General features: G+C 71.1%; 98 protein-coding genes and 1 pseudogene (2 of these 99 only partly in view). 34 read left to right on the forward strand and 65 right to left on the reverse strand.

Annotated elements, in window-relative coordinates; translation table 11 throughout:
• The 3 genes from CP980_RS08870 to thyX all read right to left on the reverse strand — a co-directional run.
• A protein-coding gene (locus tag CP980_RS08870) for a ribonuclease J (RefSeq protein ID WP_150527926.1) crosses the window boundary here: on the reverse strand, positions 1-689 show its 5' end (the start). The gene continues 997 nt to the left of window position 1, outside the view; only the first 689 of its 1686 coding nucleotides appear in the window; it begins with the start codon at positions 687-689; its stop codon lies beyond the left edge, outside the window.
• Between the two features lie 120 nt (positions 690-809).
• Positions 810-1709, reverse strand: a complete 900-nt coding sequence (gene dapA / locus CP980_RS08875; protein WP_132757178.1) for a 4-hydroxy-tetrahydrodipicolinate synthase — start codon at positions 1707-1709, stop codon at positions 810-812.
• Between the two features lie 248 nt (positions 1710-1957).
• Complete coding sequence (gene thyX, locus CP980_RS08880; protein ID WP_099889190.1) at positions 1958-2698, reverse strand: FAD-dependent thymidylate synthase; 741 nt, start codon at positions 2696-2698, stop codon at positions 1958-1960.
• Positions 2699-2945: 247 nt separating this feature from the next.
• On the opposite strand from thyX, the gene CP980_RS08885 reads away from it, so the two are divergent.
• Both CP980_RS08885 and CP980_RS08890 read left to right on the forward strand, forming a co-directional pair.
• Positions 2946-3185 carry a hypothetical protein gene (locus CP980_RS08885; RefSeq protein WP_053786194.1) on the forward strand — a complete coding sequence of 80 codons (240 nt, stop codon included), beginning with the start codon at positions 2946-2948 and terminating at the stop codon, positions 3183-3185.
• 47 nt (positions 3186-3232) lie between these two features.
• Complete coding sequence (locus tag CP980_RS08890; RefSeq protein WP_132757176.1) at positions 3233-3799, forward strand: PH domain-containing protein; 567 nt, start codon at positions 3233-3235, stop codon at positions 3797-3799.
• A 108-nt stretch (positions 3800-3907) separates the two neighbouring features.
• On the opposite strand, the gene CP980_RS08895 is transcribed toward CP980_RS08890, so the two are convergent.
• The 6 genes from CP980_RS08895 to eccD all read right to left on the reverse strand — a co-directional run bounded on the left by CP980_RS08895 (position 3908) and on the right by eccD (position 11098).
• Positions 3908-4360 carry a hypothetical protein gene (locus CP980_RS08895; protein WP_132757174.1) on the reverse strand — a complete coding sequence of 151 codons (453 nt, stop codon included), beginning with the start codon at positions 4358-4360 and terminating at the stop codon, positions 3908-3910.
• A 19-nt stretch (positions 4361-4379) separates the two neighbouring features.
• Positions 4380-5135, reverse strand: coding sequence for a 4-hydroxy-tetrahydrodipicolinate reductase (gene dapB / locus CP980_RS08900; RefSeq protein ID WP_123512270.1), 756 nt, complete (start codon positions 5133-5135; stop codon positions 4380-4382).
• Positions 5136-5210: 75 nt separating this feature from the next.
• Positions 5211-6590, reverse strand: a complete 1380-nt coding sequence (locus tag CP980_RS08905) for a M16 family metallopeptidase (RefSeq protein WP_150527927.1) — start codon at positions 6588-6590, stop codon at positions 5211-5213.
• A complete protein-coding gene (locus tag CP980_RS08910) occupies positions 6587-8809 on the reverse strand; it encodes a polyribonucleotide nucleotidyltransferase (RefSeq protein ID WP_030161432.1) in 2223 nt (740 codons plus the stop codon). The genes CP980_RS08905 and CP980_RS08910 overlap by 4 nt, the downstream gene beginning before the upstream one ends.
• A gap of 311 nt (positions 8810-9120) precedes the next feature.
• The gene (gene rpsO / locus CP980_RS08915) at positions 9121-9408 is read right to left on the reverse strand and encodes a 30S ribosomal protein S15 (RefSeq protein ID WP_030161433.1); all 288 of its coding nucleotides are present in this window, start codon (positions 9406-9408) and stop codon (positions 9121-9123) included.
• Positions 9409-9580: 172 nt separating this feature from the next.
• Positions 9581-11098, reverse strand: coding sequence for a type VII secretion integral membrane protein EccD (eccD, locus tag CP980_RS08920; protein ID WP_099889196.1), 1518 nt, complete (start codon positions 11096-11098; stop codon positions 9581-9583).
• A gap of 219 nt (positions 11099-11317) precedes the next feature.
• Between eccD and eccCa the strand changes: the two genes are divergently transcribed.
• Together eccCa and CP980_RS08930 are read left to right on the forward strand one after the other, a co-directional pair.
• Entirely contained in the window at positions 11318-15283 is a 3966-nt protein-coding gene (gene eccCa, locus CP980_RS08925; protein WP_150527928.1) for a type VII secretion protein EccCa, read from the forward strand.
• Positions 15284-15439: 156 nt separating this feature from the next.
• Positions 15440-15685 (forward strand): DUF397 domain-containing protein, encoded by a 246-nt coding sequence (locus tag CP980_RS08930; RefSeq protein ID WP_030161442.1) that lies wholly within the window; start codon positions 15440-15442, stop codon positions 15683-15685.
• A gap of 69 nt (positions 15686-15754) precedes the next feature.
• Here the strand turns inward: CP980_RS08930 and CP980_RS08935 are convergent, their stop codons facing one another.
• The 4 genes from CP980_RS08935 to eccB all read right to left on the reverse strand — a co-directional run bounded on the left by CP980_RS08935 (position 15755) and on the right by eccB (position 19512).
• Positions 15755-16063: a WXG100 family type VII secretion target gene (locus CP980_RS08935; protein WP_030859747.1), complete on the reverse strand. Its 309-nt coding sequence runs from the start codon at positions 16061-16063 to the stop codon at positions 15755-15757.
• Between the two features lie 63 nt (positions 16064-16126).
• Positions 16127-16462, reverse strand: coding sequence for a WXG100 family type VII secretion target (locus CP980_RS08940; protein ID WP_054220986.1), 336 nt, complete (start codon positions 16460-16462; stop codon positions 16127-16129).
• 213 nt (positions 16463-16675) lie between these two features.
• A complete protein-coding gene (gene mycP, locus CP980_RS08945; RefSeq protein WP_150527929.1) occupies positions 16676-17917 on the reverse strand; it encodes a type VII secretion-associated serine protease mycosin in 1242 nt (413 codons plus the stop codon).
• Between the two features lie 11 nt (positions 17918-17928).
• Positions 17929-19512 (reverse strand): type VII secretion protein EccB, encoded by a 1584-nt coding sequence (gene eccB, locus CP980_RS08950; protein WP_150527930.1) that lies wholly within the window; start codon positions 19510-19512, stop codon positions 17929-17931.
• Between the two features lie 305 nt (positions 19513-19817).
• Here eccB and eccE point away from each other — a divergent pair, with 305 nt between their 5' ends.
• The 3 genes from eccE (at position 19818) to CP980_RS08965 (ending at position 24539) form a co-directional block, all read left to right on the forward strand.
• Positions 19818-21092 (forward strand): type VII secretion protein EccE, encoded by a 1275-nt coding sequence (eccE, locus tag CP980_RS08955; RefSeq protein ID WP_165937287.1) that lies wholly within the window; start codon positions 19818-19820, stop codon positions 21090-21092.
• Positions 21089-21787, forward strand: coding sequence for a hypothetical protein (locus CP980_RS08960; protein WP_099889201.1), 699 nt, complete (start codon positions 21089-21091; stop codon positions 21785-21787). The genes eccE and CP980_RS08960 overlap by 4 nt, the downstream gene beginning before the upstream one ends.
• A 223-nt stretch (positions 21788-22010) precedes the next feature.
• Complete coding sequence (locus tag CP980_RS08965; protein ID WP_150527931.1) at positions 22011-24539, forward strand: SCO5717 family growth-regulating ATPase; 2529 nt, start codon at positions 22011-22013, stop codon at positions 24537-24539.
• Between the two features lie 93 nt (positions 24540-24632).
• On the opposite strand, the gene CP980_RS08970 is transcribed toward CP980_RS08965, so the two are convergent.
• The 8 genes from CP980_RS08970 to rimP form a co-directional block, all read right to left on the reverse strand.
• A complete protein-coding gene (locus CP980_RS08970) occupies positions 24633-25589 on the reverse strand; it encodes a bifunctional riboflavin kinase/FAD synthetase (RefSeq protein WP_150527932.1) in 957 nt (318 codons plus the stop codon).
• A gap of 315 nt (positions 25590-25904) precedes the next feature.
• Positions 25905-26840, reverse strand: a complete 936-nt coding sequence (gene truB / locus CP980_RS08975; protein ID WP_132757162.1) for a tRNA pseudouridine(55) synthase TruB — start codon at positions 26838-26840, stop codon at positions 25905-25907.
• Positions 26837-27292 (reverse strand): 30S ribosome-binding factor RbfA, encoded by a 456-nt coding sequence (gene rbfA / locus CP980_RS08980; protein WP_099889205.1) that lies wholly within the window; start codon positions 27290-27292, stop codon positions 26837-26839. The genes truB and rbfA overlap by 4 nt, the downstream gene beginning before the upstream one ends.
• A 28-nt stretch (positions 27293-27320) precedes the next feature.
• Complete coding sequence (locus CP980_RS08985) at positions 27321-27614, reverse strand: DUF503 domain-containing protein (protein WP_030651158.1); 294 nt, start codon at positions 27612-27614, stop codon at positions 27321-27323.
• Positions 27615-27767: 153 nt separating this feature from the next.
• Entirely contained in the window at positions 27768-30902 is a 3135-nt protein-coding gene (gene infB, locus CP980_RS08990) for a translation initiation factor IF-2 (protein ID WP_099889206.1), read from the reverse strand.
• A gap of 148 nt (positions 30903-31050) precedes the next feature.
• Positions 31051-31338 carry a YlxR family protein gene (locus CP980_RS08995; protein WP_132757160.1) on the reverse strand — a complete coding sequence of 96 codons (288 nt, stop codon included), beginning with the start codon at positions 31336-31338 and terminating at the stop codon, positions 31051-31053.
• Between the two features lie 119 nt (positions 31339-31457).
• Positions 31458-32468, reverse strand: a complete 1011-nt coding sequence (nusA, locus tag CP980_RS09000) for a transcription termination factor NusA (RefSeq protein WP_150527933.1) — start codon at positions 32466-32468, stop codon at positions 31458-31460.
• Between the two features lie 2 nt (positions 32469-32470).
• A complete protein-coding gene (gene rimP / locus CP980_RS09005; protein WP_099889208.1) occupies positions 32471-32968 on the reverse strand; it encodes a ribosome maturation factor RimP in 498 nt (165 codons plus the stop codon).
• A 114-nt stretch (positions 32969-33082) separates the two neighbouring features.
• Here rimP and CP980_RS09010 point away from each other — a divergent pair, with 114 nt between their 5' ends.
• From CP980_RS09010 to CP980_RS09025, 4 genes are all read left to right on the forward strand, one after another.
• The gene (locus CP980_RS09010; RefSeq protein WP_229907427.1) at positions 33083-33685 is read left to right on the forward strand and encodes a hypothetical protein; all 603 of its coding nucleotides are present in this window, start codon (positions 33083-33085) and stop codon (positions 33683-33685) included.
• Positions 33682-34140, forward strand: coding sequence for a ferritin-like domain-containing protein (locus CP980_RS09015; RefSeq protein WP_150527934.1), 459 nt, complete (start codon positions 33682-33684; stop codon positions 34138-34140). The genes CP980_RS09010 and CP980_RS09015 overlap by 4 nt, the downstream gene beginning before the upstream one ends.
• A gap of 16 nt (positions 34141-34156) precedes the next feature.
• A complete protein-coding gene (locus CP980_RS09020) occupies positions 34157-35059 on the forward strand; it encodes an aminoglycoside phosphotransferase family protein (protein ID WP_150527935.1) in 903 nt (300 codons plus the stop codon).
• 151 nt (positions 35060-35210) lie between these two features.
• Positions 35211-36122, forward strand: a complete 912-nt coding sequence (locus CP980_RS09025; protein WP_150527936.1) for a slipin family protein — start codon at positions 35211-35213, stop codon at positions 36120-36122.
• A 1-nt stretch (position 36123) separates the two neighbouring features.
• Here the strand turns inward: CP980_RS09025 and CP980_RS09030 are convergent, their stop codons facing one another.
• The 11 genes from CP980_RS09030 to CP980_RS09080 form a co-directional block, all read right to left on the reverse strand.
• Complete coding sequence (locus CP980_RS09030; protein WP_132757148.1) at positions 36124-37821, reverse strand: proline--tRNA ligase; 1698 nt, start codon at positions 37819-37821, stop codon at positions 36124-36126.
• Between the two features lie 42 nt (positions 37822-37863).
• Positions 37864-38436: a GNAT family N-acetyltransferase gene (locus CP980_RS09035; protein WP_150527937.1), complete on the reverse strand. Its 573-nt coding sequence runs from the start codon at positions 38434-38436 to the stop codon at positions 37864-37866.
• A 116-nt stretch (positions 38437-38552) separates the two neighbouring features.
• Entirely contained in the window at positions 38553-39398 is an 846-nt protein-coding gene (locus CP980_RS09040; RefSeq protein ID WP_189999140.1) for a GNAT family N-acetyltransferase, read from the reverse strand.
• A gap of 172 nt (positions 39399-39570) precedes the next feature.
• A complete protein-coding gene (gene ispG, locus CP980_RS09045; RefSeq protein ID WP_053693180.1) occupies positions 39571-40728 on the reverse strand; it encodes a flavodoxin-dependent (E)-4-hydroxy-3-methylbut-2-enyl-diphosphate synthase in 1158 nt (385 codons plus the stop codon).
• Positions 40729-40932: 204 nt separating this feature from the next.
• A complete protein-coding gene (locus tag CP980_RS09050) occupies positions 40933-42234 on the reverse strand; it encodes a M50 family metallopeptidase (RefSeq protein WP_132757142.1) in 1302 nt (433 codons plus the stop codon).
• Entirely contained in the window at positions 42231-43493 is a 1263-nt protein-coding gene (gene dxr / locus CP980_RS09055) for a 1-deoxy-D-xylulose-5-phosphate reductoisomerase (RefSeq protein ID WP_189999142.1), read from the reverse strand. Before dxr ends, CP980_RS09050 begins: the two co-directional genes overlap by 4 nt.
• 12 nt (positions 43494-43505) lie before the next feature.
• Positions 43506-44888, reverse strand: a complete 1383-nt coding sequence (locus CP980_RS35040; protein WP_167535812.1) for a hypothetical protein — start codon at positions 44886-44888, stop codon at positions 43506-43508.
• 91 nt (positions 44889-44979) lie between these two features.
• Positions 44980-46923 carry an acyl-CoA dehydrogenase family protein gene (locus CP980_RS09065; protein WP_150527938.1) on the reverse strand — a complete coding sequence of 648 codons (1944 nt, stop codon included), beginning with the start codon at positions 46921-46923 and terminating at the stop codon, positions 44980-44982.
• Positions 46924-47076: 153 nt separating this feature from the next.
• Positions 47077-48522, reverse strand: a complete 1446-nt coding sequence (locus tag CP980_RS09070; RefSeq protein ID WP_132757135.1) for an aldehyde dehydrogenase family protein — start codon at positions 48520-48522, stop codon at positions 47077-47079.
• 147 nt (positions 48523-48669) lie between these two features.
• Positions 48670-50250, reverse strand: a complete 1581-nt coding sequence (locus CP980_RS09075) for a PucR family transcriptional regulator (RefSeq protein ID WP_132757133.1) — start codon at positions 50248-50250, stop codon at positions 48670-48672.
• A 113-nt stretch (positions 50251-50363) separates the two neighbouring features.
• Positions 50364-52475 (reverse strand): ATP-binding protein, encoded by a 2112-nt coding sequence (locus CP980_RS09080; protein WP_150527939.1) that lies wholly within the window; start codon positions 52473-52475, stop codon positions 50364-50366.
• A gap of 249 nt (positions 52476-52724) precedes the next feature.
• Here CP980_RS09080 and gabT point away from each other — a divergent pair, with 249 nt between their 5' ends.
• Positions 52725-54071: a 4-aminobutyrate--2-oxoglutarate transaminase gene (gene gabT, locus CP980_RS09085; protein WP_099889221.1), complete on the forward strand. Its 1347-nt coding sequence runs from the start codon at positions 52725-52727 to the stop codon at positions 54069-54071.
• Between the two features lie 385 nt (positions 54072-54456).
• Complete coding sequence (locus CP980_RS09090; protein WP_308439424.1) at positions 54457-54978, forward strand: phosphatase PAP2 family protein; 522 nt, start codon at positions 54457-54459, stop codon at positions 54976-54978.
• 91 nt (positions 54979-55069) lie between these two features.
• Here the strand turns inward: CP980_RS09090 and CP980_RS09095 are convergent, their stop codons facing one another.
• The 8 genes from CP980_RS09095 to CP980_RS09130 form a co-directional block, all read right to left on the reverse strand.
• On the reverse strand, positions 55070-56872 hold the full coding sequence (locus CP980_RS09095; RefSeq protein ID WP_150527941.1) for a chitinase: 1803 nt from the start codon (positions 56870-56872) through the stop codon (positions 55070-55072).
• A gap of 97 nt (positions 56873-56969) precedes the next feature.
• Positions 56970-57458: a bifunctional DNA primase/polymerase gene (locus CP980_RS09100; RefSeq protein ID WP_150527942.1), complete on the reverse strand. Its 489-nt coding sequence runs from the start codon at positions 57456-57458 to the stop codon at positions 56970-56972.
• Between the two features lie 150 nt (positions 57459-57608).
• Positions 57609-59027, reverse strand: a complete 1419-nt coding sequence (locus tag CP980_RS09105; RefSeq protein WP_123512297.1) for an NAD(P)/FAD-dependent oxidoreductase — start codon at positions 59025-59027, stop codon at positions 57609-57611.
• Positions 59028-59048: 21 nt separating this feature from the next.
• Positions 59049-59843 (reverse strand): ABC transporter permease, encoded by a 795-nt coding sequence (locus CP980_RS09110; RefSeq protein WP_099889227.1) that lies wholly within the window; start codon positions 59841-59843, stop codon positions 59049-59051.
• Positions 59843-60772: an ABC transporter permease gene (locus CP980_RS09115; RefSeq protein ID WP_132757121.1), complete on the reverse strand. Its 930-nt coding sequence runs from the start codon at positions 60770-60772 to the stop codon at positions 59843-59845. The genes CP980_RS09110 and CP980_RS09115 overlap by 1 nt, the downstream gene beginning before the upstream one ends.
• Positions 60769-61920 (reverse strand): ABC transporter ATP-binding protein, encoded by a 1152-nt coding sequence (locus tag CP980_RS09120; protein ID WP_150527943.1) that lies wholly within the window; start codon positions 61918-61920, stop codon positions 60769-60771. Before CP980_RS09120 ends, CP980_RS09115 begins: the two co-directional genes overlap by 4 nt.
• 70 nt (positions 61921-61990) lie before the next feature.
• Positions 61991-63241, reverse strand: coding sequence for a polyamine ABC transporter substrate-binding protein (locus CP980_RS09125; RefSeq protein WP_132757119.1), 1251 nt, complete (start codon positions 63239-63241; stop codon positions 61991-61993).
• Between the two features lie 72 nt (positions 63242-63313).
• A complete protein-coding gene (locus tag CP980_RS09130; RefSeq protein WP_150527944.1) occupies positions 63314-64831 on the reverse strand; it encodes a gamma-aminobutyraldehyde dehydrogenase in 1518 nt (505 codons plus the stop codon).
• Between the two features lie 182 nt (positions 64832-65013).
• Between CP980_RS09130 and CP980_RS09135 the strand changes: the two genes are divergently transcribed.
• Positions 65014-65565, forward strand: a complete 552-nt coding sequence (locus CP980_RS09135) for an NADAR family protein (protein WP_189999144.1) — start codon at positions 65014-65016, stop codon at positions 65563-65565.
• 459 nt (positions 65566-66024) lie between these two features.
• Entirely contained in the window at positions 66025-67620 is a 1596-nt protein-coding gene (locus tag CP980_RS09140; RefSeq protein WP_150527946.1) for a TROVE domain-containing protein, read from the forward strand.
• Positions 67621-67741: 121 nt separating this feature from the next.
• Here CP980_RS09140 and CP980_RS09145 read toward each other — a convergent pair whose 3' ends face one another.
• Entirely contained in the window at positions 67742-68458 is a 717-nt protein-coding gene (locus CP980_RS09145) for a DUF4190 domain-containing protein (RefSeq protein WP_150527947.1), read from the reverse strand.
• 110 nt (positions 68459-68568) lie between these two features.
• On the opposite strand from CP980_RS09145, the gene CP980_RS09150 reads away from it, so the two are divergent.
• The 5 genes from CP980_RS09150 to CP980_RS09170 all read left to right on the forward strand — a co-directional run bounded on the left by CP980_RS09150 (position 68569) and on the right by CP980_RS09170 (position 73639).
• Positions 68569-69594: an adenosine deaminase gene (locus CP980_RS09150; protein WP_132757110.1), complete on the forward strand. Its 1026-nt coding sequence runs from the start codon at positions 68569-68571 to the stop codon at positions 69592-69594.
• Positions 69595-69615: 21 nt separating this feature from the next.
• Positions 69616-70314, forward strand: a complete 699-nt coding sequence (locus CP980_RS09155; protein WP_229907428.1) for a glycerophosphodiester phosphodiesterase — start codon at positions 69616-69618, stop codon at positions 70312-70314.
• On the forward strand, positions 70311-71534 hold the full coding sequence (locus CP980_RS09160; protein WP_189999147.1) for a sensor histidine kinase: 1224 nt from the start codon (positions 70311-70313) through the stop codon (positions 71532-71534). The genes CP980_RS09155 and CP980_RS09160 overlap by 4 nt, the downstream gene beginning before the upstream one ends.
• Complete coding sequence (locus CP980_RS09165) at positions 71531-72256, forward strand: response regulator (RefSeq protein ID WP_132757106.1); 726 nt, start codon at positions 71531-71533, stop codon at positions 72254-72256. Before CP980_RS09160 ends, CP980_RS09165 begins: the two co-directional genes overlap by 4 nt.
• A 147-nt stretch (positions 72257-72403) precedes the next feature.
• Positions 72404-73639 carry a serine hydrolase domain-containing protein gene (locus CP980_RS09170; RefSeq protein ID WP_150527949.1) on the forward strand — a complete coding sequence of 412 codons (1236 nt, stop codon included), beginning with the start codon at positions 72404-72406 and terminating at the stop codon, positions 73637-73639.
• Here CP980_RS09170 and CP980_RS09175 read toward each other — a convergent pair.
• The 3 genes from CP980_RS09175 to CP980_RS09185 form a co-directional block, all read right to left on the reverse strand.
• A complete protein-coding gene (locus CP980_RS09175; RefSeq protein WP_150527950.1) occupies positions 73600-74100 on the reverse strand; it encodes a hypothetical protein in 501 nt (166 codons plus the stop codon). The genes CP980_RS09170 and CP980_RS09175 overlap by 40 nt on opposite strands.
• Before the next feature lie 99 nt (positions 74101-74199).
• Complete coding sequence (locus tag CP980_RS09180) at positions 74200-75378, reverse strand: ABC transporter substrate-binding protein (protein ID WP_150527951.1); 1179 nt, start codon at positions 75376-75378, stop codon at positions 74200-74202.
• Between the two features lie 104 nt (positions 75379-75482).
• Positions 75483-76922, reverse strand: a complete 1440-nt coding sequence (locus CP980_RS09185) for a gamma-aminobutyraldehyde dehydrogenase (RefSeq protein ID WP_132757098.1) — start codon at positions 76920-76922, stop codon at positions 75483-75485.
• 169 nt (positions 76923-77091) lie between these two features.
• Between CP980_RS09185 and CP980_RS09190 the strand changes: the two genes are divergently transcribed.
• The 6 genes from CP980_RS09190 to CP980_RS09215 all read left to right on the forward strand — a co-directional run bounded on the left by CP980_RS09190 (position 77092) and on the right by CP980_RS09215 (position 83125).
• Positions 77092-77595: an Lrp/AsnC family transcriptional regulator gene (locus tag CP980_RS09190; protein ID WP_030298396.1), complete on the forward strand. Its 504-nt coding sequence runs from the start codon at positions 77092-77094 to the stop codon at positions 77593-77595.
• A gap of 3 nt (positions 77596-77598) precedes the next feature.
• Positions 77599-78960 (forward strand): aspartate aminotransferase family protein, encoded by a 1362-nt coding sequence (locus tag CP980_RS09195; RefSeq protein ID WP_048475903.1) that lies wholly within the window; start codon positions 77599-77601, stop codon positions 78958-78960.
• A 183-nt stretch (positions 78961-79143) separates the two neighbouring features.
• Positions 79144-79935, forward strand: coding sequence for an ABC transporter ATP-binding protein (locus tag CP980_RS09200; protein WP_150527952.1), 792 nt, complete (start codon positions 79144-79146; stop codon positions 79933-79935).
• Positions 79917-80990 carry a hypothetical protein gene (locus CP980_RS09205; protein ID WP_132757094.1) on the forward strand — a complete coding sequence of 358 codons (1074 nt, stop codon included), beginning with the start codon at positions 79917-79919 and terminating at the stop codon, positions 80988-80990. The genes CP980_RS09200 and CP980_RS09205 overlap by 19 nt, the downstream gene beginning before the upstream one ends.
• A 26-nt stretch (positions 80991-81016) precedes the next feature.
• Positions 81017-82123: an LOG family protein gene (locus CP980_RS09210; protein WP_150527953.1), complete on the forward strand. Its 1107-nt coding sequence runs from the start codon at positions 81017-81019 to the stop codon at positions 82121-82123.
• Between the two features lie 99 nt (positions 82124-82222).
• The gene (locus tag CP980_RS09215) at positions 82223-83125 is read left to right on the forward strand and encodes a DMT family protein (protein ID WP_099889247.1); all 903 of its coding nucleotides are present in this window, start codon (positions 82223-82225) and stop codon (positions 83123-83125) included.
• A 37-nt stretch (positions 83126-83162) separates the two neighbouring features.
• Here the strand turns inward: CP980_RS09215 and CP980_RS09220 are convergent, their stop codons facing one another.
• From CP980_RS09220 to rpsB, 9 genes are all read right to left on the reverse strand, one after another.
• Complete coding sequence (locus CP980_RS09220) at positions 83163-84197, reverse strand: ABC transporter ATP-binding protein (protein WP_150527954.1); 1035 nt, start codon at positions 84195-84197, stop codon at positions 83163-83165.
• Positions 84197-85879, reverse strand: coding sequence for an ABC transporter permease (locus CP980_RS09225; protein ID WP_373313006.1), 1683 nt, complete (start codon positions 85877-85879; stop codon positions 84197-84199). The genes CP980_RS09220 and CP980_RS09225 overlap by 1 nt, the downstream gene beginning before the upstream one ends.
• Complete coding sequence (locus CP980_RS09230) at positions 85855-86955, reverse strand: thiamine ABC transporter substrate-binding protein (RefSeq protein ID WP_099889250.1); 1101 nt, start codon at positions 86953-86955, stop codon at positions 85855-85857. The genes CP980_RS09225 and CP980_RS09230 overlap by 25 nt, the downstream gene beginning before the upstream one ends.
• A 271-nt stretch (positions 86956-87226) precedes the next feature.
• Complete coding sequence (gene rlmN / locus CP980_RS09235) at positions 87227-88342, reverse strand: dual-specificity RNA methyltransferase RlmN (RefSeq protein ID WP_099889251.1); 1116 nt, start codon at positions 88340-88342, stop codon at positions 87227-87229.
• Positions 88343-88511: 169 nt separating this feature from the next.
• A complete protein-coding gene (locus CP980_RS09240; protein ID WP_132757086.1) occupies positions 88512-89585 on the reverse strand; it encodes a phosphatidate cytidylyltransferase in 1074 nt (357 codons plus the stop codon).
• Complete coding sequence (gene frr / locus CP980_RS09245) at positions 89585-90142, reverse strand: ribosome recycling factor (RefSeq protein WP_132757084.1); 558 nt, start codon at positions 90140-90142, stop codon at positions 89585-89587. The genes CP980_RS09240 and frr overlap by 1 nt, the downstream gene beginning before the upstream one ends.
• An 85-nt stretch (positions 90143-90227) precedes the next feature.
• Entirely contained in the window at positions 90228-91007 is a 780-nt protein-coding gene (pyrH, locus tag CP980_RS09250) for a UMP kinase (protein ID WP_030162523.1), read from the reverse strand.
• Between the two features lie 163 nt (positions 91008-91170).
• The gene (tsf, locus tag CP980_RS09255) at positions 91171-92007 is read right to left on the reverse strand and encodes a translation elongation factor Ts (protein ID WP_132757082.1); all 837 of its coding nucleotides are present in this window, start codon (positions 92005-92007) and stop codon (positions 91171-91173) included.
• Positions 92008-92142: 135 nt separating this feature from the next.
• On the reverse strand, positions 92143-93024 hold the full coding sequence (gene rpsB, locus CP980_RS09260) for a 30S ribosomal protein S2 (protein ID WP_030162517.1): 882 nt from the start codon (positions 93022-93024) through the stop codon (positions 92143-92145).
• A 251-nt stretch (positions 93025-93275) separates the two neighbouring features.
• Between rpsB and CP980_RS09265 the strand changes: the two genes are divergently transcribed.
• Positions 93276-93740: a M23 family metallopeptidase gene (locus CP980_RS09265; RefSeq protein WP_150527955.1), complete on the forward strand. Its 465-nt coding sequence runs from the start codon at positions 93276-93278 to the stop codon at positions 93738-93740.
• A gap of 74 nt (positions 93741-93814) precedes the next feature.
• On the opposite strand, the gene CP980_RS09270 is transcribed toward CP980_RS09265, so the two are convergent.
• The 3 genes and pseudogenes from CP980_RS09270 to dprA form a co-directional block, all read right to left on the reverse strand.
• Entirely contained in the window at positions 93815-94372 is a 558-nt protein-coding gene (locus CP980_RS09270) for a TetR/AcrR family transcriptional regulator (protein WP_150530180.1), read from the reverse strand.
• 52 nt (positions 94373-94424) lie between these two features.
• Positions 94425-95261: an RNA polymerase sigma factor WhiG gene (whiG, locus tag CP980_RS09275; protein WP_132757078.1), complete on the reverse strand. Its 837-nt coding sequence runs from the start codon at positions 95259-95261 to the stop codon at positions 94425-94427.
• Positions 95262-95470: 209 nt separating this feature from the next.
• Positions 95471-96418: pseudogene (gene dprA / locus CP980_RS09280) on the reverse strand (DNA-processing protein DprA); the annotation flags it as partial.
• A 198-nt stretch (positions 96419-96616) separates the two neighbouring features.
• On the opposite strand from dprA, the gene CP980_RS09285 reads away from it, so the two are divergent.
• A complete protein-coding gene (locus tag CP980_RS09285; protein ID WP_150527957.1) occupies positions 96617-96961 on the forward strand; it encodes a hypothetical protein in 345 nt (114 codons plus the stop codon).
• A gap of 44 nt (positions 96962-97005) precedes the next feature.
• On the opposite strand, the gene CP980_RS09290 is transcribed toward CP980_RS09285, so the two are convergent.
• The 3 genes from CP980_RS09290 to CP980_RS09300 form a co-directional block, all read right to left on the reverse strand.
• Entirely contained in the window at positions 97006-97794 is a 789-nt protein-coding gene (locus CP980_RS09290; protein ID WP_150527958.1) for an AAA family ATPase, read from the reverse strand.
• Entirely contained in the window at positions 97791-98126 is a 336-nt protein-coding gene (locus tag CP980_RS36700) for a PadR family transcriptional regulator (protein ID WP_150527959.1), read from the reverse strand. Before CP980_RS36700 ends, CP980_RS09290 begins: the two co-directional genes overlap by 4 nt.
• Positions 98127-98428: 302 nt before the next feature.
• Entirely contained in the window at positions 98429-99886 is a 1458-nt protein-coding gene (locus tag CP980_RS09300) for a hypothetical protein (protein WP_229907429.1), read from the reverse strand.
• A gap of 273 nt (positions 99887-100159) precedes the next feature.
• On the opposite strand from CP980_RS09300, the gene CP980_RS36705 reads away from it, so the two are divergent.
• From CP980_RS36705 to CP980_RS09325, 4 genes are all read left to right on the forward strand, one after another.
• Positions 100160-101839, forward strand: a complete 1680-nt coding sequence (locus CP980_RS36705) for a zinc-ribbon domain-containing protein (protein ID WP_373313009.1) — start codon at positions 100160-100162, stop codon at positions 101837-101839.
• A gap of 444 nt (positions 101840-102283) precedes the next feature.
• Entirely contained in the window at positions 102284-103381 is a 1098-nt protein-coding gene (locus CP980_RS09315; protein WP_229907430.1) for an ABC-three component system protein, read from the forward strand.
• Positions 103378-103839, forward strand: coding sequence for an ABC-three component system middle component 2 (locus CP980_RS09320; RefSeq protein WP_030298377.1), 462 nt, complete (start codon positions 103378-103380; stop codon positions 103837-103839). The genes CP980_RS09315 and CP980_RS09320 overlap by 4 nt, the downstream gene beginning before the upstream one ends.
• Positions 103832-105667, forward strand: a complete 1836-nt coding sequence (locus CP980_RS09325; protein WP_150527961.1) for a hypothetical protein — start codon at positions 103832-103834, stop codon at positions 105665-105667. Before CP980_RS09320 ends, CP980_RS09325 begins: the two co-directional genes overlap by 8 nt.
• Positions 105668-105933: 266 nt before the next feature.
• Here the strand turns inward: CP980_RS09325 and CP980_RS09330 are convergent, their stop codons facing one another.
• The 3 genes from CP980_RS09330 to CP980_RS09340 form a co-directional block, all read right to left on the reverse strand.
• Positions 105934-107253: a UDP-glucose dehydrogenase family protein gene (locus CP980_RS09330; RefSeq protein ID WP_150527962.1), complete on the reverse strand. Its 1320-nt coding sequence runs from the start codon at positions 107251-107253 to the stop codon at positions 105934-105936.
• A 73-nt stretch (positions 107254-107326) separates the two neighbouring features.
• The gene (locus CP980_RS09335; RefSeq protein ID WP_150527963.1) at positions 107327-107764 is read right to left on the reverse strand and encodes an NUDIX domain-containing protein; all 438 of its coding nucleotides are present in this window, start codon (positions 107762-107764) and stop codon (positions 107327-107329) included.
• Between the two features lie 28 nt (positions 107765-107792).
• On the reverse strand, positions 107793-109559 hold the full coding sequence (locus CP980_RS09340; RefSeq protein ID WP_167535814.1) for an asparagine synthetase B family protein: 1767 nt from the start codon (positions 109557-109559) through the stop codon (positions 107793-107795).
• A gap of 330 nt (positions 109560-109889) precedes the next feature.
• Here CP980_RS09340 and CP980_RS09345 point away from each other — a divergent pair, with 330 nt between their 5' ends.
• Both CP980_RS09345 and CP980_RS09350 read left to right on the forward strand, forming a co-directional pair.
• Positions 109890-111284, forward strand: coding sequence for an NsdA family TPR-like regulatory protein (locus CP980_RS09345; protein ID WP_150527965.1), 1395 nt, complete (start codon positions 109890-109892; stop codon positions 111282-111284).
• Positions 111285-111347: 63 nt separating this feature from the next.
• The gene (locus CP980_RS09350; RefSeq protein ID WP_150527966.1) at positions 111348-111641 is read left to right on the forward strand and encodes a hypothetical protein; all 294 of its coding nucleotides are present in this window, start codon (positions 111348-111350) and stop codon (positions 111639-111641) included.
• A gap of 77 nt (positions 111642-111718) precedes the next feature.
• Here CP980_RS09350 and CP980_RS09355 read toward each other — a convergent pair whose 3' ends face one another.
• The 3 genes in view from CP980_RS09355 to CP980_RS09365 are tightly spaced (each overlapping or abutting the next) and all read right to left on the reverse strand, a layout consistent with a single transcriptional unit that may run on beyond the window.
• Entirely contained in the window at positions 111719-112219 is a 501-nt protein-coding gene (locus CP980_RS09355) for a hypothetical protein (protein ID WP_208834780.1), read from the reverse strand.
• Positions 112220-114430 carry a hypothetical protein gene (locus tag CP980_RS09360; RefSeq protein ID WP_150527967.1) on the reverse strand — a complete coding sequence of 737 codons (2211 nt, stop codon included), beginning with the start codon at positions 114428-114430 and terminating at the stop codon, positions 112220-112222.
• A protein-coding gene (locus CP980_RS09365; RefSeq protein ID WP_150527968.1) for a hypothetical protein crosses the window boundary here: on the reverse strand, positions 114427-115343 show its 3' portion. The gene runs 874 nt beyond the window's last position; the window shows 917 of its 1791 coding nt (coding positions 875-1791); its start codon lies beyond the right edge, outside the window; the stop codon is at positions 114427-114429. Before CP980_RS09365 ends, CP980_RS09360 begins: the two co-directional genes overlap by 4 nt.

A 115343-nucleotide genomic window follows, 5' to 3' on the forward strand; every position in this document is an offset into this window, starting at 1 on the left:
GCGAAGACTCCGCGGATGGCGTTGGAGATGTCGCGCTCCGGCGGGACGAAGCCCGGGACCTCGGCGTTCGTCGAGTCCGAGAGGAGGAGGTCGATGCCCTCTTCGCTCAGACGCGCGAAGGCGTGCAGGTCCGTGAGGCGGTTGTCCAGCGGCAGCTGGTCCATCTTGAAGTCGCCGGTGGCGACGACCAGGCCCGCACCCGTGCGGATGGCGACCGCGAGGGCGTCCGGGATGGAGTGGTTGACCGCGATGAACTCGCAGTCGAAGGGGCCGAGGTTCTCGCGCTCGCCTTCCTTCACCTCAAGGGTGTAGGGGCGGATGCGGTGCTCCTGGAGCTTGGCCTCGATGAGGGCCAGCGTCAGCTTGGAGCCGATCAGCGGGATGTCCGGCTTCTCCCGGAGGAGGTAGGGGACGGCGCCGATGTGGTCCTCGTGGCCGTGCGTGAGGACGATGCCCTCGACGTCGTCGAGCCGGTCCCGGATGGACGAGAAGTCCGGCAGGATCAGGTCGATGCCCGGCTGCTCCTCCTCGGGGAAGAGGACACCGCAGTCGACGATCAGCAGGCGGCCGTCGAACTCGAAGACGGTCATGTTGCGGCCGATCTCGCCGAGACCGCCCAGGGGGGTGACCCGGAGGCCGCCCTTCGGCAGCTTCGGCGGCGGGCCGAGTTCAGGGTGCGGATGGCTCAAAAGTATCTCCTCACCACACACGCCACGTACCTCGTCGTAAGGCACGTGGCGCGCATGTCATTCGTGCACTTGCATTCGTCTGTTGTGTTCGTCGTGCTTATTCAGTTGTGAAGTCTGTTGTCAGAGCTGTACCCCGCCGGCGGCGAGATCGAGCTTGAGCTGGGCCGTCTCTTCGGCCGTCAGGTCGACGAGCGGGAGGCGGAGCGGGCCCGCGGGCAGGCCCTGGAGGTTCAGTGCGCCCTTGGTGGTGATCACACCCTGCGTACGGAACATGCCGGTGAAGACCGGCAGCAGCTTCTGGTGGATCTCGGTGGCCTTCTGGACGTCGCCGCCCAGGTGGGCTTCGAGCATCGCGCGGAGCTCGGGGCTGACCACGTGGCCGACCACGGAGACGAACCCGACCGCGCCGACGGACAGCAGCGGCAGGTTCAGCATGTCGTCGCCGGAGTACCAGGCGAGTCCGCTCTGGGCGATGGCCCAGCTGGCGCGGCCGAGGTCGCCCTTGGCGTCCTTGTTGGCCACGATCCGGGGGTGCTCGGCGAGCCGCACCAGGGTGTCGGTGTCGATCGGGACGCCGCTGCGGCCGGGGATGTCGTAGAGCATCACCGGGAGCTCGGTGGCGTCCGCGATCGCCGTGAAGTGCCGGTAGAGGCCTTCCTGCGGCGGCTTGCTGTAGTACGGGGTCACCGCGAGCAGGCCGTGGGCGCCGGTGCGCTCGGCCTGGCGGGCGAGCTCCAGGGTGTGGCGGGTGTCGTTGGTGCCGATGCCGGCGACGACGTGAGCCCGGTCGCCGACGGCTTCCAGGACGGCTCGTACGAGGTCGTTTTTCTCCGCGTCGGTGGTGGTCGGGGACTCGCCGGTGGTCCCGTTGATGATCAGGCCGTCGTTGCCTGCGTCCACCAGGTGGACGGCGAGCCGCTGCGCGCCGTCGAGGTCGAGTGCGCCATCCGCCGTGAACGGCGTGATCATGGCGGTGAGGACCCGCCCGAAGGGGGTCTGCGGAGTCGAGATCGGAGCCATGGGTAACACGCTACTCGCTGCCATGCTCGCGTTGTCCCCTCGGGGGACGTCAAGAGGGTGTGGCTCACGGCACGGGCCGGGAAGGTTGTTGGATCCCGGCACTGCCTGCTCGGGGGTTCAAGCAGTGCCGGGTCCGTTTGATCAGCCTAGATGAACTTTACGAAACGTGGCAATACGGACACTTCGGACTTGACTCCGTACATCTGTACGCCACGGGCTCACCCGTCCCCATCGGGCCGTACCGGCCCTTAAGGGGCGACCCGGCCGTTGGCGTTGTAGGCGGCGTACGTGAGCGGCATGAGCGAGGCCCAGTGCCGCTCCATCTTCTCGCCGACCATCTCGATCTCCCGCTGCGGGAAGGACGGCGTGGTCGCCAGCTCGTGCTGCGTGCGCAGGCCGAGGAAGTGCATGAGCGAGCGCGCGTTGCAGGTGGCGTACATCGAGGAGAAAAGTCCGACCGGCAGGACCGAACGGGCAACCTCGCGGGCCACGCCCGCCGCCAGCATCTCCTGGTAGGCCTCGTAGGCCTGCCGGTACGAGTCCTCCATGACCCGGCCCGTCAGTTCCTGCTGGGCCGCGGTGCCCTCGACGAAGACGTACTTGCCCGGGCGGCCCTCCTGGACCAGCTTGCGCTCGGCGTCCGGGACGTAGAAGACCGGCTCCAGCTCCCTGTAGCGGCCCGATTCCTCGTTGTACGACCACCCGACGCGGTGCCGCATGAACTCGCGGAACACGAAGATCGGGGCGCTGATGAAGAAGGTCATCGAGTTGTGCTCGAACGGGCTGCCGTGGCGGTCGCGCATCAGGTAGTTGATGAGGCCCTTGGAGCGCTCCGGGTCCTTCTGGAGCTCTTCGAGGGACTGCTCGCCGGCCGTGGAGACACGGGCGGCCCACAGCACGTCGGAGTCGGCGGCGGAGTGCTTCACCAGCTCCACCGTCACATCACTGCGGAAGCTGGGTTTCAGGTCTGAAGCGGCGTTCTCGCTCACCGGGGGGTCCTTCCGAACGATCTCTTGGGGCGCGCCCACTCTACGGCGCGGTCCGCGTCCGCCCGTGCAGCTCTCCCACCCCCACGTGCGGCGGATCCGTCACCCCTTCAGCTGATGCCCAGCCATAAAATTTGGTTAATGTCCCGAATTCAGGCACCGATTGGGCGGTTCGTACGTCTTTCCCAGTACACGACATACGCATCCGACACCGCCGCCCCCGGGCCCTGACCGTGAGGAGAGTCGCTCTATGTTTCGCCGGAGCGAGCCCGTCCCGTTCGCCTTCGTCGCCGAGGCCGACCGCTTCCGCAGCAATGTCACTCCGCCGCCGCGCGAGCGCCTGGGCGCGGCCCAGATGGCCGCCCGTAGTCTGGTCGGGCTGACCGTGGTGGCCGGGCTCGTCGGCTCCCTGCTCTTCGGCATGCCGGCGCTCCAGCCCCACCAGGCGCCCGCCAAGTCGCAGCAGTCGGAGGCCTCCGAGGGGCGGTAGCCTCACGGTCTAGCCCAACCGAACGTGCATGTGAGTGAGGTACAGCCGTGCCCCTGCCCTTCTTGACGGCCGACCGCGCGTTGGACGCGCACGAAGACGGTGACGGCGATGAGGTCCTCGCCCACGCCGACCCCGACCGCTGGCGCCGGCCGTACCGGCCCGGGCCCTGGCGGGTGGGCGGCGCCGCCCTGCTGCTCCTGCTGGCCGCGTTCATGCTGTTCGCCACGATGATCATCGCCTTCGCGGGTACCTGGGCCGGCGCCCTCGTCTGCCTGGCCGCCGCGCTCTGCGTGATCGGGTCGGCGCTGCGGATCCTCATGACGGGCGTCTGGGTGAGCCCGTCGGGGCTGCGCCGGGTGTCCTTCCTCCGGACCCGCTCGATCGCCTGGGACGAGATCACCGAGGTCCGTACGGTCCAGCAGCCGGTGCGCTGGCTGGGGCTGCCGCGGACCGTGCAGGGCCAGGCCCTGACGGCGGCCGGGCGCGGCGGCGCGGAGCTGCCGGTGCTGCTGACCGACCACAACGCCGATTTCCTGTCGCGGACCGAGGCCTTCGACCGGGCCGCCGACACGGTGGAGGCCTGGGCCGAGGAGTACCGGGCCGTGCCCGCCTGACGCCGGCGCCCGAAGCCCTGGAAGCCCGTACGGGATCCGCTCACGCGGCCCGTACGGGCTTCCGGGCTTTACGGGCTCCACGGGCCGTGCGGGCCCGGACTCAGGCGGCTAGGCCGTGCGGCGCGGGCCGCCGTGCAGGGCGATGGCCCGCTGCATGGCCTTGCGGGCCCTCGGGGTGTCGCGCGCGTCGTGGTAGGCCACTGCGAGTCGGAACCAGCTGCGCCAGTCCCCCGGCGCGTCCTCCGTCTCGGCCTTGCGGCGTGCGAAGACCTCGTCGGCGGAGTCGCGCAGGATCCGGCCGTACTGGTCCCGCTCCAGCTCGTCGACGGGGAGTCCGCCCTCGGCCTCCAGCTCGGTCGCGAGCTGGTTGGCCCGCGTCACGAACTGCGTGTTCTTCCAGAGGAACCAGACGCCGATGACCGGCAGGATCAGCACCGCGGCACCGAAGACCACGGTCAGTGCGGTGCCCTGCCGGATCAGCATCAGTCCCCGGCTGCCGACCAGGACGAAGTAGACGACCAGGACGGCGGCCGTGAGGAAGTAAGTGATCTTCGCGCGCATGGGTACTACTGCCTGCTCATCAGCCGAGGTCGAGGAAGTTTTCCAGGCCGAACGTGAGGCCCGGGTGCTGCACGACGCGCCGCGCGCCGAGCAGGATGCCCGGCATGAAGCTGCTGTGGTGCAGGGAGTCGTGACGGATGGTCAGGGTCTCGCCCTCGCCGCCGAGGAGCACCTCCTGGTGGGCCAGGAGGCCGCGCAGGCGGATGGCGTGCACCGGGACCCCGTCGACGTCCGCGCCGCGCGCCCCGTCGAGTGCGGTGGCGGTGGCGTCGGGCTGCGGGGCGCAGCCGGCCTCGGCGCGGGCGGCCGCGATGAGCTGGGCCGTGCGGGTGGCGGTGCCGGAGGGGGCGTCGACCTTGTTCGGGTGGTGGAGTTCGACGACCTCGACCGACTCGAAGTAGCGGGCGGCCTGGGCGGCGAACTTCATCGTGAGGACGGCGCCGATGGAGAAGTTCGGGGCGATGAGCACGCCGGTCTGAGGGGAGGCGGCCAGCCAGGTGTCGAGCTGGGCGAGGCGCTCCTCGTTCCAGCCGGTGGTGCCGACGACCGCGTGGATGCCGTGGCCGATGAGGAAGTCGAGGTTCCCCATGACCGACGCGGGGGTGGTCAGCTCGACCGCGACCTGGGCGCCGGCCTCGGCCAGCGTCTCCAGCTTGTCGCCGCGGCCGAGGGCGGCCACCAGCTCCATGTCCTCGGCGGCCTCGACGGCCTTGACCGCTTCGGAGCCGATGCGCCCCTGGGCGCCGAGTACGGCCACCCGCAGCTTGCTGCTCATGCTTCTTCGCTTCCTGTCGTACGGGCCGGGCACCGGCCGGCGGCGGCCTGTGCCCGGCCCCGGGGTGTCAGGGTCTCAGGCCACCGCTTCGCCGAGGCGGGCGGCCTGCTTCTCCTTCAGCGGTCCGATCACCGCGAGCGACGGCCGCTGGGCCAGTACGTCGGCGGCGACGGCGCGCACGTCGTCCGGGGTGACGGACGCGATCTTGGCCAGCATCTCGTCGACGGACATCTGGTCGCCCCAGCAGAGCTCGCTCTTGCCGATGCGGTTCATGATCGCGCCGGTGTCCTCCAGGCCGAGGACGGTGGAGCCGGACAGCTGGCCGATGGCCCGCTTGATCTCCTCGTCGGTGAGCCCCTCGGAGACGACCTTGTCGAGCTCGCCTCGGCAGATCCGCAGTACGTCGTGGACCTGGTTGGGGCGGCAGCCCGCGTACACGCCGAAGAGCCCGGTGTCGGCGAAGCCCGAGGTGTACGAGTACACGCTGTAGGCCAGGCCGCGCTTCTCCCGGACCTCCTGGAAGAGGCGGGAGGACATGCCTCCGCCGAGGGCGGTGTTCAGCACGCCGAGCGCCCAGCGGCGCTCGTCGGTGCGGGCGAGGCCCGGCATGCCGAGGACCACGTGCGCCTGCTCGGTCTTGCGGTCGATCAGCTCGACGCGGCCGGAGGTGCGGATGCGCTTGGTGCCGGTGCGCGGGCCGATCGGCTCGGCGTCGGTGTTCCGCAGGGCGCCGGCCTTCTCGAAGGCCGCGCGGACCTGGCGTACGACCTTGTTGTGGTCGACGTTGCCCGCCGCGGCCACGACCAGGTGGCGGGGGTCGTAGTGCTTCTTGTAGAAGCGGCGGATCCGGTCGGCGCCGAGGGCGTTGATCGTGTCGACGGTGCCGAGGACCGGGCGGCCGAGGGGGGTGTCCCCGTACATGGTCTGCGCGAACAGGTCGTGCACGCAGTCGCCCGGGTCGTCCTCGGTCATCGCGATCTCTTCGAGGATGACCCCGCGCTCGGCGTCGACGTCCTCCTCGCGGATCAGCGAGCCGGTGAGCATGTCGCAGACGACGTCGATCGCCAGCGGCAGGTCGGTGTCGAGCACCCGCGCGTAGTAGCAGGTGTACTCCTTCGCCGTGAAGGCGTTCATCTCGCCGCCGACCGCGTCGATCGCGGAGGAGATGTCGAGGGCGCTGCGCTTGTCGGTGCCCTTGAAGAGGAGGTGCTCCAGGTAGTGCGTGGCACCGTTGAGCGTGGGCGTCTCGTCACGGGAGCCCACGTGCGCCCAGATGCCGAAGGTGGCGGAGCGGACCGAGGGCAGCGTCTCGGTGACGATGCGCAGTCCGCCGGGGAGGACCGTGCGCCGGACGGTGCCGATGCCGTTCTCGCCCTTGAGGAGGGTTTGGGTACGGGCGACGGCCCGCCCCTCCGAAGAGGGGCGGGCCGTCACACGGGAACTACGCGACGTCACTTGTCGGAGTCGTCCTTGTCAGCGTCGTCACCGGCGGCCTCGCCGTCGATCACGGGGATCAGGGAGAGCTTGCCGCGCTGGTCGATCTCGGCGATCTCCACCTGCACCTTGGTGCCGACCGCGAGCACGTCCTCGACGTTCTCCACGCGCTTGCCACCGGCGAGCTTGCGGATCTGCGAGATGTGCAGCAGGCCGTCCTTGCCCGGGAGCAGGGAGACGAAGGCACCGAAGGTGGTGGTCTTGACGACCGTACCCAGGTAGCGCTCGCCGACCTCCGGCATGGTCGGGTTGGCGATGCCGTTGATCGTGGCGCGGGCGGCCTCGGCGGCCGGGCCGTCGGCGGCACCGATGTAGATGGTGCCGTCGTCCTCGATCGTGATCTCGGCGCCGGTGTCCTCCTGGATCTGGTTGATCATCTTGCCCTTGGGGCCGATGACCTCACCGATCTTGTCCACCGGGATCTTGACGGTGATGATCCGCGGGGCGTTCGGGGACATCTCGTCCGGCGTGTCGATCGCTTCCATCATCACGTCGAGGATGTGGAGGCGGGCGTCGCGGGCCTGCTTGAGGGCCGCGGCCAGGACGGAGGCCGGGATGCCGTCCAGCTTGGTGTCCAGCTGGAGGGCGGTCACGAACTCCTTGGTGCCGGCGACCTTGAAGTCCATGTCGCCGAAGGCGTCCTCCGCACCGAGGATGTCGGTGAGGGCGACGTAGTGCGTCTTGCCGTCGATCTCCTGGGAGATCAGGCCCATGGCGATACCGGCGACGGGGGCCTTGAGGGGCACACCGGCGTTCAGCAGCGACATGGTGGAGGCGCAGACCGAGCCCATGGACGTCGAACCGTTGGAGCCGAGGGCCTCGGACACCTGGCGGATCGCGTACGGGAACTCCTCGCGGGTCGGCAGGACCGGCACGATGGCGCGCTCGGCGAGCGCGCCGTGGCCGATCTCGCGGCGCTTGGGCGAGCCCACGCGGCCGGTCTCACCGACGGAGTACGGCGGGAAGTTGTAGTTGTGCATGTAGCGCTTGCGGGTCACCGGGGAGAGGGTGTCCAGCTGCTGCTCCATGCGGAGCATGTTGAGGGTGGTGACGCCCAGGATCTGGGTCTCGCCACGCTCGAACAGCGCCGAGCCGTGCACGCGCGGGATGGCCTCGACCTCGGCGGCGAGGGTACGGATGTCCGTGATCCCGCGGCCGTCGATGCGGACCTTGTCCTTGATGACGCGCTCGCGCACCAGGGCCTTGGTCAGGCTGCGGTAGGCGGCGGAGATCTCCTTCTCGCGGCCCTCGAAGGCCGGGAGGAGCTTCTCGGCGGCGATGTCCTTGACGCGGTCGAGCTCGGCCTCGCGGTCCTGCTTGCCCGCGATGGTCAGCGCCTGGGCGAGGTCGCCCTTGACGGCGGCCGCGAGGGCCTCGTACACGTCGTCCTGGTAGTCCAGGAAGACCGGGAACTCGCCCTCGGGCTTGGCGGCCTTGGCCGCCAGGTCCGCCTGGGCCTTGCAGAGGGCCTTGATGAAGGGCTTCGAGGCGTCGAGGCCGGCGGCCACGATCTCCTCGGTCGGCGCCTCGGCGCCGCCCTTGACCAGGGCGATGGTCTTCTCGGTGGCCTCGGCCTCGACCATCATGATCGCGACGTCGCCGTCCTCCAGGACGCGGCCCGCGACGACCATGTCGAAGACGGCGTCCTCGAGCTCGGTGTGCGTCGGGAAGGCCACCCACTGGCCGCGGATCAGCGCGACGCGGACGCCGCCGATCGGGCCGGAGAAGGGCAGGCCGGCCAGCTGCGTGGACGCGGACGCGGCGTTGATCGCGATGACGTCGTACAGGTGGTCCGGGTTGAGCGCCATGACGGTGGCGACGACCTGGATCTCGTTGCGCAGGCCCTTCTTGAAGGACGGGCGCAGCGGGCGGTCGATCAGGCGGCAGGTGAGGATCGCGTCCTCGGAGGGGCGGCCCTCACGGCGGAAGAAGGATCCGGGGATCTTGCCGGCCGCGTACTGGCGCTCCTCGACGTCCACCGTCAGGGGGAAGAAGTCGAGCTGGTCCTTGGGCTTCTTCGACGCGGTGGTGGCGGAAAGCACCATCGTGTCGTCGTCCAGGTAGGCAACGGCGGAGCCGGCGGCCTGGCGGGCCAGACGGCCCGTCTCGAAGCGGATGGTGCGGGTGCCGAAGGAACCGTTGTCAATGACGGCCTCGGCGTAGTGGGTCTCGTTCTCCACTAGCGTTTTCTCCATTTTCGTCGTCTCCGTCCGCTGCCCGTGTGGCTGCGGACGGTGCGGAGAAGCGCTCCTTGCGTGCGGGCCGGTCTTCGATCGAAGTACCCGGTTCGGTGCCCGTGGGGCTTTCCGGGTACCACTACCGAGGACCGGCGGCCTGGGAGGGCGCTCCTCCTCTTCAGTTGTGCACCTCGTGCGCGTGCACGTTGCGTCCAGACTACAAAGCGTCCGGTACGTCCCGCACGCAGAGCGGGTGCACGTACAGCAAAGGGAGCGGCCCCCGAGGTGTGGGAACCGCTCCCTTCACAGCGTCTTTACTTGACGCCGGCCGCACCGCGGCGGATGCCGAGGCGCTCGACCAGCGTACGGAAGCGCTGGATGTCCTTCTTGGCCAGGTACTGCAGCAGGCGGCGACGCTGGCCGACCAGGATCAGCAGACCACGACGGGAGTGGTGGTCGTGCTTGTGGGTCTTGAGGTGCTCGGTCAGGTCCGTGATGCGCTTGGACAGCATGGCGACCTGGACCTCGGGGGAGCCGGTGTCGCCCTCCTTGGCACCAAACTCGGCGATGATCTGCTTCTTCGTAGCGGCGTCGAGCGACACGCGTACTCCTCGTATAGGTCTTCGTGGCCACCGAGTGCCCCAGGTCGAATTCTCTGGGGATCTTCCGTTACTCGGGAGGCGGGGTCCGCTGAGCGCAGCTTCCAGAGGATTCCGGAGGCGCGTACACAAACGGCCGTCACACAGCGTACCAGGCTGCCGCCCGGCCCCCGTCTCAGCTGGTGAGGGAGCGGGCCCTGGCGTACACGTCCAGCACGGCGAGGGCCAGCGGGACAAGACTGAGCAGTACTGCCGCCTCGGTGAGGTCGAGCAGCCGTCCCCAGAAGGGTGACAGGCCCTTGCGGGGGATGACAAGCGCAATTCCCGCGAGGAGGGCCGCGCCGGCGGCGACGGCCGCGGAGAGCCAGATCGTACGGAGGTCGAGTCCGCCGCGGTCGTGGTACTGGACGAGCTCGCGGACCAGGTCGGCCGGCGGGTGCAGGGCCAGGCCCAGGATCAGCAGGGCGACGGCGGCCAGGCCGGCGACCAGGGTGCACACCACCTGGGAGGTGTAGCGGAAGAGCCGGGCGCGCAGCAGCATGGCCAGCCCGGTGGCGAGCGCCAGCAGCCGGCCCCAGGTGTTGTCGGAGAAGCCGAGGACGGCGGCGGAGCCGACGGCGACCGCGGCGCAGCCGCCGACCAGGCCGAGCAGCATCTCGTGGCCGCGGCGGGCCTGGGCGGCGATGGCCTCGGCGTCGAGGGGGGCGCCCGGGTCGTGCTGCTCCGCGCCGGAGGGGTCGGCGTACGCCTCGGTCTCGTAGCGGTCGGGGGTCCCGGCGTGGTCGACGTACTCGTCGGTCGCGCTCTGCGGGGCGGCGTAGCCGATGGGCAGCCGGGCGAAGCGGGCGGACAGGCCCGGCAGGAAGGCGACGAGGCCGATGGCGACGGGGGCGCAGACGGCGGCGGTCGCGGTGGCGGAGGCGTCGGCGACGATGGCGAGGAAGGTGGCCAGGGTGCCGGTGGCGGCGAGGAAGGTGGCCGCGACGAAGGGCGCGTCGCCGTTGGGGGTGAGCGCGACCAAGGCGACGGAGGCGACGAGGACGCAGGCGCAGCCGAGGAGGAACTGGAGCTTGCCGGGTCCCTGGCCGGCCGCGGCGGCGACGATGCCGGAGCCGGCGATCAGCAGGAGGGGGAGGGCGCCGAGGCCGAGGGCGACGGCGGAGCCGCGGTCGCGGTAGACCCGGGCGCGCACGCCGGCGGCGGCGGTCAGGAGCACGCCCGCGGCGCCGGCGACGATGCCGGGCAGGCCGTGCATGTCGTGGCGGACCGGGTCGGCGTACCAGAGGACGAAGCCGAGCAGGACGAGCAGCAGGGCGGCGCCGATCAGGCCCGCGCCGCGCAGCATGTCGTCGCTCCAGCGGTGGCGGTCGCGGACGACGGCGGAGGCGACGGCGTCGGAGACGTCGTCGAAGACGGCGGGCGGCAGCGAGTCGGCAAAGGGGCGCAGGCTCAGCACCTCGCCGTCGAGGACCTGCTGGGCGGCGAGCGTGCGGGCGCCGTCGAGGACGGTGCCGTCGCGGCGGACCAGATGGAAGCCGGTGGGGGCGCCGACGGGCTGGGTCTGGCCGGTCAGGCGCAGCAGTTCGGGATAGACGTCGGCGACGGCGATGTCCTCGGGGAGGGCGACGTCGATGCGGCTGTCGGGAGCCACGACGGTGACCCTGCAGAAGCCCGTCGTTGCGGCCGTACTCACCTGTGTGACCCCCCTGGTTGGCGAAGCGGGTGCATGCACCGCCGCCTTCGGATGCGCCGTGGATTCGCGGATGCGCATGCTGCGCGGGCCACCCTACCGGGCGTATGAGTGACTGTCGGCAAGTAGGATCACCGTCGCGCAGGGGAGACCCCCTTCGCGCCCGGGACTTGGGGGCGCCGGTTGCGACGTCCCGTCCGTTTTCGAGGGATTGATGCTCCGGTGAGTCAGATCGTCGTCAAACGCCCGCCGCGGTCCTTGCCGCCCGAAGTCCCTTCGGACGAGCTGAGGCTGGAGGCTCCGCCGGAGCTTCCGCGCGGGCAGCAGGAGGGCATGCTGATGCAGCTCCTGCCGATGCTCGGCATGGGCTCGTCGGTCGTCTTCTTCTTCATGCCGGGTGCGGCGCCCTTCATGCGCATCATGGGTGTGCTGATGCTGGTGTCCACGGTGGGCATGGTCGTGGCCCAGCTGGTGCGCCATCGGCGCGGTACGCAGGGGCAAATGGCCGATGTCCGGCGGGACTACCTGAAATACCTCGCGCAGACCCGGCGTCAGGTCCGCAGGACCGCGCGGGCGCAGCGCGACGCGCAGCTGTACCTGCACCCGGCGCCGGAGCAGCTGTGGTCGGTGGTGGCCGAGGGTTCGCGGCTGTGGGAGCGGCGCGTCGGCGACGAGGACTTCGGCCAGGCCCGGCTCGGGCTGGGCGCGCAGCGCCTGGCGACGCCGCTGGTGGCGCCGGACACGGCGCCGGTGGACGAGCTGGAGCCGCTGACGGCGGGCGCGATGCAGCGCTTCCTGAAGGTGCACTCCTCGCTGGACGGGCTGCCGGTTGCGGTGTCGCTGCGGGCGTTCTACCACGTGACGGTGTCCGGGGAGCCTGAGGCGGCGCGCGGGGCGGCGCGGGCGCTGGTGGCGCAGCTGGCGACGCTGCACTCCCCCGAGGACCTGGTGGTGGCCGTGGTGGCGGCGCCCGGTGCGGTGCCGTCCTGGGACTGGACGAAGTGGCTGCCGCACACGCAGGTGCCGGGGCAGGTCGACGGGGCCGGTACGAAGCGGCTGTTCAGCGATGACCTGACCGAGCTGGAGGGGCTGCTGGCGCCCCGGCTGGAGGGTCGGCCGCGGTTCAGCCGGGAGGTGTCCCCGGTCCTGGACCAGCCGCACCTGGTCGTCGTACTGGACGCCAACTCGCGCGGCGGCCTGGTGCCGCCGGACTCGGCGTTCGCGGCGGCCGAGGGGCTGCAGGGCGTGACCATCGTCGAGGTGGTCGCGGGCGAGCTGGACGAGCCGCGCGGCGGTCTGTCGGTCGTGGTGCGGCCGGGCCGGCTGCGGCTGGAGTCGGGGGCGGGGATCGCGTACGAGGGCGTACCGGACACCCTGTCGCTGCCGGCGGCGGAGGCCCTGGCCCGCCAGCTGGCGCCGCTGCGCACGGGCGGCGGGGACGACGACGAACCGCTGCTGGCGAACCTGGACTTCACGGACCTGCTGAACCTGGGCGACGCGGCCTCGATCGACGTGGCGCGCACCTGGCGGCCGCGCTCGGCCGGTGAGCGGCTGCGCGTGCCGATCGGTGTGGGCGAGGACGGCGCGCCGGTGATGCTGGACCTGAAGGAGGCGGCGCAGGAGGGCATGGGGCCGCACGGCCTGTGCGTGGGCGCGACCGGTTCCGGAAAGTCGGAGCTGCTGCGCACCCTGGTGCTGGGCCTGGCGGTCACGCACACCTCGGAGACGCTGAACTTCGTCCTCGCGGACTTCAAGGGCGGTGCGACCTTCACGGGCATGGGGCAGATGCCGCACGTGGCCGCGGTCATCACCAACCTGGCGGACGACCTCACGCTCGTGGACCGCATGGGCGACTCGATCCGCGGTGAGCTGCAGCGCCGGCAGGAGCTGCTGCGCTCGGCGGGCAACTACGCGAACATCCACGACTACGAGAAGGCGCGCGCGGCGGGTGCCCCGCTGGAGCCGCTGGCCTCGCTGGTGCTGGTCATCGACGAGTTCAGCGAGCTGCTGACCGCGAAGCCCGACTTCATCGACATGTTCATCCAGATCGGCCGCATCGGCCGTTCGCTGGGCGTGCACCTGCTGCTGGCCTCGCAGCGCCTGGAGGAGGGCAAGCTGCGCGGGCTGGACACGTACCTGTCGTACCGGATCGGTCTGCGGACCTTCTCGGCGGCGGAGTCGCGGACCGCGATCGGCGTGCCGGACGCCTACCACCTGCCCTCGGTGCCGGGTTCGGGCTACCTGAAGTTCGGTACCGACGAGATGACGCGCTTCAAGGCGGCGTACGTCTCGGGCACCTACCGCTCGGGCGGGCCGGACCTGTCGGTCGGGCTGTTCCCGGTGGAGCGGCGGCCCGCGCTGTTCACGGCGGTGCCGGTGCCGGTCGTGTACGCGGCCCCGGACCCGGCGTACCTGGCGGCGCAGGCGCAGCGGGAGGACGACGCGCTCGCGGACACGGTGCTCGACGTGATCGTGGGCCGGCTGGAGGGGCAGGGGGTGCCGGCGCACCAGGTGTGGCTGCCGCCGCTCGACCAGGCCCCGCCGCTGGACCAGCTGCTGCCGGCGCTGGCGCCTTCGGCGGAGCGCGGGCTGCACGCGGAGGGGTACACGCGGCCCGGCGGGCTCGTCGTCCCGCTCGGCCTCATCGACAAGCCGTTCGAGCAGCGGCGCGAGGTGCTCTACCGGGACTTCTCGGGCGCGGCGGGCCACATGATGGTGGTGGGCGGTCCGCAGTCGGGCAAGTCCACGCTGATGCGGACGCTGATCTCCTCGTTCGCGCTGACGCACACCCCGCGCGAAGTGCAGTTCTACGGGCTGGACTTCGGCGGCGGCAGCATGTCGTCGATCGCCGAGCTGCCGCACGTGGGCGGGATCGCCTCGCGCCTGGACCCGGAGCGGGTGCGGCGTACGGTCGCGGAGGTGGGGGGCATCCTCAACCGCCGCGAGGAGTTCTTCCGCGCGAACAACATCGACTCGATCGGTACGTACCGGCGCCGGCGCGCGGCGGGCGAGCTGCCCGGCGAACCGTGGGGCGACGTGTTCCTCGTCATCGACGGCTGGGGCGGCTTCCGTACCGAGTACGAGGGCCTGGAGCCGGTGGTCACGGACATCGCCTCGCGGGGTCTGGGCTACGGCATCCACGTGGTGATCACCGCGGCGCGGTACATGGAGGTGCGTGCCGCCCTCAAGGACCAGATGCTCAACCGGCTGGAGCTGCGGCTCGGCGACGTCATGGACTCCGAGTTCGACCGCAAGGTCGCGGCGAACGTCCCGACGGGGATGCCGGGGCGCGGTCAGGTCGCGGAGAAGCTGCACTTCCTGGGCGCGCTGCCGCGGATCGACGGCGCGCACGACCCGGAGGAGCTGTCGGAGGCCACGGCCGCCTTCGTGTCGGCGGTCAAGCAGAACTGGGCGGGGGCCGCGGCTCCCGGCGTACGGCTGCTGCCGCGGCTGCTGCACGCGGAGCAGCTGCCCCGGGGCGGGGACCAGCCCGGCCGCGGGCTGGCGATCGGCATCGACGAGACGGACCTGGAGCCGGTCTTCGTCGACTTCGAGAGCGACCCGTTCTTCCTGGTGTTCGGCGAGAGCGAATCCGGCAAGACGAACCTGCTGCGGCTCATCTGCAAGCAGATCGCCGAGCGGTACACCCCGGACCAGGCCCGCCTCGTCGTCGGCGACTACCGGCGCAGCCTGCTCGGGGCGCTGCCGGAGGAGCACCTGCTGGAGTACGCGCCGATGGCGAGCTCGCTGCAGACGCACATGGAGGCGCTGGGCGGGGTCTTCTCCCGGCGCCAGCCGCCGTCGGACGTCACTCCGCAGCAGCTGCGCGACCGCAGCTGGTGGACGGGACCGGACGTGTTCATCGTGATCGACGACTACGACCTGGTGGCGACCAGCCAGGGCAATCCGCTGGCCCCGCTGGTGGAGTACCTGCCGTTCGCCCGGGACACGGGGGTGCGCTTCATCATCGCGCGCAACTCGGCGGGTGCCTCGCGTTCGATGTACGAGCCGTTCATGCAGCGCTTCAAGGAGCTCGGCGCGCAGGGCGTGGTCCTGTCGGGCGACCCGTCCGAGGGGGACCTGATCGGCAACGTGCGTCCCCGGCCGATGCCCCCGGGCCGCGCGTACTTCTCCTCGCGCAAGCGCGGTACCTCCCTGGTCCAGCTGGGCCGGCTGCCGGAGATGTAAGGGAGCGCGCGGAGCGCGGAAGCGGAAGCGGGGCCCGGCCGACCGGGCCCCGCTTCCGCGTGATCGGCGGGAAACGCTCCCCCGGCGGCGGGCGGAGCACCGATAATCGGGTGGGAAGACCGCGGGAGCACCGCACCGCCGAGGGAAAGGCCGCACATGGGCACTCAGCAGGAGAAGGACGAGCTGTACGCGCTCGACATCAGCGGCGTGGAGTGGGAGGGCCCTCCGGGCTCCAGCCCCGACGAGGAGCGGGTCGAGATCGCGCGGCTGCCCGAGGGCGCGGTGGCCATGCGGTCCTCGCTCGACCGGGACACCGTCCTGCGCTACACGGCGGCCGAGTGGGAGGCCTTCGTACTGGGCGCCAGGGACGGGGAGTTCGACCTCGACCGCGGCCCGCGCTGAGTCCCGTACACGGCGAAGAGGGGCGCGCCCGGCCCGGGCGCGCCCCTCTTCGCATGTGGCCGGCCGGGCTCAGTAGGCCTCGGTGAACAGGCGCGAGGCCTTCACGTCGGTGGCCCGGTAGTCGCCCTTGCCCTGCTCGATGAGCTTGGCGACCTGCTCCAGCTGCTTGTGCATGTGGTCGGCCTTGCCCTTGTACTTCCCCTGGAGGGTGACGTACGCCTGGTGCGCCTCACCGTCCCAGGTGTCCGTGACGACCTTCAGGGCCTGGTCCATCTCCTCCAGGTCCGTCATGATCTTCTTCGAGACGACGCGGATGCGGTTCGCCATCTCCTGGACGCTCTCATACCGGACCCGGGTGTGCCCGCTGTCGCCGGACATGTTGTTCTCCTTCGCGCTGAGTTGAGTGGGAGCGACGTGCCGCCGCGAGACCTGGGCGGCAGGTCAGATGCTGTTGAGCCCCGAGCCGCCCTGGCCGGCGCCGGCCTGCACCGTCTTGAACGCCGCGCGCACGTCGTCGTCCTGCGCGTTGCTGAGGTTCTTGGTCTGCGCGACCGCGTTGTGCAGCACGCCGAGCAGACGACGGATCTCGTCGTGGTCCTCATTGACGACCGTCTGGGCGGAGACGAAGCCCGAGGCACCCACACCGGTCCAGCCGGCGCTCACGGTGGCCAGGATGTCGGCCAGCTCGCGGGACTGGGTGGTGACGGCACGGGCCGTCGTCTCGATCTTGTTCTTCGCCTGGACGATCGGATCGTCTGCGAGTCCGAAATTGCTCATCCGAAGCTCCTCACTTCTCAATTCGCCGGCAGAACCGGCGGATTGCGCAGCGGAAGGGAGGTTCCGGGCGCGGATCTGAGCCACGCGCCGCCGGAAATCCCCTCCGCCTCACGCGATCCCCCGATCACATTCGTGAAGCCTGGTGTCACTCTAGCCAGTTCATCTGACAGCCCCAACACCGGTGGGCCGCCACCGTTGATGAACTGTGACGGTTCACTGCAAACGGCCGCGGCGCCGGCGGGCGTCGCGCACCACCGTCGCCGTGCCCGCGATGACCGCGATCAGCACGCCCGCGACGCCCAGAGCGTACGTGCCGAACCGCTCCTCGCGCTCCTGCGCCGTCTCGCTCGTCCGCAGCGCCGCCGCCTCGGGCGCGGCCGCCGGGGGCGGTCCGGGGTCCGGGACGGGCGCCTTGGGGGCCTCGTGGTCCTGGGTGACCGCGCGGACCGGGTCGACGACACCCCAGCCGACGTAGTCGTCACGGCCGTTGACCGAGCGCTCGGCGGTGCCCTGGATCTGCCAGATGATCTGCTGCGGGGTCCAGTCCTCGTGCGCGGCGCGCAGCAGGGCGGCCACTCCGGCGACATACGGCGCCGAGAAGCTCGTCCCGTTGTCGATGCACTGGCCGAAGCCGGGGACGGTGGAGACCATGTCCACGCCGGGCGCGGCGACCCCGATGAAGTCGCCGGGCTGGGAGAACGCGGCCCGCTCGTTGTTGCGGTCCGAGGAAGCCACGGCGAGGACGCCGGGGAAGGCCGCCGGGTACGTCTTGCGCTTCTCGCCGGTCATGCCGTCGTTGCCCGCCGAGGCCACGACCACCACCTTGGCGTCGACGGCCCGCTGGACGGCCTTGGCCAGTTCGGAGTCGGCGGTCAGGGGGACGTCGGTGTCCTGGGAGATGTTGATGACCTGCGCACCCTTGGACACCGCGTGGTCGATCGCCTGGCCGAGGGAGAGGGCGTTGCCCTTGCCCTGCCCGTCGTTCTGCCGGACGGGGATGATCACGGCTTCGGGGGCGAGGCCCACGAAGCCGGTGCCCTCCTGCGGCCGGGCCGCGATCAGCCCGGCGACCTTGGTGCCGTGGCCGACCGTGTCGGTGGTGCCATCGCCCTTGGGGTCGATGAAGTCCTTCCCGGCGCCCACGTCGATGGCCCCGCTGAGCTGCGGGTTCGCCCGGTCGACGCCGGTGTCGATGACCGCGACGCGGACGGGCTTGCCGTTCTTGTCCTTGCCCTTGGTACGCGCCCAGAGCGCGTCGAGCAGCAGCCGCTGCAGGGCCCAGGGGCGGTCGGCGATCTGCTTCTTCATGGGGAAGGTGCACTCGCCGGCGCCCGCGAGGCGCAGGGGGGCCGGTGCGGGGGCGGGCGCGGCGGAGGCCGCGGCCGTACCGGAAAGGGCGACCGCGGCGAGCGCGGCGCTGACGAGCGCGGCGCGCGCGTACGAGGGCGTGTGCATCGGCGGCTTCCTCACGAACCCTGGGGCTGACGGGCCGAGTTGGTGTCCAGGCGCGGCCCCTTCGACAGGAACTCCGACCACGCGATGGGCACCAGGGCCGGGGTGACGCTCCCGTAGCCGAGCCGGATCTGCGCCTGGCTCGCCTCGGGGCGCCCGTCCGCGGCGGCCTGGCCGTTCTGCTGGTCGGGGGCGCCGATCTTCGACTTCTCGGCGTCGCTGTCCCCGTTGGCCTGCACCGCGTACCGCAGGCCCGTGTCGGTGACCAGGAACAGGGCGCCGCCGGCCGTGGTCTGCCGGCCCTGGACCTGCGTGTAGAGCAGTCCCGAGCCGGGCGTGACGTACGCGCTCGTACCGCTGGCGGTGATGTCGATGGGGAATCCGGTGCCGGCCCAGGTGCTCAGCGTCTGGCCGCCCTGCCCGTCGACCGAGCGCAGCACGTTGCACACGGTGTCGCGGGCGCCGCCGCCCTGGGCGCCGGCGTCCGCGGCGGCCGTCGTGTTGATCCGGTCCGCCTTCTTCTGCGGCCACTTGGCCTCGCCCTTGAAGGCCGTGGCGTCCGGGTTGAGGGACTGGAGGTCGACCTCGTGGGGCTTGCCGTGCATGTTGAGGCCGTCGGTCGCGGGCGCCGAAATCAGCAGCCACGCCACGAAGTCGGAGACCGGGGCCACCTTCCCGGGCAGTACGACGTAGTGCTGCGCACCGGAGCCGGTCTGCGCCATCAGCACCATGCCGACCTTGTTGTCGGCGGTGGTCAGGCCCTGGACGTCGGCCTTCGTGCCCGCCGGGACCGGCAGCTGCGGGAAGGCCAGGTCCTCCCCGGTGTTGAGGGTGGCCAGCCAGGACTCGGTGACCTGCTGCGGGGTGGCGCCGCTGTTGCCGACCAGCGCGTTGGTCATCTTGCCCGCGTCCGGGCCGCCTTCGGGGAACTTGTACTTGGTTCCCGAGGCGTCGATCAGGTAGCGCTCCTTGGCGCCGCCCGTGCTCTGCACGTACAGCATCTGCGTGTCGGTGAGCTTGCGGGCGTCGTCCATCAGCCCCGCCTCGCGGTCGGCGAGGACGAACGTCGCGGTCTGCACGGTCTTGCCGTTGCCGCCCGGCGCCTGGCAGACGGCCCACCGCTTGGCCTTGCCCGCGTCCTGCGGGGCCGGCAGCCGGTCGGGCGCGTACGGGATGCCGATGATGGGCCCGCGCGGGGGCTTGCCGGCGTCCAAGACCTTGTCGTCGATCTGGATGACCTTGAACTTCTGCGGATCCAGCAGGAGCCGGGCGGAGGCGAGGTTGAGCACCGGGTGCAGCCGGGTCTGGTCCTTGCCGTTCACCTTCGTCGTCAGCACCACGTACCGGGTCGTCGACTGCTTGCCGACGATGACCTTCGTGCCGGGCTCGTCCCAGCCCTTGGGGGCCTGCGGCTTGAACATCCCCCAGGCACCGAACGCGGCGAGCACGAGCGCCCCCGCCACCAGACCGGGCAGGACCGCGCGCAGCGGCCGCGGCGCGCCTTCCTCGGAGCCCGTGGCGGAAGGCTGGAGGAACGCGGCCACCGTGCGCCGCTTCGCAAAGGTGTACGCGTTGAGTTCATCACGTCGTGATGCCATGACCGCCTGCTTCTCCCCGCACGGCCCGGTCGGTGGTTACGGTCCCCGGGCCTCGATTGTCGGACCGGGCACCTACTATGCCTCTTGACGGAGGGCGGGTTCGGGCCGGGTAGGGTGAGGCCGCCGCTTCCTGCCTTCCGGACCGCGTGAATCCAGGGGTCGTCGGGACATCAGGGCTTGTTGGGGTGGATTGGGGAGATTCCGGGGTCATGCGGCGGGCAGCGTCCGGCTCCGGCACTCACGGGGTACGGCCCTGGGGGTACCTCCCAGCGGTAGCTGGGGGAGAAAGGGGAGGTGGGCGCGTGATGGCCACCGCGACGCAGCCGCAGACGGGTGCGCCCGCATCCGCACGCGGCGGGGTGACGCCGAATCCGAAGTCGAGCCCGGGCCGTTTCGGCCCGTTCCGATTGCAACAACTCGTACTGCTCCAGATCGCCGTGGCCGTCCTGCTGGTGGCCTGGGTCGTGGAGCCGATGCTGCTGGTGCCCGCCGGTGTCCTGGCGCTCGCCCTGGTGGTGCTCGCCGTCGTACGCCGCCACCAGCGCTCCCTGCCCGAGTGGCTCGGCAGCGCCCTCGAACTGCGCTCGCGCCGCCGCCGGGCCGCGTCGTTCACGGTGCCCGCGGGTACCGAGCCGGGCCTGGCACCGCTCGTCGAAGCCGATCCGGCACTGCGCACCCTCACGTTCAGCGACCGCGACCGCCGGCCCGTCGGGATGGTCGGCGACGGGACCTTCCTGACCGCCGTCGTCCAGGTGGACATGGACGCCACCGCGCTGCGGCCCGACCGCGGTGCGCGGCCCCTGCCTCTGGGCCTCGTACGGGACATCCTCGAAGTCGACGGCATCCGGCTGGAGTCGGCGCAGCTGGTGCAGCACACGCAGCCGGCGCCCGCCCCGCACCTGCCGGCCCAGTCGATGGCCACCCGCAACTACGCGCCGCTCCAGGCCGCCACGGGCACCCCGGCGGTGCGGCTGACCTGGATCGCGCTCAAGCTGGACCCGGAGCTGTGCCCCGAGGCCGTCACCGCGCGCGGCGGCGGGCTCGCGGGGGCGCAGCGCTGTGTGGTGCGGGCGGCCGACCAGTTGGCGAGCCGGCTGACCGGGGCCGGGTTCCGGGCCACCGTGCTCACCGAGCAGGAGCTGACGGGCGCCCTGGCGACGTCCTCGTGCGCGAACCCGATGGCGATCACGCAGGCGGGGCGCTCGGCGAGCACCGGCCGGCGGACGGAGGAGACGGCACGGATCTGGCGCTGCGACGACCGGCGGCACACCACGTACTGGATAGCCCGCTGGCCGCAGCTCGGCGGCTCCGGGGCGGCGTCGCTGCCGCAGTTCGTGGCGCTGCTGACCTCGCTGCCGGCGCTGGCGACGAACTTCAGCCTGACGATGGCCCCGGCGGAACGCCAGGGCGTGACGCTGACGGGCCACGTACGGGTCACCGGGCGCAGCGACGAGGAACTCGTCGCGGCCCGCCGGGAGCTGGAACGGACGGCGCGCGGCGTGCGCACCGGCCTGGTCCGGCTCGACCGTGAACAGGTGCCGGGGCTGCTGGCCTCGCTGCCGCTGGGAGGGGCGCGATGAGGGGCGGCTTCGGTCTGATCGGCCCGCGGCGGGAACGGCACGTGGTCCCGGCGGTGGACCTGGACGCGCTGGCGCTGCCCGTCGGGGACGACGGGGTGGTCATCGGCGTGGACGCGGAGGGGCGTCCGGCGGTGCTCGGCATCAACCGGCCGACCCCGTACGAGGTGACGCTGATCGGCGGCTTGTGGACGGCGCAGGTGCTCGCGCTGCGCGCGGCCGCCACGGGCGCGCGGGTGGCGGTGGAGACCGGTCGCGGGCAGGTGTGGTCGGGGCTGGCCCAGGCGGCGGGCGGCGGGCAGCAGTGCGTGACGCTGCACGAGGTCGGCCGGGTGCCCCCGCAGGGCGCGTCCGCGGGCAGTCCGGTGCTGGTGATCCGGGACTGCGGGATGCGGCCGCCGCGCGGGCGCGTGGTGGCGGGGCCGTGGCAGTCGGTGCTGACCCTGCTGCCGTACCTGAGCCCGACGGCGCCGCGGCTGCTCCAGAACTCCTCGCTGGTGGGCGTCCAGCGGGTCTCCCCCGACGAGGCCGAGCAGCTCGGCCGGCTGATGAACCTGCCGCGGGCGGCGGTGGATTCGCTGCCGACGCTGGGCGACGGGGTCACCCTGTGGTGCACCGCGCGGGACCGCCAGTTCGTGATGACCCAGGGCACGGAGGCCGAGACCGGCCTCCTGGGCCCCTCCCGCCGTATCGACTGAGCGGCATCCGGCCCCGCCGGCCGGACCCGGTGACGGTTGCTCAGGAGGCGGCCACCCTGTAGGCAGGACGGGAAGGACGACGCCACCGGTCCGGCCCGCGGGGCACGGCTGCGCGGCCCGTCCCACGGGGGCGGGCACCGGTGTCTGCCCACGCGATTAGGCTGAGCGTGGGCGCGGCGTCGAGGTGGGCGCCGGACCAGTGTTCGACAGACCAGGAGGACCAGTGAGCGGCGATCGGAACGAGAGGCGCGGCGGGACGTGGGACGTCCCGACGGACGATCAGTCCGACGCGGAGCCCGAGGTGACGGGCGAGTTCACCATCGACTACACCCCGCCGGCCTGGTACACGCAGGGCGCGGCCCCGGCCACCGCGGTACCGGGCCTGCCCGAGGGCAGCGGCTTCGAGCCCCACCGCCCGTCGGACGTGGCCTCGCCCCCGACGATGCGGATCGCCCCGCCGGCCCCGCGCACCCCGTCGGACGGTGCGGGCGTGCCGTCCCCGGGCGCGCCGTCCCCCTTCCCGGCCCCGGCCCCCCTGGCCCCTGCCGCCGGCGCCCCGCCGGTCCCGGCGCCCGCAGGCGAGTCCGCCCCGCCCGCGCCGGTCCAGACCCCGGCTGACGCCCCGCCGCCCGCGCCGTTCGCGGCTTCGGCGCCGGCCCCCGTCGCCGCCCCGGCCGACGCTCCCCCGCCCCCGGCCTTCCCGGCACCGGCCGATGCCGCGGAGCCGGCGCCCTTCGCCGCCCCGGCGGACACCCCGCCGCCGGCGGCACCGCCGGCCCCGGGCGACGGCGGCGGAGCTCCCGCCGGCGAGGCTCCCGTACCTGCCGCCCCCGCGCTGCCGGCTCCGGCCGAGGTGCCCGCGCTGCCGGCTCCGGCGCCCTTCGCCGCCGAGCCCTCGGACGCGCCCGGCCCCCTCGTGGAGGCCTCCTTCGAGGCGCCCGCCCCCGTACAGCGGCAGGACACCCCGCCCGACGGGGTGCCCGTCCCGTTCCCGGACCCCGCTCCCGCGGATGCGCGGGAGGAGCCCCAGGACGCCGTCCCCGCCCCGCAGCCGGCGCAGCCCGTCAGCCCCTCGGACGCGGTTCACCCGCCCGTGGGAGCCCCCTTCGGGGGACCCGGGGGCGAACTCCCGGCGCTGCCGCCCGCGTTCCCCGCTACCACGCCGCCCCGGGACGGGTACGGCTTCCCGCCCGCCCCCGGCCCGGCTGCGACGCAGCCCCCGCAGGGGTACGGATTCCCCCCTGCCCCCGGCCCCACCGCCGCGCCCGCGCCGCAGGACGGCTACGGCTTCCCCCCGAACCCCGGCCCCGCCGCGCCGGCGCCTGCGCCCGCGCCGCAGGACGGGTACGGCTTCCCCCCGGCCCCCGCACCGGCGCAGCCGGTGCCTCAGCCCCAGCCGCCCGTCGGCGCGGGCGAGCACGCCTTCCCGCCCGCGCAGCACGCGCCCGTACCGTCGCAGCCCGAGCACCAGCAGCAGCCGTACCAGCAGCCGCAGTACGACCCCCGCGCCGGCGCCCAGTGGCCCGCCGGGCCCCAGCCGGGCCCCCAGCCGCACGACCCGCGCTACCAGCCCGGCCCGGGCACCGGCGGCGGCGCCCCCCTCGGCTACACCGCCGCCGTCGAGCTGTCCTCGGACCGCCTGCTGCGCGGCAAGCAGAAGCCCCGCCCCCAGCGGTCCGGGTTCCGTTTCGGCGGCAAGGCCGCCGAGGCCGAGCGCCTGCGCAAGCTGGAGTTGATCCGCACCCCGGTCATGTCCTGCTACCGCATCGCCGTCATCAGCCTCAAGGGCGGCGTCGGCAAGACCACGACCACCACGGCCCTCGGCGCCACCCTCGCCACCGAGCGCCAGGACAAGATCCTGGCCATCGACGCGAACCCCGACGCCGGCACCCTCGGCCGCCGCGTCCGGCGCGAGACCGGGGCCACCATCCGCGACCTGGTCCAGGCGATCCCGTACCTGAACTCGTACATGGACATCAGGCGGTTCACCTCCCAGGCCCCCTCCGGCCTGGAGATCATCGCCAACGATGTCGACCCGGCGGTCTCGACGACGTTCAACGACGAGGACTACCGCCGCGTCATAGACACGCTCGGCCGCCAGTACCCGATCATCCTCACCGACTCGGGCACCGGCCTCCTCTACTCCGCCATGCGCGGGGTCCTGGACCTGGCCGACCAGCTGATCATCATCTCGACCCCCTCGGTGGACGGCGCCAGCAGCGCGAGCACCACGCTCGACTGGCTCTCCGCGCACGGGTACGCGGACCTCGTCTCCCGCTCGATCACCGTCATCTCCGGGGTCCGCGAGACCGCCAAGATGATCAAGGTCGAGGACATCGTGCAGCACTTCGAGACCCGCTGCCGGGGCGTCGTCGTGGTCCCGTTCGACGAGCACCTCGCGGCCGGCGCCGAGGTGGACCTCGACCTGCTGCGGCCCAAGACGCGGGAGGCGTACTTCAACCTCTCCGCGCTCGTCGCCGAGGACTTCGTCCGCGCCGCCCAGCAGGCCCCCCAGGGCCACTGGGGAGCCCCTCAGCAGCCCCAGCCCCAGCAGCCCCAGGCGTACCAGCAGCCCCCGCAGCAGCCGCAGCCGCAGGGACAGCCGTACGGCCAGCCCCAGGGCCCGTCCCCGTACCAGCAGCCTCCGCAGCCGTACGCCCAGCCCTACCCGCAGCCCGGCCAGCCCTGGCAGCCCCAGCAGCAGCCGCCCCAGTCCCCTCAGCAGCCCCCGCGCGACCCGCGCCTCGGCTGACAGCGGCCGGCGACCGGCGACCGGCGACCGGCGACGGCAAGCAGAAGGGCCCGTACCTCCCCCAGGGGAAGTACGGGCCCTCGTCCGTTCGTCTCAGTGCTCCGCGTCGTACGTCTCGGTCAGCGTCCGCGCCCGCTTCACGTCGTCCGCGATGGCTTGGAGGAGGCCGTCCAGCGAATCGAACTTCGCCATGCCGCGCACGTACGCGAGGAAGTCCACCGTCACGTGCAGGCCGTACAGGTCCAGCCCGACCCGGTCGATCGCGTACGCCTCCACGGTCCGCTCGGTGGCGTCGAACTGCAGGTTCGTGCCCACCGAGATCGCGGCCGGCATCCGCTCGCCGCCCGCCGTGAGCCAGCCCGCGTACACCCCGTCCGCGGGGATCGCGGTGTGCGGGGCCGTCTCGACGTTGGCGGTCGGGAAGCCGAGCTCGCGCCCGCGCTGGGCGCCGCGTACGACCACGCCCTCGACGCGGTGCGGCCGGCCCAGGATCTCGGCCGCGCCCTCCATGTCGCCCTCGGCGACCAGCCTGCGCGCCAGGGTGGAGGAGAACGGCACTCCGCCGCCCGCCGCGCCCCGCTCGACCAGGTCCACGACCTCGACCTCGTAGTCGTACGTGGCACCCAGCTCGCGCAGGAAGTCGACGTTCCCGGCGGCCCGGTGGCCGAAACGGAAGTTCGGGCCCTCGATGACCGCCCGCGCGTGCAGCTTGTCGACGAGCACCTTCACGATGAAGTCGGCCGGGGACAGCTGCGAGAACTCCGCCGTGAACGGCAGGATCAGCAGCGCGTCCACACCGAGCCCGGCCATCAGCTCGGCGCGGCGGTCGTACGGAGCCAGGATGGGCGGGTGGCTGCCGGGGCGCACGACCTCGCTCGGGTGGGGGCTGAAGGTGACGACGACGGACGGGACGCCGAGCGCGCGGGCCTTGGCCACGGCGCGCCCGATGATGAGCTGATGGCCCCGGTGCACACCGTCGTACGAGCCGATGGTGACGACGCTGCGTCCCCAGTCCTGGGGGATGTCCTCCAAGCCACGCCAGCGCTGCACTGTGACCGCTCCTCGCCCGAACCGTGTAGGCCCTGTACTGGTTGCCGATTGCTGGTCTAAGACTGCCATGCCGCTGCCCGGGGCCCCGCATCGGCGTCTGGCCGGGGGCCGCTCTCCGTCATCTCGGGCGGGCGGCGGCCCTGCGGGGAGGAGCGCGGGCGGCGAAAGCGCCCCCTTGCGCTCCCTCCAGTCACTCCGCGCGCCTGCTCGGACGGGTGAATACGGGGGCCGGGCTGGATAGAGACCTACCCGAGGGGGGTCGTGGAGCGGTGAGCGGCAGGCGATGTGCCCTCACCGCTCCACGTCAACGGCGGATCAGGCGAAGACGGCCAGCGACTTGGCCTTGCCGCCCTTGTTCTCCACGAGGCCGAGCAGCACGCCGTCCGGCCCGAAGACCGCCACCGTCCGCCCCGCGGGGTACGCGTCGGGCATGTCGATCCGCACGCCGTTGCCGAGCAGCGAGGCACGCCGGGCGTCGAGGTCCCAGCGCGGGAAGGCCGCGGCCGCCGCCTCGCCGATCGGCATGACGGTGAGCTCCTCCTGGAGCTGGTCCAGGGTCCGCGCCCGGTCGATCTTGTACGGTCCCACCCGGGTGCGCCGCAGCGCGGTGAGGTGTCCGCCGACGCCGAGGTCGGCGCCCAGGTCACGGGCGAGCGCGCGGATGTACGTACCGCTGGAGCAGACGACGGAGACGACGAGGTCGACGACCTTGGTGCCGTCCTCGGCCTCCGCGTCCCGCATGTCGTACACCTGGAACGAGGAGATGGTCACCGGCCGGGCCGGGATCTCGAAGTCCTCGCCGTCGCGGGCGCGCTTGTAGGACCGCACGCCCTTGATCTTGATGGCGCTGACCTTCGACGGGACCTGCATGATCTCGCCGGACAGCTTGGCGATGCCCTGGTCCACGGCCTCGCGGGTCACCGCGGAGGCGTCCGCCGAGGAGGTGATCTCACCCTCCGCGTCGTCCGTCAGGGTGTTCTGGCCGAGGCGGATCGTGCCGAGGTACTCCTTCTCCGTGAGCGCGAGGTGGCCCAGGAGCTTGGTGGCCTTCTCGACGCCCAGGACGAGCACGCCCGTCGCCATCGGGTCGAGCGTGCCGGCGTGGCCGACGCGGCGGGTCTTGGCGATCCCGCGCATCTTGGCGACCACGTCGTGCGAAGTGAAGCCGGAGGGCTTGTCGACGATGACGAGCCCTCCCACGGCCTCCGGCCGGGAGGTGCCCCCCGGCGTCTTCCCTGCGTTGCTGCTCATTCGGAGGCTGCGTCCTCGGCGTCGTCGTCCTCGCCCGGCTTCTTGTACGGGTCGGCGTCACCGGCGTACTGCGCTCCGGAGGACACCTCCCGCACCTGGGCGTCGGAGGTCCGCGCCTTCTCCAGGAGGTCCTCGATGGTCTTGGCGTTCTCCGGGAGGGCGTCCGCGACGAAGGTCAGGGTGGGCGTGAACTTGGTGCCCGCCGCCCGGCCGACCGCGGAGCGCAGTACGCCCTTGGCGCTTTCGAGGCCCGCCGCCGCACTGGCGCGGTCCTCGTCGTCACCGTAAACCGTGTAGAAGACCGTGGCCTCCCGCAGGTCGCCGGTGACCCGGGTGTCCGTGATGGTCACGTGCGTACCGAGGCGGGGGTCCTTGACACCACGCTGCAGCTTCTCGGCCACCACCTCCCGGATGAGGTCCGCCAGCTTCTTCGCCCGCGCATTGTCGGCCACTGGTCCGTCTCCTTCTTATGTCTTGCAGTCAGTCTTCATCACCGTGCAGCCGCCGTCTCACCGACAGCAGCTCCACTTCCGGACGCGCCGCGACCAGCCGCTCGCAGCGGTCCAGTACGTCCGAGAGGAACCCCGCGTCCCCACTGACCAGAGCGACCCCGATACGGGCCCTGCGGTGCAGATCCTGGTCGCCCACTTCGGCCGCGCTCACGGAGAACTTGCGTTGGAGCTCGGCGACGATGGGCCGGACGACAGAGCGTTTCTCCTTCAGCGAGTGGACGTCGCCGAGGAGCAGATCGAAGGACAGAGTCCCCACGTACATTCAGTTCCGGATATCCCGCCGGTGCGGGTTCGGTGGCCTGCCGGCCGTCGCGCGGCAGGGTCACCAGAACCGTACACGCAACGGCCGGGGCCGATCGACGGATATTCCGCCGACCGGCCCCGGGCTTACGACACGGTGCGAACCGCCTCGCGCTTACGCGCGGGGCTTCTCGCGCATCTCGTACGTCGCGATGACGTCGTCGATCTTGATGTCGTTGAAGGAACCGAGGTTGATACCGCCCTCGAAGCCCTCGCGGATCTCGGTGACGTCGTCCTTGAAGCGGCGCAGACCGGAGATGGTGAGGTTCTCGGCGATGACCTTGCCATCGCGCAGGAGCCGCGCCTTGGTGTTGCGCTTGACCTCGCCGGAGCGGATGAGGACACCCGCGATGTTGCCCAGCTTGGACGAGCGGAAGATCTCGCGGACCTCCGCCGTACCGAGCTCGACCTCTTCGTACTCCGGCTTGAGCAGACCCTTGAGGGCCGCCTCGATCTCCTCGATGGCCTGGTAGATCACCGAGTAGTAGCGGACGTCGACACCCTCGCGGTCCGCCATCTGCGCGGCACGGCCGGCCGCACGGACGTTGTAACCGATGACGATGGCGTCGGAGCCCATCGCCAGGGCGATGTCGGACTCGGTGACCGCACCCACACCGCGGTGCAGGACGCGGATGTCGACCTCTTCGCCGACGTCGAGCTGGAGCAGCGAGGACTCGAGGGCCTCGACCGCACCGGACGCGTCGCCCTTGATGATGAGGTTGAGTTCCTGGACCAGACCGGCCTTGAGGACCGAGTCGAGGTCTTCCAGGGACACCCGGCGGACGCGCTTGGCGAAGTTGGCGTTGCGCTCACGCGCAGCACGCTTCTCGGCGATCTGACGGGCGGTGCGGTCCTCGTCGACGACGAGGAAGTTGTCGCCGGCGCCGGGGACGTTGGTGAGACCCAGGACCAGGACGGGGGTCGAGGGACCCGCTTCCTCGACGTTGTTGCCCTTGTCGTCGAGCATGGCGCGCACACGGCCGTAGGCGTCGCCCACGACCATCGTGTCGCCGACGCGCAGCGTTCCGCGCTGGACGAGGACGGTGGCGACGGCACCGCGGCCGCGGTCGAGGTGGGACTCGATCGCAATACCCTGAGCGTCCTGCTCGGGGTTGGCGCGCAGGTCGAGCGAGGCGTCGGCGGTGAGGACGACGGCCTCCAGCAGGGAGTCGATGTGCAGACCCTGCTTGGCGGAGATGTCGACGAACATCGTGTCGCCGCCGTACTCCTCGGCGACCAGACCGAACTCGGTGAGCTGACCGCGCACCTTGACCGGGTCGGCACCCTCGACGTCGATCTTGTTGACCGCGACGACGATCGGGACGCCGGCGGCCTTGGCGTGGTTGAGCGCCTCGATCGTCTGCGGCATGACGCCGTCGTTGGCCGCGACCACGAGGATCGCGATGTCGGTCGACTTGGCACCACGGGCACGCATGGCGGTGAACGCCTCGTGACCCGGGGTGTCGATGAAGGTGATCTTGCGGTCTTCACCGTTGACGTTGGTGCCCACCTGGTAGGCACCGATGTGCTGGGTGATGCCGCCGGCCTCGCCCGCGACGACGTTCGTCTTGCGGATGGCGTCGAGCAGTCGGGTCTTACCGTGGTCGACGTGACCCATGACGGTGACGACCGGCGGACGCGGCATGAGGAATTCCTCGCCGCCCTCGTCCTCGCCGAACTCGATGTCGAAGCCCTCGAGGAGCTCGCGGTCCTCCTCCTCCGGGCTGACGATCTGAACGACGTAGTTCATCTCGTCGGCGAGGAGCTGGAGCGTCTCGTCGGAGACGGACTGCGTGGCCGTGACCATCTCGCCGAGGTTCATCATCACGGCGACGAGCGACGCCGGGTTGGCGTTGATCTTCTCCGCGAAGTCGGTGAGGGAGGCACCGCGCGACAGGCGCACGGTCTCGCCGCCACCGCGCGGAAGCATCACGCCGCCGACCGACGGGGCCTGCATGGCCTCGTACTCCTGGCGACGCTGGCGCTTCGACTTGCGACCGCGACGGGCGGGCCCGCCGGGACGGCCGAAGGCACCCTGCGTGCCACCACGGGCACCGGGACCGCCGGGACGGCCACCGAAGCCGGGACGACCGCCGCCACCGGCGCCGGCCGGGCCGCCGCCGAAGCCGCCGCCACCCGGACGCGGGCCGCCGAAGCCGCCGCCGCCCGCGGGACGCGAGCCGGGACCGGCCGGACGGCCGGCGAAGCCGCCGCCACCGGGACGACCGGCGCCACCACCGGGACGCGGGCCACCGGCACCGGGACCACGGCCACCGGGGCCGCCACCGGGACGGGGACCGGGACCACCGGCAGCGGGACGCTGCGGCATCATGCCCGGGTTCGGACGGTTACCGCCGGGAGCACCACCGGGACGCGGGGCGCCGCCCTGCGGACGGGGCATGCCGCCCGGGGTCGGACGACCCGCACCGGGACCCTGGGGACGCGGAGCGCCACCGGGACCGCCCTGCGGGCGGGGAGCACCCTGGCCGCCGCCGGCGCCGGGGGCACCGGGACGGGGAGCGCCGGCCGGACGGGGCGCCTGCGGGCGCGCCATGCCGGTGGAGCCACCAGAGGTGAACGGGTTGTTGCCCGGACGGGGACCGGCCGGACGGGCGCCCTGCGGGCGCGGGGCCTGGGAGCCGGGACCGGCGGGACGCTGTCCCTGGCCGGGGGCGCCGGCCGGGCGCGGGGCGCCGGGACGGGCGCCGGTCTGGCCGCCCTGGGCGGCCGGACGCTCCGGGCGCTGCTGCGCCGGACGCGGGCCGGGGGTCGCGCCGGGACCGGCGGGACGCTCGGTGCGCGCCGGGGCGGCCGGGGCCGCCGGAGGCGCGGAGAACTCGGTCGCCACGGGAGCCGCCGGAGCGGGCTTCGGGGCGGCCGGGGCCTTCGGACCGGGACGCGGGCCGGGGGCGGCCGGGGTCACCGGGGCTGCTGCGGCCGGAGCCTCCGCGGCGGCCGGCTTGGGGGCCGGGGCGCCGGGCTTCGGGGCAGCGGGACGTGCAACGGCACCCGGGGTGGGGACCCCGGGCTTGGCGGGGGCGGCCTTGCGGGGCGCGCCCGGCTTCGCAGCGGACTTGCCGGCGTTGCCGCCGGGCCCCTGCAGTGCGTCAGTCAACTTGCGTACAACCGGCGCCTCGATCGTCGAGGACGCCGAACGGACGAACTCACCGAGTTCCTGGAGCTTGGCCATGACGACCTTGCTCTCAACTCCGAACTCCTTGGCGAGTTCGTATACCCGGACCTTAGCCACTTCGCTCCTTTTAGGTCCGGGTTACGCCGGACCGTCGCTACTTCATGGGCGTACTCATCGCGTACTCATCGAGTGCTCATCGCAATCTCGACCTACTTCCAACTCGCGAGGTACCTGACCGCACGGGGTATCCGTGCCGTACTACTTCTTACGGTGTCGCCTCGGCCATGACGGCCACGGCTTTGCTCAGTCCGGTCGTGTCGAGTGCTCCCGGGGACCGCAGGGCCCGGGGGAACGCTCTGCGACGGACCGCCTTGTCCAGACAGACCACGGCAGGGTGCACGTAGGCACCCCGGCCGGGCAGCGTACCGCGTGGATCAGGGACGCATTCGTCCCCGACCGCCACGATGCGCAGCAGATCGCTCTTGGCCGCTCGCTCCCGGCACCCCACACAGGTGCGTTCGGGGCATGCGCGGGCTTGCGTCCGGCCAGACACGCCTAAGTCTACCTCCCCGCACCGACCTCACCCCTTCGGGCGAAAAATCGAACGGATGTTGTCGAGATCTGCTGTCTTGATCCTGTCTACCGGCCGGACAGCTCCGACCGGTACCGGATTTATTCCCCGCCCCGGGCCCGGTCGGCGTCCGGGGACACCTCCGTGTCGGGGCGGATGTCGATGCGCCAGCCGGTGAGCCGCGCGGCGAGGCGGGCGTTCTGGCCCTCCTTGCCGATGGCCAGCGACAGCTGGTAGTCGGGCACGGTCACCCGGGCGGAGCGCGTGTCCCAGTCGACGACCTCGACCTTGCTCACCCGGGCGGGTGACAGCGCGTTCGCGACCATCTCCGCCGGGTCGTCCGACCAGTCGACGATGTCGATCTTCTCGCCGTGCAGCTCGGCCATGACATTGCGCACGCGGGCGCCCATCGGGCCGATGCAGGCGCCCTTCGGGTTGAGGCCCGAGCGGGTGGACCGTACGGCGATCTTGGTGCGGTGGCCGGCCTCGCGGGCGATGGCCGAGATCTCGACGCTGCCGTCCGCGATCTCCGGGACCTCCAGCGCGAAGAGCTTCTTCACCAGGTTGGGGTGGGTGCGCGAGAGGGTCACGGACGGACCGCGGACGCCCTTCGCCACCCGTACGACGTACGCCTTGATGCGCAGGCCGTGTGTGTACTCCTCGCCGGGGACCTGCTCCTGCACGGGCAGGATGGCCTCCAGCTTGCCGATGTCGACGAGGACGTTCTTGGGGTCCTTGCCCTGCTGGACGACACCGGTGATGACATCGCCCTCACGGCCGGCGAACTCGCCGAAGGTGAGGTCGTCCTCGGCGTCGCGCAGACGCTGCAGGATCACCTGCTTGGCGGTCGTCGCGGCGATCCGGCCGAAGTCCGACGGGGTGTCGTCGAACTCCTTGGCCTCCTGCCCCTCCTCCAGGTCCCGCGGGTCCTCCGTCGCCCATACGACGACGTGGCCGTTGGTGCGGTCCAGCACCACGCGTGCGCGCCGGAAACTGCCCTCGGTGCGGTGGTACGCGATGAGGAGGGCCGACTCGATCGCCTCGACGAGCAGGTCGAAGGAGATCTCCTTCTCCCGGACCAGACCCCGCAGGGCACTCATGTCGATGTCCACGGCTACGCCTCCTCTTCCTTCTTGTCCTTGCGGTTGAACTCGATCTCGACCCGCGCCTTGGCGATGTCGGTGAAAGCAATGCGGCGGGCGGTCGCCTTGCGGCCCTTCACGCCCGGGACCTCCAGGTCCATGCCCTCGTCGTCCACGTCGAGGATGCGGGCGACCAGTTCCCCGCCCTCCGCCAGCTGGAACTTCACGAGGCGGTCGATCGCCCGTACGTAGTGACGGTGCTCGGTCAGCGGGCGGTCCGCGCCCGGCGAGCTCACCTCGAGGACGTACTCGTCCTCGCCCATCACGTCGGATTCGTCGAGCTTGTCGGAGACCTCGCGGCTCAGCTCGGCACACGCGTCCAGTTCCACGCCCTCGTCGGAGTCCACGATGATGCGCAGCATCCGGCGCTTGCCCGCCTTGGACATCTCGATGTCCTCGAGGTCCAGGCCCTTGGCGGCGACGAGCGGCTCCAGCAATCCGCGCAGCCTGTCGCTCTGGGTGGTGCTCATCCGGGTGACTCCTCGGCCGCGTGTGCTGTTGTGGTTTACGTCGCGTGTCAGGTCAAAGGGTATCCGGTCGCGGAGGGTGTTGCCGTCCGCCGTCGGGACGGGCCCCCGGGTACGGTGATCACACCCTGCCCCGCCACCACCTTCGAGGACGTCGCCGTGCCCTGGACTCCGCCTTCGCGGCCCTCTCGCAGGAGCCTGCTCGCCGGCGCCGCCGGTGCGGCCGGCGCCGCGCTGCTCACCGGGTGTTCCGAGGGGTCCGGATCGCCGGACGCCGACACCGCGGTTCCACTCGAACGGCGGATGCGCGAGACGGCCGTTCGGGAGAGCACGCGCCTGCTGGAACGTTACGACGCCACCTCGGCCGCGCATCCGGCCCTGGCGGCGCGCCTCGCCCCGCTGCGTTCCGCGGTCGCCGCGCACGTCGGGGCGCTGGCCCCGGCGGGCCCCTCGGCCGGCCGGAGTCCGAGCCCCTCCCCGGCCTCGCCTTCGCCCTCGTCCGCCGCGGCCGGGGCCCCCGTGGTGAGCGCCGATCCCGTGCCGCCGGCGCCCGAAGAGGCCCTGACCGCCCTCGCGGACGCCGAGCGGAGCCTCGCCGAGGCGCGGACCGTCACCCTCGCCGGGGCGCCGGGGGAGCTGGCCCGGCTGCTGGCCTCGGTGGCCGCGTGCGGCGCCGTACACGCCTACCTGCTGACCTCGTCCCAGGGAGCCAAGCCGTGACCCCCGAACCCTCCTCCGCGAGCCGCGCCCTGGAGGCGGCCCAGGCCGCGCTCGCCGCCGAGCACGCCGCCGCCTACGGCTACGGGGTCATCGGCGCCCGGGCCGCCGCCGCCCGGTCGGCCGAGGCCCGCGAGGCGTACGGCGGCCACCTCGGCCGCCGGGACGCGCTCGCCCGGACCGTGCGGGAGCTGGGCGGCTCTCCGCGGCCCGCCGAGGCGGCGTACGCACTGCCCTTCGAGGTGCGCACCCCGGCCGACGCCGAGCGGCTGGCCGCCGAGATCGAGGACCGGGTGGCGGGCGCGTACTCCGACCTGGTGCGGGCCGCGGACGGCAAGCTGCGCCGCGAGGCGGCCGACGCGCTGAGCGCCGCGGCCGTGCGGGCGGCACGCTGGCGCGGGGTCGGCGTAGCCTTCCCTGGGCTCACGGAACGCGGAGAACCAGCCCGGACCAGCTGAAAGGGATCACGCACGCATGGCTTTCGAACCGCCGCAGCGGCTTGTACGGGCGCTCGGCGAGACGCCGGATTCGGCGCAGAGCGCGGACTGGCTGAGGCAGTTGCCCCGGCTCGCCGAGGAGGCGCCGGCCCGGCGTGGGGTGCGGGTCCAGCGGGTGCAGGCACCGGGCGGCCGGAGCAGTCTGCTCCTGCTCGTCCACTACGCCGACGGCACCCCGGCCGCGCTGAAGCTGGCTCCCCCGCAGGCCCGGCCCGACCGGGAGCTGGCGGCGCTGGCGCACTGGGGCGGTTTCGGGGCCGTACGGGTCCTCGACACCCGGCACCACGAGGAGGACGGGGCGCTCCTGCTGGAGCGGCTCCACCCGGAGGTGTCGCTGCGCTCGCTCCCGGAGGCGAAGGCCCTGCTGGAGGCGTGCGGAACGCTGCGCAGGCTCTGGGTGGCCCCGCCGGCCGGGCACCCGTTCGAGACGGTGGCGCAGCGCACCGCCCAGCAGGCGGAGCTGCTGCGCAAGGCCCCGGCCGAAGCCGCCGAGCTGGCCTCCGCGGCGCTCGCGGTCCGCGAGGAGCTGACGGCGCTGCCCGGCGAGGAACTGCTGCTGCACGGGAACTTCCGGCAGGGGAAGGTGCTGGCGGGCGAGCGGGCGCCGTGGCTTGCCGTGGGGCCGGATCCGCTGATCGGGGACCGCGCGTACGACCTGGCGCGGCTGGTCCGGGACCGGCTGGAGGACCAGGTCGCCTCCTCGGCGGGGGCGGCGGGAGCCCGGCGCCGGGTGAACAAGCTGGCCGACTCCCTGGAGGTGGACCGGGACCGGCTGCGCGGCTGGACGCTGTTCCGCGCGGTGGAGTCGGGCAACCGCGCCCTGGCCGCCGGCCGCCGCCGCGACGCCGAGCTCCTCCTGGAATTCGCGGCCTGGTTGTAGGGGGGCACGCTTCGGACCAGGGTGGATGCCCCGCCCCCGGCCCGCCGTGGCCCGCCGTGGTCCGCCGTGGTCCGAAAGACGCTCCCTGGGCATACCGTAGATACGGGGTGCCTCGTCGGGGATACCGCTCGGTGCCTCGTGGGAGGCCGTCATGGTCGAGGAACTGGTGGCAGCGGGAATCGGCGCGGCCGTGGGCATCGCGGTGTACGCGGGCGTGGCCGCGCGCGTGGTGCGGCAGTACGAGCGGGGCCTGGTCTTCCGCTTCGGCCGTCTGCGGGAGGGGATCCGGGGGCCCGGTTTCACCATGATCCTCCCGTTCGTCGACCGCCTGCACAAGGTGAACATGCAGATCGTGACGCTGCCCGTGCCCGCCCAGGAGGGCATCACGCGGGACAACGTCACGGTGCGGGTGGACGCGGTCGTGTACTTCAAGGTCGTGGACCCGGCGAACGCGATCATCGAGGTCGAGGACTACCGCTTCGCGGTCTCGCAGATGGCGCAGACCTCGCTGCGCTCGATCATCGGCAAGTCCGACCTGGACGATCTGCTGTCCAACCGGGAGCAGCTGAACCAGGGGCTGGAGCTGATGATCGACAGCCCGGCGGTGGGGTGGGGCGTGCAGATCGACCGGGTCGAGATCAAGGACGTCTCGCTGCCGGAGACGATGAAGCGGTCGATGGCCCGGCAGGCGGAGGCGGACCGCGAGCGGCGGGCGCGCGTCATCAACGCCGATGCGGAACTGCAGGCTTCGAAGAAGCTGGCCGAGGCGGCGGCGGTGATGTCGGAGCAGCCGGCGGCGCTGCAGTTGCGGCTGTTGCAGACGGTGGTGGCGGTGGCCGCCGAGAAGAACTCCACCCTGGTCCTGCCCTTCCCGGTGGAGCTGCTGCGCTTCCTGGAGCGCGCGGCCCCGGCGCCGGGCGGGCCGGAGGCCGCGGCCCCGGCGCCGCCCGGGGTCACCGCGCCCCCGCCTGCGCCCGAGGTCACCGGGGGCGCACCCCGCGCGCAGGACGAACCGGAGAACGGTCCGCGGGACGGGCCGGAGAACGGACCGGAGGCGGACTGACCTAGGCCGTCAGACGGGCGAGGGCCTCCGCCAGGGGGAGTTCCTCGCGGGTGCCCGTGGCGCGGTGCTGGAGTTCGACCACCTCGTCGGAGGAGCGGCGTCCCGCCACCAGGATCCACGGGACGCCGATCAGCTCGGCGTCGGTGAGCTTCACGCCCGGGGACAGCCCCGGGCGGTCGTCCAGCAGGACCCGCAGCCCGGACCCGGCCAGGGTCTCGGCCGCCCGCTCGGCCAGCGCCAGCTGTACGGCCTTGCCCGCCGCCACCACGTGGACGTCGGCCGGGGCCACCGCGGCCGGCCAGGCCAGGCCCTTGTCGTCGGCGGTCTGTTCGGCCAGCGCGGCCACCGCGCGCGAGACCCCGATCCCGTACGAACCCATCGTGACCCGCACCGGCTTGCCCTCGCGGCCGAGCACGTCCAGCCCGAAGGCGTCCGCGTACTTGCGGCCCAGCTGGAAGATGTGCCCGATCTCGATCGCCCGGTCCAGCCGCAGCCCGGCGCCGCAGCGGGGGCAGGGGTCGCCGGGCTCGACGACGACCACGTCGAGGTACTGGTCCACCTCGAAGTCACGCCCGCACACCACGTTCCGGGCGTGCGTGTCGGCCTTGTTGGCTCCGGTCACCCACGAAGTGCCGGGCGCTACGCGGGGGTCGGCGAGGTAGCGGACCTTGCCGAGGCCCTGCGGGCCCACGTAGCCGCGTACCAGGTCGGGGCGGTCGGTGAAGTCCTCGGCGGTCACCAACTCCACGACGGCCGGGGCCAGATGCTCTCCCAGTTTGCCGAGGTCCACCTCACGGTCGCCGGGTACGCCCACCGCCGTGATCTCGCCGTCGACCTTCACCAGGAGGTTCTTCAGCGTCGCCGACGCGGGTACGCCGAGGTGCGCGGCGAGGGTCTCGATCGTCGGGGTGTCGGGGGTGTCGACCTCCTCGATCGCGGGGTGCTCGGCGTCCACCGGGGCCAGTGCGAAGGTCACCGCTTCGGTGTTGGCCGCGTAGTCGCAGGACGGGCAGTCCACGAAGGTGTCCTCGCCCGCCGGGGCGGGCGCGAGGAACTCCTCCGAGGCCGAGCCGCCCATCGCGCCCGAGACCGCGGAGACGATGCGGTGGTCCAGGCCGAGGCGCTCGAAGATCCGCCGGTACGCGGCCCGGTGGAGCGCGTAGGACTCGGCGAGGCCCTCGTCGCTCACGTCGAAGGAGTACGAGTCCTTCATCTGGAACTCGCGCCCGCGCAGCACGCCGGACCGGGGCCGGGCCTCGTCGCGGTACTTGGTCTGGATCTGGTAGAGCATGACCGGCAGGTCCTTGTAGGACGTGCACTGGTCCTTGACCACGAGAGTGAAGATCTCCTCGTGGGTGGGGCCGAGCAGGTAGTCCGCGCCCTTGCGGTCCTTGAGCCGGAAGAGCAGGTCCCCGTACTCCGACCAGCGCCCGCTGACCTCGTACGGCTCCTTCGGCAGCAGCGCCGGGAGCAGCACCTCCTGGGCGCCGATGGCGTCCATCTCCTCGCGCACGATGCGCGAGACGTTGTCGAGGACCTTCTTGCCGAGCGGCAGCCAGGTCCACACGCCGGCGGAGCTGCGCCGGACGTATCCGGCCCGGACCAGGAGCCGGTGGCTGAGGGTCTCCGCGTCGGCCGGGTCCTCACGGAGGGTCTTGGCCATGAGGCGGGACATGCGCTGCACGTGTTGCGATGACATGCCGGGAGGCTACCGGGGCCACCGGGCCCCCCGGAAACCGTTTCAGGGGCGGCGCAGCGGCAGCGGGGCGCCCATCACGGCGTACGGGAGGCTCGCGCTCGGGAAGTGGACCTGGCGGGCCAGGTCCGTGTAGCCGAGGGCGCGGTAGAGCCCGCGGGCCGGGCTCTCGGTGTCGATGGCGGAGAGGATGGAGCGGGGTTCGGCGGCGGCGTCGGTGAGCCGGGTGATGAGGCCGCGGCCGACGCCGCGGCCCTGGAACCCGGGGTGGACGTGCAGTTCGGTGATGACGAACGAGCCGTCGAGCCAGCCGTCCTGGCCCTGGGCCCGCAGGTACGGTTCGACGACGGAGGACCACCAGTACGCCCGGTCGTTGGGCATGCCGTACACGAACCCGGCGAGGGCGCCGTCCGCGGTGAACGCGCCGAGTGCGCGGGCTCCGCGGCAGCCCATGTGGCGCTGCACGATGTAGCGCCGGATGCCGACCTCCTCCTCGCTGAGTCCGAAGGCCACGGCCTGTACGCGCAGGGCCTCGTCCACGCGCTCGGCGAGGTCGAGGGGACCGATGCGGAGTCCGGCGGGCCGGTCGGGGCCGTCGCCCTCGGGGGTAGGCAGCATGCCGCGACCTTACTGGGCACCCCCCGCTCCCGTCCCTGCGCCCCCACGGGTACCGGACACCACGGGGCGATGCGCGCCGCGCCCGGCCGGGAACCCCGGCCGGCGGCGCGTTCGGGTCAGAACAGCACGCTCATGAACGCGCCCACCTCGCGGAAGCCGACGCGGCGGTACGCGGCGCGGGCCGCGGTGTTGAAGTCGTTCACGTAGAGGCTGACCACGGGGGCGACGTCGCGCAGCGCGAAGTCGACGACGGCGGCCATCCCGGTCTCGGAGTGCCCGCGGCCGCGGAACTCGGGGGCCACCCACACGCCCTGGATCTGGCAGGCGCGGGCGGTCGCGGCGCCGATCTCGGCCTTGAAGACGACCTTGCCGTCCTCGATGCGGGCGAAGGAGCGGCCGGTGCCGACCAGCTCGGCGACGCGGGCCTGGTAGAGCAGCCCGCCGTCGCCGGCCATCGGTGAGACGCCGACCTCCTCGGTGAACATGGCCACGCAGGCGGGCATGATCAGGTCCATCTCGTCCTTGCGGATGCGCCGCACGAGCGGATCGGGGCGCACGTCGGCGGACGGCTGCTCGGTGACCATGAGCGGCTGGTGGGAGCGGACGTCGCGGGCGGGCCCCCAGCTGGGCTCCAGGAGCTTCCACAGCAGCCGGGTGGCCTCGGCGGGGCCGACGATGGAGGAGCAGCGGCGGCCGGTGCGCCGGGCCCGGTCGGCGAAGGCGCGGACGGCGTCGGGGTCGGCGCAGACGGGGACCAGGTTGGCGCCCGCGTAGCAGAGGGAGCGCAGCCGGCCGTCGGTGTAGTAGCCCCACATCTCGCCGCCCAGGCGCCACGGGTCGAGTCCGGCGACCTGGACCCGGGAGGTGACGAAGGCGTTCTCGACCGGCTCGCGTCCGAGGACTTCGAGGGCGGCGTCGAGATCAGTGGGCTCAAGGACCCGGGTGGTGGTCTGCGTCAACACTGGGGCCTCACCATACAAGTCTGCTGATCTCCGCACTGTACCCGCCGTCACCTGAGGATGCCTGGTCCCACGGGTCACGAAAAAGCCCCGGCCCCGCCCGCGAGCTGCGGGAACGGGGCCGGGGCCGGTGCGTGCGGGGTGCCGGGCGGGGGCCCGGCGAGGGCCGCTGTGCTCAGACGCCGATGGCGACGGTGGGCTCGCCGGAGGCGATGCCGTCCTTCTCCATCTGCTCGGCGATCTTCATCGCCTCTTCGATGAGGGTCTCCACGATCTTCGACTCGGGAACGGTCTTGATGACCTCGCCCTTCACGAAGATCTGGCCTTTGCCGTTGCCGGAGGCGACGCCGAGGTCGGCCTCGCGGGCCTCGCCCGGACCGTTCACGACGCAGCCCATGACCGCGACGCGCAGCGGGACCTCCATGCCCGTGAGGCCCGCCGTGACCTCCTCGGCCAGCTTGTAGACGTCCACCTGGGCGCGGCCGCAGGAGGGGCAGGAGACGATCTCCAGGCGGCGCGGCTTGAGGTTGAGCGACTCCAGGATCTGGATGCCGACCTTGATCTCCTCGACCGGCGGGGCCGACAGCGAGACGCGGATCGTGTCGCCGATGCCCTCGGAGAGCAGCGCGCCGAAGGCGACGGCGGACTTGATGGTGCCCTGGAAGGCGGGGCCGGCCTCGGTGACGCCGAGGTGCAGCGGGTACTCGCACTGGGCGGCCAGCTGGCGGTAGGCGTTGACCATGACGACCGGGTCGTTGTGCTTGACCGAGATCTTGATGTCGCTGAAGCCGTGCTCCTCGAAGAGGGAGGCCTCCCACAGCGCGGACTCGACGAGCGCCTCGGGGGTGGCCTTGCCGTACTTCTTGAGCAGTCGCGCGTCGAGGGAGCCGGCGTTGACGCCGATGCGGATCGGGGTGCCCGCGTCCTTGGCGGCCCGCGCGATCTCCTTGACCTTGTCGTCGAACTGCTTGATGTTGCCCGGGTTCACGCGGACGGCGGCGCAGCCGGCGTCGATCGCGGCGAACACGTACTTGGGCTGGAAGTGGATGTCGGCGATGACCGGGATCTGCGACTTCTTCGCGATCACGGCGAGCGCGTCGGCGTCGTCCTGCGTCGGGCAGGCCACGCGCACGATGTCGCAGCCGGAGGCGGTCAGCTCTGCGATCTGCTGGAGCGTGGCGCCGATGTCGGAGGTCCTGGTGGTCGTCATCGACTGCACCGAGATCTGTGAGTCGCCGCCGACGGCCACCGAGCCGACCTGGATCTTGCGGCTGACCCTGCGGTCGGCAAGCTTCGTCGGCACGGCCGGCATTCCGAGAGAGATGGCAGTCATCTGCTGTGCAACCCCAAGGTGTGGATCAAGGTCCCGAGATCGGCGGGCTCCAGGCTTCGAGATTACGCCAACCACGGGGCCGTCCACGCATCCGAGGGGCGGGAACACCCGAACGTAGGGAGCCGGGCACGCTTCGTGCCCGGCTCCGTTACGGCTCCCGTACGCCCCTCACACCTGCGGACGTACTAGGTGATCTTGATCGGGTCAGGTGATCTTGATCGGGTTCACCACGTCGGCCACGAGCACGAGCAGGGTGAAGCAGACGAACACCCCGGCCACCACGTACGCGGCGGGCATCAGCTTCGCCACGTCGAACGGGCCGGGGTCGGGGCGGCGGAACACGCGCGCCACGGTGCGCCGGACCGACTCCCACAGGGCGCCCGCGATGTGACCGCCGTCCAGCGGCAGCAGCGGGAGCATGTTGAACAGGAACAGCGAGAGGTTGAAGAACCCGACGAGCTGGAGGAAGAACACCAGCCGCTGCTCGGCAGGGATGTCCAGGGTGGCGATCTCGCCACTGATCCGGGCCGCGCCGACGATGCCCATCGGGGAGTCGGGCTCGCGCTCGGCTCCGCTGAACGCCGCGTTCCACAGCGCCGGGATCTTGGCGGGCAGCTTGAGCAGCCCCTGGACGCTGTTGTCGACGACCTCGCCCATGTGGTCCACGGACTGGCCGAAGGTCAGCGGGGCGATCTCGCTCTTCGGGCTGAAGCCGAGCCAGCCCGCCGTCACGTACTCGCCCTTGACGTACCCGCCGTGGCCGTCCGTCTTGGCGACCTTGTTCTCGATCAGGCTGACCGGGAGGGTCTGCTGCTGCCCGTCGCGGACCACCGTGACGGTGGCGGGGCCGATGGTGTCGCGGATCTGCTTCTGCAGGGCGGCCCAGTCGGTGACCTTGTGGCCGTTGAACGCCACGATCCGGTCGCCCTCCCGGAGCCCGGCGGCCTTGGCCGGGGCGACCGGGTCGCCTGCCTTGCAGATCTCGCGCTTCTCGCTCTGCTGGATGACGCACGGCGAAACGGTCGCGACCTGCGTGGTCGTCTGGTTGATGCCGAAGCTCATCCAGACGCCGAAGAAGATCGCCAGCGCCAGCACCAGGTTCATGAACGGGCCCGCGAACATCACGATCACGCGCTTCCACGGCCTGCGCGTGTAGAACAGCCGCGTCTCGTCGCCGTCCCGGAGCTCCTCGTACGCCGCCGAGCGCGCGTCCTCGATCATCGAGCGGAACGGCGAGGTCGACCGGGCGGTCACCTTGCCGTCCTCGCCGGGCGGGAACATCCCGATCATGCGGATGTAGCCGCCCATCGGGATGGCCTTGATCCCGTACTCGGTCTCGCCCTTGTGCCGCGACCAGATGGTCGGGCCGAACCCGACCATGTACTGGGGCACGCGGATGCCGAAGAGCTTGGCCGTGGAGAGATGGCCGAGCTCGTGCCACGCGATGGAGACGAGCAGCCCGAATACGAAGATGAGTATTCCGAGCACCGTCATGAGTGCTGTCATGCGCGCGCCTCCACGGCGGCCCGGGCCGCCATCTCCTGTGCCCGGGCCCTGGCCCAGGTCTCCGCTTCGAGGACGTCCGCGACCGTCAGGGAAGTTCCCGCGTCCGGCGTCCCGTGCTCATCGACCACGGCAGAGACCGTATCCATGATTGCTGTGAACGGCAGCCGACCGGCCAGGAACGCCTCGACGCACTCCTCGTTCGCCGCATTGAACACCGCGGGGGCGGTGGAGCCCAGGGCGCCCACGTGCCGGGCCAGTCCCACCGCGGGGAAGGCCTCGGTGTCGAGGGGGAAGAACTCCCAGGTCGACGCCTTGGTCCAGTCGAACGCGGGGGCCGCGTCCGGGACCCGCTCGGGCCAGCCGAGACCGATCGCGATGGGTCCGCGCATGTCCGGCGGGGTGGCCTGGGCGAGGGTGGAGCCGTCGGAGAACTCCACCATCGAGTGCACGTAGGACTGCGGATGGACCACGACCTCGATGCGGTCGAAGGGGATGTCGTAGAGGAGGTGCGCCTCGATGACCTCCAGCCCCTTGTTGACCAGCGTCGCCGAGTTGATGGTGATCACGGGGCCCATGGCCCAGGTGGGGTGCGCGAGGGCGTCCTTGACGGTGACCGCGGCCAGCTCTGCGCGGGTACGGCCGCGGAAGGGCCCGCCGGAGGCGGTCACCACGAGCTTGCGCACATCGGCCCGGGTGCCGGCGGCGAGCGCCTGGAAGAGGGCCGCGTGCTCGGAGTCGACCGGGATGATCTGGCCGGGCTTCGCGAGGGCCTTGACCAGCGGGCCCCCGACGATCAGCGACTCCTTGTTGGCCAGGGCCAGGGTCCGGCCGGCCCGCAGGGCGGCGAGGGTGGGCGCGAGGCCGATGGATCCGGTGATGCCGTTGAGGACGGTGTGGCACTCGGAGGCGGCGAGCTCGGTCGCCGCGTCGGGCCCGGCCAGGATCTCGGGCAGCGGCTCCGAAGCGCCGTACTCGGCGTTCAGGGCCTCCTTCAGGGCCGGTACGACGTCTTCGCGGGCGACGGCCACGGTGCGCACCCGCAGCTGCCGGGCCTGCTCGGCCAGCAGCCCGACGCGCCCGCCGGCGGCGGAGAGCGCGGTCACCCGGAACCGGTCCGGGTTGCGCAGGGCGAGGTCGATGGCCTGGGTCCCGATGGACCCGGTGGACCCGAGGATGACGATGTCCCGCCGGCCGGCCGCGGGGTCGAAGAGGAGGTGCGGATCGGCGAGGGGGGCTGGGCGGTCGCTCATGCCCCCCATTGTTGCCGCAACTCAAGGACGCGTGGACACGGAGTCCCCGTCGGTGACCCGCAGGAGCAGGTGCGGGAGGGTTCCGGCGAAGTCGGGGAGGGTGCGGGCCACCCGCCACCAGGCCTCCGGGTCCTCGCCGAGGGCCAGGGCGAACAGCCGGTCCGCCTCGGCCCGGGCGGCGAGCACGGCCTCCGGGCGGTCGTGCCGGTCGGGGTGGTCCACGTCACCGAGCCAGTGGTCCTCGTCCAGGGCCCAGCAGGCGGGCAGCTTGTGCCGGACCACGTCGGCGCCGGTGAGCAGGGACCGGTCCAGGCAGTCCCGTACCCAGCGGATGTCCTCCTGCACGGTCTCCATGGGCACGGCGAGGCTGGCCAGGGCGAGTTCGCGCTCCACTCCCCCGGTCACCGGCCCCTCGGCCGTCGGAGCGAGGTGGCGCACGGCCCTTACGAGGGCCCCGTCGGGCTCCGCGGAGGCATCGGCCGGGGCGGCGGCGGTGGGCGGGGCGGCGGAGGGCGGGGCGGCGGAGGGCGGGGCGGGCAGACTTCCCGCGACCACCGCGGCCACCAGCTCCGGCAGGGGCCCCGCGAAGCCGGGGGCGTGCCGCAGCAGTTCGGCCCAGAGCCGGGGGTCGTCGCCCAGCGGGGTCAGGGCCCGGGTGACGGCCGTGCGCATGCCGGCCTGCTCGGGCAGGGTCCAGCGCAGGCCCGGGCCGGGCGGGAGGTCGCCGAGGATCAGGGTGCGCCGGGCCGGGGCCACGCGGGCGACGAGTTCCTCGTGGGTGAGCAGGCCCATCCGGACGGCGCGTACGGCGGGCCGGTGCCAGGAACGCCCCTCGCGGACGGCGGCGGGGGTGGCGAGCAGCGCCCGGACGCACTCCCTGGGCAGCTCCGCGACGAGCAGCAGCGCCTCGACGGCGCCCGCCGGCAGCGGCTGCCGGGCGTGCTCGGCGGCGAGCTCCGCCGGGTCGAGTACGTACGGCAGGCACAGGACGTCGAGGACGACGCGGGGCCTGCGTATGCCGTGCCGGCGCAGCAGGCCGATCAGCTCCCCGCTGCGCAGGGGGGACGAGGCGGGGTCCCTCCCGAGCTCCGCGCGCAGTACGGGCAGCAGCTCGGGCGGGGTCCGGCGGCGGGCGTAGCGGGCGGGGCCGGGCAGCCCGGGCAGGGGCCTCCCGACGACGCGGGGGTTGCGGGCGATGAAGTGGCGGTCCTCCTCGCGGCCGTGGCGCAGGAGCAGCGTCACGGCCGAGGCGGGGAGCCACTCGTCGCGGCAGAGGTATTTGCGGGTCGGCCGGTCGAGCCGGCCCAGCAGGTCCAGGGCGATGTGGTCCGGTGCGTGGCGCAGGACGTGCGCCACGCACCAGGCCAGCCGCCGGCTGCCCCGGTCTTCCACGGCCGTCGACATCTCTGTCCGCCTTGCCCTCGTGCCGGTGGGCCTACGCCCACCCGTACCCGTGCACCCGTACATCAGTGCGCCTGATGCCGATCCTCTCAGGTCAGCGCAGGGGACGGTGCACGTTTTTGTGAGTCGAGGGGCCGGGAGTGGCGTCCGCGATCCAGGGGCCGTCCCCGGAGGGGTCGAGCACGCCCTCCTCCAGCCAGGTGTAGGTGCCGGAGAGCACGCCCGCGACGACCTTGCGGTCCAGGTCGTCGGTGTTGGACCACAGCCGACCGAAGAGCTCCTCGACGCGGATCCGGGACTGCCGGCAGAAGGCGTCGGCCAGCTGGTAGGCCTCGCGGCCGTGCTCCCCGGAGGCCCGCAGGTGCTCGGCGCGCACGCAGGCCGCGCTCATCGCGAAGAGCTCGGCTCCGATGTCGACGATCCGGCCGAGGAAGCCCTGCTTGGTCTCCATCCGGCCCTGCCAGCGGGACATGGCGTAGAAGGTGGACCGGGCGAGTTTGCGGGCGCTGCGCTCGACGTAGCGCAGGTGGCCGGAGAGGTCGGGGTGGCCGGCCGGGTGGAAGGCCCGGTACGTGCCGGGGACGTGGCCGGGGCCGGTGGCCAGCTTGGGCAGCCAGCGGGCGTAGAACCCGGCGGCTCGGGCGCCGGCCCTGGCCTTGTCGCCGAGCGCCTTCTCGGGGTCGATGAGGTCGCCGGCGACCGACAGGTGGGCGTCCACGGCCTCGCGGGCGATCAGCAGGTGCATGATCTCGGTGGAGCCCTCGAAGATCCGGTTGATGCGCAGGTCGCGCAGCATCTGCTCGGCGGGGACGGCCCGCTCGCCGCGGGCGGCCAGCGATTCGGCGGTCTCGAAGCCGCGCCCGCCGCGGATCTGCACGAGCTCGTCGGCCATCAGGCAGGCCATCTCGCTGCCGTAGAGCTTGGCGAGGGCGGCCTCGATGCGGATGTCGTTGCGGTCCTCGTCGGCCATCTGGGAGGCCAGGTCCACGACGGCTTCGAGGGCGAAGGTGGTGGCGGCGATGAAGGAGATCTTGGCGCCGACGGCCTCGTGCCTGGCGACCGGGCGGCCCCACTGCTCGCGGACGGCGGACCATTCGCGGGCGATCTTCAGGCACCACTTGCCGGCGCCGACGCACATGGCGGGCAGGGACAGCCGGCCGGTGTTCAGCGTGGTCAGCGCGATCTTCAGGCCGGCTCCCTCGGCGCCGATGCGCTGCGCGGCCGGCACCCGGACCCGGTGGAAGCGGGTGACGCCGTTCTCCAGGCCGCGCAGGCCCATGAAGGAGTTGCGGTGCTCGACCGTGATGCCGGGGGAGTCGGCCTCGACGACGAAGGCGGTGATCCCGCCGCGGTGGTTCTCCGACTTCGGGACGCGGGCCATCACCACCAGCAGGTCCGCGACGACCCCGTTGGTGGTCCAGAGCTTCACCCCGTCGAGGACGTACGCGTCCTCCCCGTCCGGGACGGCGGTGGTGGCCAGGCGCGCCGGGTCGGAGCCGACGTCCGGTTCGGTCAGCAGGAAGGCGCTGATGGCGGTGGTCGCGCAGCGCGGCAGGAAGGTTTCCTTCTGCTCCTGCGTGCCGAACATCTTCAGCGGCTGCGGGACGCCGATCGACTGGTGCGCGGAGAGCAGGGCGCCGATGGCGGGGCTGACGGAGCCGACGAGGGCCAGCGCCTTGTTGTAGTACACCTGGGTGAGGCCCAGGCCCCCGTACTTGGGGTCGATCTTCATGCCGAGGGCGCCGAGTTCCTTGAGCCCGCGCACGGTCTCGTCAGGGATCTTGGCCTCGCGCTCGATGCGCGGTCCGTCGATCTCGGTCTCGCAGAACGCCCGCAGCCGGGCCAGGAAGGCCTCGCCGCGCCGGACGTCCTCGTCCGCGGGCATCGGGTGCGGGTGGATCAGGTCCAGCCGGAAGTGTCCGAGGAACAGCTCCTTGGCGAAGCTGGGCTTGCGCCAGTCCTGTTCCCGGGCCGCTTCCGCGACCTGCCGTGCCTCGCGCTCGGTCACCTTGGGCTGTACGGGCTGTGTTGCGGACATGAGCGGGCTCACCTCGCCGCAGGAGTCGGTGGTACCGGCCTACTGGCCGGTGCTACCTGTGAGTCGTACCCAATCCGCGCCCGCGGGAAAAGGGGGACGGCCGGAGCCCCCGCACAGTAGGCTCCGGCCGTCGGCTTTTTGGCCGTACGAGAATCAGATGTCGAGGCCGGTCAGGACCAGGACTCGCTCGTACGTGTAGTCGTCCATCGCGTAGCGGACACCCTCACGGCCGACACCCGACTGCTTGACGCCGCCGTACGGCATCTGGTCGGCGCGGTAGGACGGCGCGTCGCCGACGATCACGCCGCCGACCTCCAGCTCGCGGTGGGCGCGGAACGCGGTCTGGATGTTCCGGGTGAAGACGCCGGTCTGCAGGCCGAACTTCGAGTCGTTGACGGCGGCGAAGGCCTCGTCGGTGTTCTCGACCTTCGTCAGCGTCAGCACCGGCCCGAAGACCTCCTCGACGGCGAGGGTGGTGTCGGCGGGCAGGTCGGCGATGACGGTCGGCTCGTACGAGGCACCCTCGCGCTTGCCGCCGGTGAGCAGCTTGGCCCCGGCTGAGACGGCCTCGTCGACCCAGGACTCGACGCGCTTGGCGGCGTCCTCGGAGACGAGCGGGCCGACGTCGGTGGCGGAGTCGGACGGGTCGCCGGTGACCTGGGCCCGGACCTTCTCGACGACCTTCTCGACGAGGCGGTCGTAGACGGAGGCGTCGGCGATCACGCGCTGCACGGAGATGCAGGACTGGCCGGCCTGGTAGTTCGAGAAGGTCGCGATACGGGTCGCGGCCCAGTCGAGGTCGGCCTCGGAGGACCAGTCGTCCAGGACGACGGCGGCGGCGTTGCCGCCGAGCTCCAGGGTGCAGTGCTTGTGGGGCACCGACTGCTGGATGGCGTAGCCGACCTTGTCGGAGCCGGTGAAGGAGATGACGGGCAGGCGCTCGTCCTTGACCAGGGCCGGCATCTTTTCGTTGGCGACCGGCAGGACCGACCAGGAACCGGCCGGGAGGTCGGTCTCGGCGAGCAGCTCGCCCAGGATCAGGCCGGAGAGCGGGGTGGCCGGGGCCGGCTTCAGGATGATCGGCGCGCCGACGGCGATGGCGGGGGCCACCTTGTGGGCGCACAGGTTCAGCGGGAAGTTGAACGGCGCGATGCCGAGGACCGGGCCCTTGACGAAGCGGCGGGTCAGGGCGAGACGGCCGACGCCACCGGCGTCGGTGTCGAGGCGCTGGGCCTCTCCGCCGTTGAAGCGGCGGGCCTCCTCGGCGGCGAAACGGAACACGGACACCGCACGGCCGACCTCACCGCGGGCCCACTTGATGGGCTTGCCGTTCTCGGCGGAGATCAGCTGGGCGATCTCCTCGGTGCGCTCGGCGAGCCGCTTGGACACGTGGTCCAGGGCGGCGGCGCGGACATGGGCGGGAGTCGCGGAGAATTCTGCGGTCACGGCGTACGCCGCGGCCACGGCCTCTTCGACCTGGGCGTCGGTGGGCACGCTGACGGTGCCGACGAGCCGGTTGTCCCACGGGGAGTGGACGTCGAAGCTGTCCTCGCCGGTGGCCTGGCGGCCGGCGAGCCAGAAGGCGTGGGTGGAAGTCATGCGAATCCCGGCCCTTCGAGTGTGTGCGGGGTCCTTGTCCCCTCCACCGTAGGACTCCGTCCGGGTTTCGGTGATTAGCCGGGGTGGAGTGTGCGCAGGCGCGGCCGCGCCGCTTTGTCAGTGTCGGCGTCGGTGTCCGTCCCTCGGCTACGCGGCGGGCGAGGTGGCCTTCAGGGCGAGCCACAGCTCCATGCGGACGTCCGGATCGTCGAGGGAGCGTCCGAGGATCTCCTCGACCCGGCGCATCCGGTAGCGCAGCGTGTGCCGGTGCACCCCGAGGTCGGACGCCGCCGCGTCCCACTGCCCGTGCCGCGAGAGCCACGCCCGCAGCGAGACCTCCAGGTCCCCGCGCCCCTTCTTGTCGTGCTCGCGCAGCGCCCGCAGCGTGCCGTCCGCGAAGGCCCGTACCGCCTCGTCCGCGAGCAGCGGAAGCACCGACCCCGCCACCAGGTCCTCGTGCTCCACCATGGGCCGCCCCCGCCGCCGGGCCACGGCCAGCGCCTGGGCGGCCTGCTTGAACGCCGCCGCCACCCCCGAGGCCGCCGCGGCGGCCGACAGCCCGACCACCAGCTCGTCCGGCTCCGGACCGGTCGCCTCCCGCCCGCGCCGGGCCTCCAGCGCCTCCGCGTGGTCCACCGACGCCTGCACCGCCGCGCCCCCGTCGGCCGCCAGCACCACGAGCCGCCCCTCCTCCGGTACGACCAGCAGCGCCTCCCCCGCCCGGGCGGCCGCCGACTCCACCGCGTCGGCCAGCAGCGCCAGCCCCTCGGGCTGTGCGGTGCCCGCCAGCGCCGGCTCGGCCACGATCAGCCGGAACGGCGCCTCCAGCAGCGCCCCGTACAGGTCCCCGGCCACGGCACGGGCGCGCTCGGGCTCCCCGTCCAGGAGCATCCGCAGCACGGCCGCGCCCAGCCGCGACTCGGCGTCGTGCAGCGACTTCGACCGCTCGGTGGTCAGGGTCAGCAGCGCCACCGCCGAGTGCACCGCGTACCGCTCGGCCGTGCCCAGCGGCGCCCCCGTGCCGACGGCGAGCGCGCCGCGGGCCCGCCGGCCCGTCCCGAGCGACTGGAGCTCGACCCGGTCCTCCGAGCCGCCCACCACGGCGCTCGCCGGCGCCGGCCGCTCGCGCAGCCGCTCCACGTCGGGGGTGAGCCGGGCGGCCCGCCGCGCGGCCCATTCCGGGGCGGCCGCGACCACCGCGCCCGAGGTGTCGTACAAGGCCGCCCAGCCGTGCACGTGCGCCGCCAGCTTCGCCAGCAGCTCGGCGGGCCCGTCCGCGGAGAGGGCGGCCCGGGTCAGCTCCCGCTGCGCCTCGAAGCCGGCGGTCACCGCGCGGTACTGGTCCGCCGCCAGCGCCGCCGAGACGGCCTTGCTGATCGCGAGGAACGGGGTCCTGCGGGGCACCTCCAGCAGCGGCAGGTCCTCGGCCCGCGCGGCCTCGACCAGGGCCTCGGGGACCGCCTCGTAGTTCACGCCGACGGCGAAGCCGATGCCGACGACCCCGGCCGCGGCCAGGCGGCGTACGTACCGGCGCATCTCCTCGGGATCCTCCGCGTCCAGCTTCATCGCGGTGATCAGGAGCAGCTCGCCGCCCTCCATGTAGGGGACGGGGTCGGCGAGCTCGCTGACGTGGGCCCAGCGCACGGGGGTGTCGAGACGGCCCTCCCCCGCCCGGACGCTGAGCTTGAGCGCCGAGTGCTGGACGAGTGAGGCGAGCGTGAGCGGCATCGGGTACCAGGGGCCTTCGGGGAGGGAGGGGTACGACGGAAAGGAGAAGCGGGGGAACTTCGCCTTGTCGTATGAACGACTCCCCTCGATTCTGCCACCTCGTACGGTTCGGCTCAGCCCGTCGCGCTCAGCCTCACCAGCAGCGGAGCCGCCCGCTCCCCCTGGACCGAGGTCAGCGAGAGCACCGCGTGTCCGGGCGGTACGGCGTGCGCCAGATCGGAGGCCGACCAGCGCTCCCGCTCCACCTGCCGCACGGTGACCGCGTCCGTGGTCACGGCCTTGCCGGTGACCAGCTTGCGGAAGGCGTGGATGGCCCGGGTCAGCGGCTGGTCGGCGAAGACGGTGCGGTGGGTGACGTCCCGCGTCTCGACCCATTCGGTGCCCCAGGCCTCGGCGAAGCGCTTGCCGTCCCAGGTGGTGACCCCGGAGAAGGCCATCCGGCAGCCGACCGCCCCGAGCAGCGGGGTGCGCAGCGCCTCCGGTACGTCGTCCAGGGTGCGCAGCGTGAGCAGGACGCCGGCGTTGGCCGAGCGCAGCCGCTGGAGGCCCCGCACGGTCTGCGGGGTCAGGGTGTGCGAGGCGTCGTCGAAGGCGAGGAACGCGAACAGGGACCGGTCGGCGCGGGCGGCGGCGGAGGCGTTGAACTGCGCGAGCAGCAGCCGGGCCAGGATCCGGGAAGCGTCGGCGTGGCCGCGCTCGGGCAGGTCGATGCGGACGCGCAGCGGGTGCTCCAGGGCGCGCAGCGAGAAGGGCCTGCCCTGGCCGGTGGTGTCGAAGAAGCCCGCGAAGGCGGGCCGGTCCAGGAGCGCCACCCGGTCGGCGAGGGCCGGCCCGGGATCGCCGTGGGCCCCGTGCTGGCGTTCGCGCGCGTCGAGTTCGCGGAGCATCACGTGCTGCCCGGCGTCTTCGAGCGCGGTGCGCAGCCCGTCGAGGGCGCCGGGCACCCGGTCGAGCAGTTCGCGCAGCTCGGGCACGGCGGGGAAGCGCCCGTACGCCGTGCGGAACGGGCCGAGCAGCTGGGCGAGGGCCGTCGCGGCCCGGCGTACCTCGATGCCGGGGACGTCGCCGACGAAGGCCTCGGCGAGCAGTGTGGCCGCCTCGTCGGCGTCGGTGGTGCCGCCGTAGAGGTCGAGGTCGTAGACGGATTCGGGGTCGCCGACCCGGACCACGACGTCGTACGCGGTGTCCGGGCCGAGCTGGGCGCCGGCCGGGGCGACGGCGATGACGGCGGCCTGCCCGGCCAGCGCCTGGAGGGCGAGCGATTCGACGACGGGCCGCACCAGCTGCCGGGTCTTGCCCGCGCCGGAGGGGCCGACGGCGAGCAGCGAGGTGCCCAGCACGGCGGGGTCGAGGGCGAGGCGGGTGCCGCGCCGGCCGTACGGGTTGCGGGCGCTGTCCTCGACGGTGCCGAGCAGCACCTGCCGGGCGAGCAGGTCGTGCCGCGCGGCCCGGACGGGCAGATCGCGGGCGCCGGAGGGGTGGACGCAGGCGCCGGCGCCCTTGTCGCGCACGGAGTCGGCGAAGGCCACGGCCCGGGAGGGGTCGGCCCGTACGGACTCCCAGGCGCGCGTGATCCGCGCGTAGTCCACGTCGTTCATCCGGCCGGACCCGGCCTCGGCACCGAGCCGGTCGGCGATCTCCCCGAGCCCGGCCCCCCGCAACTGCGGCCAAGCGGCGGGATCGTCGGGCCCGCCCTCCTCGGGACGGGCCGGCACGGCGGCCTGCACGGCCTGGACGGCGCGGCTGCGCAGCAGCCGGCGGGCCAGCTCCGGCCAGCGGCCGAGCCGCCCGAAGCCGACGACCAGGGCGGCGACGACCAGGCCGTACCAGATGTACGAGGCGACCACGGAGGGCATCGTGCCGGCCCAGGAGTCGGGCGTGAACATGTAGAGCGGCCAGAGCCAGAAGCCGCCCAGGTAGCCGTTCCAGAGGAGGGACCACAGCAGCAGCCCGGCCAGCAGGGCGATCAGCGCGCCGCTGATCAGCTGGCGGGTCGGGGTCCGCTCGGGCTCCTCGGCCGCGCGCGGTGCGTGGCCGTACGTCCACACGCCCGGGCCGTCGGAGCTGCGCGGGGTGCGCAGCCAGTCGGCGAGCGAGGGGCCGGGGCCGGCCGGGGCGTGGGCGGGCTTCGGCGGGAGGCCCGGCGGCGGGCCCGCGGGCCGCGGGACGTGCCCGGCGCGCGGCGGCCGCTTCTCGTCCGTGCCGTACGTGCCGTCGGTGTCCATGAAACCCCTGCCCCCTGCCCGTGCCTGCGCTGCGTCGCTCAATGTAGTTGCCCGCAGGCGCCCGTGGGCCCCGTACGAGCCGCTGTCTCCGCAGCGTCCACAAGACAGGCGGCGGCCGCTTCCTATGGCCGTCACGGACAAGGACACGCGGGCACCACTCCCGAACGGAGCATGCCGTACCCCCTCCCCCGGGCCTAGCCTGCGGACAAAGACACAAGTGCGTCCGAAAACACCCCCCAGGAGCCCTCTATGACCGCTGTCCCGCAGGAGCGCAAGATCGTCACCGCGATCCCCGGCCCCAAGTCGCAGGAGCTGCAGGCCCGCCGCCTGCAGACCGTGGCCGGTGGCGTGGGCTCCGTGCTGCCCGTCTTCACGGCCCGCGCGGGTGGCGGCATCATCGAGGACGTCGACGGCAACCGTCTGATCGACTTCGGTTCCGGCATCGCCGTGACCTCCGTCGGCGCCTCCGCCGAGGCCGTCGTGCGCCGCGCCTCCGCGCAGCTCGCCGACTTCACCCACACCTGCTTCATGGTCACGCCGTACGAGGGCTACGTCGAGGTCTGCGAGGCGCTCGCCGAGCTGACCCCGGGCGACCACGCGAAGAAGTCGGCGCTGTTCAACTCCGGCGCCGAGGCCGTCGAGAACGCCGTCAAGATCGCCCGTGCGTACACCAAGCGCCAGGCCGTCGTCGTCTTCGACCACGGCTACCACGGCCGTACGAACCTGACGATGGCGCTGACCTCGAAGAACATGCCGTACAAGAACGGCTTCGGCCCGTTCGCCCCCGAGGTCTACCGCGTCCCGGTCGCCTACGGCTACCGCTGGCCCACCGGCGCCGAGAACTGCGGCCCCGAGGCCGCCGCCCAGGCGATCGACCAGATCACCAAGCAGATCGGCGCCGACAACGTCGCCGCGATCATCATCGAGCCGGTCCTCGGCGAGGGCGGCTTCATCGAGCCGGCCAAGGGCTTCCTGCCGGCGATCGTGAAGTTCGCCAACGAGAACGGCATCGTCTTCGTCGCCGACGAGATCCAGTCCGGCTTCTGCCGCACCGGCCAGTGGTTCGCGTGCGAGGACGAGGGCATCGTCCCGGACCTGATCACCACCGCCAAGGGCATCGCGGGCGGTCTGCCGCTCGCCGCCGTGACGGGCCGCGCCGAGATCATGGACGCCGCGCACGCGGGCGGCCTCGGCGGCACCTACGGTGGCAACCCGGTGGCCTGCGCCGGTGCGCTGGGCTCGATCGAGACCATGAAGGAGCTCGACCTCAACGCCGCGGCGAAGAAGATCGAGTCCGTCATGAAGACCCGCCTGACGGCCATGCAGGAGAAGTACGACATCATCGGCGACATCCGCGGCCGCGGTGCGATGATCGCGATCGAGCTCGTCAAGGACCCGGTCTCCAAGACCCCGTTCCCGGAGGCGGCCGGCGCGCTCGCCAAGGCGTGCCACGCCGAGGGCCTGCTCGTCCTCACCTGCGGCACCTACGGCAACGTGCTCCGCTTCCTGCCGCCGATCGTCATCGGCGAGGACCTGCTGAACGAGGGCCTGGACCTCATCGAGGCGGCGTTCGCGGCCATCGGCACGGACGTCTGAGCTAGCTTCCGAACACAGGAGCCCGCCCCTACCCCCGGTAACGGGCAGGCGCTGTGAAGAAGATGTGGGGGGCCGATGGCAGGAGCGCGTTCCTGCTGTCGGTCCCCTTTTCGCTGCCGTACGGTTTCTGCAGATGAGTGAGACACCCCGCTCCCGGGAGACCGGGGGCGACACCAGTACCGGGCTTCCCCAGCGCCGCACTGGGCCTGCGTTCGCGCACACTCCTCACCGATCGGACGGCCGTTCGCCCCAAACCCCCCGGGGCGCTCGGCAACCCGATCCGGGCGGCCGTCCCGGAACCACCCCCCCTGTTCCGGGACGGCCGGCCATTCTCCTCCTCCTCCTCTCCCTGCTGGGGCTCGCCCTGACGACCTGGCAGGTCCTGGTGTCGGGTCCGCTGCTCACGCCGGACGAGCGCCTCAGCCGCGCCCTGGTCCGCACGGTCCCCGACTCCGTCACCGAGCGCCTCTCCGACCTCGGCAACGTCCCGGTCGCCGTACCCGTCCTGCTCCTGGCGATGGCGTACTCCGTCCGGCGCTCGCGCGCCTGGGCCCCGGCCTTGACGGCCGGGCTGGCGATGGCGCTGGTCCCGGCCGTGATCGTGCCGCTGAAGGAGTGGACCGCCCGCCCGGGGCCCCTGGAGCCGTGGGCCGCCGGCTACTTCCCCTCGGGCCACACGGCGACGTCGGCCGTCGCCTACATCGGCGCGGCCCTGCTGGTCTCCCCGTACGTGCGCCGCCCGTGGCCGATGGCGCTCGCGCTCCTCCTGACGGCCGCCACCGCCACCGGCCTGATCCTGCGCGGCTGGCACTGGCCCGTTGACGTCCTGGCCAGCTGCTTCCTGTGCACCCTGCTGCTGGTCCCCGTCGCCCACACCGTCCGCCGCGCTGTCAGGCCCCCCGCCTAGCACCGACCACGCACGTGGGGATGTCCGGGCGCTCGGGCGACCAGGGCGGCCGCGCCGGAGTCCGGTCGGACTCCGGCTCGGACCGCGCCCGCTAGCCGCCGAAGTAGGCGTCGAAGTTCTTCGAGAACTCCCAGGCGCCGAAGCGGTCCCAGTTGACCGACCAGGTCATCAGGCCGCGCAGGGCGGGCCAGGTGCCGTGGGTCTGGTAGGTCCCGCAGTTCGTCTTCTTCGTCAGGCAGTCCAGCGCCTTGTTCACCTCGGCGGGCGGGGTGTGTCCGTTGCCCGCGTTGGTGGTGGCCGGCAGGCCGATGGCCACCTGGTCGGGGCGCAGCGGCGGGAAGACGCGTGCCATGTTGCCCGCGACCGGGAAGCCGGTGAGCAGCATGTCGGTCATGGCGATGTGGAAGTCGGCCCCGCCCATGGAGTGGTACTGGTTGTCGAGGCCCATGATCGAGCCCGAGTTGTAGTCCTGGACGTGGAGCAGGGTGAGGTCGTCGCGCAGGGCGTGGATGACGGGGAGGTAGGCGCCGGCGCGGGGGTCCTGGCCGCCCCAGGGGCCGGAGCCGTAGTACTGGTAGCCCAGCTGGACGAAGAAGGTCTCCGGGGCCATGGTCAGGACGAAGCCCGGGCCGTACTTGGCCTTCAGCGTCTTCACGGCGGCGATCAAATTGGTGATCACCGGGGTGGTGGGGGCGCGGAAGTCGGTGTCCCCGGTGGCGAGGGAGAGCGAGTGGCCCTCGAAGTCGATGTCGAGTCCGTCGAGCCCGTACTCGTCGATGATCTTGCTGACCGAGGAGACGAAGGTGTCGCGGGCAGCCGTGGTGGCGAGCTGGACCTGGCCGTTCTGGCCGCCGATCGAGATCAGCACCTTCTTGCCCGCCGCCTGCTTGGCCTTGACGGCCGCCTTGAACTCGGCGGCGGACTCCACGTTCGGGCATTCGGCGACCGGGCAGAGGGAGAAGCGGATGTCCCCCGAGGTCACCGAGGTCGGTTCGCCGAAGGCGAGGTTGATGACGTCCCAGGAGGCCGGGACGTCGGCCATCCGCACGTAGCCGGATCCGTTGGCGAAGCCGGCGTGGAGGTAGCCGACGAGGGCGTGGGCGGGGAGGCCGGGTTGGCCCGGGTCGCCTCCGCCGCTCGTCGTGGAGGCGGAGACGGCGGCGCTCTTCGCGGACTCGCCGGCCGCGTTCACCGCGCTGACCTGGAAGGTGTACGAGGTGGACGCGGTGAGCCCGGTGACCGTCGTCGAGGTCCCGCTGACGCTCACGGGCGCGGCGCCGCCCCGGTAGAGCGTGTACGAGGTGGCGCCGGAGGCGGCCGACCAGGAGAGGTTCAGGCTGCTCGCGGTGGCTCCGGACGCGGTCAGGCCGGTGGGGGCGGCCGGGGGCTGGGGCTGTCCGGGTCCGGTACCGCCCGGGTCGGGGCCGACGAGCGTGACGTCGTCCGTGAGGTGGGCGCCCTGGCCGTACCAGCCGTGCGTGTAGACCGTCACGGAGGTGGTGGCCGTACCGGTACGGAAGGTCGTGCTCAGGTGCTTCCAGGCACCCGGGGTCTGCGTCCAGGTGGACACGTCGGTGGTGCCGGTCCCGGCCGCGCCGAGGTAGACGTACGGGCCCTGTACCCAGGCGGCGAGCGTGTACGTCGCGTCGGGCTTGACGGTGACGGTCTGGGAGCAGCGGGCGTTGTCCTGGCCGGCCGGGGTGGCCTTGAGGGCGGAACTCCCGCCGTGGACGGGGGTGGTGACGACGGCGCCGCTCCCGGCCGAGCAGCTCCAGCCGTCGAGTCCGGCTTCGAAACCGCCGTTGCGGGCGAGGTCGGCGTCGGCCGCCGCGGCCGGCGGGCCCGCGGCGAGGAAGGCGGCCACCGCGAGGGCGGCCGCGGTAAGCAGTGACATGGGTCTGCGCACAACTGCCTCCGGAACATGGGGGGATGGAGCCAGGCCGCCGGGGATGCGGCAGCGGCGCCCAACATGGTCCAGACCAATACCCTTGTCAAGGCTTCCGGCCTTCCCGCCCCGCCACCCGGGCCGCCGCCTCGTGCATCGCGAGCTCCAGCAGCACCGGGTCCGTGAGCGTCCCGCTGCCGTCCGGGGCCACCAGCCAGTGCACCCCGCCCGTGGTCCGGCCGGGGTACGGCACCACGATCCAGGTCCCGCGCCCCGCTCCCCGTACGCCGGTGCCGAGCCAGCGCGAGGCCGTACCCGGGGGCACGAAGAAGCCCAGCCGAGGTGTCGATGTGCGGCTCCGCCGCGTGGCGCCGGAATCGGCGAGCACCGGGCCGGGCCGGTCGAGGAGCTGGGTCAGGACGTCGAGGGCGGCCTGCCCCAGCTCCCCGGGCAGGATCAGCACGTCCCACTGCCGGCCGGCGGGCAGCAGGGCGACCCCGAGGGGGTTGCGCTCCCACTCCCACCGGCAGGCGTCGGGATCCGGGGCCACCGACACGAGCCATTCCACCGCGGTCTTGATCTCCGAGCCGTGCATCGCCCGGCCTCCGTTCTCTCGGGTGAGGGTTCCTCACCGGAAGAGAGCGGGGCCGGGCCCTGCGATGACGCGGGTTTCGCCACCCCGTGGTGGTGAAGCGGCTCACGGTGTGAACCGCGGCGCGCGCCGGGGCGCGGCGAGGGCGGCCGGTCAGCTGTCGAAGCCGAGACCGAACTTGTCCATGACCTTCAGCCACAGGTTGCGCCGGCCGCCGCGGGCGTCGGCGCGGGCCAGGGACCACTTGGTGAGCGTGATCCCGGTCCAGGCGAAGGGTTCGGGCGGGAAGGGCATCGGCCGCGACTTCACCATCTCCAGCTCGGTGCGCTCGGTGCGGGCCCCGTCGAGGAGGTCCAGCATCACGTCGGCACCGAAGCGGGTGGCGCCCACCCCGAGCCCGGTGTACCCGGCCGCGTAGGCGACCTTGCCGCCGTGCGCGGTGCCGAAGAAGGCCGAGAAGCGCGAGCAGGTGTCGATGGCCCCGCCCCAGGCGTGGCTGAACTTGATGCCCTCCAGCTGCGGGAACGCGGTGAAGAAGTGCTGCGCGAGCTTCAGGTACGTCTCGGGGCGGTGGTCGTACTCGGAGTCCAGCTTCCCGCGGTAGGGGTAGATGGCGTCGTAGCCGCCCCACAGGATGCGGTTCTCCGGGGTGATGCGGAAGTAGTGGAACTGGTTGGCGCTGTCGCCCAGGCCCTGGCGGTTGTTCCAGCCGATGGCCTTCAGCTGGTCGGCGGTCAGCGGCTCGGTCATCAGCGCGTAGTCGTAGACGGGCACCGTGAACGGCCGGATCCGCTTGACCAGCGAGGGGAAGATGTTGGTGCCGAGCGCCACGCGGCGGGCGAAGATCCGCCCGTACGGGGTGCGCACGGCCATCCCGGCGCCCGAGGCGGCCAGGGACAGCCCCCGGGTGTTCTCGTAGATCCGCACGCCCAGCGACAGGCAGGCCTCCTTCAGGCCCCATGCCAGCTTGGCGGGGTTGAGCATGGCGACCCCGTCGGTGTCCCACAGGCCCGCGAGGAACGTCGGCGAGTCGACCTCGGCGCGCAGCTCCTCGCGGTCCAGCCAGCGCGAACCGCCGGCGAGGCCCAGCTTCTCGGCCTCCTCGTACAGCTCGCGCAACTCCTCGACCTGGTGCGGCTCGGTGGCCACGTCGATCTCGCCGGTGCGCTCGAAAGCGCAGTCGATGCCGTATCGGGCGATGGCCGCCTCGATCTCGTCGAGGTTGCGGGCGCCGAGCTCCTCCAGCTTGGCGAGCTCGCCCGGCCAGCGGGCCATGCCGTTGGCCAGGCCGTGCGTGAGGGAGGCGGCGCAGAACCCGCCGTTGCGGCCGGAGGCGGCCCAGCCCGCCTCCTTCGACTCGATCAGGACGACGTCCCGGGCGGGATCGCGCTCCTTGGCGATGAGCGCGGTCCACAGTCCGCTGTAGCCCCCGCCGATGACGAGCAGGTCGCAGGCCTCGTCGGAGGTCAGCGCCGGCTGCGCGGCGGGCTTGCCGGGGTCGTCCAGCCAGTACGAGACCGGCAGCGCTTCGGAAAGGGATTGAGCAACACTTCGCATGGCGACTGGGGCCATGTCTTCCAACTCCCTACAGAGTTACTTGGGCTGTGCGTTCTTGCGGCGGTTGCCGACCATCTGGCCGACGAGCACCACCAGCACCGCGATGACGAACATCGCCGTACCGATGACGTTGATCTGTACAGGCGTACCGCGCTGGGCCGATCCCCACACGAACATGGGGAAGGTGACGGTGTTGCCCGAGTTGAAGTTGGTGATGATGAAGTCGTCGAACGAGAGCGCGAACGAGAGCAGCGCGCCCGCCGCGATACCGGGCGCCGCGATCGGCAGGGTCACCCGTACGAAGGTCTGCACCGGGCCCGCGTAGAGGTCGCGGGCGGCCTCCTCCAGCCGCGGGTCCATCGACAGGACGCGCGCCTTGACGGCGGCGACGACGAAGCTGAGGCAGAACATGACGTGGGCGATCAGGATCGTCCAGAACCCCAGCTGGATGCCCATGTTCAGGAACAGGGCGAGCAGCGAGGCGGCCATCACGATCTCGGGCATCGCCATCGGCAGGAAGATCAGCGAGTTCACCGCGCCGCGCGCCCGGAAGCGGTAGCGCACCAGCGCGAAGGCGATGGCCGTGCCGAGGACGGTCGCACCGAGGGTGGCCCACACGGCGATCTGGAGCGACAGGGACAGCGAGCCGCACAGGTCCGCGACCCCGCAGGGGTCCTTCCAGGCGTCGAGCGAGAACTCCTGCCAGGCGTAGTTGAACCGCCCGGCGGGGTTGTTGAAGGAGAACACGGTCACGACGACGTTCGGCAGGATCATGTACGCGAGCGTGCCGAGGCCGAAGATGACGACGAGATTGCGCCGGAGCCAACGCATCAGACCAGGTCCTCCGTCCCCGCTCGGCGGATGTAGATGGTGACCATGATCAGCACGATGGCCATGAGGATGAAGGACAGCGCGGCGGCCGTCGGGTAGTCGAGGATGCGCAGGTACTGCGACTGGATGACGTTGCCGATCATCCGGGTGTCCGTGGAGCCGAGCAGCTCGGCGTTCACGTAGTCGCCGCTGGCCGGGATGAAGGTGAGCAGGGTCCCGGAGACCACGCCCGGCATGGAGAGCGGGAAGGTCACCTTCCGGAAGGTGGTGGAGGGGCGGGCGTACAGGTCCCCGGCCGCTTCGTGGAGGCGGGTGTCGATGCGCTCCAGCGAGGTGTAGAGCGGAAGGATCATGAAGGGGAGGAAGTTGTACGTCAGACCGCAGACCACGGCGAGCGGCGTGGCCAGCACCCGGTCCCCCTGGGTCATCCCGAGCCAGCTGGTGACGTCCAGGACGTGCAGGGTGTTGAGGACCTCCACCACCGGGCCGCCGTCGGCGAGGATCGTCTTCCAGGCCAGGGTGCGGATCAGGAAGCTGGTGAAGAAGGGGGCGATCACCAGCACCAGCAGGAGGTTGCGCCAGCGTCCCGCCTTGAAGGCGATCAGATAGGCCAGCGGGTACCCGAGCAGCAGGCACAGCACGGTCGCGGTGCCGGCGTAGAGCAGGGAGCGCAGGAACTGCGGGTAGTACTCGGTGAGGGCGTCCCAGTACGTCTGGAAGTGCCAGGTGACCTTGAACCCCTCTTCGAGGGAGCCGGTCTGCACCGAGGTGGAGGCCTGGTAGATCATCGGCAGGACGAAGAACACCAGCAGCCACAGGATGCCGGGGAGCAGCAGCCAGTACGGGACCAGCCGCTTGCGCAGGGACGGCTTGTGGACCGGGGGGTCGGTGGCGGCCACGGCCTCCGGCGGCGCGGCGGTGGCGGTCATGCGCCCTCCTCGACCGTCTCGATGCCGGCGTCTATGTCCTGCGCGGCGTCCAGGCCGAAGGTGTGCTCCGGGTTCCAGTGCAGGACCACCTCGGCGCCGGGGACCAGGCGGGCGTCGCGCTCGATGTTCTGCACGTACACCTCCAGCTCCGGGCAGACGGGGCTGTCGATCACGAACTGGGTGGAGACCCCGATGAAGGAGGAGGCGGCTATCGTGCCGCGGACCGTGTTGCGGCCGGCCGCGACGGTGTCCTCGTCCTCCGCGTGGACCAGGGATATCTTCTCGGGACGCACCCCGACCAGCAGTTTTCCGCCGGCCTTGGGCGTGGTCGAACATCGGGCCGCGGGCAGCCGCAGCTTCGCACCCGCGGAGCCGACCACGACCTCGGAGCCGCCCGCCTCCAGCACCTCGGCCTCGATGAGGTTGGAGGTGCCGAGGAAGTTGGCGACGAAGGTGGTCTTCGGGTTCTCGTACAGCTCGGCGGGGGCGCCGAGCTGCTCGACGCGGCCGCCGTTCATCACGGCGACCGTGTCGGCCATGGTCATGGCCTCCTCCTGGTCGTGCGTGACGTGCACGAAGGTGATGCCGACCTCGGTCTGGATGCGCTTGAGCTCCAGCTGCATCTGGCGGCGCAGCTTGAGGTCGAGGGCGCCGAGGGGCTCGTCGAGGAGGAGTACCTGGGGGTGGTTGATCAGCGCGCGGGCGACGGCCACGCGCTGCTGCTGGCCACCGGAGAGCTGGTGGGGCTTGCGCTGGGCGAACTGGCCCAGCTCGACCAGCTCCAGCATGTCCTCGACCTGCTTCTTGACGGACTTGATGCCGCGCCGGCGCAGTCCGAAGGCCACGTTCTCGTAGATGTTCAGGTGCGGGAAGAGCGCGTAGCTCTGGAACACCGTGTTGACCGGGCGCTTGTACGGCGGCAGCTGGGTGACCTCGCGGTCGCCGAGGCTGACCGTGCCGGTGGAGGGCTCCTCCAGGCCGGCGATCATGCGCAGGGTGGTGGTCTTCCCGCAGCCCGAGGCGCCGAGCAGGGCGAAGAAGGAGCCCTGGGGGATGGTGAGATCCAGCGGGTGCACCGCGGTGAACGAGCCGTAGTGCTTGCTGATCCCGGCGAGGCGGACGTCGCCGCCCGCGGTCTTGTCAGTCATGGGCCTGGGCCTTCGGTGGTGGTGTCGTCGGAAGGGTGCGGGGCGCGGGTGCCGGTACGGAGGGGGTCGGTCAGGCTCCGATGAGCTTGGCGAACTTCTCTTCGTAGGCGGTCTCTTCCTCACTGCTGAGGGAGCGGAAGGCGTGGGCCTTGGCCGCCATCGCCTTGTCCGGGATGATCAGGGGGTTGTCGGCGAGCGCGGGGTCGATCTTCGCGAGGTCTTCCTTGACGCCTTCGACGGGGCACACGTAGCTGATGAACGCGGCCAGCTGGGCGGCGTTCGGCGGCTCGTAGTAGAAGTCGATCAGCTTTTCGGCGTTGGCCTTGTGCCGGGCGTGGGCGGGGACCAGCAGGTTGTCGCTGGAGGTGATGTAACCCGGCGCCGGGATCGCGTACTTGATGTCCGGGTTGCCGGCCTGGAGCTGGATGACGTCGCCGGCCCAGGCCAGGCAGGCGGCGATGTCGCCCTTGTCGAGGTCCGCCGTGTAGTCGTTGCCGGTGAAGCGGCGGATCTGCTGGGTGTCGACGCCCTTCTGGAGCCGTCCGACGGCGGCGTCGAAGTCGGCGGTGGTGAAGTTGGCGGGGTCCTTGCCCTGGTCGAGCAGGGTCATGCCGACGCTGTCGCGCATCTCGGTGAGGAAGCCGACGCGGCCCTTGAGGGAGGGGTCGTCGAGCAGCTGCGTGACGGAGTCGACCTTCTTGCCTTCGGTGGCCTTCGCGTTGTAGGCGATGACGGTGTCGATGCCGGTCCAGGGGTAGCTGTAGGAGCGGCCCGGGTCCCAGTCGGGGTTGCGGAACTGCGGGATCAGGTTGGCGTAGGCGTGCGGGAGGTGGGAGGGGTCCAGCTTCTGCGCCCAGCCGAGCCGGATGATGCGGGCGGCGAGCCAGTCGGTGACGACGATCAGGTCGCGGCCGGTGTCCTGGCCGGCCGCGAGCTGCGGGCGGACCTTGCCGAAGAACTCGACGTTGTCGTTGATGTCCTCGGTGTACTTGACCTGGATCCCGGTCCGCTTGGTGAACTCCTCCAGCGTGGGGTGGGACTTCTCGTCGTCGCTGGTGTCCATGTACTCGGTCCAGTTGGAGAAGTTGATCTCCTTCTCCTGCTCCGAGTGGTCCTCGGAGGCGACGGCCGTGTCGCCCGCGCGCTTGGCCGGCGGGATGCCGCAGGCGGACAGGGAGGCCAGGCCGCCGAGGGTGAGCGCTCCGACTCCGGAGGCGCGCAGCAGCGAGCGGCGGGTGAGGGCGCCGCGCCCGCCGGTGATGCTGCGCCGTATCGCGGCGAGTTGCGCCGCCGAGAGGCGGTCGGGCTCGAACTGCTCCATGAGCTGCCCTTTCGGGAGGGGTGGCGCCGCTGGTCAGGCGGCCGGCTGCCACTCGGCCGAGGCCGTGGACGGTTAGATGCGGTCCCCGAAGATGGTGCGGTGCCAGTCCTTCGCGGCCACCGCGGTGTTGTCGTACATCACGTGCTTGACCTGCGTGTACTCCTCGAAGGAGTAGGCGCTCATGTCCTTTCCGAAGCCACTCGCCTTGTAGCCGCCGTGGGGCATCTCGCTGATGATCGGAATGTGGTCGTTGACCCAGACGCAGCCCGCCTTGATCTCGCGGGTGGCGCGGCCGGCCCGGTAGACGTCGCGGCTCCAGGCGGAGGCGGCCAGTCCGTACGGGGTGTCGTTGGCCAGCTCGATGCCCTCGTCGTCGGTGTCGAAGGGCAGGACGACGAGGACCGGTCCGAAGATCTCGGACTGGACGACCTCGCTGTCCTGGGCGGCGCCGGAGACGAGGGTGGGCCGGTAGTACGCGCCCTCGGCGAGCTCGCCGCCCGGGACCTCGCCGCCGGTGACGACGGTGGCGTAGCCGCGGGCGCGCTCGACGAAGCCCGCGACCCGGTCGCGCTGGGCGTGCGAGACCAGCGGCCCCAGGTCGGTGGCCGGGTCGAAGGGGTCGCCGAGGCGGACCGTCCCCATCAGTTCGGCCACGCGGGCGACGAAGGCGTCGTGCAGCGGGCGCTGGACGTACGCGCGGGTGGCGGCGGTGCAGTCCTGGCCGGTGTTGATCAGGGAGGCGGCGACGGCGCCGTGGGCGGCGGCCTCCAGGTCGGCGTCGTCGAAGACCAGGAAGGGCGCCTTGCCGCCGAGCTCCAGGTGGAGCCGCTTGACGGTGGCGGTGGCGATCTCGGCGACGCGCTTGCCGACGGCGGTGGAGCCGGTGAAGGAGGTCATCACCACGTCCGGGTGGCCGACCAGGTGCTCGCCCGCGTCGCGGCCGGCGCCGGTGACGATGTTGACCACGCCGTCGGGCAGGCCCGCGTCCTTGGCCGCCTGCGCGAACATCAGGGAGGTCAGCGGGGTCAGCTCGGCCGGCTTGAGCACGATCGTGTTGCCCGCGGCGATCGCCGGAAGGATCTTCCAGGCGGCCATCTGGAGCGGATAGTTCCAGGGCGCGATGGATCCGACGACCCCGATTGCCTCGCGGCGTACGTAGGAGGTGTGGTCTCCTGAGTATTCAGCTGCCGCCTGCCCCTGGAGGTGCCGTGCGGCGCCCGCGAAGAAGGCGGTGTTGTCGATGGTCCCCGGTACGTCGAACTCGGTGGACAGCTTGATCGGCTTGCCGCACTGGAGGGATTCCGCGTACGCGAAGTCCTCCGCCTGCTCGGCCAGCACGGCGGCCAGCCGGTGCAGGGCGTCGGAGCGCTCGCCGGGGGTGGCCGCGGACCAGGCGGGGAAGGCCCGCTTGGCGGCGGCGACGGCCTCGTCGACGTCGGCGGTGGAGGCCAGCTCGTACGTGAGCACCTCCTCGCCCGTGGCGGGGTTGACGATGGTGTGCGACTGCCCGGACGTACCGGACCTCAGCTGTCCGTCGATGTACTGCGCGCCGTCTGCGAAGCGGTCCTTGACCTGGAAGCGATTACCCATGACGCTCTCACGCTCTCCGTAGCTTCAGCTCGAATTGAGTGCCGATCCTGGCAGAGGTGTTCCCCACCGCCAAGTGATTCCGTTGTTGCCTTTTGATTACGCGACGGAATCGGTCGACCATGTGTCGAGGCACGTCCCAAATCCCGTACGAAGTGTCAGTGGCGACTGCCAGACTCGCGTGCATGGAGAAGATCGACAAGTTGATCGAGCAGGTCAACCGTGGTGAGCGGGTGAAGTACCTGCCGTTCTGGGGGCACCGGCCGCGCCCCGACGGGGCGCTCGGCCCGAGCTGTCTGAGCCAGTGGTGGCCCTCGCCCTTCACCGTGGGTGATGTCCGGTACGACACGGCCGAGCACTGGATGATGGCCGGCAAGGCCCGCCTGTTCGAGGACGCCGAGGCGGAGCGGATCGCCCTGGGGGCGAAGACCCCGGCGGAGGCCAAGAAGGCCGGTCGGCTGGTGCGCGGCTTCGACGACGCGATATGGGCGCGGGAGCGGTTCGCGCTGGTGGTCGAGGGCAGCGTGCACAAGTTCGCGTCCACCCCCGAGCTGCGCGCCTACCTGCTGGGCACCGGGGACCGGGTCCTGGTGGAGGCCAGCCCGATGGACCGCGTCTGGGGCATCGGACTGGCGGCGGACGACGAGCGGGCGCTGGACCCGGCCCGCTGGCGCGGGCTGAACCTGCTGGGCTTCGCGCTCATGGAGGCGCGCGAGCGGCTGCGTACGCGGGCCTAAATACGTGGCGGGCGGGCGAGCGGGCCGCCTACGGTGGGTCTCGTCCAGGTGCGCAGGCGAGACCTACTTCCACTCTTCATGGGCAGGTCGCGGGTTCGAGTCCCGCCACCGGCTTCCGGGCCGGTGTAGCTCAGTTGGCAGAGCAGCACGTGGTTTCGCCGACCTCGATCTCTGGACACCCACGTCACGCACCTCCCGGTGCGCGGGCTGCGGCTCCTTCTTTCGCAGAGAATCCCAAGCCGCCGCCACCTTGATCTCGGGAGGCCGCGTGCGGGACGCCCGGTGCGCAGGCGACGGTTACTTGGGGGACCAGGAGGTCGCGGGTTCGAATCCCGCCCGGCTCCGGCCGGTGGAGCAGCTCGGTGGCTCGCCTGGATATAAGTCCGTCACCGACTCCGATCTCGGGCATCCCGCACGTCACGCCTCCCCCACGTTCCACTGAATTCGGGGGGATTCACCATGGCTCGCTTCAACCTGCGCGCACCCAGGAAGGCATCCGCCGCCGCGGGGCCCGTCTCGCCCGTGCGCTCCACCGGCCGCCGCGCCGACAACCACCAGGGCGGCCGCGGTTTCGTCCGCGACGCGCGCTCCGAGCTGTTCCTGCTCGCCGTCGCCAACTTCGTCACGCAGCGGACCTTCTACGAGAGCGGCGAGGCCCGCGACGACCGGTTCGCGGCCCTCGTGCGCCGCCTCGCCGTCGAGGACCCCGCGTGGACCGCGGGTCTTCTGGGCTGGCTGCGCGGCGACGGGAACATGCGCACGGCCTCGCTGGTCGGAGCCGCCGAGTACGTGAAGGCGCGGCTCGACGCAGCAGCCACCGGCGGCCCGTCCAACCGCGCGGTCGTGGACTCCGTACTGCGGCGCGCGGACGAGCCCGGTGAGCTGCTGGCCTACTGGACGGCGACGTACGGGCGCAGCGTCCCCAAGCCCGTCAAGCGCGGTATCGCCGATGCCGTGCGCAGGCTCTACTCCGGTACCTCGCTGCTGAAGTACGACACCCCCTCCAAGGGCTTCCGCTTCGGCGACGTGCTGAACCTCGTGCACGCCTCCCCCGACCCCGCGAAGCCCTGGCAGGGCGAGCTGTTCCGGTACGCCCTCGACCGGCGGCACCACCCGGAGACGGCCGAGGTGCCCACCGGCGACGCCACCCTGCGCGCGCACCGGGAACTCATGGAGCTGCCGGTGGCGGAGCGGCGGGCCGTGGTGACCGCGCCCGACGGGGCCGAGCGGCTCGCCGCCGCGGGCATGACCTGGGAGGCCCTGGCCGGCTGGCTGCAGGGGCCGATGGACGCGGCCGCCTGGGAGGCGGTCATCCCGTCCATGGGCGCGATGGCCCTGCTGCGGAACCTGCGCAACTTCGACCAGGCCGGCGTCTCGGACGCGGTGGCCGCACGGGTCGCGGCGAAGGTGTGCGACCCGGAAGTCGTCGCCCGGTCCCGGCAGTTCCCCTTCCGCTACCTCGCCGCCTACCAGCACGCGCCCTCGCTGCGCTGGGCGTACCCGCTGGAGCGGGCGCTCGGCCACTCGCTGGCCAACGTACCGGCCCTGCCGGGCCGCACGCTGGTCCTCGTGGACCGCTCGGGGTCGATGTGGGCCCGGCTGTCGGACCGCTCGGAGCTGAACCGCGCGGACGCGGCGGCCGTCTTCGGCACCGCGCTCGCGCTGCGCGCCGAGGAGGCGGACCTGGTGCAGTTCGGTACGGACAGCAAGCAGGTTCCGTACGCGCGGGGCGAGTCCGTACTGAAGGTGCTGGAGCGGTTCGAGGACCTCGGCGGCACCAACACCACGGAGGCCGTGCGGCGGTACTACAAGGGGCACGACCGGGTCCTGATCGTCACCGACGAGCAGGCGGCGTACCACCACGGCGGCGACCCGACGGCCCTCGTCCCGGACGAGGTGCCGGTGTACACCTGGAACCTGGCCGGGTACCGGACGGGCCACGCACCCTCCGGCTCCGCCAACCGGCACACCTTCGGCGGGCTCAGCGACGCGGCCTTCCGGATGGTCTCCCTGATCGAGGGCGGCCGGGACGCCGACTGGCCGTGGGCGGCGTAGGCCGCCACCCCCGCAGGGACGGACGGCGCCTGCGGACGGACAGGGCCGGGAGCGGGCACGTGCTGCCCGCTCCGGGCCCTGTGCCGTGGTGTGTCTCGGGCCCGTGCCCGGGCCCGCTCCGTCAGACGCGCTCGCGCACGTGCGTGTGCGAGGACGAACCGCCGCCGTAGTCGTAGTCGTCGTCGTAGACCGAACCGGAGCCGCTTCCGCTGCCACCGAGCAGGACGCCCGCGATGACGAGCCCGATCATCAGGAGGCCGATCACGATGCCGATCGCGCCCAGGATGATTCCGGCCAGTGCCATCGGGCCGTTGTCGGCCTCGCCGCGCTGGGCCTTCTTGCGGCCCAGGATGCCGAAGACGAGCGCCGGGATGCCGAACAGCACGCCCAGGTAGCAGGTGACCACACCGATGATGCCGAGGACCATCGCGGTGATCCCGAAACCGTTGCTCTTCTGCGGGTAGCCGGGGTAGCCCGGGTATCCGGGGTACCCGGGATACCCGGGATAGCCCTGCTGGCCGGGATGGCCGTACCCCGGCTGCGCGGGCGGCGGTCCGGGGTACGCGTAGCCCCCCGGGTCCGGCTGCGCCGGGTAGCCGTACGCGGGCGCCGCCGCACCCGGCGCGGGCAGGGGCGTGGGCGTCGGAGCCGGTGTCGGCGCCGGCCCGGGTATCCGCTCCGGCGGGGTGTCGCCCCCCGGCATCCCCGCGATCGTCGGCTGGTCGTGCACGGACGGCGGACCCGACACCCCCGGTGTCGCCTGCGGCTTTCCGAGCTCGACCGCCGGCCGCTCCGGCGGCGCCCACGGGTCCTTCGGCTCGGGGCTCTGATCGGTCATGCGGCGCCCCCCTCTCGTACGCCCATGCTATGTGCTGTCACCGACAGTCCCTGAGCTGCCTACGATGAAGCCCGATCTGTCCGCACCCGCGTCCTCCCGGAGGCTCCCTCATGCCCGACCTGAACCCCTTCATCGCGGGGCTCCCCAAGGCGGAACTCCACGTCCACCACGTCGGCTCGGCCTCCCCGCGCATCGTGGCCGAACTCGCCTCCCGCCACCCCGACTCCAAGGTCCCCACCGACCCCGAGGCGCTCGCCGACTACTTCACGTTCACCGACTTCGCCCACTTCATCGAGGTCTACCTTTCCGTCGTGGACCTGGTCCGCACCCCCGACGACGTACGCACCCTCACCTACGAGGTCGCCCGCGACATGGCCCGGCAGAACATCCGCTACGCCGAGCTGACCATCACCCCGTACTCCTCCACCCGCCGCGGCATCGACGAGAAGGCCTTCATGGAGGCCATCGAGGACGCCCGCAAGGCCGCCGAGACCGAGCTCGGCGTCATCCTGCGCTGGTGCTTCGACATCCCCGGCGAGGCCGGCCTGGAGGCCGCCGCCGAGACCGCGCGCCTCGCCGTCGAACTGCGCCCCGAGGGCCTGGTCTCCTTCGGCCTCGGCGGCCCCGAAATCGGTGTGCCGCGCCCGCAGTTCAAGCCGTACTTCGACGCCGCCCGCGCCGCCGGCCTGCACAGCGTGCCGCACGCCGGCGAGACCACCGGCCCGGAGACCATCTGGGACTCCATCCGCGAGCTGGGCGCCGAGCGCATCGGCCACGGCACCAGCGCCACGCAGGACCCGGAGCTCCTCGCCTACCTCGCCGAGCACCGGATCGCGCTGGAGGTCTGCCCGACCTCCAACATCGCCACGCGCGCCGTGACCGACCTGGACCGCCACCCCGTCAAGGAGATGGTGCAGGCGGGCGTGCTCGTCACCATCAACAGCGACGACCCGCCGATGTTCGGCTCCGACCTCAACAACGAGTACGCGGTCGCCGCGCGCCTCCTCGACCTCGACGAGCGCGGGCTGGCCCAGCTGGCGAAGAACGCCGTCGAGGCCTCCTTCCTGGACGAGGCCGGCAAGGCCGCGATCATCGAGGAGATCGACACGTACACCTCCGCCTGGCTGGCGCGCTGACGCCTGCGGACAATGGGTGCCATGCGCACCCTGACGGCCGTCGGTCACCGCGGCGATCCCTACCGTGTCCGCGAGAACACCCTGCCCTCGATCCGCTCCGCCTTCGCACGCGGAGCGGACGCGGTGGAGATCGACGTACGGCTGACCCGCGACGGGCGGCCGGTCCTGCTCCACGACGAGACGCTCCAGCGGCTGTGGGGCCACGACGTGCGGCTCGACGCCGTCACGGCCCCGCAGCTGGAGGAGCTGACGCAGGGCGGGGTCCCGACGCTGCGCGAGGCCCTGATGGCGGCCGGCGCGGGCCGGGTGATGATCGACCTGCCCGGAGCCACGGCCGAGGCCGTGCGCACGGTCGTCGGCCAGGTCCGGGAGTGCGGGGCGCGCGACCGTACGTACTACTGCGCGGGCCCCGACACGATGCTGGCCGTGCGCGCCGCCGATCCGGGCGCCGAGATCGCGCTGACCTGGACCACGCTGGCGCCGCCGCGCCGGGTGCTCATCGACGCGGTGGCGCCGTCCTGGCTCAACTACCGCTTCGGACTCGTGGACCGGGAGCTGACGGACGCCCTCCACCGCGAGGGCCTGCTGGTCTCGGCGTGGACCGCGGACACCGCCTGGGCGATGCGCAGGCTGATCGCGGCCGGGGTGGACTCCGTCACCACCAACCGGCTGGACGTGCTGGCCCGCGTACGGGTCGAACTCGGCGTACCCGGGCGGTGATACGGGCCTGGGGGGAGCGGATCCGGCGGGCGGATCCGCGGTGGCGGGACCTCGGGCTGACGCTGCTGGTCCAGGTCGCGACGACGATTCCGTTCGTCGTACCGCGCGATCCGCTGGACTCGCCGGCCACGTGGCCCGCGTACGCGCTGACCACGCTCGGCAACGTGCCGCTGGTGTGGCGGCGGCGGGCGCCCGTGGCGGCGATCTTCGGGATGGTCGCGGCGGGGACGCTCTACACCCTCGCGCTGGACGGCCCCGGCCAGCCGCTGCCGTACGCCCCGCTGATCGGCGTGTACACGATGGCCCTGCTGTGCCCGGCGCGGGTGCGGATCACGATGGGCGTGACCCTGACCGCTCTGATCCTGGCCTCCGTGGCGCTCAACACGGGGACGGCGAGGGAGTTGCTGTTCGCGTTGTTCGTCTTCGCGGCGGCGTACGCGCTGGGGCGGCTCCAGTACACCCGGCAGGCGTACACGGAGGCGGTCGAGGCGCGGGCCGCGGAGCTGGAGCGGGCGAACCGGATCGAGGCGGAGCAGGCGGCGGCGCGCGAACGGGCCCGCATCGCACGGGAGATGCACGACGTCCTCTCGCACGCCGTCAGCATCATGATCGTCCAGGCGGAGGCCGGTCCGGTGGCGATGCGCAGGGCCCCGGAGCGGGCGGAGGCGGCCTTCGACGCGATCGCCGAGACGGGGCGGGACGCGATGGCCCAGCTGCGGACCATGCTGGGGGTGCTGCGGGCGGACCCGGCGGCGCGGTCGCAGGCCGCTCCGCGGTCGCCGCAGCCCGGGATCGAGGAACTGCCGGGACTGCTGGAGCGGGTCCGCGGCAGCGGGCTGCGGGTGTCGTACGAGCGGACGGGGGCGGTGCGCGCGCTGCCCGCGGCACTGGAGGCGACGGTGCACCGGGTGGTGCAGGAGGCGCTGACGAACGTGGTGAAACACGCCGGGGCGTCGGCGGTGTCGGTACGCCTGGAGTACGGGGCGCGGGCGCTCACGGTGACGGTGACGGACGACGGGCGGGGGCCGGGACCCGCGGCCGCGGGCGGCGGTGCGGGCGGTGGTGCGGGTGGCGGCGCGGTCGGTGGGCACGGGCTGATCGGGATCCGGGAGCGGGCGGCGGCGCACGGCGGAACGGCGCACTACGGCCGCGGCCCCGGTGGCCTGGGGTTCTCGCTGCGCGTCGTCCTTGTAACCTCGCCGCTGGAGGTGGGGAGTTGACGATCCGTGTGGTGGTGGCGGACGACCAGGAGCTGGTGCGCAGCGGGTTCGCGATGATCCTGGACGCGCAGGAGGACGTCGAGGTGGTCGCGGAGGCCGGGGACGGCGCGGCCGCGGTGGCGGCGGTGCGGGAGCTGCGGCCGGACGTGGCGCTGCTGGACGTCCGGATGCCGGTGCTCGACGGGATCGAGGCGTGCCGGGCGATCACGGCCGGGAGCGCGTGCCGGACGGTGATGCTGACGACCTTCGATTCGGACGAGTACGTGTACGAGGCGCTGCACGCGGGGGCGAGCGGGTTCCTGCTGAAGGACGTGCGGCGGGACGATCTGGTGCATGCCGTACGGGTGGTGGCGGCGGGCGATTCGCTGCTGGCGCCTTCGGTGGCGCGGCGGCTGATCGAGGAGTACACGGCGCTGACGGCGCGGCCGGCGGCCGCGGGGGCGCTGCCCGCGCGGGGGCTGGAGGTGCTGACGGCGCGGGAGCGGGAGACGCTGCTGCACCTGGGGCGGGGGCTGTCGAACGCGGAGATCGCGGCCGCGCTGGTGGTGAGCGAGCACACGGTGAAGTCCCATGTGGGGAACGTGCTGGCGAAGCTGGGGCTGCGGGACCGGATCCAGGCGGTGATCTGCGCGTACGAGACGGGCCTGATCGGGATCGGGGGTGCGGCGGGGAGCGGGGTCGGAAGCGGGGCTGGCTCGGAGGTATCTCCCTCCGGGGAGTGAGAGGGGGGTGGGCTCCTCCCTCGCGCAGGTGAGTTGTCGTACCGGCGAAGACCCCTCTCGGGGGTGATCCGCGGGAACCCCTGTGACCTGCAGCATTGAGTCATCGGGGCCGCTGGGGCCCTGGGTGGCTCACAGGGGGTTCCCGCCATGGACGTACGTACGCGCACACTGATCGCCACCGCTTTGGCCCTCGGTATCGCGGCCGGGCCGACTGCCGCCGGCGCCGCTCCGGCGCCGGCTCCGGCGTCCGGGGCGGCGGCCGCGCGGGTGTCGGCGGGGGCCGAGGCGCCGCCCCTCTACACGAGTCCGCCCGATGCGGCGGCGTTGCGGAAGGCGATCGCGGGGGTCGGGGCCGACAACAAGGACGCGACGGCCGCGCTGGTCCGCGTCGGTGGTACGAGCGGCCGGTGGTCGGGCGGTGCGGGCGTGGCCGATGTCCGTACGGGGCGCAAGGCGTTCGAGGAGGCGCGGTTCCGGGCGGGTTCGGTGACCAAGACCTTCACGGCGGCGGTCGTCCTCCAACTGGCCGCCGAGGGCAAGGTCGATCTGGACCGGCCGGTGCAGCAGTACCTCCAGGGGCTGCTGCCGTCCGGCCCGGGCGGCTTCGAGCCCATCAGCGTGCGTCAGTTGCTGAACTACACGAGCGGCATCCCCGCGGCCGAGGGCCCGGGGGACTCGTTCGAGGCGCAGTACGCGCACCGGTTCGACGTGGTCGATCCGCATGCGCTGATCGCCCGAGCGGCGGCCAGGGGGCCGGAGTTCCGGCCGGGCGAGCGGCAGCACTACCTCAACATCGACTACACGGTGCTGGGCGTACTGATCGAGAAGCTGACGGGCACGTCGTACGAACAGGCCCTGTCCGCCCGCATCCTGAGGCCGCTGGGCCTGCACCGGACCTCGGTTCCGTCGCCCGCGGAGAACCGGATCGCGGGCCCGCACCACCACGGCTACCAGGCGGTGGCGAAGCCGGGTGGCGGGACCTCGCTGGTGGACGTGACGGAGTGGAACTCCTCGTCCAACTGGGCGGCCGGGGACCTGATATCGACGACGGCGGACCTGGAGAGGTTCACCGAGGCCCTGTTCGCCGGGCGGGTGGTGCCGAAGGCGCAGCTGGAGGAGATGTTCACGGTACCCGCGGTGACCGACTTCGAGTCCGGGGAGGACGCCGTGCAGACCGCGGGGATGAAGCGGTTCGCCTTGGCGGACGGCACGGTGGTCTACGGCAAGACCGGCTCTCGCTTCGGGTACAGCACCGTGATCGGCGGAGCCCGCGATCTCTCGCGGACCCTCGTCTACTCGGTCAACTCCACCGACGCCAAGGGCCGGGACATGAACCAGGTGGCCTACGGGATCGTCGCGGCGGCCTTCGCCCGCCAGTCCTGACCCGGCATGGCTTCCAGGCGCTTGATCATGCGGCGGAGCACCATCAGGGGGATCACCCCGAACACCCCGAAGGACATGTCGATCAGGCTCCACCCGAAGGGGATGCCCCGGATGGGGCCGCAGATCAGGGCGAGGGGGATCACGCCGGCGCAGGCGATCATGCCGGCTTCGACGATCCAGACGTTGCGGACGGGGTCGCGGTGGACCCCGTAGAAGAAGACGGCGATCACCAGGTGGGCGAAGGCGAGCCAGTCGGTGCCGTAGAGGAGGAAGGGGTAGTCGGCGTCGGCCCGGTCCAGCCCGTCACCCACCCGCCGGAGCCACTCGTGGGACACCAGGGAGTTGGCCCAGCGGACTTCGCCGACGAGGGGGAAGGCGGTGAGACCGCTGAGCACGAGGCAGACGATGAACAGGACCAGCCAGGCACGGATCCGCCGCTGAAGGGCGCTTCTCTCGCTCATGGAAGGAAGCGTACGCCGGTTTCTGAACACGTTCAGCACATTTCCTGAACGCGTTCAGTTCTACGCCGGATCGTGATCGTTCCCGTCGGCGTCGGGTGCTCAGAGGCCGACGATGGCGTTCCAGCGCTGGGCGAGGGAGCGGCGCTCGGCCGAGGAGATGTCCCGGGCCACGACGAGCCGCTTGCGCATCTCCGCGTCGGGGAAGATCAGCGGATTCTCGGCGAGCCCGGCGGTCTCCTTGTCCTCGGACGCGGCCAGGACCTCCCGGGCGGCCGGGACGGGGCAGACGTAGTTGACGGCGGCGGCGAGCGCGGCGGCCACCTCGGGGGCGTAGTAGTAGTCCACCAGGGCCTCGGCGTTGGCCTTGTGGCGGGCCAGGTTGGGGACGAGCAGGCTCTCCGCCCACAGCTCGGCGCCCTCCTCCGGGACCACGAACTCGATGTCCGGGTTGTCGGCCTGGAGCTGGATGGCGTCTCCGGAGTACGCCTGGCAGGCCAGGACGTCGCCCTTGCTCAGATCGGAGGTGTAGTCGTTGCCGGTGAAGCGGCGGATGTGCTTCTTCTTCACCATGCTCTCCACCTGGTCGCACATCCGGTGGAAATCGGACTCGGTCCACCGGGTGACGTCCACGCCGTTGCCCTGCATCAGCAGGGCGAAGGACTCGTCGAGGCCGGAGAAGAGGGTGACCTTGCCGGCTAGGTCCGGCTGCCACAGGTCGCCCACGGACTTGATCTCCCGGCCGAGCGCCTTGCGGTTGTAGGCGATGCCGGTGATGCCCGACTGCCACGGGACGGTGTGCAGGCGGCCCTCGTCGAAGGCGGGAGAGCGCAGCTGCGGGTCCAGGTGGGCGGCCACGTTGGGCTGCGCCGAGCGGTCCATCTTCTGGGCCCAGCCCAGGTGGACGAAGCGGGCGGCCATCCAGTCGCTGACGACCACCAGGTCGTGGCCGGTCTCCTGGTGGTTCATCAGGGCCGGGCTGACCTTGCCGAAGAACTCGTCGTTGTCGTTGATCTCCTCGGTGTACCGGACCTCGATGCCGGTCTTCCCTGTGAACGCGTCGAGCGTGGGCCGGCGCTCCTCGTCCTCGTCGTCGGTGTCGATGTAGAGCGGCCAGTTCGAGAAGGCGACCCGCTTGTCCCCCTCGGAGCGGTCCGGGCCTCCCCGCCGGTCCTCGGGGACGAACGCGGCGGGCACACCGCAGCCGGTCAGGGCCGCGAACAGGCCGGCGGCACCGAGGCCGCGCAGCGCGGCGCGGCGGGAGAAGGCGGGTTCAGGCATGGGCAAAGCCTCGGGGAACGGAGGAGGGCGGGCAATAGACACATTGTCTATTGCCCGCCCTCTCAAGCCCCTTCGGTGATCGATGTGATCTCCGTGGCGACCGATCAGCCGTCGAGCGAGGTCATCACGTGCTTGATGCGCGTGTAGTCCTCGAAGCCGTAGGCGGAGAGGTCCTTGCCGTAGCCGGACTTCTTGAACCCGCCGTGGGGCATCTCGGCGACGAGCGGGATGTGGGTGTTGATCCACACGCAGCCGAAGTCGAGGTTCTTGGACATCCGCATCGCGCGGCCGTGGTCCTTGGTCCACACGGAGGAGGCGAGGGCGAACTCGACGCCGTTCGCGTACTCCAGGGCCTGGGCCTCGTCCGTGAAGGACTGGACGGTGATGACGGGGCCGAAGACCTCGTTCTGGATGATCTCGTCGTCCTGCTTGAGGCCCGAGACCACGGTCGGGGCGTAGAAGTAGCCCTTGTCGCCGACCTGGTGGCCGCCGGCCTCGACCTTGGCGTGCGCCGGGAGGCGCTCGATGAAGCCCGCGACCTGCTTGAGCTGGTTCGGGTTGTTCAGCGGGCCGTAGAGCACGTCCTCGTCGTCCGGGGCGCCGGTCTTGGTGTCGGCGGCGGCCTTGGCGAGGGCGCTCACGAACTCGTCGTGGATGGACTCGTGGACGAGCACGCGGGTCGCGGCGGTGCAGTCCTGGCCGGCGTTGAAGTAGCCGGCGACCGCGATGTCCTCGACGGCCTTGGCGATGTCGGCGTCCTGGAAGACGACGACCGGGGCCTTGCCGCCGAGCTCCAGGTGGACGCGCTTGACGTCCTTCGAGGCGCTCTCGGCGACCTGCATGCCGGCGCGCACCGAGCCGGTGATGGAGGCCATCGCCGGGGTGGAGTGCTCGACCATGGCCTTGCCGGTCTCGCGGTCGCCGCACACGACGTTGAAGACGCCCTTGGGCAGGACCGAGTCGATGATCTCCGCCATCAGGACGGTGGAGGCCGGGGTGGTGTCCGAGGGCTTGAGCACCACGGTGTTGCCCGCGGCGATGGCCGGGGCGAACTTCCACACGGCCATCATCATCGGGTAGTTCCACGGCGCGACCTGGGCGCACACACCGACCGGCTCACGGCGGATGATCGAGGTCATCCCGTCCATGTACTCGCCGGCCGAGCGGCCCTCCAGGAGACGGGCCGCACCCGCGAAGAAGCGGATCTGGTCCACCATCGGCGGCAGCTCCTCGCTGGCCGTGAGGCCCAGCGGCTTGCCGGTGTTCTCCGACTCGGCGGCCACGAGCTCGTCCGCGCGCGCCTCGAAGGCGTCCGCGATCTTGAGCAGGGCCTTCTGGCGCTCCGACGGGGTGGTGTCGCGCCAGCCCGGAAAGGCGGCCGCCGCGGCGGCCATGGCGGCGTCGACATCGGCCTGGCCGGAGAGCGGGGCGGTGGCGTACACCTCGCCGGTGGCGGGGTTGACCACCTCGGTGGTCCGTCCGTCGGCGGCGTCCTTGAACTCTCCGCCGATGTAGTTGCGCAGACGACGCAGTTCGGTGGTCACTCCAGCCACACTCCTGATCACATGTCCAACGATTGAGACGAATCCCAATCCTAGCCCCTCGGCGGACGCTTTCGGCAGGGCCAGACGCCACCAACTACGAAATCGGTGAGATCCACGACGCCAAACAACGGATTTCATCGATTCCGTCTTGCGGAACAGACGACTCCTCGTGCACAGTGAGGTCGTGGTCAGTCGAAGCGCAGATTCCAGGAACAGACAACCGTCCCCTTCGGTCGATGCTGTGTCCCTGGCGATCATCGAGCAACTGCAGGAGGACGGTCGCCGTCCCTACGCAGCGATCGGCAAGGCCGTCGGCCTGTCGGAGGCTGCTGTGCGCCAGCGCGTGCAGAAGCTGCTCGACCAGGGCGTCATGCAGATCGTCGCCGTCACGGACCCGCTCACCGTGGGCCTGCGGCGCCAGGCCATGGTCGGCATCAACGTCGAGGGGGACCTCGACCCGGTGGCCGACGCACTGACCCAGATGGCCGAGTGCGAGTACGTGGTGATGACCGCGGGCTCGTTCGACCTGATGGTGGAGATCGTCTGCGAGGACGACGACCACCTGCTGGAGACGATCAACAAGAAGATCCGCGCGCTCCCCGGCGTGCGATCAACCGAGAGCTTCGTTTACCTGAAGCTCAAGAAGCAGACCTACATGTGGGGAACTCGATAGCCCGTGAGCCAGGACCTCTCCAAGACCGCGTACGACCACCTGTGGATGCACTTCACCCGCATGTCGTCGTACGAGAACTCCCCCGTCCCCACCATCGTGCGGGGTGAGGGCACCTACATCTTCGACGACAAGGGCAAGCGCTACCTGGACGGTCTCGCCGGACTGTTCGTGGTCAACGCCGGTCACGGCCGCAAGGAACTGGCCGAGGTCGCCTACAAGCAGGCGCAGGAACTCGCGTTCTTCCCCATCTGGTCGTACGCGCACCCCAAGGCCGTCGAGCTCGCCGAGCGCCTCGCCGACTACGCCCCGGGCGACCTGAACAAGGTCTTCTTCACCACCGGTGGCGGCGAGGCCGTCGAGACCGCCTGGAAGCTGGCGAAGCAGTACTTCAAGCTGCAGGGCAAGCACACCAAGTACAAGGTCATCTCGCGTGCGGTCGCCTACCACGGCACCCCGCAGGGCGCCCTGTCCATCACCGGTCTGCCGGCCCTGAAGGCGCCCTTCGAGCCGCTGGTCCCCGGCGCGCACAAGGTGCCGAACACCAACATCTACCGCGCCCCGATCTACGGCGACGACCCCGAGGCCTTCGGCCGCTGGTGCGCCGACCAGATCGAGCAGGAGATCCTGTTCGAGGGCGCCGACACCGTCGCCGCCGTCTTCCTGGAGCCGGTGCAGAACGCCGGCGGCTGCTTCCCGCCGCCGCCCGGGTACTTCCAGCGGGTCCGCGAGATCTGCGACGAGTACGACGTGCTCCTCGTCTCCGACGAGACGATCTGCGCCTTCGGCCGCCTCGGCACGATGTTCGCCTGTGACAAGTTCGGCTACGTGCCCGACATGATCACCTGCGCCAAGGGCATGACCTCGGGCTACTCCCCGATCGGCGCCTGCATCGTCTCGGACCGCATCGCCGAGCCGTTCTACAAGGGCGACAACACCTTCCTGCACGGCTACACCTTCGGCGGGCACCCGGTGTCCTCCGCGGTGGCGCTCGCCAACCTCGACATCTTCGACAAGGAAGGCCTCAACCAGCACGTGCTGGACCACGAGGACGCCTTCTTCTCGACGCTGAAGAAGCTGCACGACCTGCCCATCGTCGGCGACGTCCGCGGCAACGGCTTCTTCTACGGCATCGAGCTCGTCAAGGACAAGGTCACCAAGGAGTCCTTCACGGACGAGGAGACGGAGCGCGTGCTCTACGGCTTCCTCTCCAAGGCGCTCTTCGAGAACGGTCTGTACTGCCGGGCCGACGACCGCGGCGACCCGGTCATCCAGCTGGCCCCGCCGCTCATCGCGGACCAGGGCACCTTCGACGAGATCGAAGGCATCCTGCGCTCGGTGCTCACCGAGGCATGGACCAAGCTGTAAAGAGCAGTGCCTGACGAGCAGTGAATAGTCCGGACCACACGGCCCGGATCCCCCGTTCGAGTGAGAACGCGGGGGTCCGGGCCGTGTGCTGTCACCATCCAAGACGTTCATCTCTTTACATCTCAGTGCGGCGCCAGTGACCGAACGGGTTCCGCTTCGTTCCCCCGGACGGAGGTGTACGCCATGGTGGCTCCACCGGACAACGCCCCACCGGACAATGACGTCCTCTGGGCACGGTCCGTTCACTACTCCCACGGAGGTTCACCGGGCCTGATCGGGGTCTCGGTGGGCGTCCGCCAGGGCGAGGTCCTGGCCCTGACCGGCCCGCGCGGCAGCGGGAAGACCACCCTGCTGCGCTGCCTGTCCGGACATCTGGTCCCCGAGCAGGGCGAGATCTGGTTCAACAGCGTGCCCGTCCACACCATGGGCCCCGTCGCCCGCGAACGGCTGCGCCGCGACCGCTTCGGCTGGATCGGCCCCGATCCCCAGCTGCTGCCCGAGCTCAAGGTGTGGGAGAACGCGGCCCTGCCGCTGCTGGTATCCGGCGCCTCCCACCGCACCGCCAAGGCCGCCGCCTGCGAATGGCTGGACCGGCTCGACATCGGCGCCTTCGCCCGCAAGCGCCCCGGCGCGCTGACCCGCGCCGAGTCCCAGCGGGTCGCGCTGGCCCGGGCCCTGGTCAAGGAGCCCTCGGTGGTCTTCGCCGACGAGCCCACCGCCCCCCTGCACCGCGCCGAGCGCGCCCTGCTCCTGCGTACGCTCACCACCGCGGCCCGCTCGCACGGGATCACCGTGCTGCTGGCCACCCACGACGAGGAGAGCGCGGCCGTCGCCGACCGCCGGGTCGAACTGCTCGACGGGCGGCCCGCCGCGGCCGCGGCCGCGGCCGCCGACGGCGCCCTCGGTGCGAACGGCGCCGACGGTCCTTCCGACGAGACCCCGGAAGGCCAGGCCGCGTGCTCGCTCTCCGCCTAGCCCGCGGCTCCCGCCCGCTCGTCCAGCTGCGCCGGCTGCTGGTCTCCGCCGCCTGCGCCGCGACGGGATTCCTCCTGCTGTACGTGCTCGCGGAAGCCACCGACCGGCCTGCCGGATCGTTCCCGCGCCTGCTGTGGGCGCTGGTTCCCCTCGCCGTCACCGTGCAGTTCGCGGTCGCCGTCGCCCGGACCGACCCCGCGACCCGGCCCCGCGAAGGGCTGGACGCCGTCGGGCTGGGCCCCGTACGGCTGCTCCTCGTCGCCGTGGTCTCCACCGCCGTCGCGTGCACCCTGGGCAGCGCCCTGGCCCTGGCCGCCTTCCTGCACCTGCGCGGCGAGCTCACCGGCCTGCCCTTCGACGGAGCCGCGGCCGGACTGCTCCACGCCGACCGGCCGCTGCCCGTGGCGGCCGCCCTCACCCTGCTGGCCCTGATCCCGCTGAGCGCCTGCGCCGCCACCGCCCTCGCCCTGCGCCCGCACGCGCCGCCGGCCCCGCAGACCGCCCTGCCCTGGGGCATCTCCCTCACCGCCTGCGGACTGGCCGTCGAGGCGTACGCGGGCCCCGGCGGCGCCGGGATGCCGGCCGGCTGGGCCCTCACCGCCGTCGGTCTCTCCCTCGCGGGTCCCGGGCTCGCCTACGCCTGCGGAGCGCTGGTCCAGGCGGCCCGCCCCGGCGCGATGCGGCTGCTGGCCGGGCGGACCCTCCAGGAGGAGGCACCCCGGCTGGGCCGCCCCCTCGGCGTCCTGTGCGCGGTCGGCGCGGGGGCCCTCACCGCCGCGGCCCTGCGCGAGCGCGGCGGCCTCGGCGTCCCGCTGGGCCCGCTGACCGGGCCGGCCTGCGCCCTGGTCGTCCTGTGCGCGGCCGCGACCCTGGTCACCCGCGCCGTCGAGGTGCGCCAGGACCGCTCGGCCGCGCGGACGGCACTGCGCGACATGGGCGCCCCGGGCGGAGTCCTCCGTACGGCCGCGACCTTGCGCGCCACCGCGCTGGTGGCCGTCTGCGCGCCGGTCGTATGGGGTGTGGCGCAGCTGACGTCGCTGGCATTGACCCGCTGACCCGGGCAGCCCTTAGGGTGGGCCGAATGGTCAACGGATACATCGACACCGAGATCGAGACGCTCGCCGAGTTCGACCGGGTCGCGGCCCGCGGCTCGCTCAGCGGCTACCGGGTCCAGTCGGTCAACCTGATGGAGCGCACGTTCGCCCTCCTCTCCGCCGACACCTCCGCGGCCGTCTTCCTCGGCTGCGCGATGGAGCCCGACGCCTCGGCGAAGGTGCGCGCGGACGGCGCCCTCGTCTTCCCGCCCGTCCCGGACCTCCCCTTCGACCCGTACCGCGGTCTGCTGTACGGCGCCGACGAGCTGTTCGCGGGGCTGGCGGACGGCTACGAGACCACCCCGGACGCCCAGTCGTACGCCTGGTTCCAGGAGTCCAAGGCGGACGGCGACATCTTCTCCTCGATGCTGCGGTCGATCCACGACGACGCGGTCTCCGACGCCCTCGACGAACACCTCGCCGGCGCCCGGGTGGTGGGCGTCATGGGCGGCCACGCGATGGCCCGAGGCGGCCTCGACTACCAGGGCGCGGCAGAACTCGGCCGCGAACTGGCCCGGTCCGGACTGACGGTGGCCACCGGCGGCGGCCCGGGCGCGATGGAGGCGGCCAACCTCGGCGCCTACCTGGCGCCCGCCCCGGACGAGGCCCTGGCGGAGGCCCTGGAGATCCTGGCCAAGGCCCCTTCGTTCGTCCCCTCGGTCTCCGACTGGGCGCGGGCGGCCTTCGCCGTACGCGACCGCTGGCCCGGGGGCGGCGACTCCGTGGGCATCCCCACCTGGTTCTACGGGCACGAGCCGCCGAACGCCTTCGCCGGCCACATCGCCAAGTACTTCGCGAACGCCACCCGCGAGGACGGGCTGCTCGCCCGGTCGAACGCGGGCGTCGTCTTCCTGCCGGGCGCTGCGGGCACCCTCCAGGAGATATTCGACAACGCGACGCCGAACTACTACGGGTCGCGGGGCGAACCGACCCCGATGGTGCTCGTCGACCGTACGCACTGGACCGAGCACCTGCCGGCGTGGCCGCTGCTCCAGGCGCTGGCGCGCGGCCGGGCGATGGAGTCGCGGATCGCTCTGGTCGACTCGGTGGACGAGGTCCCCGCCGTGCTCGCGGCGATGGACGTGAAGAACTAGACGAACCGGAGGGCGGTCCGAGGCAACTTCCCGGCCCGATCACACGTCTGCCCTAGGTAATCAAAACGCAAAACCTGCCAGACGTGAACGGAGCCCTCGGTGCTCATAGGCCTGCTGACCGCGATCGCGGCGTCCATCTGCTACGGCACGGGATCCGTCCTGCAAGCCGTGGGCTCCCGCCGGGCGGCCCGGACGACCCCGGCCGCCGCGGGGGTGACCGCGCACGGTGGCCCGAACCTCTCGTCCACCGCCAAGGCGGCGATGACATGGGAGTTCATCGTCGGCACCATCCTCGACTTCGTCGGCTTCGGGCTGGGTGCGCTCGCCGCCCGGCTCCTGCCGCTGTTCCTCTCCCAGACGGTGATCAGCGCCAACCTGGTGATCACGGCCGTGCTCAGCGTCAAGATGCTGGGCATCCGGCTGACCCGTAAGGAATGGACCTCGATCGGCGTCGTCTGCGCGGCGCTGGTGCTGCTGGCGACCGCCGCCGGCCACGAGGGCGGCCACCACGCCCCCATGTCCACGCACTGGTGGCTGTTCGCGGTGACCCTGCTGATCATCGCGGGCGGCACGGTGGCCGTCCGCCTCCTCGGCTCCCGGGCGGCGATCCTGGCCGGCCTGCTGTCGGGGCTCGCCTTCGGCGCGCTGGGCGTGGGCGTACGGATCCTGGACGGCATCGACCCGTTCGACCTGGGCACGCTCCTCGCCGACCCGGCCCTCTACGCCATCGTGCTGGCCGGCGTGGGCGGCATGTACCTGCACACGGTCGCCCTCCAGATCGGCTCGGTGAACGGCGCGACGGCCGCGCTGGTCGTCGGCGAAACCGTCCTGCCGGGCGCGATCGGCGTCCTGTGGCTGGGCGACGCCTCCCGCCCGGGCCTGGCCTGGCTGGCGGTCCTCGGCTTCGTCCTGGCCGTCGCGGGCGCGGTGGCGGTCGCCTGGTACGGCAACCACGAGGGCGCGCAGGCCCCGGCGCAGGAACCGGCTCCCGCCGGCGTCTGAGGCGGCGGGGACGAGCCCGGGCTCCCGGCGGCCACGGCTACGCCGCCGGGAGCACGACCACCTCGGCCGGCGAGAAGGCCACCGCGACCCGGTCGCCCACCGTCGGCGCCCCGGCCAGCCCGCACTCCGCCTCCAGCTCCGGCCCCGCCTCCGGCCGCAGCCGCAGTGCGACATGCGTCCCGCGGAACGTCCGCGCGAGCACCTCGCACCGCAGGCCGGCCGCCGCCTGCACCACCCCGGCGGGCCGGATCAGCAGGTTCTGCTCCCCCTGCGGCGACCCGGCCGGCACCCGCACCTCCCCCCACGCCGTCACCGCGGCCCCGCCGGCCACCACGGCCGGGATCACGTTCTCGAAGCCGAGGAACCGCGCCACGAACTCCGAAGCCGGCCGCTGCCACACCTCCAGCGGGGTCCCGGCCTGCGCGATCCGCCCCTCCCGCATCACCACCACCCGGTCGGCCAGCGCGAAGGCCTCCCCCTGATCGTGCGTGACGGCCAGCACGGTGGTCCCGAGCCGGGAGAACAGCTCCCGCAACTCCACCACCAGCCGCTCCCGAAGCCCCCGGTCCAGCTGGCCCAGCGGCTCGTCCAGCATCAGCAGCCGCGGCGACGGCGCCAGCGCCCGCGCCAGGGCGACCCGCTGCTGCTCACCGCCCGACAGCGAGGCCACCGGGCGGCCCTGGGCCCCCGGGAGCCCGACCAGCTCCAGCAACTCGGCGACCCGCTCCTCGTACGATCCGCGGCCTGGCCTCCCGGCCGAGCCCCGCATGCGCAGCCCGAACGCGACGTTCCCGCCCACGTCCCGGTGCGGGAACAGCTGGTGGTCCTGGAACATCAGGCCCACCCCGCGCCGGTGCACGGGCACCCGCGCCTGGTCCGCCCCGCCCAGCAGGACCCGCCCCGCCGAGACGGGCTGGAGCCCGGCCACCACCCGCAGCAACGTGGACTTGCCGCTTCCGCTGGGCCCCAGCACACACACGACCTCGTGCTCGGCGACCTCCAGGTCGACCGCGTCCACGACGGCACGTTCACCGAAGCGGACCGACACCCCCGCCAGTTCGAGCAACGTCATCAGAACTCTCCCGAGGTCTTGTCGGGCCGCAGGCGCTCCAGCACCAGCAGGGCCGCCGCGCACACCAGCATCAAGATCGTGCTCAGGGCCATCGCCTGCCCGTAGTTCATCTCACCCGCCCGCCCCAGCAACCGCGCCACGGCCACCGGCAGCGTCGGCCGGTCGGGCCGGGCGATGAAGACGGTCGCCCCGAACTCCCCGAGCGAGACGGCGAAGGCGAATCCGGCCGCGATGAGCAGCGCCCGCCGCACCAGCGGCAGGTCCACCTCCCGCCAGGCCCGCAGCGGAGACGCCCCCAGCACGGCGGCGGCCTCGCGCAGCCGCCCGTCCACGGCGCGCAGTACCGGCAGCATGGTCCGTACGACGAACGGCACGCCGACCAGCGCCTGCGCGAGCGGCACCAGGATCCACGAGGTCCGCAGGTCCAGCGGGGGCTCGTCCAGGGTGATCAGGAACCCGAAACCGACGGTCACCGCCGAGACCCCCAGCGGAAGCATCAGCAGCGCGTCGAACCCGCGCACGAACCGGCCCCCGCGCCGGGTCAGCGCCGCCGCCGCGAGCCCCCCGACAGCCAAGGCGATGGCCGTGGCGGCGAGCGCGTACTGGAGGGAGTTCCAAATGGCCTCCAGCGGCGGCACCAGAAACGTTCCGCCACCCGCGCCCACGTCCTGGAGCGCCCGGTAGAACCCGAACCCGTACCCGCCCGGCGCATCGAGGGAGCGCTCCACCAGCACCGCCAGCGGGGCCACGATCAGCAGCGCCACCGTCAGCAGCACCCCGCCCAGCAGGGCGCGCTGCCCCGGCCCGCGGACCCGGTGCGCGGTCCGCGCCGGATCGACGAGCCGCAGGGCGGTCTCGCGCCGGCGCACGGTCCAGGCGTGGATACCGAGGATCAGGCCGACCGCCGCGAACTGGACCATCGTGAGGACGGCGGCCGTCGGCAGGTCCAGCAGCTGCGCGGTCTGCCGGTAGACCTCCACCTCCAAGGTGGCGTACGAGGGCCCGCCGAGGATCTGCACGACGCCGAAGGAGGTGAACGTGAACAGGAACACCATCAGCGAGGCCGCGGCCACCGCCGGCCCGAGCGCGGGCAGGGTCACCCGCCGCCAGGCGGCGAACCGTCCGGCGCCGAGGACCCGTGCGGCCTCCTCCTGGCGCGGGTCCAGCTGCGCCCACAGCCCGCCGACCGTCCGTACGACGACGGCGTAGTTGAAGAAGACGTGCGCGAGCAGGATCGCCCACACGGTGGTGTCCAGCCGGACGCCCCACACCTCGTCCAGCAGCCCTCCCCGCCCGACCAGCGCCAGGAACGCCGTGCCGACGACCACCGTCGGCAGCACGAACGGGACGGTGACCACCGCCCGCAGCAGTTGCTTGCCGGGGAACTCGAAGCGCGCGAACACGTACGCGCCGGGGAGTGCGATCAGGAGCGTGAGCGCCGTCGACGCGAGCGCCTGCCAGGTGGTGAACCAGAGCACGTCGGCGATGTCGGGCCGGGCCAGCACCTCGCCGATCCGGCCGAACTGCCATCCCTCGTCGGTCTTGATCCCGCGGCCCACGATCGCGGCCACGGGATACGCGAAGAACAGCCCGAAGAAGGCGAGCGGCACGGCCATCAGCAGGAGCCGGACGGCCGTGCCGCGCGCGCTCTCGCGTGCTACTTCACGACGAGCGAGGACCATGCCTTGACCCACTGCTCACGGTTCTTGGCGATCGTCTCGGGAGCCACGTTCTCGGGCTTCTCGATGACCACGCCGTGCTTCGTGAACAGCTCCGGCAGCTTCGCGTCCTTGACCACCGGGTTCACGAACATCTGCAGCGGCATGTCCTCCTGGAACTTCTTGCTCACCAGGAAGTCGAGGAGCGCCTTGCCGCCCTCCTCGTTCTTCGCGCCCTTGAGCAGGCCCGCGAACTCGACCTGGCGGAAGCAGGTGCCGGTGGCCACGCCCGTGGGGGCCTCGGCCGGCTGCGGCTCCCCGTACAGGACCTCGACCGGCGGGCTGGAGGCGTACGAGACGACCAGCGGCCGGTCGCCCTTGGCCTTCTTGCCGCCCGCGGAGCCGGAGAAACGCTCGTTGTAGGCCTGCTCCCAGCCGTCGACGACCTCGACGCCGTTGGCCTTGAGCTTGCTCCAGTAGTCCTTCCAGCCTTCCTCGCCGTACTTGCCGACGGAGGCGAGCAGGAAGCCGAGGCCCGGCGAGGAGGTCGCCGCGTTCTCGGTGACCAGCAGGTTCTTGTACTCCGGCTTGACCAGGTCGTCCAGCGTCTGCGGCGGGGCGATCTTCTTGTCGGCGAAGTACGCCTTGTCGTAGTTGACGCAGATGTCGCCGGAGTCGACCGGGGTGACCCGGTGCTCCTTGTCGAGCACGTACTCGGGCTTCACGTCGGCCAGGCCCTTGACCTCGTACGGGGTGAAGATGCCGTTGTCGAGGGCGCGCGAGAGCAGCGTGTTGTCCACACCGAAGAAGACGTCGCCGCGCGGCGAGCCCTTGGTGAGGATCTCCTGGTTGAGGGCGGCGCCCGCGTCCCCGGACTTCAGGACCTTGACCGTGTAGCCGCTCTGCTGCTCGAACTCCTTGAGGACCGTGTCGGTCACGTTGAAGGAGTCGTGCGAGACGAGCGTGACCGTCTTGGACTTCGGCGCGCCGCTCTCGCCGGAGGCGGACTCGTCCTTGCCCCCGCCGCCGCAGGCGCTGAGCGTGGCGACGCCGAGCGCGGCCGCGAGCGCGGCGCCCGCGAACTTCTTGGTGGTGCTCACTGGTGATTTCCTCCTGGGATGACCAGGAGAAGACGCGGCCCTGCCCGGCGCTCCGTGCGAGCGGTCGCCGGGCAGGGCGCAACAGCTTGAGTGATGACCGAACTTCCTACCCCGAATGACCGGGGCGAGGTTCAGAGGGTCTGCGGATGACGGTTACCGCACTCTCAGCGCTGTGGCGCTCCCCTGTCGGAATATGCAATTGGTTCGGCCACAGGGTACCCCGTGGCCGAATCGGGCCCGCGGGCCCGATTCGGCCCGCGGAAACCGCGGGCTAGCGCTCCGAGGCGGCCAGCTGGCCGCACGCGCCGTCGATCTCCTGGCCGCGGGTGTCCCGGACGGTCACCGGCACGCCGTGGCGGGCGATGGCCTCGACGAAGGCCTTCTCGTCCTCGGGGCGCGAGGCGGTCCACTTCGAGCCCGGCGTCGGGTTCAGCGGGATCAGGTTGACGTGGACGCGCTTGCCCTTGAGCAGGCGGCCGAGGAGGTCACCGCGCCAGGCCTGGTCGTTGATGTCGCGGATCAGGGCGTACTCGATGGAGATCCGGCGGCCGGACTTCTCGGCGTACTCCCAGGCCGCGTCCAGGACCTCGCGGACCTTCCAGCGGGTGTTCACGGGGACGAGGGTGTCGCGCAGCTCGTCGTCCGGCGCGTGCAGCGAGACCGCGAGGCGGCACTTGAAGCCCTCGTCGGCGAAGCGCAGCATCGCCGGGACCAGGCCGACGGTGGAGACGGTGATGCCGCGCTGCGACAGTCCGAGGCCGTCGGGCTCGGGGTCGGTGAGGCGGCGGATGGCGCCGACGACCCGCTTGTAGTTGGCCAGCGGCTCGCCCATGCCCATGAAGACGATGTTGGACAGCCGGGCGGGGCCGCCGGGGACCTCGCCGTCGCGCAGCGCGCGCATGCCGTCGACGATCTGGTGGACGATCTCGGCCGTGGACAGGTTGCGGTCCAGGCCGGCCTGGCCGGTGGCGCAGAACGGGCAGTTCATGCCGCAGCCGGCCTGCGAGGAGATGCACATGGTGACCCGGTCGGGGTAGCGCATCAGCACGGACTCGACGAGCGTGCCGTCGTGCAGCTTCCACAGGGTCTTGCGCGTGGTGTCGTCGTCGCACGAGATGTGCCGGACGACGTTCATCAGCTCGGGCAGCAGCTCCTGCTGGAGCTTCTCGCGCGAGCCCGCCGGGATGTCGGTCCACTCGGCCGGGTCGTGCGCGTACCGGGCGAAGTAGTGCTGCGAGAGCTGCTTGGCCCGGAACGGCTTCTCGCCGATCGCGGCGACCGCCTCGCGACGCTCCTCGGGGGTGAGGTCGGCGAGATGCCGGGGCGGCTTCTTCGCTCCGCGAGGGGCGACGAAGGTGAGCTCTCCCGGGACGGGACGCGGGGCCATGAGTGGTACTCCTCAAGTCTTACGAACCCTGGGCGGGCGATCTCCGGACACGCGCGGGGTCAACGTGATGGCACGACCGGTGCCCGGAGAGCTCACGGGTCCATCCCCGCAGACGCGGAGAAAGCGCGCCACTTGCCAGTGGCGCGCTTTCCAGGATAACCCGGGCGGCTCAGCCGGTGCCGACGAAGGCGGCGAGCAGCAGCCACACCACCGGGGCGGTCGGCAGCAGGGAGTCGAGGCGGTCCATGATGCCGCCGTGGCCCGGGAGCAGCGTGCCCATGTCCTTGATGCCCAGGTCCCGCTTGATCATCGACTCGCCGAGGTCACCCAGCGTGGCGCTGACCGCGACCGCGAGACCGAGTAGCAGACCCTGCCACCAGGCGCCCCCGTCGATCAGGAACTCCATGCACAGCGCGCCGGCCGCCATCGCGAAGGCCACCGCGCCGAACAGCCCCTCGCGGGTCTTGCCGGGGCTGATGCGCGGCGCCAGCTTGGTCTTGCCGAAGCGCCAGCCCACCGCGTACGCCCCGGTGTCGCTGACCACGGTCAGCAGCAGGAACGTGACCACGCGCTCCGGACCGTCGTCGGCGGTGAGCAGCATCGCGACGAACGTGGCCAGGAAGGGCACGTAGAACGCCGCGAAGACACCCGCGGTGACGTCCTTGAGGTAGTCCTCGGGCGGTTCGGTCATCCGCCAGACCAGGACCGCCAGCGCGGTCAGGGCCATGGCCACCCAGGCGCCCTCGGCCCCCCGGACGTATCCGGCGATGACCATGGCGGCGCCGCCGACCGCGAGCGGGACGAGCGGCGCCTTGATGCCCTTCTTCTCCTGGAGCCGGGAGGTCAGCTCCCACAGGCCCACGACGACCGCGACGACGATCACGCCGACGAAGACCGCCTTGACGATGAACAGCGAAGCGAAGATCACCGCACCGAGGCCGACACCGACCCCTATGGCGGCACGCAGGTCTCGCCCCGCCCGCTTCTTCGGCGGGGGCGTGGCGTCCTGCGGTGCCTGCGAGGGCGGGGGCGGGGGGCTGGGCATGGGCTCCTGCGGCAGCGTCTCGGCGCGGAACGGGGGGCCGCCGTCGGTGGCGGCCCCCCGATCGCGTGCTTCCCGGTCGTCGAAGTCACGGCCGGCGGCATCGGGCACGATGGGCATGGGCCGAGTGTGCGGGCCCACCAGCGCATCGTATGCGGGACCCGCCGGAACCGGCTCCGTGGCCCAGGGAGAGTCGTTCATCAGACCTCGAGGAGCTCGGCTTCCTTGTGCTTGAGCAGCTCGTCGACCTGCGTGACGTACTTCGCGGTGGTGTCGTCGAGCTCCTTCTCCGCGCGGCGCACCTCGTCCTCGCCGGACTCCTTGTCCTTGACGAGCTTGTCGAGGGAGTCCTTCGCCTTGCGGCGGACGGCGCGGATCGAGACCTTGGAGTCCTCGGCCTTGGTGCGCGCGACCTTGATGTACTCCTTGCGGCGGTCCTGCGTCAGCTCGGGGAAGGTCACCCGGATGATATTGCCGTCGTTGCTGGGGTTGACGCCCAGGTCGGAGTCCCGGATCGCCTGCTCGATGTTGCGCAGGGCGCTCTTGTCGAACGGGGTCACGATCGCCATGCGCGGCTCGGGCACCGAGAAGGACGCGAGCTGGTTGATGGGCGTGATGGCGCCGTAGTAGTCCGCCACGATCTTGTTGAACATCGCCGGGTGCGCACGACCGGTGCGGATCGCCGCGAAGTCTTCCTTGGCGACGACGACGGCCTTCTCCATCTTCTCCTCGGCCTCGAGGAGGATTTCTTCGATCACCACGTGCTCCTGCATGTCAGATATGGATGGTTCAGGCGGGCGGGGCGGGCTCGGCCGAGCGGGGCCGGGCCCGGCGTCGAGACGCTCAGGCCCGGGTGCCCTGGTCGCTCACGAGCGTGCCGATCTTCTCACCCTTGACGGCGCGGGCGATATTGCCCTCGGCGAGCAGCTCGAAGACCAGGATCGGCAGCTTGTTGTCGCGGCACAGAGTGATGGCGGTGGCGTCGGCGACCTTGAGGTCGCGGGACAGCACCTCGCTGTACTCCAGCGCGTCGAACTTCACCGCGTCGGGGTTCTTCTTCGGGTCGGAGTCGTAGACCCCGTCGACGCCGTTCTTGCCCATGAGCAGGGCCTCGGCGTCGATCTCCAGGGCCCGCTGGGCGGCCGTGGTGTCGGTGGAGAAGTACGGCATGCCCATGCCGGCGCCGAAGATCACGACGCGTCCCTTCTCCAGGTGCCGTACGGCGCGCAGCGGGATGTACGGCTCCGCGACCTGACCCATGGTGATGGCGGTCTGCACACGGGAGTCGATGCCTTCCTTCTCCAGGAAGTCCTGGAGGGCGAGGCAGTTCATGACGGTGCCGAGCATGCCCATGTAGTCGGACCGCGCACGGTCCATGCCGCGCTGCTGGAGTTCGGCGCCGCGGAAGAAGTTCCCGCCGCCGATCACGACGGCGATCTCCGCGCCGTCACGGACCACCGCGGCGATTTCGCGCGCGATGGCATGGACGACGTCGGGGTCGACGCCCAGTCCTCCACCACCGGAGAAGGCTTCGCCCGACAGCTTCAGCATGAAGCGGCGGCCCTTCTTGTCGTGGTCGCTCTTGTCGTCGGAAGCGGTGTGGGGGTCCACGCCCTGATTCATGGAGATCTCCTCGTGCACATACGAAGAAGGCCATTGCCGGTGGGTCCTCGCGGTTCCCTCTACGGCAATGGCCTCCTCGTCAGATCTGCGGTCGTTCCGCGCGCACGCGGACGACTGCTTCAGACCCTACCGGGGTCCGGTGTCCGTCGTTGTAAGGACGGACTCAGATGCCGACCTTGATGCGCGAGAAACGCACCAGGGTGACACCGGCCTCGTCCAGAACCTTCTGGACGGACTTCTTGGCGTCCAGGGCGTACGCCTGGCCGAGCAGCGTGTTGTCGCGGAAGAAGCCGTTGACACGACCCTCGACGATCTTCGGCAGGGCGGCCTCGGGCTTGCCCTCCGCGCGGGTGACCTCTTCGGCGACGCGGCGCTCGGACTCGACGACCTCGGCCGGGACGTCCTCGGCGGACAGCCACTTCGGCGCGAACGCGGCGATGTGCTGCGCGACGCCGCGGGCGACCTCGGCGTTGGGCTTGTCCAGCTCGACCAGGACACCGATCTGGAACGGCAGGTCGGGCATGGTGCGGTGCATGTACGCCGTGACGTAACCGCCGGTGAACTGCGCGAAGCGGTCCAGGACGATCTTCTCGCCGAGGTTGGCGTTCGCCTCGTCCACGAAGGCCGTGACGGTCTTGCCGGGGGCGATCTCGGACGCGAGGAGCGTCTCGATGTCGGCCGGGGAGGTGGCGGCGACGTGCGCGGCCAGCTCGTTGGCGACGGCGAGGAACTTCTCGCCCTTCGCGACGAAGTCCGTCTCGCACTTCAGCTCGACGATGACACCGGAGGTGTTGTCGTCGGCGATGAGGGACACGACGGCACCGTTCTCGGCGGAACGGCCCTCGCGCTTGGCGACGCCCTTCTGACCCTTGATACGGAGCGCCTCGACGGCCTTGTCGACGTCACCGTCGGAGTCGACCAGCGCGTTCTTGCAGTCCAGCATGCCGGCGCCGGTGAGCTCGCGGAGCTTCTTGACGTCAGCGGCGGTGTAGTTCGCCATGAGTCTGTGATTCTCTCTCGAAGTCGTAGATCTACGGGTGAACGGCGGAGGAGACGCGCTCGTGGCGCGGCTCCCCCGCCGTCATCGTCCGTGCTGCGAGTGCCCGGCGGATGAACGCCGGGCTCTCTCAGAGGGTCAGGCCTGCTCGGCGTCGGCGGCCGGAGCCTCGACGACGGCCTCGGCCGCGGGGGCCTCGACAGCGGCCTCGGCCGGGGCGGCCTCGGCGTCGTCGGCCTTCTTCTCGCCCTCGAGCAGGTCGCGCTCCCACTCGGCGAGCGGCTCGGCGGCGGCCTTCTCGCCCGGCTTCGAGTCACCGGTCGCAGCGCCGGAGCGGGCGATGAGGCCCTCGGCGACGGCGTCGGCGATCACGCGGGTGAGCAGGGTGACGGAGCGGATCGCGTCGTCGTTGCCCGGGATCTTGTAGTCGACCTCGTCGGGGTCGCAGTTGGTGTCGAGGATCGCGACGACCGGGATGTGGAGCTTGCGCGCCTCACCGACGGCGATGTGCTCCTTCTTGGTGTCGACGATCCAGACGGCGCTGGGAACCTTCGACATCTCGCGGATACCACCGAGGGTCTTCTCCAGCTTGGTCTTCTCGCGGGAGAGGACCAGGAGCTCCTTCTTGGTGAGACCCGAGGCGGCGACGTCCTCGAAGTCGATCGCCTCAAGCTCCTTCAGACGCTGGAGGCGCTTGTAGACGGTGGAGAAGTTGGTGAGCATGCCACCCAGCCACCGCTGGTTGACGTACGGCATACCAACGCGCGTCGCCTGCTCGGCGATGGCCTCCTGGGCCTGCTTCTTGGTACCGACGAACATGATGGAGCCGCCGTGGGCGACGGTCTCCTTGACGAACTCGTAGGCGCGGTCGATGTACGACAGCGACTGGAGCAGGTCGATGATGTAGATGCCGTTGCGCTCGGTGAAGATGAAGCGCTTCATCTTCGGGTTCCAGCGACGGGTCTGGTGACCGAAGTGGACGCCGCTTTCCAGCAGCTCCCGCATCGTTACGACGGCCATGGCCATCTCCTTGGTTTCTCGGTTTGGTTCCTGACGCCCCACCGCGCCCTGCCCCCGTCGAAGGGGACCGAGAGACGCTTCCACCTGGCCTGAGCGGCTGGTGCTGGGGCGTGCGAAGTCGACCCGGTGACCCGGATCGCCGTAAGAAGTGTACGGGACCGGGCGGTATGCCAGGTGACGCCGTTGTCCACACCCGGCCGGTTGTCCACAGGCCCGCTCACGCAGCGCGACCGGACGGCAACCTGGACGGCATGACGACACTGCTGCTCACCCTGCTCCTGACCCTCGCCCAGGCACTCGCCCCGGGGGCCCGCCCGCTGCCGCCGCCCCTGGTGGTGACGCGCTGGTGGGACCCACCCCCGACCCCGTACGCGGCAGGGCACCGCGGGGTGGACCTGGCCGCCCCGGTGGGCGCCGAGCTGAGGGCGGTGGGCCCGGGCCGAGTGCACCACGCGGGACAGGTGGCCGGCCGCGGGGTCCTGTCCCTGACCCTCCCGGGCGGCCTGCGCACCACCTACGAACCGGTCCGGCCGCTGGTCGCCGAGGGCGAGGAGGTCACGACGGGCCAGGTGGTGGCCGTCCTCACCGAAGGCACGCACTGCACGGCACCCTGCCTCCACTGGGGCCTCCTGTCAGGCACGACGTACCTGAACCCGCTGACCCTGCTCCCCCACCCGACACCAAGGCTCCTGCCACTGACCCCGGCGGACGACTGAGGCGCGTTCGGGGGGAGGGGGCGGGGCGGGGGCGGGGGGGCGGGGTGGGGGGCGGGGGGGAAGCCCCCCCGGTCTCAGCCCCTCACGCCCCGGAGGGCCATGGCCACGGCCGCTTCCGTCACCGCGCCGGGGTCTTCGGCGGCGCCCAGCTCGATGCGCCGCACCGCCGCGTCGACGACACCCTGGAGCAGCATCGCGGCGAGCCGGGGCTGCTCGTGCCCGAGGGCGCCGAGCGCCTCCACGATCATTGCCACGAGTCCCCCGTGAGCGGCGCGGATCTTCTCCCGCGCGCCCGCGTCCAGCTCGCTGGCCGAGATCGCGACCACCGCCCGGTGGCGCCGGTCCCCGACGAGTCCCAGCTGGCTGCGCACGTATGCCTCGACCTTGGCCTCCGGCGACTCGGCCCGCTCCATGGCCGCCTCGATCTCGGCGGCCCACACCGGGAAGTCCACGGCGCACAGCTCTTCGACCACGGCCGCGCGGGAGCGGAAGTATTCGTACACGGAGGACCGGGCGAGGCCGGTGCGCTCCGCCAGGGCGGGGAAGGTCAGCGCTTCCGTCCCGCCTTCGGACAGCAGGGAGCGTGCGGCGTCCAGCAGGGCGCCGCGCTGCATCGACCGGTGCTCGGCCACGGAGGCCGCTCGAATCCTGGGCACAGGTCCACTCTACGGAGGTGCCGCAAGCTCATCGTCCGACATCCGCCAGCTTGGCCCGCAGTTGGAGGACCGACTTGGTGTGGATCTGGCTGACCCGGCTCTCGGTGACGCCGAGCACGTTGCCGATCTCGGCCAGCGTGAGGCCCTCGTAGTAGTAGAGGGTGACCACGGTCTTCTCCCGCTCCGGCAGGGTGTTGATCGCCCTGGCCAGGAGTCTGCGCAGCTCGCGGTCCTCGGCCACCTCGACCGGGTTGTCGGCCGCGGTGTCCTCCAGGGTGTCCATCAGCGAGAGGCGGTCGCCGCCCTCGCCCCCGACGTGCAGCAGCTCCTCCAGGGCGACCACGTTGGCCAGCGACAACTGACTGAAGACGGCGTGGAGTTCCTCCACGGCGATGCCCATCTCCCGGGCCACCTCGTGCTCGCTCGGGGTGCGGCGCAGCTGGGCTTCGAGGGTGGCGTAGGCCCGCTCCACGGCCCTCGCCTTCTGCCGGACGGAGCGCGGGATCCAGTCCAGGGCGCGCAGCTCGTCGATCATCGCGCCCCGGATGCGGGTGATCGCGTACGTCTCGAACTTGATGGACCGGTCGATGTCGAACTTCTCGATGGCGTCGATCAGCCCGAAGACCCCGGAGGAGACGAAGTCGGCCTGTTCCACATTGGGCGGCAGGCCCACACTGACCCGGCCGGCGACGTACTTGACCAGGGGCGAGTAGTGCAGGATCAGCTGCTCCCGCAGCCGCTCGTCGCCGCTCTCCTTGTACGAGCGCCACAGCACGTCGAGGGACGAGGGCGCGGTGGTCCGCACGCTGCCGCGGGCAGCGGGGGGCACCGCAGCGCGGTCAGACCCTGAGGTGTGCTGGGGCATGCTTCGCCTTTGCCGGAGCGGGATTCCTTGGGAGCGTAGCGTGACGGAAGTGTCGCGGTGCGCGAAGAGTACGGGATCGCGCAGGGGCGCCGGGGCGTCCTGACTCGCGCGGACGACCCGGGACCGGCGCCTGGCGCTCGGTCCCGGCGGCTGCCACCGGGGAGACCTCGTCTCTCATCGGCTTCACTCTTTCACCGGAACACCCCAGGTCAATGACCGCCTCGCCGGGCGCCGCCGGTTTGTGTGCCTCCTTCAGGTGATTGTGTGGTCAACTGCCAGCCCTCGCCCTGCCGTTCGACGAACCCCAGAGAGTGAAGTTCGTACAGTCTGCCGATGACTTCATCGGTGCCGGTGCCCGCGGCGAGGGCCACGTCGTCGGCGTGGGCGGGGCGGCCGGCGGGGAGGGCTTCGAGCACGCGCAGGGTGTCGCGGTCCAGCAGGTCCCGGGCGAACACCGGCCCGCGCCGCTCGGGGGCCAGTTCGCCCATGCCGCCGACGAGCTCGACGACTTCCGCGGCGTCGGTGACGAGGACGGCTTCGCCGCGCAGCAGTTCGTGCACGCCGCCCGAGAGTCCGCTGGTGGCCGGTCCGGGGACGCCCATGGTGAACCTCCCGAGCCGCTGGGCCCGTCGGGCCGTGACGAGGGAGCCGCTGCGGTGGGCCGCTTCGACCACGACGGTGCCCCGGGTGAGTGCGGCGATGACGCGGTTGCGCAGCACGAACCGGCTCGGGGTCGGGTGGCTGCCGGGTGGCAGCTCTCCCAGGACGATGCCCTGCCCGGCGATCCGGCCGAGCAACTCGGTGTGGCCGCGCGGGTAGGCGATGTCCACGCCGCAGGCGAGCACGGCGGCGGTGGCGCCGCCGGAGGCGAGGGCCCCGCGGTGGGCGGCGCCGTCGACCCCGTAGGCCGCCCCCGAGACCACCACCCAGCCCCGTTCGGCGAGTCCGGCGGCGAGGGTCTGGGCCATGTGGGCCCCGTACGGGGTGCAGGCGCGCGCGCCGACCACGGCGACGGAGCGCAGCGCCCAGGTCCGCAGGTCCGGCCGGCCCCGCAGCCAGAGTCCGATGGGCCGGGCGTCGCCGAGGTCGTCCAGCTGGGTCGGCCATTGCGGTTCCGTGTCAAGTTGCAGCGTGTTGCCCCGTCCCATCGCCAGGCTCCAACATGCACCCCAGCCTGACCAGGGGTGGACTGGAAGAGAGGACTCTCTCCTGGTTGAGGGAGGTGCGCGATGTCCGACCCGAATGCTCAGGCGGAGGCGCGATCACAGACAAAGGTTCCTTGCAAGGCCGAACACTGCGGGCGAATGATGCCGAAGCACGGTTCATGCGATTGCGGCTGGCGTCGAGGATTCGCTGTGACGACGACACCAGGGCCAGATGGACGCTTGTATTTCGAGCCGGAGAACCCGAAGAAGAGGATTCGGAACGAGGGGCTTGCAGCGTCCGTGCTTGGAACGATCTTCTTCGTGATTGGCGTCGCCGGAGGCGGAGTAGGGCTCCTCTTGATCGGAATACTCTGCGCCGCTGCCGGAGCGACCACTCTGAAGATCACCGAGATGGGCACTGTCTGGGTGGGGTTGAGCGACGAGGAGCGGGCTGCTGCTTGGCCCGGCCGGGTGGCCGGCTGGGTCCCGCTCGCCTGCGTCGTCATATGGATCGGCCTCATGGCCTTCGTCGGAAATATGGTGGGTCGTCGCTGAGGCAGGAGGTGTCGGTCTGGACTGACCATGACCTGCCGGGATGGTTAGTGAAGCCCGCCCAGGATGCCTCCTGGTAGGGGTGACAGGTCCATCACCACTCCCGCGTTCACCGGCTGTCGGGTCGGATGAGTCCTGCCGACGATCAGCACTGGGCATCGAAGACGCAGGCTCTCAAGCGCGTGGATCGTAGCCACGTCCGCTTCATCGACCATGAGGAGTCCGACCTCTGCAGAGGCCTTGACAAGCCGTTTGCGCGAGCGCCTATCGAGCTGGAAGGCAGTCGGAGACCAGGCAGCGTGAAGGTAGTGCACTTCCTTCCCCTGCTGACGCAGTGCTGCGTCGATCCACTGGAGGGCAACCGTCTTCCCGCAGCCGGCGGGACCAACGAGCATGTGCAGACGGTTCCTGCTGCGTGCATCCGCATCGAGGACGGCATCCGTCAGCCTGTAGCAAACTTCGGATTGCCCCACCCGACCGACCATCGTCCCGCTGGCTTCCAGGCGGTCCCAATAGCTGGGTCGGCCCGTAGGCAACAGATCACCAAAGCTCAGCTGGCCGTCGGCAGCGCGCCGCTGAGCTCGCAGCACCCAGCGGCTCTTGGGCAGTGCCAGGAACTTGCCGGTGGCGACGATCAGCCGCGACAGCTTTCCGGGCACTTCTTCCAGTTCGGCAAGCCATTCCTCTGAATAGCGCTCGGCAACTGCCGCATCCCCGAGACGCCGAGCGGTCCATTGCACCAAGCGCTTGGCGAGCCAGGGGCACCAGTCGCCGAGTTCTGTCAGCAGCAGCGGAAGCACTACCGCCGTCACGACGGCGATCACCTGCGAACTCATCGTCCCCCCTCCATTCCCGGACGGAGGATGCCGGAGATGAGAGGGCTCCCGGTCCGCCGCCCTCGCCGCTCCGCCAGAAGAGTCCGTGCCTGGCCCATGTGGTCGGGATTGACTCGGTAGAAGCGCCGCCGCGGCCCTCGGGCGTCCGAGTCCTGCTCCCACTCGCTCAGAATCCAGCCGCAACCTTCGAGCCGCATAAGGATGGGGACCACGCTGCCGCTGGGGCGGCCCGTCAGTCTTGCGATCTTCAGTCCGTAGAGCTGTTCATCGCCTGACAAAAGGGCTTCGAGCACGTCCAGCGTCGCGTCGGTCACCCTGAAGGGATAACTCATACCTCAAACTCTAGCTAACTAGAGATAGGGCGTCCAGGGGCCTCTGGGGGTCGGGACGACGTTGCGTCGGCCATGGCCCTTCCTCAGAGAGAGGCGACTCACCCAGCTGAGGACCCCTGGTGATCTACCGTCGCCGCGGCGGCACCAAGGTCAGCGCCGACTAGCGACGGGGCAGGGGAACGATGCGGGCGCCCTTGGCCTCGTCGGCGGCCTCTCGAAGGGGGACCCTTCAAGGAGCTCGGCTTCGATGCCGGGTGTTGAGCCGAAGGGCAGCCCTGGGCTGCCCCCTGGGTAGATCAGAGCTACCTGGCCTCGTTCCACTTCTCGAGCTGCGCTGCGATCCTCGTGTCCTTGCGGAGCTTGTCGGGGGTTCCAGTGAAAGCCCGGACGTGCTCAAGCAGAACGCGGTCCTCCCGCTCAGTGAGCTTGGGCGCCACGAGCTCCACAAGCTCGACCCACTTCGCCTGGGACAGCGTGACTCCGAGCTTCGGGATGATCGACGTGAAGGCGAAGGACCGGAGCGCGTATGCGGCCTGCGGTCCATCGAACCGCTTGATGAGCTCGATGTAGTACGGCTCGGCATTCCAGGCGGTGCCGTAGCCATTCGTCAGGAAGACGTCCACGAGCGTGGCGACGTAGGGAGCCGTCAGGAGCTCGGGAACCTCGCCGTGGCGGCCGACGACATCGCGGAGGCGCCGCGCGACCGGCGGCTCCTCGTAAAAATTCACGCCCGGCGCTCGGTGCGCCCGCATGAGGTCGTCCAGCGCCTCCTGGATCTCCACGAGCCGATCGGACTCGGGAAGGTAGGCAGCTCCGCCGTCGACCAGCTCCAGAAGCTCCTTGGCCCGGTCGGCCCGGGCCTTGTCCGCGTTGGCTCGGAAGCGCGCGAGCTTAACCCCAAGCTCGCGACGGGTGTCCTCACTGACGAAGGGCCAGAGCTCGGGCCAGAGCAGACGGACGTTGTCCAGGACATGTGGGTCCGCGGTGGGCGGGGTGTAGATGCCGAAGAACCCGTTGGCCAGGTTGTTGGCCTGGTCCTGCGGGAGCCCACTGAAGAAGGTAGCCGCGTTCTTCAGCTCGGCCTCGGCGAGCGCCGCCGCCTTGACGTTGTGGAGAAGCCTTCCGATCTCCGCGACGACAGGCCGGGTCTTGAGCTGCATGACCTCGCGGATGCAGGTCTGCAGCCAGTCCGCGAGTTTCAGGCCGGTCAACCTCTCCACGTTCGGGTGTGCGGCACTCGCGTGGTTCCGCATGTAGTTGATGTGGCTCAGCTGCTGGTGAGCCACATCGCTGATGAGCTGGATCTTCTTCGCGGCATCCAACAGCGCGGCATCGTTGATCTTCGAGAGGTCATCGCGAGTCTGAAGTGCCTCCCGACGGGCTGGGTCGGCCTCGGCGAGGTCGAAGAAGTAGGCCACGTCAAAGTCCGCCACCCTGTCCCGCAACTGGGTGATCGTCTCGTCCCAGAGGTAGCTCAGGGCGGCGTCGAACAGGCCGGCAGCTCCGGCGAGGATCATCTTGGATATATAGGGGGATCGGGCCAGTTGCTTGGCGTCGAGCTCTCCGAGGATGTCCGGGGTGTTCTTGATCAGGACGTGGCGGTCCCCGGCGCTGACGATGATGTTGTCAGTCGGCAGACCCCACTCCTCGAGAACCGCCAGCATGAACTCTTCGAACGCCACCAGATCAGCGCGTGCGGCGCTCACCAGATCCCTCCGCTCGGTGGGTGCGGGCAGGTTCTGCGGGGCGTCAGCGCTCACGGAATCTCCATTCGTGGGTTGAGGCAGCCCTCCCCGGGATCATCAGTGACGGCAACAGAAGCACGCCCTTCCCGGCGAGGCCCCCGAAGGTATCCGCTCAGCACCTCGGCGAGCACGCTATTTCCCCAACCCGCAAGACGGTCGATGCCCTGGCGCCGTCCTGGCGGACCCGCCTCGTCAAACGCTCTGGGTATGGCCGCATGGCCTGGGGACGGCCGTCCGCAGGCCACGGGTTGGGGAGGGGCTCAGGGGCGGGTCGAAGACTCGGGCCGAATGCTGCCGGCCTCCCGTTGTCAGTGGTGTCTGGCACGCTCTGGCAGTGTGACTACTGAGGGTGGGGACCCTGATCCGGCCGAGGTCCGGACCAGGCTCGAGCGCGAGTTCGTCGCCAACCGGTCAAACCCGGGGGTTCGACTGGCGGATATGAACTGGTCAGATCATGATCAATGCCGATGGCGGTGCTCGAATGAAGGGTGCGGCCACGAGTGGACCACTCGGTTGGTGTTCCGTAGCCGACGCAGACGGCCAACGGGCTGTCCAGCGTGTTCGCGCAGGCGGAACCGGGCTCCCGGTCCTGGCGAGTCGCTGACCGAACTGAACCCAGACCTCGCGAAGCAGTTCCGCAGAAACCTGACGCGCCCGGATCGCGGCCCTGAGACTCTGCGCACTCAGAGCCACGATCTCTGTGAATGGGAATGCCGCCAGGGTCACAAATGGGAAGCAACCGTGTCCAATAGGACCAATGGGCGGGGGTGTCGTCGTTGTAGTGGTCACGGCCGCTCACTCTTCGAGTACAAGGTGGCCATGCTCGTCCAGGCGGCCTCCGGCATCGGCGTTGAGGTGGATCACCGCCTCCGTCTGCCCGGCCGCAGTGAAGACGCCTTCGATCTCTTCCTGAAGGAACTAGATCTGCTGATCGACCTGGATCCGGCGTGGACCCATAGTGGGCAGGACAGCCTGGCCCGCGACACCGCCAAGACACAAGCCACGCTGTCTGCCGGCCGCCGTCTGGAGAGGATCCGAGAGAGGGGACTTCCGTCGCTGCCGATCTCTCGGATCGCGCACTACGAGGCCGGCCCGGGGGTAGATCCCGCGGACTGGGCTGAGGCCGTGGGATATGTCGTGCGCAGGCGGGGCCACCCCTGGAAGGACCTCGACCCCGTTGAAGTCATCGAAGCTCTGTCCGAGGCGGGCCGCCTCTGGCAGGAAGACCTCGCAAAGCCGAAGGTCTCAGCGCTCGATGCAGCTCCTCACCTGGAGCGGGAGTTTGTTGAGAACCGGACCAATCCCGGTAGGGGACTCGACCAGATGCCGCCAGGATGCAACGACCTGTGTGCCTGGCGGTGTCTGGCGCCTGGCTGCGGCAACAAGTGGGAAGTGCCACTCCACGTTCGAGCCCTTGCCGGCCGTGGTTGCCGGAAGTGCGGCTGGAAAAGAACCGGGGCGGCTAACAGCCGACCCGGCCCCGGCGAGTCCCTCGCGGAAGTGAACCCGACTCTGGCCGCCGAACTGATTGAGGTCATCGACCACCCGAGGTGGACCCCTAACGATCTTCTGCCCAACTCGAACAAGGTGTGCTTGTGGAGGTGCCGGGAACCCGAGTGTGGCTCCGAGTATCGATGCCAACCCAGCCAGCGCACCAGCCAGGGAAGGGGTTGCCGTGAGTGTGCCCGCAGGCGATCCACCGCAGGCAGAACGCGCCCGAAGCCGGGCAAGTCCCTTCATGACGAGTTCCCAGAGATCGCAGCAGAGCTGATCGAGGTCATCGACCATCCCGGGTGGACCGCGAGCGATCTGCGGCCAAGTTCCGCGAAGCCCTGCCGCTGGCAGTGCAGCCATCAGAGCTGCCCGGGTGCCTGGGAAGCCACTCCCGACCAGCGCACCCGTCGTGGTGGAACTGGTATGCGGTGCCCGCTGTGCCACCCTCGACGGAAACCGCGGGGAAGTTCGTGACGAGCATGCAGCGGAAGGGACGCGCATAGCTGCCGAACTGGCACGAGCAAGCCTCTGGACACCTGGGGCATGCGGAAGGGGCCGGCCCGTTGGGGGTCGGTCCCTTCCGCATGGGGGTGTTGGTCAGAGGCTGCCGAGGGTGCGGGTGATCCAGTCGGCTTCGCTCCACTGGTCGGTGTTGAGGGTGTCGCGGGCGTCGATGACCTTGGGGCTGTTGGTGCGAGAGACGAGCCGCTTGGGGTCGATTGTGGAGTATTGGTGCCACTCGGTGAGGTGCGGTAGCAGATCCGCGTCCTCGACGGCGGGTGGTTATACCTGTGCGCTGGGGCGCGGCATCGTCACCGTCGGTATCTCGAAGGTGGCTCTTTTGTGAGCGATCGATCAGTGATATCCCTAGTCGCAGCCGCTGCAACGGCGACCGACCGGGCTGCACGAGGGGGGAACGTGTCGGATCAAACCCTGGCGCCACGAAGCGGTCCTGCCGAACCGCCGCTGGTGCTCAAGGGTCCGGGGATGCAGTTTCCGTACATGCCGAGCCCCAAGGCGCTTGTCTTCGGGTACGACCCGGACGAGTTCGAGGAGTTCGTCAAGGAGTGGGTCCCGGCTCTTCAATCCGCGTATGTGCGGGTGGAGCGCCAGGGCGGCAGCGGAGACCACGGCATCGACGTTGCCGCGTTCCGCAGCACGCAGGGTCTGGAGGGGCCGTGGGACAACTACCAGTGCAAGCGCTACAAGAACGCCTTGAACTGGAGTACTGCCGCAGGTGAGATCCGCAAGATGTTCGTCGGTGTGGTGCTTGGGCACTTCGTCCTTCCCACCCAGTACGTCTTCGTCGCGCCGGCGTTCGCCCGCGGTCTGCGTGATGCGCTAGCGAAGCCGACTCAGACTCGTACGAAATTCCTTACGGAACTGACCGACACGAATGATGAGATCATCACCCGGCTGACGGCCGATCAGCAGCAGGCAGTGGCCCAGCTGGCCGAGCAGACGGACTTTGCGATGTTCGTGCCAGTCGACATGGATCAGATGCTTGAGCAGCACAAGACCACCCCGCAATGGGTCACGCGGTTCCCAGACGTACAGCGCGAGCGCCCAGCCGTCATGCTGCCTCCGGACGAGCACGGTCCCGAGGAGGCCCGCTACGTTCAGCAGCTGGTGCGGGTCTATGCCGAGCGGTGGAAGGGTGACGTCGCAACCCTGGAACTGATTGCGCAGCACCCCACGGCCGGTGATCACATGCGTCGGCAGCGCGAGGCGTTCTACAGCGCCGAGTCGTTGCGCCGCTTCGCTCGGGACGCTTACCCCGACGGACACTTCAATGCGGTCATGGACGACGTCCACACGATTGCGGTAGAGGTGGGCGACAAGCGCTTCGAACTTGGCTGGGACCGCCTGCAGGCGGTCCTGGAGGCCGCCGGAGTCATGGCGCTGACGGAGACAGTTCTAGCCCGGTACGTGAGGCCCCTGGACCGCAAGGGGGTATGCCATCACCTGGCGAACGAAGGCCGACTGCACTGGTGTGAGGAAGGAGGAGCCGCATGAACCCGCTCAATAGCCCGCTGGAGATCAGCGTGCGAGCCCTGGTGCTCCTGGCAGAGATCCACCCCGAGCCCCTCGACCTGGCACAGCTGGCCCTCCTTGACCACGCCGTCCTCCACAGCGGCGACCTCGACGGCCCTCCCTCCCTGCACCCTTCCTTGCCCGGGCACTCTGGTGAGCTGGGCATGAAACGCACCGTTCTGGAACAAGCGCTGCTGGTCCTCATTCGTGCCGGGCTCGCCGGCGTCGAGGCCGACGAGACGGGACTGGTCTACCGAGCCACCGAACGCGGGCCCGCTTTCGTCGACATCCTTGAGGCCCCCTACGTGGGGCGGCTGCGCGAGCGCGCCGAGTGGGTCGTGCACCACTGGGCTCCCGACACCGACGTAAGACAGGCCACTGCGGAACTCATCAGTGGCTCCCTGTCCGCATCCGCGACATTCGAGGGCCGCCGTGAGTGAACTGCAGCTGACCCATCTCACCTACTGCGGACCCAACCTCCCCCCGGCGCAGATCGTCTTCGGCCCGGAGCTGACCGTCATCTATGGCACCTCCGACACCGGCAAGTCGTTCATCGTGAAATCGATCGAATACATGCTGGGCGGCGCCGACCTGGCGATGGTCCCGGAAGGCGACGGCTACACACAGATCCTTTTGGGTCTGCTCATGCCGGATGGCAGCCCGCTGACGCTACTGCGAGCCCCTGACAGCAACAGCATTTTCCTCTACCGCTCGGATCTGCGTGATCTTGTGATGGCCACGCCGGATGCGTCGGTGACAGCGGTTCACAACGCTCGCAGCCGCAACAGCCTCTCCATCCATCTTCTGCGCGCGCTCGGCTTGGACGAGGTCCTGATCCGCAAGAATGAAGCTGGCGGCACCCGCCCCCTCGCGCTGTCCGATTTGCTGCACCTGTCGCTAGTCACCGAGAAGCGCATGATCGGTGACGTCCCGCCGGTGCTGCGTACCGGGACCGCCAGCACGCGGACCGCGGAGCTGTCCGTCATGCGATTCCTGGTCACCGGAGAAGGCGACCCAGCCGTGGACACCGGCCTCAATGCCGGGCAACGCCGTGTCCACAAGGGGCAGGTACAACTGTTGGATCAGCTTGTCCTCGACCTGTCGGCCAAGCTCGTTACGCAGGAGAACGAGCGCCAGCTCCGCGACCGGCTCATCCGGATCCGCACCGCGCTGGACGAGCAGTCCGCACCACTGCGCCAGGTCAACGAATCCCACCGCGAAGCGGTCGACTCCCGCATGGAAACCGCCCGGGAACTGGCTGCCCTAGATGAGCGGCTGACCGAGGTCAGTGACCTGCTGGGCCGCTTCAAGCTGTTGGAGGCCCAGTACCGCTCGGACCTGGAACGGCTGGCCATGGTCAACGAAGCCGGCAGCATCCTCGGCTACTTCAAGGTCGGCACTTGCCCGTTCTGCGGCGCCGAACGCGAGCACCAGCAGGCCAACCACCGGGTGGAGGAAACCACCCAGCTTCACATCGCCGTCCAGGCAGAGGCAGCTAAGACGACCGCGCTGCTTGCCGACCTACTGCCCACCATCGCCGACCTTGACGGCGAGCAGACAGCTCTGATCAGCCGCCGGGTGGAGGCGCAGTCCGACATCGGCGTGTGGGACCAGATCATCGCCGACCTGGAAGGCGGTATCGCCGCGCTGCGCTCCAATGTCGAAGAGCTGGTCGAGGAGCGCTCCGTCGTCGAGCGGGAACTGGAGCTGCAGACTCGCATCGCGGAGCTCGACGACAAGAAATCCCGCCTGGTCGGTGAGGGGGCCGTTGTCACTACACGCCCGACCCAGCACATCCCGACCGCGACGGTGGGAGCCTTCGACTCCATCCTCCAGCAGACTCTCAACGCCTGGCAGGTACCGGCGGCTGACCACGCCGAATACGACCAGTACTACGCCGAGATCCGTGCGGGCGGCCGCAAGCGGATAGAACGCGGCAAGGGGATGCGCTCGGTCCTGCACTCGGCGTTCACCACCGCGCTGGCTCGCTTCTGCATGGACCGGGACTTGCACCATCTCGGCTTCGTCGTCTTGGACTCACCTGTGGTCACCTTCCGCGACCCGGAACCCGACGACATCGACGATGTGGAGCTGACCTCCACCGTCGTGGACCGGTTCTATAAGGACATGCTGTCCTTCCCCGGCCAGGCCATCATCATGGAAAACGGCGACCCTCCCACCAAGGTGCTCTCCGAAGCCGTCACCTACCACTTCACTGGAACGGCAAGCGGCGGCAGAGCGGGCTTCTTCCCCGCGTCCATGCGTTAGCAACGGGCCAGAGGAGGCTGACCAGGGCATGGTCAGGTTCAGGGGTGGCCGAGGGCTTGGGGCACCCGGCCAGTCGGTAGGGGACGTCTTGTCTGCGAGTTGCCTGAGATGGCCGTAGGCAGGCACCTTCTTGGTCCTTGCCGCGCCGGTTTCTCGGCTTTGTCTGGAATTCAGCCCCTTCCGCCCCTGTCGGCCTGCGGCGAATGACGAACACTGGGCCGTGACCAGCGCGAATGCCCGGTCACGGCCCCGTGGTGGTGAGGGGCTCAGGGGCGGCCGAGGGCGCGGGTCATCCAGCCGGCTTCGCGCCACTGGTCGGTGTTAAGGGTGCCGCGGGCGTCGATGACCTTGGGGCTGGCAGCCCGGGTGACGAGCCGCTTGGGGTCGATGGTCGTGAAGTGGTGCCACTCGGTTAGGTGGAGGAGGAGGTCCGCGTCGTCGACGGCGGCGATGGGGTCTTCGACGTAGTCGAGTTCGGGGTGGAGCTTGCGGGCGTTGTCGAGGGCCTTGGGGTCGGTGACGGTGACGGTGGCGCCGAGGTCGTGGAGGGCCTGGGCGACAGCGAGGGCGGGCGAGTCGCGGATGTCGTCGGTCTCAGGCTTGAAGGCGGCGCCCCAGACGGTGATCCGCTTCCCGCGCAGGTCCGTGCCGAGTTCCTCGTGGGCGAGGTCGATGACGCGCTGGCGGCGGCGGGCGTTGACGGCGGCGGCTTCGCGGAGGATGCCGACAGCCAGGCCGGCGTCGAGTTCGTCAGCGCGGGTCACGAACCCGGCAAGGTCCTTGGGCAGGCAGCCGCCGCCGAAGCCGAGGCCGGGCCGCATGCCGTGGCGGCCGATGCGGTGGTCGTGGCCGAGGATGTCGGCGAGCTCGGCGACGTTGGCGCCGGAGGCTTCGCAGACCTCGGCCATCGCGTTGATGAACGAGATCTTCGTGCCGAGGAAGGAGTTCGCGGCGCCCTTGGCAAGCTCGGCGGTCGCCCAGTCCGTGACGATCGTCGGCGTCCCCGACTCGATGATCTTCTCGAAAGCCTGCCGCAGCAGGGCCTCGGCCCAGGAATGCGTGGTGTTGAAGCCGAGGACGAGCCGGTCGGGGCGGAGGGTGTCGTCGACCGCGAAGGACTCGCGAAGGAACTCGGGGTTCCAGGCGACCTCGACGAGGTCCCCGGCGGGGGCGTACTCACGCAGGAGTTCGGCGACGCGGGGTGCGGTGCCGACGGGGACGGTGGACTTGACCGCAACGACGGCCGGGGCCTTCAGGCCGGGGGCGAGGCGGCGGACGGCGTCGAAGAGGTGGGTGAGGTCGTAGGCGTTGCTGCCGGCCTGCGGCGGGGTGCCGACGCCGATGAAGTGCAGGTCGGCGAATTCGGCCGCATCGGCGTAGGAGGCGGTGAAGCGGAGCCGGCCGGTCGCGGTGTGTTTGGCGAGGAGGCCGTCGAGGTCGCGTTCAAAGAACGGGGCCCGGCCGGAGTTGAGGGTGTGGACCTTGTCGATGTCGGAGTCCATGCCCAGGACCTCGTGGCCGAGCTCGGCCATGCAGGCGGCGTGGGTGGCTCCGAGGTAGCCGCATCCGATGACGGTCATCTTCATGCTCGGGGTGTCCCTTCGGGTGGGGCCGCCGCTGGCGGCCCCACCCTTGCCCCGCCCGGAAAGGGCGGGGTGATCAGGAGGGCCTGGCGGCCAGATAGCGGTAGATCCCGTCCCGGATGAACGGCGGGATCGTGAGGATGTCGAGGTAGTCGGGGGCGAAGAACTGGAGCTTGACGCCCTCTGCGAGAAGGAGATCCGTCTCGTCGCCGTCCCAGAAGCCGGAGAAGAAGGTGATGATCTGCCCGGAGCCGCGGTGGTCGGTGACCTCGAACAGCTCGGTCAGGTTCTCCGGGATCAGGCCCGCTTCTTCGTCGAGTTCGCGGATGATCGCGTCGGCAGGGGACTCTCCGGGGTCGCAGCCGCCGCCCATGACGGACCAGTGCGCGGGCCAGGCGATCTCGGGAAGGTCATCGCGGAGGTGGAGGAGGAGTTCGCCGCGACGGTTGGTGATGATCGCGACGGCTCCGCGGGCGGCGGCCGGCTCCTCGATGGCGGTGTTCTCGGAGTGCATTCCCTCACCGTAGTAACGGCGTTAGGGATCACGCGGCAGCCCTCACCGTCTGGTCCGAAAACCATGCGGCTGCCATGAGGGCCTGCATCCGGGTGCGGTCGAACCGGCCGCCGGGCTTCAAACCCCCCTCGAGGAGGCGGCGGAAAGCGTGCGGGGCGTCGGTGAGAGCCATGCGGATCTGGGTATCGGCCCAGGCCGCGAGGTTGCCGTTGAGCCAGGAGGGGACCGGGGAGGCGAAGCCGAGCTTGTCGCGGCTGGCCCAGACCTCGCGGGGCAGGCCGAGTGACTTCGCGGCGTCCCGCAGGATCCGTTTGCCCTGGGCCGGATCGGTGATCTTGTAGTCGACGGGCAGCCGGTAGGCGAACTCGACGAGGTCGCGGGCGAGGTAGGGGGACCGGCGTTCGAGCGCGTAGGCGGAGGCGAGTTTGTCGCTGGTCATCACCAGCGGCCTCCAGGCCGTCGCCAAGTCCGCCAGCGTCAGGCCGCGGGCGAGATCCCCGCCCGCGCGGGCCATCGCGTCGGCGACGAGGTCGCGGAGACGGCCGTCGGGGTCCGGGCCCCGCAGGATCAGCCGGGTCACCGCCTCCGCCGGGTCCAGGGGCTCGCCGGCCGCGTGCATGAGCTTGGCGGCCAGCGGCCGGTAAGCGTCCAGGCCGGCGCTCATGACGGCGTCGGGACCGAAGAGGACCAGGGCCTGGCGGACGTAGCCCATCAAGAACTCGTCCGGCCCAAGCCCGCCGATTGCGACCCGCAGGCCGAGGTCGGCGATCTTCCGGTAGGCCATGTGCTCGGAGAAGGTGGACGCGTTCCCCATCGGGTAGTCCAGGGCCCGCATCATGTGCGGCAGAGCGGTGGTGAAGTCGACGTGGTCGGGCTCGACCACCACCAGCTCGGCCTTGATGTCCCGCGCGATCACGGCGGCGGTGAAGGACTCGTCCAGGCGGTCCTGCCCGGGGTAGCGGACGGTGACGCAGACCGGGGGCCGCATCAGGTAGGCCAGCACCGCCGAGTCCAGCCCGCCGGAGAGGAGGAGGGCGAAGTCGCAGGCCGGGGCCCTGAGCGGGATCTGCTCGGCCAGGATCGTGGAGAACCTGGCCAGGGCCTCGTCGTAGGTGCCGGCGTAGGGGGCCCGGTCCTCCAGGTGCCACCAGGTCATCTGGTCGATCGAGCCGGTGGTGACGTCGAAGGACAGCAGGGTGGCCGGGGCCAGCAGCTGGATCCCCTGAAACGGTGTGTCGACCCCGGTCGGGGTCTCGATCGCGGTGACCTCGGGCCGTAAGACCAGCGGGGCCGGCCCGTAGCCAGTCAGGGTGGTGACCTCGGAGGCGAACGCGAGCCGGCCGCCGTCCAGCCGCCAGTAGAGCGGCTTCTCCCCGAGCCGGTCGCGGGCCAGGAACAGCTTCGCGGTCCGCGGGTCGTAGACGGAGATGGCGAACATGCCGTCCATGCCGTCCAGGCAGGACGGGCCGATCTTGGCCCAGGCCCGCAGCAGGAAGTGGGCGTCCGACTCCCGCTCGCTCACCTCGATGCCCCAGGCGGCGGCCTGCTGCCGCCAGTTGTAAATCTCCCCGTTGAAGGCCAGCAGGATGCCGGTATCCCGGTCCAGGTAGGGGCCGGGCATGGCCTGCGGGTCGACGATCAGGAGGGTGTTCATGGCCAGCACCGCCCGCCCGTCCCGGGCGGCGGTGTGCATGGTGCCGTCCGGGCCGCGGTAGTGCTGCGAGTCGCCCATGGCGGCGACGGTCTTCTCGTGCCGGATGGCGTCGCCTCCGGCCAGTCCTGCGATTCCGCACATCTGGTTCACCCCCGAGCGTGAAGTCGTGGTGCCTGACGGCGGTCGCCGCCGGGAGTCCCTTCCTGGCGTCCCGGCGGCGGCCTGTGCCCTCATCACACCTGCCGGGCCGTCATGCCTGGGAGGGCTCGCAGGGGGGCTCACAACTCGCAAAGCAGGTTCACCCAGGGTCCGCAGGGCAATACCCTCGGTGGCTCCAGACGCGGGAAGGCGAACAGCCTCCCCGTGCCCTGCCGGAATGCGTACGGCTGGAAATGCCCAGTCGACGCGGCCTGGCTCGTGGCGTTTCCTCGTCGGCAGCCCTGTTGCTGACCTGGTGGAAAAGGGGATCGGGTGGCGTCGACCAGCCGTCGGAAGCGTCCGCCGAACGCGGACCTGGACCGGCTCATCGAGACCTGCGGTGCGAGCCACAAGTCTCTGGCCCTGCGGGTCAACCAGCTCGCCCAGCAGGCCGGGCTGGAGACGGATTACTCGCATACCTCCATCGCGAACTGGTGCCAGCGGGGCATGATCCCCAAGTGGCCGGTGCCCACGTTCCTGGCGCAGGCGATCGCCGAACGGCTGGGCCGTCCGGTGGCGCTTGGTGAAATCGGTATGGGCGATGCGGAGACACCGGACGCGGATGTGGGGTTGGATTTCCCGCGGGACCGTGCTGATGCGGTCCGAGTGGCCACGTCGTTCTGGAGTTTCGTGAACCGCCGCGACTTCTTAACCGGATCCGGCTTCGCCGTGTCTGCGTTCAGCACCCCCGTGACCCGCTGGCTGGTCACCCCCGCCGACGAGGCCGCCGACCTCGCCGGCGGCAAGAAGCAGGTCGGCCGGGCCGATCTGGAAGAACTCCGGGACGCGGCCGACGAGGCCCGCCGCTGGGACTCCAAATACGGCGGCGGGAACTGGAAGGCCAATTCCGTCACCGTCTGCCTCCAGGAGAGGGCCGCCCCGCTGCTGCGGGGCTCCTTCACCGACGCCGTCGGCCGGGACCTGTTCTCCGTCACCTCCGAGCTGTCCCGCCTCGCCGGGTGGACGGCCTTCGACGTGGGCCAGCACGATGTCGCCCAGAGGCACTTCATCCAGGCCCTCCGCCTGGCCCGGGCGGGCGGAGACGTCCAGCTGGGCTGCTATGTCCTGACCACCATGGCCATGCAGTCCCTGCTGCGGGGCTTCGGCTCCGAGGCCATCGACATGGCCCAGGGAGCCTTCGAACGGGCCAAGGGCCAGGCCGCCCCGCGGGTTCTCGCGTTCACCAAGCTCATCGAGGCCCGTGCCCATGCCCGCGAGAGGGACGCCAGGGCCGCCTCACGGGCCCTTGCGGCCTCCGAGGACCTCCTGGGCCAGGCGGACGCCGCCAGCGGCTCAGAACCCGCCTGGATCGACTTCTATCACCACGCGAGGCTGTCGGCGGACGCCGCCGAGGTCTTCCGAGACCTGAAGAACCCCAAAGCGGCCCTCGCCTGGAACCAGCGGGCCGCCGCGATGCCGTCCGGGGTGTTCACCCGCTCGGTCGGGATGCGGCTCGCGATCGTGGGAACCGCCCACCTCCAGGCCCGCGACCTCGACCTGGGCCTCGACCTGGGCAACCGGTCCGTGGACATTCTCGCCCGCGTCCAGTCCTCCCGGGCCAAGGACTACGTCCGCGAGTTCAACACCGCCCTCGCCCCCTGGCGGCGCGAGCCGGCCGTCCGCGAGTTCATCCACCGCACCCGCACCGAACTCGGCGTCGCCGCCTGAAGCCGCGCCTGGATGGCGTGGCGTCATCAGTCCCAACCCAACTCGATCGGAAACCCCTGAACGATGTATCTGCTGAACCGCTTCGACGACCACAGCAAGATCGGTGAGGTCTCCAAAGAACAGCTCCAGTTCCTCATCGACCACCTTTCGGATGACGAGGAACCAGGGATGTACGTCGACTCCGACGTCCTTAAATCCCTCGTCGCCATCGGGGCCGACCGGATGCTCATCGGCATGCTGGAGAATTCCCTCGGCCACCACTACTGGATGAGGTTCACCTGGTGCACCAAGCCCCCGTTCCAGCCGTTGATCCAGGTGGTGCCTGCCACTCCTGGCCGTAGAGGCGGCCGGGCCTGACGCGGATCCGCGAGTTCATCCACCGCACCCGCACGGAACTCGGGGTCGCGGCCTGATGCCCTCAAGCAGGCCGCCGGTCAGCGCTGGTGCAAGACCCTCACCACTCCGTCCTGACCGGCGGACTCCCGCAACTGGTGGTTCTCCACTTCCAGCACCTGAATGACACGGACCAGCTGTTTCACCTGGGTCTGAAGTTGATCGCATTCTTCGCGGGCCTTCTTGAGCCGCGCCGTGAGCTCGTTGTTGTTCCGCTTCAGAGCGTCGGCGGCCTTCGGCTGGACGTCCTGGGCCCTGATCAGGGCATAAAACAGATCCTTGAGGCCGGTGTGCTTGTGGGTGAGCTTGTTGCGCCGCAGCCCGGCCTCTTCGGCCAGGGACTTCACCGTCAGCTGGCCGTCGGACCGCAATGGGATCCCGACGAGCAACCGGACCATCGCGTCCGTGATCGCCTGGATCTCCGCCGCGTCCTGCGGGTTGTCCGGGTTGGCCGCGGCGGATGCCTGGGCCAGCACAGCCCCGACCGTCTGGGCGATGCTCGCCGTCGCGGCGGGCTCGGTGGTGGACTGGGTCTGGGTCATTCACGCCTCCTCAGTGGTCAGGGCGGGCTGGTGGCGCGTCGCGCCGTGCGACTCGATGATCAGGTCGAGCTTTTCGATCCGTTGCTCCAGGCGCAGGGCCACGGGCTGCGGACTCAATCCGTCGGCGAGTTCTTCGGCCAGCTGCTGCTTCTCCGCTTGCGCGCGCTTGATATGGGTGTCGGTCCGCGAGATGTTCGTGCAGGCCGGGTTGCAGCGGTTGAAGCTCGGGGTCCGCAGGCCGGTCCCCCGGCCGAGATCCGGATCGCACAACGCCTTGAAGGGGTCCAAGTTGCAGGTCAGGAGTGCGTTCTCGCTCTCGTAGACACGCAACCGCGGGTTGGCCTTCAGCGCGGTGTGCTGGCGCCGGGTGAGGAAGCCTCCCCCGTAGGCCGCCCGGAACTCCTGGGCGGCGGCCAGATAGCGGCCCGCGGCCGGGCCGCTGACTCCTTCTCCGGCGTCAAGCCGGTCACCCGCCTCGGCCAGGGTCTCGGCGACCGCCAGGCTCTCCTCGAAGTCCAGGACGCTGAGCATGTCGAACTTGCTGCGGCTCCCGTACGACTCTCCCATGGAGGAGCCGACGTGGCCGTACTGAAGCCCCAGGGCGATGCGCCCGCCCGGCCGCCGGTAGATGAACCACGCGACGGTCCTGCGGAACCGCCCCAGCGTCAAGCTGTTCTGGGGATCGGGCGGGATCACCTCGTGATCCCGCCCGTGGGCGGCGGCCAGCCCGTTCGCCCAGGCCATCAGGTAGCCGATCCGGTCCTTCACCCAGCCGGTGCGGATGGCCTCGCCGTGATGCGCCGAAGGCCGGCGCTGCTTGCTGATGCTGGAGGGGAACAGCAGGGTCTCGTCGTGTGCCTGCTCGACTGCCTCGATGGCGCGGTGGACCAGCTCGATCACGGTCCATGGCTCGGGTCGCATCTCGCCCTCGGGGACGGTGTTGCCGTCCTCGTCGGTGACACCCTTGAAGTGCCGCCCGTTGACGCGGTAGCGGATGGTGCCGTCCCCGCGTGTCTCACGGTGGGCGCATCCACGCTCCAGATGGAGGACTTCCTCCTGCCGCATTCCAGACAAATACGCTATGACCACCAGCGAGGCAGTGACCAGATGCAGGGTCAGATCCTTGACCTCGGCGAAGTCGACGCCGTCCGTCCACCGCTTGCTGTCGATCCTTCCGGTCACCGGGATGTCCAAGAACGCGCCACTGCCGAACTCCAGGTCCGCCCACGCCTCCGGGTGATCGCGCATGAAGTTGGCGACCTGCGACTTGTGGATGCCCAGCGTGCCCGCGATGAACGTCTGGTTCACCCCCGGCCGCTGACCCCGATCGTGGCCGGTGCGGGCGAGCGTGGCCTTCGCGCGGCGGTCAGCGACGGAGTCGGCATAGACCGGGATCGGCCGGCCCGTTGCCCTCAGGTCCGCGAAATATCGTTCCAGCACACCTCTGGCCGGCCCCGCCACTGCAGCCGGAATACGGGCCAACAGGCGCCGGTGTTCCGCGATGGCGGCCAGGATGTCCGGCGCGAGATCGGTGACGACACGCAGGGACCAGACCAGGAGAGGTGACATGGTCGCCGGGTGGATCACCTCCGTCGTGTTCTCCCCCCGGCCGCCATCGTTCTCACCGAGGAAGTCCGTAAGCTCAGCACCGGGGTCGTCCCACGGGGGCATCACCAGCCGGTCCTGCGGCAGCAGAAACGGCGCGTAGGCCCAGATCCGAGTGATCGCGAGCAAGACGTTTCTGTCGTGGGCATACGTCCTGCCCTTCGCGGCGATCATGGACGCAAAGTCCTCCGTGACGGCCCGGTCGACCTGGTCGAATTCGGTCACCTGCCGCTCGACCAGCCAGCGTGTGAACTCCCGCCATGCCTTCGCCGCGTGCTGGACCGTCCCCGCCGCTATCAAGGGGCGGGATGTCGTGCGGGCGCGTCGCAGCAGCACGTCCGGGGTCTCGATGTTGATCACGGCCCATCCGATGCGCCGCAATGACGCCTGGAAGGGCTCCGGGAAGGTGTCCCAGTCGATAAACTTGGTCTCACCGGTCTGCTTGTGTTCCATGTCCGACAAGGTCCAGCGCCGGTCGCCGAACACGGAGACGCGTGCGAGGTCGATGCCCGGCCGAAGCCGCCCGACGGGGATGACCGGCGTGTCGTCTGACGGGTCCACCAGCCTGATGCCGGCGAATATGGGTGCGGCTGCTTCACCGATCATGGGTCGAGCCTCCTTTCGAGCATGCGGTCGACCAGGTTGCGGTCGTGGTCGCTGAGCGTGGCCAAGAGCGCGGGGCGGGCTTCGGCGGGGCAGTGCTTGTCGAGCAGGTCGGCGACCCGGGCATGGTGGGCGGCCCAGTCCTGGAGCCAGGCGGACTCGGTTGCCACCGAACGCTGGGCTTCCAGGGCCTGGTGGAGGTAGATGATCCGCGGCAGGTGCCGCCCTGTGGCCAGAGCGTTGGGGCAGGCGAAGCACAAGAGGAATGACACCGAGCACGGACCCGACGGGGTGAAGGGGCTGTGCTCGAAATCCGTGCAGGCGGCGACCGGGGTGTCCAGGAGTCCGCTGACGACTCCCTGGGCGGTCTCGGTCCCGATCCCGGTCTGCTCGGCGATCTCCTGGGCATCCGGCTCCCGGCTGCCGTCGTCTTCGACGATCACACGCATCTGCACCTGGGCTCGGGCTTGGGCAACGGCGGCGCTCAGGGCCTCGGCGACGATGACGGCGGCATCGTCGCGTACTCCTTGGTCCTGCATGAGGTAGACGTCGCGGTGGACGGTCTCGGTGTTGTTGCGCGGTCCGCCGTGGATGACCTGGACCGAATGGCGGACGGTGCTCGTGGCCACTCTTGGAGGGAAGTCCGGATCGGCTGCTTCCTGCTGGCGGACCCAGGTCCTGATCGCCCAATCCAGCCCTCGGCCGTCGGTAAACGGCCCACGGACCTTCGCTGCACCAGGTGTGATCCGGCGGGCCAGGAACAGCGAGGTAGAGGGCGTCCCCAACTGCTCCAGGGTCGCCCGTGCCTGGGCGGACATGTCGAGGACCTGTTGCATGGCCTGGCCCGCACTGCCTTCGCCGGCGTTGACCAGGTTGTTGGTGTTGTGGCGCCGTCCCCGGCGCCGGGGCTTGTCGG

Source organism: Streptomyces vinaceus, from assembly GCF_008704935.1.
Classification (GTDB): domain Bacteria; phylum Actinomycetota; class Actinomycetes; order Streptomycetales; family Streptomycetaceae; genus Streptomyces; species Streptomyces vinaceus.

Bases quoted from the DNA above. Each gene is read 5' to 3' on its own strand.
- CP980_RS09200 (WP_150527952.1), top strand. From the start codon at position 79,144: ATGGTGGCTCCACCGGACAACGCCCCACCGGACAATGACGTCCTCTGG.
- eccB (WP_150527930.1), bottom strand. From the start codon at position 19,512: ATGGCATCACGACGTGATGAACTCAACGCGTACACCTTTGCGAAGCGG.
- CP980_RS09140 (WP_150527946.1), top strand. From the start codon at position 66,025: ATGGCTCGCTTCAACCTGCGCGCACCCAGGAAGGCATCCGCCGCCGCG.
- CP980_RS35040 (WP_167535812.1), bottom strand. From the start codon at position 44,888: ATGTCGACGGCCGTGGAAGACCGGGGCAGCCGGCGGCTGGCCTGGTGC.
- CP980_RS09330 (WP_150527962.1), bottom strand. From the start codon at position 107,253: ATGAAGATGACCGTCATCGGATGCGGCTACCTCGGAGCCACCCACGCC.
- CP980_RS09240 (WP_132757086.1), bottom strand. From the start codon at position 89,585: ATGAACGACTCTCCCTGGGCCACGGAGCCGGTTCCGGCGGGTCCCGCA.
- dapA (WP_132757178.1), bottom strand. From the start codon at position 1,709: ATGGCTCCGATCTCGACTCCGCAGACCCCCTTCGGGCGGGTCCTCACC.
- CP980_RS09130 (WP_150527944.1), bottom strand. From the start codon at position 64,831: ATGGGTAATCGCTTCCAGGTCAAGGACCGCTTCGCAGACGGCGCGCAG.
- CP980_RS09335 (WP_150527963.1), bottom strand. From the start codon at position 107,764: ATGCACTCCGAGAACACCGCCATCGAGGAGCCGGCCGCCGCCCGCGGA.
- CP980_RS36705 (WP_373313009.1), top strand. From the start codon at position 100,160: ATGCTGCCGGCCTCCCGTTGTCAGTGGTGTCTGGCACGCTCTGGCAGT.
- CP980_RS09340 (WP_167535814.1), bottom strand. From the start codon at position 109,559: ATGTGCGGAATCGCAGGACTGGCCGGAGGCGACGCCATCCGGCACGAG.
- CP980_RS09210 (WP_150527953.1), top strand. From the start codon at position 81,017: ATGGTCAACGGATACATCGACACCGAGATCGAGACGCTCGCCGAGTTC.
- CP980_RS09290 (WP_150527958.1), bottom strand. From the start codon at position 97,794: ATGAGTTCGCAGGTGATCGCCGTCGTGACGGCGGTAGTGCTTCCGCTG.
- CP980_RS09110 (WP_099889227.1), bottom strand. From the start codon at position 59,843: ATGCGTTGGCTCCGGCGCAATCTCGTCGTCATCTTCGGCCTCGGCACG.
- CP980_RS09155 (WP_229907428.1), top strand. From the start codon at position 69,616: ATGCGCACCCTGACGGCCGTCGGTCACCGCGGCGATCCCTACCGTGTC.
- CP980_RS08985 (WP_030651158.1), bottom strand. From the start codon at position 27,614: ATGTACGTGGGGACTCTGTCCTTCGATCTGCTCCTCGGCGACGTCCAC.
- CP980_RS08930 (WP_030161442.1), top strand. From the start codon at position 15,440: ATGGGCACTCAGCAGGAGAAGGACGAGCTGTACGCGCTCGACATCAGC.
- CP980_RS09035 (WP_150527937.1), bottom strand. From the start codon at position 38,436: ATGCTGCCTACCCCCGAGGGCGACGGCCCCGACCGGCCCGCCGGACTC.
- CP980_RS09075 (WP_132757133.1), bottom strand. From the start codon at position 50,250: ATGCCGCTCACGCTCGCCTCACTCGTCCAGCACTCGGCGCTCAAGCTC.
- CP980_RS08935 (WP_030859747.1), bottom strand. From the start codon at position 16,063: ATGTCCGGCGACAGCGGGCACACCCGGGTCCGGTATGAGAGCGTCCAG.
- CP980_RS09125 (WP_132757119.1), bottom strand. From the start codon at position 63,241: ATGGAGCAGTTCGAGCCCGACCGCCTCTCGGCGGCGCAACTCGCCGCG.
- CP980_RS08895 (WP_132757174.1), bottom strand. From the start codon at position 4,360: ATGCGCGCGAAGATCACTTACTTCCTCACGGCCGCCGTCCTGGTCGTC.
- gabT (WP_099889221.1), top strand. From the start codon at position 52,725: ATGACCGCTGTCCCGCAGGAGCGCAAGATCGTCACCGCGATCCCCGGC.
- CP980_RS09150 (WP_132757110.1), top strand. From the start codon at position 68,569: ATGCCCGACCTGAACCCCTTCATCGCGGGGCTCCCCAAGGCGGAACTC.
- CP980_RS09030 (WP_132757148.1), bottom strand. From the start codon at position 37,821: ATGTCATCGCAACACGTGCAGCGCATGTCCCGCCTCATGGCCAAGACC.
- CP980_RS09025 (WP_150527936.1), top strand. From the start codon at position 35,211: ATGGTCGAGGAACTGGTGGCAGCGGGAATCGGCGCGGCCGTGGGCATC.
- dapB (WP_123512270.1), bottom strand. From the start codon at position 5,135: ATGAGCAGCAAGCTGCGGGTGGCCGTACTCGGCGCCCAGGGGCGCATC.
- truB (WP_132757162.1), bottom strand. From the start codon at position 26,840: ATGAGCAGCAACGCAGGGAAGACGCCGGGGGGCACCTCCCGGCCGGAG.
- CP980_RS09050 (WP_132757142.1), bottom strand. From the start codon at position 42,234: ATGACAGCACTCATGACGGTGCTCGGAATACTCATCTTCGTATTCGGG.
- CP980_RS09145 (WP_150527947.1), bottom strand. From the start codon at position 68,458: ATGACCGATCAGAGCCCCGAGCCGAAGGACCCGTGGGCGCCGCCGGAG.
- rlmN (WP_099889251.1), bottom strand. From the start codon at position 88,342: ATGGCCCCGCGTCCCGTCCCGGGAGAGCTCACCTTCGTCGCCCCTCGC.
- CP980_RS09175 (WP_150527950.1), bottom strand. From the start codon at position 74,100: ATGAGCGAGAGAAGCGCCCTTCAGCGGCGGATCCGTGCCTGGCTGGTC.
- CP980_RS09220 (WP_150527954.1), bottom strand. From the start codon at position 84,197: ATGACGTTGCTCGAACTGGCGGGGGTGTCGGTCCGCTTCGGTGAACGT.
- CP980_RS09265 (WP_150527955.1), top strand. From the start codon at position 93,276: ATGACGACACTGCTGCTCACCCTGCTCCTGACCCTCGCCCAGGCACTC.
- CP980_RS09320 (WP_030298377.1), top strand. From the start codon at position 103,378: ATGAACCCGCTCAATAGCCCGCTGGAGATCAGCGTGCGAGCCCTGGTG.
- CP980_RS09135 (WP_189999144.1), top strand. From the start codon at position 65,014: ATGGAGAAGATCGACAAGTTGATCGAGCAGGTCAACCGTGGTGAGCGG.
- CP980_RS09105 (WP_123512297.1), bottom strand. From the start codon at position 59,027: ATGGCCCCAGTCGCCATGCGAAGTGTTGCTCAATCCCTTTCCGAAGCG.
- CP980_RS36700 (WP_150527959.1), bottom strand. From the start codon at position 98,126: ATGAGTTATCCCTTCAGGGTGACCGACGCGACGCTGGACGTGCTCGAA.
- CP980_RS09095 (WP_150527941.1), bottom strand. From the start codon at position 56,872: ATGTCACTGCTTACCGCGGCCGCCCTCGCGGTGGCCGCCTTCCTCGCC.
- CP980_RS09120 (WP_150527943.1), bottom strand. From the start codon at position 61,920: ATGACTGACAAGACCGCGGGCGGCGACGTCCGCCTCGCCGGGATCAGC.
- CP980_RS09350 (WP_150527966.1), top strand. From the start codon at position 111,348: ATGTATCTGCTGAACCGCTTCGACGACCACAGCAAGATCGGTGAGGTC.
- CP980_RS09225 (WP_373313006.1), bottom strand. From the start codon at position 85,879: ATGGTCCTCGCTCGTCGTGAAGTAGCACGCGAGAGCGCGCGCGGCACG.
- CP980_RS08960 (WP_099889201.1), top strand. From the start codon at position 21,089: ATGAGGGGCGGCTTCGGTCTGATCGGCCCGCGGCGGGAACGGCACGTG.
- CP980_RS09100 (WP_150527942.1), bottom strand. From the start codon at position 57,458: ATGCACGGCTCGGAGATCAAGACCGCGGTGGAATGGCTCGTGTCGGTG.
- rimP (WP_099889208.1), bottom strand. From the start codon at position 32,968: ATGAGCACCACCCAGAGCGACAGGCTGCGCGGATTGCTGGAGCCGCTC.
- whiG (WP_132757078.1), bottom strand. From the start codon at position 95,261: ATGCCCCAGCACACCTCAGGGTCTGACCGCGCTGCGGTGCCCCCCGCT.
- CP980_RS09180 (WP_150527951.1), bottom strand. From the start codon at position 75,378: ATGCCTGAACCCGCCTTCTCCCGCCGCGCCGCGCTGCGCGGCCTCGGT.
- CP980_RS09170 (WP_150527949.1), top strand. From the start codon at position 72,404: ATGGACGTACGTACGCGCACACTGATCGCCACCGCTTTGGCCCTCGGT.
- ispG (WP_053693180.1), bottom strand. From the start codon at position 40,728: ATGACTGCCATCTCTCTCGGAATGCCGGCCGTGCCGACGAAGCTTGCC.
- CP980_RS09070 (WP_132757135.1), bottom strand. From the start codon at position 48,522: ATGACTTCCACCCACGCCTTCTGGCTCGCCGGCCGCCAGGCCACCGGC.
- CP980_RS09065 (WP_150527938.1), bottom strand. From the start codon at position 46,923: ATGTCCGCAACACAGCCCGTACAGCCCAAGGTGACCGAGCGCGAGGCA.
- dxr (WP_189999142.1), bottom strand. From the start codon at position 43,493: ATGGGGGGCATGAGCGACCGCCCAGCCCCCCTCGCCGATCCGCACCTC.
- CP980_RS08885 (WP_053786194.1), top strand. From the start codon at position 2,946: ATGTTTCGCCGGAGCGAGCCCGTCCCGTTCGCCTTCGTCGCCGAGGCC.
- CP980_RS09020 (WP_150527935.1), top strand. From the start codon at position 34,157: ATGGCTTTCGAACCGCCGCAGCGGCTTGTACGGGCGCTCGGCGAGACG.
- eccE (WP_165937287.1), top strand. From the start codon at position 19,818: ATGGCCACCGCGACGCAGCCGCAGACGGGTGCGCCCGCATCCGCACGC.
- mycP (WP_150527929.1), bottom strand. From the start codon at position 17,917: ATGCACACGCCCTCGTACGCGCGCGCCGCGCTCGTCAGCGCCGCGCTC.
- tsf (WP_132757082.1), bottom strand. From the start codon at position 92,007: ATGGCGAACTACACCGCCGCTGACGTCAAGAAGCTCCGCGAGCTCACC.
- pyrH (WP_030162523.1), bottom strand. From the start codon at position 91,007: ATGAATCAGGGCGTGGACCCCCACACCGCTTCCGACGACAAGAGCGAC.
- CP980_RS08940 (WP_054220986.1), bottom strand. From the start codon at position 16,462: ATGAGCAATTTCGGACTCGCAGACGATCCGATCGTCCAGGCGAAGAAC.
- CP980_RS09080 (WP_150527939.1), bottom strand. From the start codon at position 52,475: ATGGACACCGACGGCACGTACGGCACGGACGAGAAGCGGCCGCCGCGC.
- rpsB (WP_030162517.1), bottom strand. From the start codon at position 93,024: ATGGCCGTCGTAACGATGCGGGAGCTGCTGGAAAGCGGCGTCCACTTC.
- CP980_RS09355 (WP_208834780.1), bottom strand. From the start codon at position 112,219: ATGACCCAGACCCAGTCCACCACCGAGCCCGCCGCGACGGCGAGCATC.
- CP980_RS09360 (WP_150527967.1), bottom strand. From the start codon at position 114,430: ATGATCGGTGAAGCAGCCGCACCCATATTCGCCGGCATCAGGCTGGTG.
- CP980_RS09115 (WP_132757121.1), bottom strand. From the start codon at position 60,772: ATGACCGCCACCGCCGCGCCGCCGGAGGCCGTGGCCGCCACCGACCCC.